This is a genomic window from Rhizobium sp. S163, assembly GCF_030380805.1.
Taxonomy (GTDB): Bacteria; Pseudomonadota; Alphaproteobacteria; order Rhizobiales; family Rhizobiaceae; genus Rhizobium.
Window position 1 is genome coordinate 672,932 of record NZ_JAUDSA010000018.1, and the last position, 111,323, is coordinate 784,254.

General features: G+C 62.4%; 112 protein-coding genes, 1 tRNA gene and 2 pseudogenes (2 of these 115 running past the window's edge). 62 read left to right on the forward strand and 53 right to left on the reverse strand.

Annotation, left to right across the window (positions count from 1 at the left end):
- The 4 genes from kdpB to QTL96_RS18875 form a co-directional block, all read right to left on the reverse strand.
- Positions 1 to 1,119 carry the 5' portion of a potassium-transporting ATPase subunit KdpB gene (gene kdpB, locus QTL96_RS18860; RefSeq protein ID WP_112944603.1) on the reverse strand. It extends 969 nt beyond the left edge of the window, so only the first 1,119 of its 2,088 coding nucleotides appear in the window; it begins with the start codon at positions 1,117 to 1,119; the stop codon falls past the left edge of the window.
- A 159-nt stretch (positions 1,120 to 1,278) separates the two neighbouring features.
- Entirely contained in the window at positions 1,279 to 1,452 is a 174-nt protein-coding gene (locus QTL96_RS18865; protein ID WP_162726921.1) for a hypothetical protein, read from the reverse strand.
- 10 nt (positions 1,453 to 1,462) lie between these two features.
- A complete protein-coding gene (gene kdpA / locus QTL96_RS18870; protein WP_289728720.1) occupies positions 1,463 to 3,166 on the reverse strand; it encodes a potassium-transporting ATPase subunit KdpA in 1,704 nt (567 codons plus the stop codon).
- 35 nt (positions 3,167 to 3,201) lie between these two features.
- Complete coding sequence (locus QTL96_RS18875) at positions 3,202 to 3,291, reverse strand: K(+)-transporting ATPase subunit F (RefSeq protein ID WP_111561755.1); 90 nt, start codon at positions 3,289 to 3,291, stop codon at positions 3,202 to 3,204.
- A gap of 421 nt (positions 3,292 to 3,712) precedes the next feature.
- Here QTL96_RS18875 and QTL96_RS18880 point away from each other — a divergent pair, with 421 nt between their 5' ends.
- From QTL96_RS18880 to QTL96_RS18900, 5 genes are all read left to right on the forward strand, one after another.
- A complete protein-coding gene (locus tag QTL96_RS18880) occupies positions 3,713 to 5,233 on the forward strand; it encodes a CDP-glycerol glycerophosphotransferase family protein (RefSeq protein ID WP_289728721.1) in 1,521 nt (506 codons plus the stop codon).
- A gap of 2 nt (positions 5,234 to 5,235) precedes the next feature.
- A complete protein-coding gene (locus QTL96_RS18885) occupies positions 5,236 to 5,910 on the forward strand; it encodes an HAD family phosphatase (protein WP_289728722.1) in 675 nt (224 codons plus the stop codon).
- Positions 5,886 to 6,551: an NTP transferase domain-containing protein gene (locus tag QTL96_RS18890; protein ID WP_289728723.1), complete on the forward strand. Its 666-nt coding sequence runs from the start codon at positions 5,886 to 5,888 to the stop codon at positions 6,549 to 6,551. Before QTL96_RS18885 ends, QTL96_RS18890 begins: the two co-directional genes overlap by 25 nt.
- A 78-nt stretch (positions 6,552 to 6,629) precedes the next feature.
- Positions 6,630 to 7,364, forward strand: a complete 735-nt coding sequence (locus QTL96_RS18895; RefSeq protein ID WP_289728724.1) for a class I SAM-dependent methyltransferase — start codon at positions 6,630 to 6,632, stop codon at positions 7,362 to 7,364.
- Between the two features lie 112 nt (positions 7,365 to 7,476).
- Positions 7,477 to 8,238 carry a hypothetical protein gene (locus tag QTL96_RS18900; RefSeq protein WP_289728725.1) on the forward strand — a complete coding sequence of 254 codons (762 nt, stop codon included), beginning with the start codon at positions 7,477 to 7,479 and terminating at the stop codon, positions 8,236 to 8,238.
- A gap of 161 nt (positions 8,239 to 8,399) precedes the next feature.
- Here the strand turns inward: QTL96_RS18900 and QTL96_RS18905 are convergent.
- Positions 8,400 to 8,473 (reverse strand) — tRNA-Gln (locus tag QTL96_RS18905).
- 259 nt (positions 8,474 to 8,732) lie between these two features.
- Here QTL96_RS18905 and QTL96_RS18910 point away from each other — a divergent pair.
- From QTL96_RS18910 to QTL96_RS18920, 3 genes and pseudogenes are all read left to right on the forward strand, one after another.
- Complete coding sequence (locus QTL96_RS18910) at positions 8,733 to 10,295, forward strand: Ppx/GppA phosphatase family protein (protein WP_289728726.1); 1,563 nt, start codon at positions 8,733 to 8,735, stop codon at positions 10,293 to 10,295.
- 10 nt (positions 10,296 to 10,305) lie between these two features.
- Complete coding sequence (locus QTL96_RS18915) at positions 10,306 to 11,025, forward strand: RlmE family RNA methyltransferase (protein ID WP_289728727.1); 720 nt, start codon at positions 10,306 to 10,308, stop codon at positions 11,023 to 11,025.
- An 81-nt stretch (positions 11,026 to 11,106) separates the two neighbouring features.
- Positions 11,107 to 11,501, forward strand: a pseudogene (locus tag QTL96_RS18920) (VOC family protein).
- Positions 11,502 to 11,514: 13 nt separating this feature from the next.
- Here the strand turns inward: QTL96_RS18920 and QTL96_RS18925 are convergent.
- Positions 11,515 to 12,939: a DHA2 family efflux MFS transporter permease subunit gene (locus tag QTL96_RS18925; protein ID WP_289728728.1), complete on the reverse strand. Its 1,425-nt coding sequence runs from the start codon at positions 12,937 to 12,939 to the stop codon at positions 11,515 to 11,517.
- A gap of 253 nt (positions 12,940 to 13,192) precedes the next feature.
- On the opposite strand from QTL96_RS18925, the gene QTL96_RS18930 reads away from it, so the two are divergent.
- The 5 genes from QTL96_RS18930 to QTL96_RS18950 all read left to right on the forward strand — a co-directional run bounded on the left by QTL96_RS18930 (position 13,193) and on the right by QTL96_RS18950 (position 18,139).
- Entirely contained in the window at positions 13,193 to 14,185 is a 993-nt protein-coding gene (locus tag QTL96_RS18930) for an MBL fold metallo-hydrolase (protein WP_289728729.1), read from the forward strand.
- 463 nt (positions 14,186 to 14,648) lie between these two features.
- Positions 14,649 to 16,133 carry an IMP dehydrogenase gene (gene guaB / locus QTL96_RS18935; protein WP_289728730.1) on the forward strand — a complete coding sequence of 495 codons (1,485 nt, stop codon included), beginning with the start codon at positions 14,649 to 14,651 and terminating at the stop codon, positions 16,131 to 16,133.
- Positions 16,133 to 16,690, forward strand: coding sequence for a hypothetical protein (locus QTL96_RS18940; protein ID WP_289728731.1), 558 nt, complete (start codon positions 16,133 to 16,135; stop codon positions 16,688 to 16,690). Before guaB ends, QTL96_RS18940 begins: the two co-directional genes overlap by 1 nt.
- Before the next feature lie 97 nt (positions 16,691 to 16,787).
- The gene (locus tag QTL96_RS18945; RefSeq protein ID WP_209189610.1) at positions 16,788 to 17,210 is read left to right on the forward strand and encodes an MAPEG family protein; all 423 of its coding nucleotides are present in this window, start codon (positions 16,788 to 16,790) and stop codon (positions 17,208 to 17,210) included.
- 281 nt (positions 17,211 to 17,491) lie between these two features.
- Complete coding sequence (locus QTL96_RS18950) at positions 17,492 to 18,139, forward strand: TetR/AcrR family transcriptional regulator (protein ID WP_289728732.1); 648 nt, start codon at positions 17,492 to 17,494, stop codon at positions 18,137 to 18,139.
- Positions 18,140 to 18,162: 23 nt separating this feature from the next.
- Here the strand turns inward: QTL96_RS18950 and QTL96_RS18955 are convergent, their stop codons facing one another.
- Positions 18,163 to 19,119: a LysR substrate-binding domain-containing protein gene (locus QTL96_RS18955; RefSeq protein ID WP_018898533.1), complete on the reverse strand. Its 957-nt coding sequence runs from the start codon at positions 19,117 to 19,119 to the stop codon at positions 18,163 to 18,165.
- A 203-nt stretch (positions 19,120 to 19,322) separates the two neighbouring features.
- Between QTL96_RS18955 and QTL96_RS18960 the strand changes: the two genes are divergently transcribed.
- Complete coding sequence (locus QTL96_RS18960; RefSeq protein ID WP_113009985.1) at positions 19,323 to 19,622, forward strand: DUF1127 domain-containing protein; 300 nt, start codon at positions 19,323 to 19,325, stop codon at positions 19,620 to 19,622.
- A 96-nt stretch (positions 19,623 to 19,718) separates the two neighbouring features.
- Here the strand turns inward: QTL96_RS18960 and QTL96_RS18965 are convergent, their stop codons facing one another.
- The 5 genes from QTL96_RS18965 to QTL96_RS18985 form a co-directional block, all read right to left on the reverse strand.
- Positions 19,719 to 20,594 carry a DUF937 domain-containing protein gene (locus tag QTL96_RS18965; protein WP_289729145.1) on the reverse strand — a complete coding sequence of 292 codons (876 nt, stop codon included), beginning with the start codon at positions 20,592 to 20,594 and terminating at the stop codon, positions 19,719 to 19,721.
- Positions 20,595 to 20,693: 99 nt separating this feature from the next.
- Positions 20,694 to 22,067, reverse strand: coding sequence for a glutamate--cysteine ligase (locus tag QTL96_RS18970; protein ID WP_289728733.1), 1,374 nt, complete (start codon positions 22,065 to 22,067; stop codon positions 20,694 to 20,696).
- A gap of 146 nt (positions 22,068 to 22,213) precedes the next feature.
- Positions 22,214 to 22,954 (reverse strand): 16S rRNA (uracil(1498)-N(3))-methyltransferase, encoded by a 741-nt coding sequence (locus QTL96_RS18975; RefSeq protein WP_289728734.1) that lies wholly within the window; start codon positions 22,952 to 22,954, stop codon positions 22,214 to 22,216.
- 13 nt (positions 22,955 to 22,967) lie between these two features.
- The gene (locus QTL96_RS18980) at positions 22,968 to 24,467 is read right to left on the reverse strand and encodes an inorganic phosphate transporter (RefSeq protein WP_289728735.1); all 1,500 of its coding nucleotides are present in this window, start codon (positions 24,465 to 24,467) and stop codon (positions 22,968 to 22,970) included.
- Positions 24,468 to 24,531: 64 nt separating this feature from the next.
- Positions 24,532 to 25,044 (reverse strand): NUDIX hydrolase, encoded by a 513-nt coding sequence (locus QTL96_RS18985; protein WP_289728736.1) that lies wholly within the window; start codon positions 25,042 to 25,044, stop codon positions 24,532 to 24,534.
- Positions 25,045 to 25,490: 446 nt separating this feature from the next.
- On the opposite strand from QTL96_RS18985, the gene QTL96_RS18990 reads away from it, so the two are divergent.
- The gene (locus QTL96_RS18990; protein ID WP_289728737.1) at positions 25,491 to 26,648 is read left to right on the forward strand and encodes an adenosylhomocysteinase; all 1,158 of its coding nucleotides are present in this window, start codon (positions 25,491 to 25,493) and stop codon (positions 26,646 to 26,648) included.
- A gap of 13 nt (positions 26,649 to 26,661) precedes the next feature.
- On the opposite strand, the gene QTL96_RS18995 is transcribed toward QTL96_RS18990, so the two are convergent.
- A complete protein-coding gene (locus tag QTL96_RS18995) occupies positions 26,662 to 27,573 on the reverse strand; it encodes an agmatinase (RefSeq protein ID WP_289728738.1) in 912 nt (303 codons plus the stop codon).
- Between the two features lie 92 nt (positions 27,574 to 27,665).
- A pseudogene (locus QTL96_RS19000) lies at positions 27,666 to 28,663 on the reverse strand (zinc-dependent alcohol dehydrogenase family protein).
- A gap of 101 nt (positions 28,664 to 28,764) precedes the next feature.
- Between QTL96_RS19000 and QTL96_RS19005 the strand changes: the two are divergent.
- Entirely contained in the window at positions 28,765 to 29,616 is an 852-nt protein-coding gene (locus QTL96_RS19005; protein WP_289729146.1) for a LysR family transcriptional regulator, read from the forward strand.
- A gap of 3 nt (positions 29,617 to 29,619) precedes the next feature.
- Here QTL96_RS19005 and QTL96_RS19010 read toward each other — a convergent pair whose 3' ends face one another.
- Entirely contained in the window at positions 29,620 to 30,516 is an 897-nt protein-coding gene (locus tag QTL96_RS19010) for a LysR family transcriptional regulator (RefSeq protein ID WP_289728739.1), read from the reverse strand.
- A gap of 134 nt (positions 30,517 to 30,650) precedes the next feature.
- On the opposite strand from QTL96_RS19010, the gene QTL96_RS19015 reads away from it, so the two are divergent.
- The 4 genes from QTL96_RS19015 (at position 30,651) to QTL96_RS19030 (ending at position 35,366) form a co-directional block, all read left to right on the forward strand.
- Entirely contained in the window at positions 30,651 to 32,090 is a 1,440-nt protein-coding gene (locus QTL96_RS19015; protein ID WP_289728740.1) for an FAD-linked oxidase C-terminal domain-containing protein, read from the forward strand.
- Positions 32,087 to 33,292, forward strand: a complete 1,206-nt coding sequence (locus QTL96_RS19020) for an FAD-binding protein (RefSeq protein ID WP_289728741.1) — start codon at positions 32,087 to 32,089, stop codon at positions 33,290 to 33,292. Before QTL96_RS19015 ends, QTL96_RS19020 begins: the two co-directional genes overlap by 4 nt.
- A 234-nt stretch (positions 33,293 to 33,526) precedes the next feature.
- The gene (gene glcF, locus QTL96_RS19025; protein ID WP_289728742.1) at positions 33,527 to 34,855 is read left to right on the forward strand and encodes a glycolate oxidase subunit GlcF; all 1,329 of its coding nucleotides are present in this window, start codon (positions 33,527 to 33,529) and stop codon (positions 34,853 to 34,855) included.
- Positions 34,856 to 34,928: 73 nt separating this feature from the next.
- Positions 34,929 to 35,366, forward strand: coding sequence for a hypothetical protein (locus tag QTL96_RS19030; protein WP_289728743.1), 438 nt, complete (start codon positions 34,929 to 34,931; stop codon positions 35,364 to 35,366).
- Positions 35,367 to 35,409: 43 nt separating this feature from the next.
- Here the strand turns inward: QTL96_RS19030 and QTL96_RS19035 are convergent, their stop codons facing one another.
- Together QTL96_RS19035 and QTL96_RS19040 are read right to left on the reverse strand one after the other, a co-directional pair.
- Positions 35,410 to 36,081: a L,D-transpeptidase gene (locus QTL96_RS19035; protein ID WP_018898549.1), complete on the reverse strand. Its 672-nt coding sequence runs from the start codon at positions 36,079 to 36,081 to the stop codon at positions 35,410 to 35,412.
- Between the two features lie 123 nt (positions 36,082 to 36,204).
- Positions 36,205 to 36,948: a L,D-transpeptidase gene (locus QTL96_RS19040; protein ID WP_289728744.1), complete on the reverse strand. Its 744-nt coding sequence runs from the start codon at positions 36,946 to 36,948 to the stop codon at positions 36,205 to 36,207.
- A gap of 212 nt (positions 36,949 to 37,160) precedes the next feature.
- On the opposite strand from QTL96_RS19040, the gene QTL96_RS19045 reads away from it, so the two are divergent.
- Positions 37,161 to 37,790 carry a DNA-3-methyladenine glycosylase I gene (locus tag QTL96_RS19045; protein WP_018898551.1) on the forward strand — a complete coding sequence of 210 codons (630 nt, stop codon included), beginning with the start codon at positions 37,161 to 37,163 and terminating at the stop codon, positions 37,788 to 37,790.
- Positions 37,787 to 38,287 carry a hypothetical protein gene (locus QTL96_RS19050; protein ID WP_289728745.1) on the forward strand — a complete coding sequence of 167 codons (501 nt, stop codon included), beginning with the start codon at positions 37,787 to 37,789 and terminating at the stop codon, positions 38,285 to 38,287. The genes QTL96_RS19045 and QTL96_RS19050 overlap by 4 nt, the downstream gene beginning before the upstream one ends.
- A 12-nt stretch (positions 38,288 to 38,299) precedes the next feature.
- On the opposite strand, the gene QTL96_RS19055 is transcribed toward QTL96_RS19050, so the two are convergent.
- The 4 genes from QTL96_RS19055 to QTL96_RS19070 all read right to left on the reverse strand — a co-directional run bounded on the left by QTL96_RS19055 (position 38,300) and on the right by QTL96_RS19070 (position 41,470).
- Positions 38,300 to 39,004 carry an HAD family hydrolase gene (locus QTL96_RS19055; RefSeq protein WP_111561783.1) on the reverse strand — a complete coding sequence of 235 codons (705 nt, stop codon included), beginning with the start codon at positions 39,002 to 39,004 and terminating at the stop codon, positions 38,300 to 38,302.
- A gap of 65 nt (positions 39,005 to 39,069) precedes the next feature.
- Entirely contained in the window at positions 39,070 to 39,597 is a 528-nt protein-coding gene (locus QTL96_RS19060; RefSeq protein ID WP_289728746.1) for a TadE/TadG family type IV pilus assembly protein, read from the reverse strand.
- Complete coding sequence (locus QTL96_RS19065) at positions 39,597 to 40,121, reverse strand: TadE/TadG family type IV pilus assembly protein (protein WP_289728747.1); 525 nt, start codon at positions 40,119 to 40,121, stop codon at positions 39,597 to 39,599. The genes QTL96_RS19060 and QTL96_RS19065 overlap by 1 nt, the downstream gene beginning before the upstream one ends.
- Before the next feature lie 5 nt (positions 40,122 to 40,126).
- The gene (locus QTL96_RS19070; protein ID WP_289728748.1) at positions 40,127 to 41,470 is read right to left on the reverse strand and encodes a pilus assembly protein TadG-related protein; all 1,344 of its coding nucleotides are present in this window, start codon (positions 41,468 to 41,470) and stop codon (positions 40,127 to 40,129) included.
- A 329-nt stretch (positions 41,471 to 41,799) separates the two neighbouring features.
- On the opposite strand from QTL96_RS19070, the gene QTL96_RS19075 reads away from it, so the two are divergent.
- A complete protein-coding gene (locus QTL96_RS19075; RefSeq protein WP_289728749.1) occupies positions 41,800 to 42,849 on the forward strand; it encodes an aldo/keto reductase in 1,050 nt (349 codons plus the stop codon).
- 64 nt (positions 42,850 to 42,913) lie between these two features.
- On the opposite strand, the gene QTL96_RS19080 is transcribed toward QTL96_RS19075, so the two are convergent.
- The 6 genes from QTL96_RS19080 to QTL96_RS19105 form a co-directional block, all read right to left on the reverse strand.
- Positions 42,914 to 43,285: a DUF305 domain-containing protein gene (locus QTL96_RS19080; protein ID WP_289728750.1), complete on the reverse strand. Its 372-nt coding sequence runs from the start codon at positions 43,283 to 43,285 to the stop codon at positions 42,914 to 42,916.
- Between the two features lie 74 nt (positions 43,286 to 43,359).
- Positions 43,360 to 43,818: a hypothetical protein gene (locus QTL96_RS19085; RefSeq protein WP_354669141.1), complete on the reverse strand. Its 459-nt coding sequence runs from the start codon at positions 43,816 to 43,818 to the stop codon at positions 43,360 to 43,362.
- A complete protein-coding gene (locus QTL96_RS19090) occupies positions 43,784 to 44,098 on the reverse strand; it encodes a BrnA antitoxin family protein (RefSeq protein WP_289728751.1) in 315 nt (104 codons plus the stop codon). The genes QTL96_RS19085 and QTL96_RS19090 overlap by 35 nt, the downstream gene beginning before the upstream one ends.
- Entirely contained in the window at positions 44,061 to 44,339 is a 279-nt protein-coding gene (locus QTL96_RS19095) for a BrnT family toxin (RefSeq protein ID WP_289728752.1), read from the reverse strand. The genes QTL96_RS19090 and QTL96_RS19095 overlap by 38 nt, the downstream gene beginning before the upstream one ends.
- Before the next feature lie 65 nt (positions 44,340 to 44,404).
- Positions 44,405 to 45,160: a hypothetical protein gene (locus QTL96_RS19100; RefSeq protein ID WP_289728753.1), complete on the reverse strand. Its 756-nt coding sequence runs from the start codon at positions 45,158 to 45,160 to the stop codon at positions 44,405 to 44,407.
- 12 nt (positions 45,161 to 45,172) lie between these two features.
- Positions 45,173 to 45,373, reverse strand: a complete 201-nt coding sequence (locus QTL96_RS19105; protein ID WP_289728754.1) for a hypothetical protein — start codon at positions 45,371 to 45,373, stop codon at positions 45,173 to 45,175.
- A gap of 128 nt (positions 45,374 to 45,501) precedes the next feature.
- Here QTL96_RS19105 and hisS point away from each other — a divergent pair, with 128 nt between their 5' ends.
- From hisS to QTL96_RS19125, 4 genes are all read left to right on the forward strand, one after another.
- The gene (hisS, locus tag QTL96_RS19110; protein WP_289728755.1) at positions 45,502 to 47,022 is read left to right on the forward strand and encodes a histidine--tRNA ligase; all 1,521 of its coding nucleotides are present in this window, start codon (positions 45,502 to 45,504) and stop codon (positions 47,020 to 47,022) included.
- Positions 47,023 to 47,202: 180 nt separating this feature from the next.
- Positions 47,203 to 48,321, forward strand: a complete 1,119-nt coding sequence (locus QTL96_RS19115; protein ID WP_289728756.1) for an ATP phosphoribosyltransferase regulatory subunit — start codon at positions 47,203 to 47,205, stop codon at positions 48,319 to 48,321.
- Positions 48,321 to 49,016 (forward strand): ATP phosphoribosyltransferase, encoded by a 696-nt coding sequence (gene hisG / locus QTL96_RS19120; RefSeq protein WP_289728757.1) that lies wholly within the window; start codon positions 48,321 to 48,323, stop codon positions 49,014 to 49,016. The genes QTL96_RS19115 and hisG overlap by 1 nt, the downstream gene beginning before the upstream one ends.
- Complete coding sequence (locus QTL96_RS19125) at positions 49,016 to 49,327, forward strand: hypothetical protein (RefSeq protein WP_289728758.1); 312 nt, start codon at positions 49,016 to 49,018, stop codon at positions 49,325 to 49,327. The genes hisG and QTL96_RS19125 overlap by 1 nt, the downstream gene beginning before the upstream one ends.
- 119 nt (positions 49,328 to 49,446) lie before the next feature.
- On the opposite strand, the gene QTL96_RS19130 is transcribed toward QTL96_RS19125, so the two are convergent.
- The gene (locus QTL96_RS19130; RefSeq protein ID WP_289728759.1) at positions 49,447 to 49,893 is read right to left on the reverse strand and encodes a DoxX family protein; all 447 of its coding nucleotides are present in this window, start codon (positions 49,891 to 49,893) and stop codon (positions 49,447 to 49,449) included.
- Positions 49,894 to 50,113: 220 nt separating this feature from the next.
- Here QTL96_RS19130 and QTL96_RS19135 point away from each other — a divergent pair, with 220 nt between their 5' ends.
- Entirely contained in the window at positions 50,114 to 50,824 is a 711-nt protein-coding gene (locus QTL96_RS19135; protein WP_289728760.1) for a glutathione binding-like protein, read from the forward strand.
- 77 nt (positions 50,825 to 50,901) lie between these two features.
- Here QTL96_RS19135 and QTL96_RS19140 read toward each other — a convergent pair whose 3' ends face one another.
- The 3 genes from QTL96_RS19140 to groES form a co-directional block, all read right to left on the reverse strand.
- Positions 50,902 to 51,348: a hypothetical protein gene (locus QTL96_RS19140; protein ID WP_289728761.1), complete on the reverse strand. Its 447-nt coding sequence runs from the start codon at positions 51,346 to 51,348 to the stop codon at positions 50,902 to 50,904.
- 785 nt (positions 51,349 to 52,133) lie between these two features.
- Entirely contained in the window at positions 52,134 to 53,774 is a 1,641-nt protein-coding gene (gene groL / locus QTL96_RS19145) for a chaperonin GroEL (protein ID WP_018898570.1), read from the reverse strand.
- Between the two features lie 58 nt (positions 53,775 to 53,832).
- Positions 53,833 to 54,129: a co-chaperone GroES gene (gene groES, locus QTL96_RS19150; protein WP_018898571.1), complete on the reverse strand. Its 297-nt coding sequence runs from the start codon at positions 54,127 to 54,129 to the stop codon at positions 53,833 to 53,835.
- 435 nt (positions 54,130 to 54,564) lie between these two features.
- Between groES and chrA the strand changes: the two genes are divergently transcribed.
- The 5 genes from chrA (at position 54,565) to mctP (ending at position 59,825) form a co-directional block, all read left to right on the forward strand.
- Positions 54,565 to 55,986, forward strand: coding sequence for a chromate efflux transporter (gene chrA, locus QTL96_RS19155; protein ID WP_289728762.1), 1,422 nt, complete (start codon positions 54,565 to 54,567; stop codon positions 55,984 to 55,986).
- 118 nt (positions 55,987 to 56,104) lie between these two features.
- Entirely contained in the window at positions 56,105 to 56,953 is an 849-nt protein-coding gene (locus QTL96_RS19160; RefSeq protein ID WP_289728763.1) for a TIGR01459 family HAD-type hydrolase, read from the forward strand.
- 52 nt (positions 56,954 to 57,005) lie between these two features.
- Entirely contained in the window at positions 57,006 to 57,992 is a 987-nt protein-coding gene (locus QTL96_RS19165) for a bifunctional riboflavin kinase/FAD synthetase (RefSeq protein WP_289728764.1), read from the forward strand.
- A 170-nt stretch (positions 57,993 to 58,162) separates the two neighbouring features.
- Complete coding sequence (locus tag QTL96_RS19170) at positions 58,163 to 58,360, forward strand: DUF3311 domain-containing protein (protein WP_018898575.1); 198 nt, start codon at positions 58,163 to 58,165, stop codon at positions 58,358 to 58,360.
- Positions 58,350 to 59,825, forward strand: a complete 1,476-nt coding sequence (gene mctP / locus QTL96_RS19175) for a monocarboxylate uptake permease MctP (protein ID WP_047508157.1) — start codon at positions 58,350 to 58,352, stop codon at positions 59,823 to 59,825. The genes QTL96_RS19170 and mctP overlap by 11 nt, the downstream gene beginning before the upstream one ends.
- A 51-nt stretch (positions 59,826 to 59,876) precedes the next feature.
- On the opposite strand, the gene QTL96_RS19180 is transcribed toward mctP, so the two are convergent.
- Both QTL96_RS19180 and QTL96_RS19185 read right to left on the reverse strand, forming a co-directional pair.
- Positions 59,877 to 60,314: an RES family NAD+ phosphorylase gene (locus QTL96_RS19180; RefSeq protein WP_289728765.1), complete on the reverse strand. Its 438-nt coding sequence runs from the start codon at positions 60,312 to 60,314 to the stop codon at positions 59,877 to 59,879.
- A 2-nt stretch (positions 60,315 to 60,316) separates the two neighbouring features.
- Positions 60,317 to 60,727, reverse strand: coding sequence for an MbcA/ParS/Xre antitoxin family protein (locus QTL96_RS19185; RefSeq protein WP_289728766.1), 411 nt, complete (start codon positions 60,725 to 60,727; stop codon positions 60,317 to 60,319).
- Between the two features lie 309 nt (positions 60,728 to 61,036).
- Between QTL96_RS19185 and ileS the strand changes: the two genes are divergently transcribed.
- Together ileS and QTL96_RS19195 are read left to right on the forward strand one after the other, a co-directional pair.
- Complete coding sequence (gene ileS / locus QTL96_RS19190; protein ID WP_289728767.1) at positions 61,037 to 63,937, forward strand: isoleucine--tRNA ligase; 2,901 nt, start codon at positions 61,037 to 61,039, stop codon at positions 63,935 to 63,937.
- Between the two features lie 137 nt (positions 63,938 to 64,074).
- Positions 64,075 to 64,704, forward strand: a complete 630-nt coding sequence (locus QTL96_RS19195; protein ID WP_289728768.1) for a hypothetical protein — start codon at positions 64,075 to 64,077, stop codon at positions 64,702 to 64,704.
- Between the two features lie 652 nt (positions 64,705 to 65,356).
- Here QTL96_RS19195 and QTL96_RS19200 read toward each other — a convergent pair.
- Together QTL96_RS19200 and QTL96_RS19205 are read right to left on the reverse strand one after the other, a co-directional pair.
- Entirely contained in the window at positions 65,357 to 65,689 is a 333-nt protein-coding gene (locus QTL96_RS19200) for a nucleotidyltransferase domain-containing protein (protein ID WP_289728769.1), read from the reverse strand.
- 88 nt (positions 65,690 to 65,777) lie between these two features.
- Positions 65,778 to 66,209: a nucleoside deaminase gene (locus QTL96_RS19205; protein WP_289729148.1), complete on the reverse strand. Its 432-nt coding sequence runs from the start codon at positions 66,207 to 66,209 to the stop codon at positions 65,778 to 65,780.
- 89 nt (positions 66,210 to 66,298) lie between these two features.
- Between QTL96_RS19205 and QTL96_RS19210 the strand changes: the two genes are divergently transcribed.
- The 3 genes from QTL96_RS19210 to QTL96_RS19220 are packed head-to-tail and all read left to right on the forward strand — an operon-like array spanning position 66,299 to position 69,877.
- On the forward strand, positions 66,299 to 68,413 hold the full coding sequence (locus tag QTL96_RS19210; RefSeq protein ID WP_289728770.1) for a pseudouridine synthase: 2,115 nt from the start codon (positions 66,299 to 66,301) through the stop codon (positions 68,411 to 68,413).
- On the forward strand, positions 68,394 to 68,954 hold the full coding sequence (rsmD, locus tag QTL96_RS19215) for a 16S rRNA (guanine(966)-N(2))-methyltransferase RsmD (protein WP_018898585.1): 561 nt from the start codon (positions 68,394 to 68,396) through the stop codon (positions 68,952 to 68,954). The genes QTL96_RS19210 and rsmD overlap by 20 nt, the downstream gene beginning before the upstream one ends.
- Positions 68,955 to 68,977: 23 nt before the next feature.
- Positions 68,978 to 69,877 carry a patatin-like phospholipase family protein gene (locus tag QTL96_RS19220; protein ID WP_289728771.1) on the forward strand — a complete coding sequence of 300 codons (900 nt, stop codon included), beginning with the start codon at positions 68,978 to 68,980 and terminating at the stop codon, positions 69,875 to 69,877.
- Positions 69,878 to 69,895: 18 nt separating this feature from the next.
- On the opposite strand, the gene QTL96_RS19225 is transcribed toward QTL96_RS19220, so the two are convergent.
- A complete protein-coding gene (locus QTL96_RS19225) occupies positions 69,896 to 71,704 on the reverse strand; it encodes a monovalent cation:proton antiporter-2 (CPA2) family protein (protein ID WP_289728772.1) in 1,809 nt (602 codons plus the stop codon).
- A gap of 118 nt (positions 71,705 to 71,822) precedes the next feature.
- Here QTL96_RS19225 and QTL96_RS19230 point away from each other — a divergent pair, with 118 nt between their 5' ends.
- The 7 genes from QTL96_RS19230 to QTL96_RS19260 all read left to right on the forward strand — a co-directional run bounded on the left by QTL96_RS19230 (position 71,823) and on the right by QTL96_RS19260 (position 78,527).
- Positions 71,823 to 73,169 (forward strand): TldD/PmbA family protein, encoded by a 1,347-nt coding sequence (locus QTL96_RS19230; protein WP_289728773.1) that lies wholly within the window; start codon positions 71,823 to 71,825, stop codon positions 73,167 to 73,169.
- A 138-nt stretch (positions 73,170 to 73,307) separates the two neighbouring features.
- Positions 73,308 to 74,102, forward strand: a complete 795-nt coding sequence (locus tag QTL96_RS19235) for a 3'(2'),5'-bisphosphate nucleotidase CysQ (RefSeq protein WP_289728774.1) — start codon at positions 73,308 to 73,310, stop codon at positions 74,100 to 74,102.
- A 68-nt stretch (positions 74,103 to 74,170) separates the two neighbouring features.
- Complete coding sequence (locus tag QTL96_RS19240; protein ID WP_026283020.1) at positions 74,171 to 74,416, forward strand: DUF4170 domain-containing protein; 246 nt, start codon at positions 74,171 to 74,173, stop codon at positions 74,414 to 74,416.
- Positions 74,417 to 74,574: 158 nt separating this feature from the next.
- Entirely contained in the window at positions 74,575 to 75,894 is a 1,320-nt protein-coding gene (waaA, locus tag QTL96_RS19245) for a lipid IV(A) 3-deoxy-D-manno-octulosonic acid transferase (protein ID WP_289728775.1), read from the forward strand.
- 120 nt (positions 75,895 to 76,014) lie between these two features.
- The gene (locus QTL96_RS19250; protein ID WP_289728776.1) at positions 76,015 to 76,728 is read left to right on the forward strand and encodes an HAD family hydrolase; all 714 of its coding nucleotides are present in this window, start codon (positions 76,015 to 76,017) and stop codon (positions 76,726 to 76,728) included.
- A 106-nt stretch (positions 76,729 to 76,834) separates the two neighbouring features.
- Entirely contained in the window at positions 76,835 to 77,875 is a 1,041-nt protein-coding gene (lpxK, locus tag QTL96_RS19255; protein WP_289728777.1) for a tetraacyldisaccharide 4'-kinase, read from the forward strand.
- A gap of 310 nt (positions 77,876 to 78,185) precedes the next feature.
- Entirely contained in the window at positions 78,186 to 78,527 is a 342-nt protein-coding gene (locus tag QTL96_RS19260) for a YciI family protein (protein WP_289728778.1), read from the forward strand.
- 228 nt (positions 78,528 to 78,755) lie between these two features.
- Here QTL96_RS19260 and QTL96_RS19265 read toward each other — a convergent pair whose 3' ends face one another.
- The 4 genes from QTL96_RS19265 to mutL form a co-directional block, all read right to left on the reverse strand.
- Complete coding sequence (locus QTL96_RS19265) at positions 78,756 to 79,502, reverse strand: phosphodiester glycosidase family protein (RefSeq protein WP_289729149.1); 747 nt, start codon at positions 79,500 to 79,502, stop codon at positions 78,756 to 78,758.
- A gap of 91 nt (positions 79,503 to 79,593) precedes the next feature.
- A complete protein-coding gene (locus tag QTL96_RS19270) occupies positions 79,594 to 79,806 on the reverse strand; it encodes a hypothetical protein (RefSeq protein ID WP_018898597.1) in 213 nt (70 codons plus the stop codon).
- 60 nt (positions 79,807 to 79,866) lie between these two features.
- Complete coding sequence (locus QTL96_RS19275; RefSeq protein WP_047508114.1) at positions 79,867 to 80,097, reverse strand: DUF2093 domain-containing protein; 231 nt, start codon at positions 80,095 to 80,097, stop codon at positions 79,867 to 79,869.
- 84 nt (positions 80,098 to 80,181) lie between these two features.
- Positions 80,182 to 82,059 carry a DNA mismatch repair endonuclease MutL gene (gene mutL / locus QTL96_RS19280; RefSeq protein ID WP_289728779.1) on the reverse strand — a complete coding sequence of 626 codons (1,878 nt, stop codon included), beginning with the start codon at positions 82,057 to 82,059 and terminating at the stop codon, positions 80,182 to 80,184.
- Positions 82,060 to 82,239: 180 nt separating this feature from the next.
- Between mutL and QTL96_RS19285 the strand changes: the two genes are divergently transcribed.
- Both QTL96_RS19285 and QTL96_RS19290 read left to right on the forward strand, forming a co-directional pair.
- On the forward strand, positions 82,240 to 83,958 hold the full coding sequence (locus QTL96_RS19285; RefSeq protein WP_289728780.1) for a response regulator: 1,719 nt from the start codon (positions 82,240 to 82,242) through the stop codon (positions 83,956 to 83,958).
- 124 nt (positions 83,959 to 84,082) lie between these two features.
- Positions 84,083 to 85,441 carry an EAL domain-containing protein gene (locus QTL96_RS19290; protein ID WP_018898601.1) on the forward strand — a complete coding sequence of 453 codons (1,359 nt, stop codon included), beginning with the start codon at positions 84,083 to 84,085 and terminating at the stop codon, positions 85,439 to 85,441.
- A gap of 10 nt (positions 85,442 to 85,451) precedes the next feature.
- Here the strand turns inward: QTL96_RS19290 and QTL96_RS19295 are convergent, their stop codons facing one another.
- From QTL96_RS19295 to QTL96_RS19320, 6 genes are all read right to left on the reverse strand, one after another.
- Positions 85,452 to 85,616 (reverse strand): hypothetical protein, encoded by a 165-nt coding sequence (locus QTL96_RS19295; RefSeq protein WP_289728781.1) that lies wholly within the window; start codon positions 85,614 to 85,616, stop codon positions 85,452 to 85,454.
- A gap of 154 nt (positions 85,617 to 85,770) precedes the next feature.
- On the reverse strand, positions 85,771 to 86,376 hold the full coding sequence (locus QTL96_RS19300) for a PRC-barrel domain-containing protein (protein ID WP_209232795.1): 606 nt from the start codon (positions 86,374 to 86,376) through the stop codon (positions 85,771 to 85,773).
- Between the two features lie 256 nt (positions 86,377 to 86,632).
- The gene (locus QTL96_RS19305) at positions 86,633 to 87,520 is read right to left on the reverse strand and encodes an SMP-30/gluconolactonase/LRE family protein (RefSeq protein ID WP_289728782.1); all 888 of its coding nucleotides are present in this window, start codon (positions 87,518 to 87,520) and stop codon (positions 86,633 to 86,635) included.
- A 4-nt stretch (positions 87,521 to 87,524) separates the two neighbouring features.
- A complete protein-coding gene (locus QTL96_RS19310; RefSeq protein ID WP_289728783.1) occupies positions 87,525 to 88,157 on the reverse strand; it encodes a 2-dehydro-3-deoxy-6-phosphogalactonate aldolase in 633 nt (210 codons plus the stop codon).
- A gap of 24 nt (positions 88,158 to 88,181) precedes the next feature.
- Complete coding sequence (locus QTL96_RS19315; protein WP_289728784.1) at positions 88,182 to 89,099, reverse strand: 2-dehydro-3-deoxygalactonokinase; 918 nt, start codon at positions 89,097 to 89,099, stop codon at positions 88,182 to 88,184.
- Positions 89,099 to 89,869, reverse strand: coding sequence for an SDR family oxidoreductase (locus QTL96_RS19320; protein WP_289728785.1), 771 nt, complete (start codon positions 89,867 to 89,869; stop codon positions 89,099 to 89,101). Before QTL96_RS19320 ends, QTL96_RS19315 begins: the two co-directional genes overlap by 1 nt.
- A gap of 96 nt (positions 89,870 to 89,965) precedes the next feature.
- On the opposite strand from QTL96_RS19320, the gene QTL96_RS19325 reads away from it, so the two are divergent.
- From QTL96_RS19325 to QTL96_RS19375, 11 genes are all read left to right on the forward strand, one after another.
- Positions 89,966 to 90,778, forward strand: a complete 813-nt coding sequence (locus tag QTL96_RS19325) for an IclR family transcriptional regulator (RefSeq protein ID WP_289728786.1) — start codon at positions 89,966 to 89,968, stop codon at positions 90,776 to 90,778.
- A 239-nt stretch (positions 90,779 to 91,017) separates the two neighbouring features.
- The gene (locus QTL96_RS19330; protein ID WP_112944529.1) at positions 91,018 to 91,752 is read left to right on the forward strand and encodes an autoinducer binding domain-containing protein; all 735 of its coding nucleotides are present in this window, start codon (positions 91,018 to 91,020) and stop codon (positions 91,750 to 91,752) included.
- Between the two features lie 513 nt (positions 91,753 to 92,265).
- On the forward strand, positions 92,266 to 93,447 hold the full coding sequence (gene apbC / locus QTL96_RS19335; RefSeq protein ID WP_289728787.1) for an iron-sulfur cluster carrier protein ApbC: 1,182 nt from the start codon (positions 92,266 to 92,268) through the stop codon (positions 93,445 to 93,447).
- 417 nt (positions 93,448 to 93,864) lie between these two features.
- Positions 93,865 to 94,842, forward strand: coding sequence for a magnesium/cobalt transporter CorA (corA, locus tag QTL96_RS19340; protein WP_289728788.1), 978 nt, complete (start codon positions 93,865 to 93,867; stop codon positions 94,840 to 94,842).
- 18 nt (positions 94,843 to 94,860) lie between these two features.
- Positions 94,861 to 96,759: a potassium transporter Kup gene (locus QTL96_RS19345; RefSeq protein WP_018898614.1), complete on the forward strand. Its 1,899-nt coding sequence runs from the start codon at positions 94,861 to 94,863 to the stop codon at positions 96,757 to 96,759.
- Positions 96,760 to 97,061: 302 nt separating this feature from the next.
- Entirely contained in the window at positions 97,062 to 98,138 is a 1,077-nt protein-coding gene (locus QTL96_RS19350) for a cell wall hydrolase (RefSeq protein ID WP_289728789.1), read from the forward strand.
- A 282-nt stretch (positions 98,139 to 98,420) separates the two neighbouring features.
- On the forward strand, positions 98,421 to 98,765 hold the full coding sequence (locus QTL96_RS19355; protein WP_018898616.1) for a F0F1 ATP synthase assembly protein: 345 nt from the start codon (positions 98,421 to 98,423) through the stop codon (positions 98,763 to 98,765).
- 75 nt (positions 98,766 to 98,840) lie between these two features.
- Positions 98,841 to 99,593 carry a F0F1 ATP synthase subunit A gene (locus QTL96_RS19360; protein WP_018898617.1) on the forward strand — a complete coding sequence of 251 codons (753 nt, stop codon included), beginning with the start codon at positions 98,841 to 98,843 and terminating at the stop codon, positions 99,591 to 99,593.
- A 69-nt stretch (positions 99,594 to 99,662) separates the two neighbouring features.
- Positions 99,663 to 99,890: a F0F1 ATP synthase subunit C gene (locus tag QTL96_RS19365; protein WP_015338972.1), complete on the forward strand. Its 228-nt coding sequence runs from the start codon at positions 99,663 to 99,665 to the stop codon at positions 99,888 to 99,890.
- Positions 99,891 to 99,968: 78 nt separating this feature from the next.
- Complete coding sequence (locus tag QTL96_RS19370) at positions 99,969 to 100,607, forward strand: F0F1 ATP synthase subunit B (protein WP_018898618.1); 639 nt, start codon at positions 99,969 to 99,971, stop codon at positions 100,605 to 100,607.
- Between the two features lie 3 nt (positions 100,608 to 100,610).
- On the forward strand, positions 100,611 to 101,102 hold the full coding sequence (locus QTL96_RS19375; RefSeq protein WP_289728790.1) for a F0F1 ATP synthase subunit B: 492 nt from the start codon (positions 100,611 to 100,613) through the stop codon (positions 101,100 to 101,102).
- 99 nt (positions 101,103 to 101,201) lie between these two features.
- Here the strand turns inward: QTL96_RS19375 and QTL96_RS19380 are convergent, their stop codons facing one another.
- Both QTL96_RS19380 and QTL96_RS19385 read right to left on the reverse strand, forming a co-directional pair.
- Positions 101,202 to 101,873, reverse strand: coding sequence for a ribonuclease HII (locus tag QTL96_RS19380; RefSeq protein WP_289728791.1), 672 nt, complete (start codon positions 101,871 to 101,873; stop codon positions 101,202 to 101,204).
- Between the two features lie 165 nt (positions 101,874 to 102,038).
- Positions 102,039 to 103,196, reverse strand: a complete 1,158-nt coding sequence (locus QTL96_RS19385) for a PA0069 family radical SAM protein (protein WP_289728792.1) — start codon at positions 103,194 to 103,196, stop codon at positions 102,039 to 102,041.
- Between the two features lie 141 nt (positions 103,197 to 103,337).
- Here QTL96_RS19385 and QTL96_RS19390 point away from each other — a divergent pair, with 141 nt between their 5' ends.
- The gene (locus QTL96_RS19390; RefSeq protein WP_289728793.1) at positions 103,338 to 103,856 is read left to right on the forward strand and encodes a glycosyl transferase; all 519 of its coding nucleotides are present in this window, start codon (positions 103,338 to 103,340) and stop codon (positions 103,854 to 103,856) included.
- A 4-nt stretch (positions 103,857 to 103,860) separates the two neighbouring features.
- Here QTL96_RS19390 and moaB read toward each other — a convergent pair whose 3' ends face one another.
- From moaB to QTL96_RS19410, 4 genes are all read right to left on the reverse strand, one after another.
- Positions 103,861 to 104,406, reverse strand: coding sequence for a molybdenum cofactor biosynthesis protein B (gene moaB, locus QTL96_RS19395; RefSeq protein WP_289728794.1), 546 nt, complete (start codon positions 104,404 to 104,406; stop codon positions 103,861 to 103,863).
- Complete coding sequence (locus QTL96_RS19400; RefSeq protein WP_289728795.1) at positions 104,393 to 105,304, reverse strand: 4-(cytidine 5'-diphospho)-2-C-methyl-D-erythritol kinase; 912 nt, start codon at positions 105,302 to 105,304, stop codon at positions 104,393 to 104,395. Before QTL96_RS19400 ends, moaB begins: the two co-directional genes overlap by 14 nt.
- A gap of 6 nt (positions 105,305 to 105,310) precedes the next feature.
- Positions 105,311 to 107,143, reverse strand: coding sequence for a tetratricopeptide repeat protein (locus QTL96_RS19405; protein ID WP_289728796.1), 1,833 nt, complete (start codon positions 107,141 to 107,143; stop codon positions 105,311 to 105,313).
- A gap of 129 nt (positions 107,144 to 107,272) precedes the next feature.
- Complete coding sequence (locus QTL96_RS19410) at positions 107,273 to 108,289, reverse strand: polyprenyl synthetase family protein (protein ID WP_018898627.1); 1,017 nt, start codon at positions 108,287 to 108,289, stop codon at positions 107,273 to 107,275.
- A gap of 109 nt (positions 108,290 to 108,398) precedes the next feature.
- Here QTL96_RS19410 and QTL96_RS19415 point away from each other — a divergent pair, with 109 nt between their 5' ends.
- On the forward strand, positions 108,399 to 108,626 hold the full coding sequence (locus QTL96_RS19415) for a DUF2007 domain-containing protein (RefSeq protein WP_047508065.1): 228 nt from the start codon (positions 108,399 to 108,401) through the stop codon (positions 108,624 to 108,626).
- Positions 108,623 to 109,429 carry a methyltransferase gene (locus QTL96_RS19420; protein WP_289728797.1) on the forward strand — a complete coding sequence of 269 codons (807 nt, stop codon included), beginning with the start codon at positions 108,623 to 108,625 and terminating at the stop codon, positions 109,427 to 109,429. The genes QTL96_RS19415 and QTL96_RS19420 overlap by 4 nt, the downstream gene beginning before the upstream one ends.
- On the opposite strand, the gene QTL96_RS19425 is transcribed toward QTL96_RS19420, so the two are convergent.
- Positions 109,426 to 110,766: an Nramp family divalent metal transporter gene (locus QTL96_RS19425; protein WP_018898630.1), complete on the reverse strand. Its 1,341-nt coding sequence runs from the start codon at positions 110,764 to 110,766 to the stop codon at positions 109,426 to 109,428. The genes QTL96_RS19420 and QTL96_RS19425 overlap by 4 nt on opposite strands.
- Before the next feature lie 173 nt (positions 110,767 to 110,939).
- Here QTL96_RS19425 and QTL96_RS19430 point away from each other — a divergent pair, with 173 nt between their 5' ends.
- Positions 110,940 to 111,323, forward strand: partial view of a S49 family peptidase gene (locus tag QTL96_RS19430; protein WP_113238573.1) — the start only. Its footprint extends 474 nt past the window's final position; 384 of the gene's 858 nt are visible here — the first part of the coding sequence; it begins with the start codon at positions 110,940 to 110,942; its stop codon lies off the right edge, out of view.

Below are 111,323 nucleotides of genomic sequence, written 5' to 3' on the forward strand. Positions count from 1 at the left end.
GAAGGTGGCCTTCAGGCTCGTCATGTCGCGGCCGCGGATCGCGTATTTCTCCTTGGCGAGCACCACGATCGAGCGACCCTCGGGCGTCTCGTCGGCAAGCGAGGCGAGCTGTGCCGCATCGGCCAGTTCCTGCTCGCTGACCCCGCGTACGGGGCGGAAGGCGGTCGCCTGGCGGTTGCCGAGCGTGATCGTGCCCGTCTTGTCGAGGAGCAGAATGTCGACGTCGCCGGCAGCCTCCACCGCGCGGCCGGACATGGCAAGCACGTTGAAGCGCACAAGGCGGTCCATGCCGGCAATGCCGATTGCCGAGAGAAGCGCGCCGATCGTCGTCGGGATAAGCGTCACGAACAGCGCGACGAGCACGATGATCGGGATCGAGCCGCCGGCATAGGCCGCAAAGCTCGGGATCGTCGCCGTGGCGAGCACGAAGATCAGCGTCATGCCGGCAAGCAGGATGTTGAGCGCGATCTCGTTCGGCGTTTTCTGCCGCTCGGCGCCTTCAACGAGCGCGATCATCCGGTCGATGAAGGTGGAGCCGGCCGCCGCCGTGATGCGCACGCGGATCCAGTCGGACAGCACCTGCGTGCCGCCCGTGACAGCCGAGCGGTCGCCACCCGATTCACGGATGACGGGCGCGGACTCACCGGTGATCGCCGCCTCGTTGACCGAGGCAACGCCTTCAATCACTTCGCCGTCGGAGGGGATGATGTCTCCCGCCTCGACAAGCACGAGATCGCCCACCTTCAGGCTGGTGCCCGGCACCATGCGGTAGCCGCTGCCATTGTTGGCGGTCAACAACTTGGCTTGCGTTTCGGTGCGCGCCTTGCGTAGGGAATCGGCCTGTGCCTTGCCGCGGCCTTCCGCGACCGCTTCGGCGAAGTTGGCAAACAGCACCGTGAACCAGAGCCACAGGTTGATCTGGAACGAGAAGCCGAGATTGCTGCCGCCGGTCACGAGATCGCGGATGAAGAGGACGGTGGTCAGAACCGAAACCGTGGCGACGACGAACATCACCGGGTTCTTGGCAAGCGCCTTCGGGTTCAGCTTCTTGAAAGCCGCGCCGAAGGCCGGAATGAGAATGCGGGCATCGAGGATGCTCACGGATTTTGCCTGGCTCATAAGAGAACTCCAGCGTTTGAGACAATTATTGAATGGGGGCGGGCGCCGCGCTCTTAACCCTCCCCCTTGTGGGGAGGGTGGCCGGCAGGCGGGAGGGGTTTTCCGCGAACGAAATTCCCCTCCCCAACCGCACCCTCTGTGAATCGATATCGGTTCCGATCAGAAGCTCTGGCCGAAAATCAGTTTGTAGAGAGCGGCCGCAACCAGCAGGGCGGCCAGCATCAGAAGCGCCACGTCGGAGCCCTTTATCGATCTGGCTCCAGTCTTGCCCGCCCGCCCCGGAAGACCGGAACGGGCAGGGAGCTTGTGGCGCCTGAAGTGGCGGATCAGCATGGTCATGTCCTCAGAACGTCTGGCCCGAGATCATCATCAGGTGCTCGATGACGGGTCCGAGCGCCAGCCCCGGGAAGAAGGTCAGGCCGCCGACGATGACGATGGTGCCCGTCAAGAGGCCGACGAACAGAGGGCCATCCGTGGGGAAGGTGCCGTTCGAGGCCGGAACCGTCTTCTTGGCCGCCAGCGAGCCGGCGATTGCGAGAGCCGGGATGATGACCAGGAAACGTCCGGCCAGCATCGCGATCCCGAGCGTCACGTTGTACCAGGGCGTATTCCCCGTCAGCCCCCCGAAGGCCGAGCCGTTGTTGGCGGCGGCGGACGAATAGGCGTAGAGGATCTCCGAGAAGCCGTGCGGTCCAGCCGTGCCAACCGAGGCGACGGCCGAAGGAAGCACGCTTGCGATCGCGGTGAACACCAGCATCGTCAGCGGCAGGCAGAGGATGGCAAGCACCGCCATCTTCATCTCCTTCGCCTCGATCTTCTTGCCGAGATATTCAGGCGTGCGCCCAACCATCAGGCCGGCCACGAAGATCGCGATGATGACGAAGAGCAGGATGCCGTAGAAGCCCGCGCCGACACCGCCGACGATCACTTCGCCGAGCTGCATGTTGATGAGCGGGATCAGGCCGCCGAGCGCCGTGAACGAGCCATGCATGGCGTTGACCGCGCCGCACGACGCTGCCGTGGTGATGACGGCGAAGAGCGAGGAGAGCGTGATGCCGAAGCGCACTTCCTTGCCTTCCATGTTTCCGCCTTCAAGGCCGAAGGCATGCATCAGCGGATTGCCGGCAGCTTCTGCCCAGTATGTGACGCCTACGCCGATGAGGAAGAGCACGAACATGCTGGCGAGGATTGCCCAGCCCTGCTTCTGGTTGCCGACCATGCGGCCGAAGACGTTGGTCATCGCGGCACCGATCGCGAAGATCGCAACCATCTGGATCAGGTTGGAGATCGCATCGGGGTTTTCGAACGGGTGCGCGGAATTGGCGTTGAAGAAGCCGCCGCCATTGGTGCCCAGCATCTTGATCGCCAGCTGCGAGGCAACAGGGCCGACCGCGATCGTCTGCTTGGCGCCTTCGAGCGTGGTCGCCTCGACATAGGCGCCAAGCGTCTGCGGCACGCCGAGTGCGACGAAGACAAGCGTCATGACGATGCAGATCGGCAGCAGGATATAGAAAGTGGCCCGCACCATATCGACCCAGAAATTGCCAACCGCCTTGCCGGATGCGCGCGAAAACGCCCGGATGAAGGCAAGCGCGATGGCAATGCCGGTGGCCGCCGAGACGAAGTTCTGCACGGTCAGTCCTGCCATCTGCGTCAGATAGGACATCGTGCTTTCGCCGCCGTAGTTCTGCCAGTTGGTGTTGCTGACGAAGCTGACGGCGGTGTTGAAGGAGAGCTCGGGCCCGACAGCGGCCATGCCGGCGGGATTATAGGGCAGCACCGCCTGCAGGCGCAGCAGCGCGTAAAGCACCAGCGCGCCCAGGAGATTGAAGGCGAGCATCGAGATCGCATAGGTCGTCCAGTGCTGCTCTTCCCGCTCGCTGGTGCCCGATAATGCGTAAAGTCCCCGTTCGATCGGAACGAGGACGGGTGAGAGAAGCGTGCGCTCGCCCGAAAAGACACGCGTCATGTAGCCGCCGAGCGGTTTGACGAGCGCGAGAACGATCCCGCAGTAAAGCAGGATCTGAAGCCATCCGTTGAGGGTCATCTTGATTAACTTTCAATACCCGGCGCTATGAGAGATCAGAATCGCTCAGGGCGGATGAGGGCATAGGTGAGGTAGACGGTGAGGAACACGGTCACGGCACCGCTGAGGACATAGTCGAATATCACTGTGTTTCTCCCGCTAGAGGCTGTCGCAAACTTTGGTGTAGGCGAGGCACAGCACGAAGAATAAGATCGTGATGCCGAGCAGAACGATGTCGATCATCGACCATCACTCCTTGAATTGTTTTCGAAATGGAGACCCGGCGCCGACCGGTTGGTCCGCGCACTTGTCCCTGGTGTCTCGGGCAAGATCTTGCGATCGCCCGGCCATCAATATGCGGCCGAAGCGCATTAAGGTTCGAGACGCGGAAAAAGCCGCCAATATAAAAATCTTATAAATGCGCTGGTGGGTTCGGCGGTCGTGGCAGGCGGCAAAAGCCGGCATTCAGGCCAGTTTGGCGAAAGCTTCCCGGCCTAGGGTTTGCGGATAAAGAAGCAGACCTGCGTTCGGCTGAATGCCGTTTTGCAATGTACGAAGGCGATTTGAATGCCCAAGACCGAGCCAAGCAATTCTTCGGCCGAGACCCTTGCCGAATTGGCATCGTTGAAGGCGCAAATCGAAGAGTTGACGCAGCGCATCGATACGCAGGGCTCGGTCCAGTTCGAAATCGCCAAGCTGCTGCAGACATTCCATTCCCAGCTCACCGCCCTGCCGCAGCAGATGAACGAGATCGTCAAGACGGCGATCGAGCTGAACAATCACGACAAGGTGCCGCTCACCAAGGAAGTGCTGACCAAGTTCGACGCGCGCCTCGGCAGCCTCGGCGTCGGCATGCACGTCTTGAAGCAGGTCAGCCATCTGACGCTGCGCCGCCTTGGCCCCGCGACGCCGAAGATCCGTTGCGTCTTCATCGTCCAGTCGATCCCGATGTGGGATGCACTGGCCGACGTATACTGGGCGATGACCGAGGACGATCGCTATCACCCCATGGTCGTCTCGATCGACAACAGCCAGCTCGGCGTGGCGGAGTTCGCGGGCGAGGAGGAGGTCCACGCAGGGCTGACCGCGCTCGGCATTCCCCATATCCGCCTCGATATGCATTCCTTCGATGCGCTCGACATCCTGCGCAATCTGATGCCCGACGTGGTGTTCCGCCAACAGCAGTGGGATTCTCCGGTGCCGCATGGCCTCAGAACGATGGAGATCACCTTCGCGCGCATCTGCGTCGTGCCTTATGGCATGGGCGTGCTTGCTAACCCGGATGCCAAAAGCGAAGACGACGAAGCCTATCGCGACAACTACGACCAGCAATATCATCGTCTTGCCTGGAAGGTTTTCTGCGAGACGGAGCTGACTCAGTCCTATTACCGCTCTTTCACGCATTCCGATCCCGACAAGTTCGTGCTGACGGGCTATCCGAAGCTCAACAAGCTGATGGAGGCCAAGGGCAAAGGCGAGTGGCCGATCGCCGAGCCGAACGGACGCAGCTTCCGCGTCGTCTGGGCGCCGCACCACTCGCTGGCCGTCAATGGCTTCGGCTTTGGCGTTTTCCATAAGATCTACAAGCAGATGCTGGACTGGGCCCGTTCGGCCAAGGATATCCAGTTCGTGCTGAAGCCGCATCCCGCACTTGCGTTCGGCGCCGAGCAGAGTGGCCTCTTCCGCGACAATTCCTATCAGCGCTATCTCGATGCGTGGTCGGCGCTGCCCAACTGCGCCATTCGCGAAGGGACTTATGGTGAGCTGTTCGATGCCTCCGATCTGATGATCACCGACGGCGTCTCCTTCCTCACCGAATACCACCTCTTCGAAAAGCCGCTCATCTTCATCGATTCCGGCGTTCATGCCGCCTTCAACGCGCTGGGCCGGCTTGCCGAACGCGCCGCCCACCGCGTCGAAACCTTCAATCAGCTGCGCCAGGTGGCGCTCGATTACAAGGACGGCAAGGCCTGGCAGCTGGTGAAGGAGCGCGAGGAGCTTCTGAAGGTGCTGCTCCCGCGCACCGAGCCGGCCTCCAGCATCATTCTTGATTCCATCGCAGCCGATATACAGACGTCGAGGTCCTGATCATGTACCGCGCGCAACAGCATGCATTGACATTGCCCGCCGCCAACGACACGGGTGCCGTTCCCGGCCACAAGCGTGGCACCGGCTTCGCCTTCGATCTCGATGGCACGATCACCCGCGCCGAGCTCCTGCCGATGATCGCCTCCGAGCTTGGCCTTGAGGCCGAGATGCGGCTCCTGACCGAACTCACCATGTCCGGCATGATCCCCTTCGAGGATTCCTTCCGCCTGCGCTTCGCCATCCTGCGCAGCGCCGGCCTCGATCGCATCCAGTCGATCGTCTCCGAGGTCGAGTTCGATCCCGATATCGAGCAGTTCATCCGCGAAAATCGTGATCGCTGCTTCGTCGTCACGGGCAATCTCGATCTCTGGATCGCGCCGCTGGTCGAGCGCCTCGGCTGCCGCTTCTATACCTCGACTGCCACGACCGAAAAAGACGGCTGGATCACCGGCCTCGACACGGTCATGCGCAAGAACGTCGCCGGCCTTGAGCTGAAGGACGAGTTCGACCGCCTCGTCGCCATCGGCGATGGATTTAACGACGTGCCGCTCTTCGACGTCGCCGATATCGGCATCGCCTTTACCGGCCTGCATGGCGCGCCCGACGCGCTGGTCTCCGTGTCCAACTATGTCGCTCTCGATGGGAAGTCGCTATGCCGTCTGTTAAACACGCTGTAATCGCGGCAGCCGGCCTCGGCTCGCGTCTGGGCCATGGCAAGCCGAAGTGCCTCGTCGAGATCGAAGGCGTCAAGATCATCAAGCATCTGCTGTCACTGCTGAAGGATGTCGAGGATGTCCGCGTCATCGTCGGCTTCGAGGAAAAGGCCGTCATATCAACGATCCGCGCCATCCGCCCGGATGTGCTCGTCGTGCGCAACCCCGGCTTCCGCAGCACGACGACGCTGCACAGCTACGAGCTCGGCGGCCGCTACATCAAGGGCGATTGCCTGTTCATGGATGGCGACATGCTGGTCGAGCCGGAAAGCTTCGCAGCCTTCCTCGCCTCCTGCGAGCCCGGCGTGGCCCAGCTCGGCATCACCAAGACCAAGACCCGCGACGCCGTGTTCCTGACCCGCGAGAATGGCCTTGCCGTAAGCTTCCGCCGCGACGACCCGACCGAATACGAATGGGCCAACATCGCTTGGCTGCCGGTCGATTATTTCGCCGATATCGGCAACACGGCGGTCTATGAGCACCTCAGGCAGTTCCTGCCGATCCGCACCCACGAAGTGATCGCCTACGAGATCGACAGCGAGCAGGACCTGGCGCTGGCGCGGGACAATCTCCACTACTTCAATCTGCAGGCGCTGGCCGGCTGAAGCATGTCGCGCAAGAGTGCGCAGCGGCTTTGCGACACCGACATGCTTCAAGCAAACAGTCACGAAACGGAACCGAGCATGAGCCGCATATACAAGGACCAGGAAAGCATCGATGCCTTGAAGGTCCGCGATTTCTTCAATGGTCGCGCCAAAAAGGAAGGCAATGCCGTCAACGCCGTGATGCTGCAATCCGAGGGCTCGACGATCGCGGTTGATCGCGACATCCACGAGAAGACGCATCTCCTGCCGCGCCTCGAACGTCCGTCGAAGATCCTCGAACTCGGCTGCGGCGCCGGCCGCCTCGCCACCTTTTACAACAACAACGGCAACCAGTATCTCGGCTTCGATTTCTCCGAGGAACTGATCGCCCGCGCCAAGGCCGAGATCGGCGACGATGAAAACGTCCAGTTCCAGGTCGTCGAAGTCCCCCGGATCGCAATCGAAGACTTCAAGCTGCAACCGCCTTTCGACTTCTTCCTGATCACCGGCCTCTTCATCTATCTCAACGACGAAGCCGTCCACGACACCTTCGAAATGATCGCCAAGCTCGCGGCCCCGAACGCCACGATCTACGTCCGCGAATCCCTCTCCGAACTCGACGTCCGCCTGACGCTGAAGGAGCATTTTTCCGAGGAACTCGACGAAGTCTACAACGCCATCTACCGCACGACGGCGGAGCTGACCGACGTGATGACCGACACGCTTGTGAAGGCGGGCTTCGTGTTCGAGGTTTGCGGCGAATACGCGTTCCCACCGGCGCTGCGAAACAGGGCGGAAACGGCGCAGCGGTATTTTACGTTGCGGCGGGGGTGATGGGGTAGGTTCAGATGAAGAACCTTGCTTGAGAATAGACACAGCTTTCCAGCTCGCATGGACTTCACGCTGCTATCATGGATAAGAGTCCCTGAAGTGGGGCAAGTCTATAATGGAAGATATTTTCAAGTTGGAATATGTCGATAAAACATTTGGATGGCTGAACGACAACCAGGGGATACTCTCTCTTGCGCTATTCTTAATAACGGCGGCTTACGGCTGGTTCAGCGGAATATTCTCTACGCTTAGGAGGCGGCCGAAATTAGCCGTGAATCTAATTTGTGGTCCAACTTTTTCTTGTACGTTTGTTACTGGAAGAACGCACGACAGGTTTGAAGCGCATACGACCTGCATTGCTTTATACTTGAAAGTGTCAAACGTCGGGTCGGCAGCATCGAGTATTGATAATATATCTGTAGGATACCACTGGCATTTGCGGCCAATTAGCTGGGCATGGATAAAATACCGGATTGGCTGGTTCTGGCTTGAGGAGCAGGCCATCTCTTTATCTGATTTTCAAGTGAGCATCGGTGACAGTGTCAAGGTCTATCCATTCTTGACCCAACAGAACTCCATTTCGCCTGTCCGCGTAGATACCTTTCTTGATGTTGGGAGGTCAGTTAGTGGAGTTGTTTATTTCGAGCAGAGAGAAAGTTGGGGCGGGTGTTTTCCATCGCCAGCGCGCGGCCGAGTCGCCATAAAGATTAAGATCAGGGATGTCTTTGGAAGGGACCATGTGTCTAAACATCGGATATCGGCTGTCGGTCTTGAAGAAGCTCGAAAATACAATCCAACCTTTGGAACCACGCGTGAGGAACTCCGGAAAAATGAAAGGCCTACGGTGAGCGACCCATCGGACCACAACGCCGGCTAGCTGGCGGTTGTTAGAAGCATTCGCTCTGATTTTGAATGCCGCCGCAGCGCTAGCGGCTTTGGAGATAACAGATGCGATCTCACGGCAAACCAAAGCGTTGCAGCAGGAAACACCGGTGTTGGCCCAGTGAAGTAATTTATCTAACTTTGGAGAAATAAATTTGGCTGGGGAACCTGGACTCGAACCAAGATTAACGGAGTCAGAGTCCGTCGTTCTACCATTGAACTATTCCCCAGCAGTCGCTGCCGAAGCGTGCTTGGCTGCTGTGCGGCGCTTATAACCAAATCATCGCGGAATGCAAATAGCTGTTTGAAAAAAAATTGAACGGCGTTGTGGAGTGTTGGAAAAGGCGGATTCTTGAGGGTTGGGAAAAAGAATTTGTCGTTTTGGCCGAGCGCTGGTATCTTCGCGCCAACGCAAAATCGAACGAGCGCCAGCAGCATACCTCCAGGAGTTCATCCTTCAGGACTTGCGCGGCGCGGTGGAAAAACAACGTGGAAGACCCCGAAGGCGGCTTTAAGTCGCAATCTGACGGGGCGTCGGCGGCAGCGCGCAAGGATGGCAAGAAATCCAGGCGCCGCAAGGGCAAGCGTGGCGGGCAATCCCGCAATGCAGCTCAGGCCGCTTCGCATGCCCCCTCCGGCATTGCCGGCGAGGCAGCGCGCCCAATGGATGCACGTCCAACGGACATTGCGGCCGAGACATCGGCCCGCAAGCGCAAGCGCCGCCGTCGCGGCTCCGGTGCATCGGGCGAGGGTGCTCCAAGACAGCAGCAACAGGGTGATCAGGTCGCATCCGCCAATCGCGCGGGCGCGCATGATGGCGACGCGGCTTCGGGCAAGCGCGGCCGCCGCAAGCATCGCGGCAAGCGCGGCCTGCAGGGTCGGCCGCTGGCGCAGACAAAGCCATCAGGCCATCAGCCCGCGCAGGCGCCCGCGAATCAGCCGAATGTCGGCCGTGGTCCCGCGCAGGAAGCGCGCGGCGAAAACGACAATCGTGTCCAGCGTCATCATCAGGAGCGCGGCGAACGGCCCGCTTCCGCTCATCCCTGGCCGGATGAGCTCTACGCCGCGCTCGACCTTGGCACCAACAATTGCCGCCTCCTGATCGCGCAGCCGACCCGCCCGGGCCAGTTCCGCGTCGTCGATGCCTTCTCGCGCATCGTGCGCCTGGGCGAGGGCTTGGCGGCGAGCGGGCGTCTGTCCGATGACGCGATGGACCGCGCCGTCGATGCGCTGCGCGTTTGCGCCGGCAAGCTGAAGAACCGCGAGATCCGCCGCATGCGACTGATCGCCACCGAAGCCTGCCGCCAGGCAAGCAATGGCGAGGAGTTCCTTCAGCGCGTTGTTGCCGAGACCGGGCTCGAGCTTGAGATCATCGATCGCGAGACCGAGGCGCGTTTGGCCGTCTCCGGCTGCTCCTCGCTAGTCGGGCGCGAGACGCGCTCCGTCGTGCTCTTCGATATCGGCGGCGGCTCGTCCGAGATTGCGGTTATCCGCATCGGCGACAGCCGCTTCAGCCGACTTGCCAACCACATCACCCATTGGACCTCGCTTCCCGTCGGCGTCGTGACCCTGTCCGAGCGCCACGGCGGACGCGATGTCACGCCGGATGTCTTCGAAGGCATGGTGCTTGAGGTCGAGGGCATGCTCTCCGGTTTCGATTGCCCCGTCATCGATGGCGATCTCGGCGATTTTCACCTGATCGGCACCTCGGGCACGGTCACCACGCTTGCCGGTGTCCATCTCGATCTGCCGCGCTACGACAGGCGCAAGGTCGATGGCATCTGGCTGTCGGATGATGAGGTATCGGCCATGCAGGCCAAGCTCCTCTCCTGGGATTTCGCCAGCCGCGCCGCCAATCCCTGCATCGGGCCCGATCGCGCCGATCTGGTGCTGGCAGGCTGCGCTATTCTCGAGGCCATTCGCCGCCGTTGGCCGAGCCCGCGCATGCGCGTTGCCGATCGTGGCTTGAGGGAAGGCCTTCTCACAGACATGATGGCGGATGACGGCGTCTGGCGGCGCCATCGCCACCGCCGCGGCCAACGCGGCAAATAAGGGATCAGCTATGACCAAGCCAACCATTGCGGGCAACCGCACCGGCCGCAAGCTCGGCCAGCGCGTCAAGAACAAGAAGATGAAGGCGTCCTCGCGCCAGTGGCTGCAGCGCCATATCAACGATCCCTATGTGCAGCGCGCCCAGCTCGAAGGCTACCGCGCCCGCGCCGCCTTCAAGCTGCTTGAGATCGACGAGAAGCACGGCATCCTGAAGGGCGCGCGCCGCATCATCGATTTGGGTGCCGCACCGGGCAGCTGGTCGCAGATCGCCGCCAAGGTCACCGGCTCGACGGATGAGGATGTGCGCGTCGCGGCCATCGACTTCCTGGAGATGGCGCAGCTCCCCGGCGTCAAGATTCTGCAGCTCGACTTCCTCGATCCGACAGCACCCGACCAGCTGATGGAAGCGGTTGGCGGTACACCCGATCTCGTCATCTCCGACATGGCTGCGCCGACCACGGGCCACCACAGAACGGACCATCTGCGCACCATGCATCTGTGCGAAGTCGCCGCGCATTTCGCCATCGAGGTTCTGGGCGAGGGCGGTCACTTCCTGGCCAAGACCTTCCAGGGCGGCACGGAAAAGGACCTGCTCAATCTGCTGAAGCAGAATTTCAAGCAGGTCGTCCACGTCAAGCCGGCGTCTTCGCGCGCCGAATCCGTCGAGATGTTCCTGCTCGCCAAGGGTTTCAAGGGACGCAAAGCTGCGGCCGACGAAACGGAGGCTTGATTTCGGGCGCATTCCGGGTGGAGTATGACACTCCCAAGACGGCCCATCATTGGGCCAAGACCGGAATGACCGCGGATATCAATGCTGCTTTACGTCACGCTCGGAACCAACGACATCGACCAGGCACGGCATTTCTATGATGTCGTGCTCCCCGTACTGGGCTACCGCCGCCAGCGCTATTCGGAAGAAGAGATCGGCTACGCCGCCGATGGCGACATCCGCTGCCGGCTGTGGATCGTCACCCCCTTCAACCGTCGCCGCGCATCGGATGGCAATGGCACGATGATTGCGCTCGCGGCCGAGACCCGGGCGGATGTCGATGCCTTCTATCGCGCCGCGATATCAGCCGGCGGCGTCAGCGAAGGCGAGCCGGGCTGCGCCCCTTCCACGCCAATTTCTATGCGGCTTACGTGCGCGATCCCGATGGCAACAAGCTGAGCGCCGTCTGCGAGGCGCCCGAGCCGGCCGCCGAATAAGGGCTGCGGACGCTTACTTCACCGCCTGCTGTTCCGCCTCCAGCACGCTCGGCGCGAGCGGTTTGACGCGATGCCCGGAGACCAGCGCGCCGGCATGCTTGTCCATGCGGATGAAGGGAATGGTCGCGACCACGGTCATCACCGCGATCACGTAGAAGGCAATGTGGAAGTCCACCACCTGCAACGCTTCGCCGCGAATGAAGATCGAGGTCTCCAGGATCGCCGCGGCCACGGCCACGCCGAGCGCCAGGCTGATCTGCTGCATGACCGAACTCATCGAGGTCGCCTGGCTCGCCTGCGCATCGTCGATATCGGCATAGGCAAGCGCGTTGACGCCGGTAAAGAAGAAGGAGCGCGAGAAGCCGCCGATCAACAGTACTAGGATAATGACGAGATGCGGCGTGGTCGGCGTGAAGAAGCCGGTGGTCACAGTCACCAGCGTCGTCACGCCTGCTGCCGTCAGCAGCGTCGAGCGGAAGCCCACGGCCGCGAATACCCGCTTGGCCATGAACTTCGTGGTGATCGCGCCGATCGCACCGGCGAATGTGATGAGGCCGGATTGGAACGGCGTCAGCCCGAAGCCGAGTTGCAGCATCAGCGGTGTCAGGAAAGGCATGGCGCCGATGCAGATGCGAAACAGCGTGCCCCCTGTCGTCGATGCCCGGAAGGTCGGGTTCTTGAAGAGCTGCAGATTGAGGATCGGCGCCGGATGCCGTCTCGCGTGGCGCACATAAAGCGCGCCGCAGACGATGCCGATCGCGGTCGCCGCGATGCCGATGATCGGCGGCAGCGCCGGCAGGCTGACGACGGAGAGCCCGAAGACCACGCCGGCTGCGGCAAAGGAGGTCAGCACGAAGCCGGTGATGTCGAGTTTCGGCGGCGCCGTCGCCTCGACTTCAGGCAGGAAGATCGTTGCCAGCCACACGCCGATGATGCCGACGGGCACGTTGATCAGGAAGATCCAGTGCCATGTGAAATAGGTGGTGATGAAGCCGCCGAGCGGCGGTCCCGCGAGCGGCCCGACCAGCGCCGGGATGGTCAGCAGCGCCATGGCCGAAACCAGATCGCTGCGCTTTGTGGTGCGCAACAGCACCAGGCGGCCAACCGGCGTCATCATCGCTCCGCCCATGCCCTGCAGGAAGCGGGCAACGACGAATTCGATCAGGCCGGACGAGATCGCGCAGAAGATCGAGCCGACAACGAAGACGCAGATGGCGAGGCGGAAGATGCGCTTGGCGCCGAACCGGTCCGCCATCCAGCCGCTGATCGGGATGAAGACAGCGAGCGACACCATGTAGGATGTCAGCGCGAGCTTCAGCGTGATCGGTCCGACATGCAGGTCGTTGGCGATCGCCGGCAGCGCGGTCGAGATGACGGTGGAATCCATCTGCTCCATGAAGAGCGCGACGGCAAGGATCAGGGGAACAATGCGGTTCATGCGCGAAAGCCTTGGGGGTCTAGCAAAGGCGGCTTGGAAGCAACTGCTCTTTAGTCCTCGCACCGGCATCTGCCAAGTGCGCATTCATCTTAGGAAATGCGAATGCATCACGTCTGCGTGAGACGGATGGTTCAGGGATTTTAACGCGCGGAATTGACATATGTTCGTTTCAGCGGATTGCGATAAACGGTGATCCGCGATGACGACGGGGGCGGCGCGCCAATGCGCCGTGCGTTATTACAAAGAATGGAACATGGCGATTTCGATGGGGATGAACAGGCGCGCGTTTGTAGCGGCAGGCGTTGGCCTGCTGGCAGCGCCCATGATTTTGAAAGAGACGGCCGTGATGGCCGCAACCGGAGATAACACCAAGATGGATGCGACGACGCAGCCCCAGTTCAATCAGTTCAAGCTCGGCTCCTTCAAGTTCACCGTGGTCAAGGACGGTGGCGTGGTTGGCGAAAAGCCGAATGAGACTTTCGGCACCAACCAGACGCCGGAGACCGTTCAGGCGCTGCTCGCCAAGAACTTCCTGCCGACGGACAAGTTCGTCAACACCTTCGCGCCCTTCGTGGTCGATACCGGCTCGGACGTGATCCTTGTCGACACCGGCTTCGGCGAAAGCGGCCGCGCCAAGGGCAATGGACAACTCGCCGCCGGCCTCAAGGCTGCCGGTTATTCGACTGATGACATCACCATCGTCGCGCTCACCCATCTGCATGGCGACCATATCGGCGGCCTTATGGAAGGCGGCAAGCCTGCTTTCGCCAAGGCCCGCTACGTCGCCGGCAAGACCGAGTACGACTTCTGGACCGACAAGGCCCGCGAGGGAACGCCGGCCGAAGGCGGCCACAAGGCGGTGCTCGCCAATGTCGCGCCGCTTGCCGAAAAGATGACCTTCATCGGCGAAGGCGATACGATCGCCTCCGGCATCACCGCGATGATGGCCCCCGGCCACACGCCCGGCCACATGATCTTCAACATCGAGTCGGATGGAAAGCGCCTGATCGCCACCGGCGATACCGCCAACCACTATATCCTGTCGCTGCAGAACCCGACCTGGGAAGTCCGCTTCGATATGGACAAGGCTCAGGCAGCCGCCACCCGCAAGAAGGTGTTCGACATGATCGCATCAGACAAGGTACCGTTCCTCGGCTACCACATGCCGTTCCCGTCGGTTGGCTACGCCGAGGTTTACGAAAGCGGCTACCGCTTCGTACCCAAGACCTACCAGTTCGACCTCTGATCCTGCTGCATGGCAGCCATACCAAGCCCGGCCACCGCGCCGGGCTTGTCGTGTTTTTGCGAGGTGTTTTTCGGAGGGAGGGCGCGTTCCTCCATCTCCGCCCTCATTCCTGTGCTTGTCACAGGAATCCAGCCGACGCGCGTCGGCGCGGCGAGAAGAGTCTATTGCGCTCAAGGACTTGAGCGCGCTGGATCCCTGTGACGAGCACAGGGATGAGGACGGAAAACGGGGTGCGCTGAAAGAAAGCCGGCTTTTGACCTGTCGTATCCGTCCTTACAGCGAGCGCCTCTACAGCGCCGTCGCCATCCCGACGCCACCCACGGCCGGCCACATTTTTTACTATTCCCTTAACGCCATAGACGTGGTACCAGCCCTCGCCAACTTCCAAAGCAACCTTACACATCGCCGGTGCGGATAAGACGTTCCGGGTGAGGGTGCATTTTTCTTTTATAAGGAATTGGCCATGGCTCGCATCATTGAAACGCCGACCGGTTTAGACGCACTCACCTTCGATGACGTGCTGCTGCAGCCTGGTCACTCCGACGTCCTTCCGGGCCAGACCAGCGTCGCGACGCGCATTGCCACCGATTTCGAACTCAACATACCCATTATCTCGTCCGCCATGGACACCGTCACCGAAAGCCGTCTGGCGATCGCGATGGCGCAGGCTGGTGGCCTCGGCGTCATTCACAAGAACCTGACCCCGGTCGAGCAGGCCGAGCAGGTCCGCCAGGTCAAGAAGTTCGAAAGCGGCATGGTGGTCAACCCTGTGACCATCGGCCCGGATGCGACGCTCGCCGATGCGCTGGCGCTGATGAAGATCCACAGCATCTCCGGCATTCCGGTCGTTGAAAAGTCCGGCCGCCTCGTCGGCATCCTGACCAACCGAGACGTCCGCTTCGCTTCCGATCCCGCCCAGAAAATCTATGAGCTGATGACCCGCGAGGGTCTCGTCACGGTCAAGGAAACCGTCGACCAGCAGGAGGCCAAGCGCCTGCTGCACGCTCATCGCATCGAAAAGCTGCTGGTGATCGATGGAGAGGGCCGTTGCGTCGGTCTCATCACCGTCAAGGACATCGAGAAGTCGCAGCTCAACCCGAACGCCTCCAAGGATGCGCAGGGCCGCCTTCGTGCCGCAGCCGCAGTCGGCGTCGGTGACGATGGCTTCGAGCGCGCCGAGCGCTTGATCGAGGCCGGCGTCGACCTGCTCGTCGTCGATACCGCCCATGGCCACTCGCAGGGCGTTCTGAACGCCGTCGCGCGCGTCAAGAAGCTCTCCAACTCCGTCCGCGTCATGGCCGGCAATGTCGCCACTTCGGATGGCACCAAGGCGCTGATCGATGCAGGTGCGGATGCCGTTAAGGTCGGTATCGGCCCGGGCTCGATCTGCACCACCCGCATCGTCGCCGGCGTCGGCGTTCCGCAGCTCGCCGCCATCATGTCGGCGGTTGAAGCGGCCCGCGCCCAGGATGTCCCCGTCATCGCCGATGGCGGCATCAAGTTCTCCGGCGACGTCGCCAAGGCTATCGCATCCGGCGCCTCCGCCGTCATGATCGGTTCGCTGCTTGCCGGCACCGATGAGAGCCCAGGCGAAGTCTACCTCTACCAGGGCCGCTCCTTCAAAGCCTATCGCGGTATGGGCTCCGTTGGCGCCATGGCCCGCGGTTCGGCTGACCGCTATTTCCAGGCGGAAGTGCGCGACACCCTGAAGCTCGTTCCCGAGGGCATCGAAGGCCAGGTTCCCTACAAGGGCCCGGTCTCCGGCGTCCTGCATCAGCTTGCCGGCGGCCTGAAGGCTGCCATGGGTTATGTCGGCGGCAAGGACCTCAAGGACTTCCAGGAACGCGCCACCTTCGTGCGCATCTCCGGCGCCGGCCTCCGCGAAAGCCATCCGCACGACGTCACCATCACCCGCGAAAGCCCGAACTACCCGGGTTCCGGCGCCTGATGAACGACGCGAGCAGCCGTATTCCGACCTCGGTCGTCGCGCTGCTCGCGGCCATCTCCCTGGGTGTCTTCATCTGGATGCTCCTGGGCTACGTCCTGCCGTTTCAGGATATGACCCACGCCGCGATGCTCGAAGCGCGGCTGGGTCGCTATGATGCGAGCGATATCGACGCCATGCGCGGCTTGCTCGAGCGAAAGCCGGAAGCGCGCGACTTGCTTGTCGCCATGCATCGCGGACCCGATCTGATCCTGCCATTCGTGCTGACGGCGTTTCTGTTCACTGTTCTCGCCAAGCTGCGTCCCGCCGGCCGTTATTTCAATCGCCCGATGCATCCCTTGATGATCGCCGCGATCTATGTGCTGCCCTTCATCTACGGCTTCTCCGATTACGCCGAGAACATCCTGACCGACAACCTTTTCGCCGGCGGCGCCGAGTGGAGCTTCGCCGCGGCATTGCTGCCATGGGCGTCGAGCCTCAAATTCGCGAGCCTCACCGTCTGCGTCATCGTCATCCTGCGCTTCCTCGTCTACCGCATCGTGCCGCCAAGGGATCGCTGACGCCACTGGCCAAACCGACACTGGAAACCCCGGTTCGTTTGCTCTAAAGCTCTGACACCAAAAGAAAACTGGCAAAGGAGACGAGCGTATGACCGGAATGACAGGCTATGAGATGTTCTGGCCCATCATCGCCCATGCGGCGCTGGTCTACCTGCTCTACATGCTGCTCGGCTACCGTCGCCAGAAGATGCTGAAGTCGGGCAAGGTGCGTGCATCCGACTATCGCGAAAACCGCGGCGAGCCGACCGAAAGCCTGATCGTCAAGAACAGCCTCGCTAACCAATACGAACTGCCGGTGCTGTTCTACGCCTGCTGCATCCTTCTCTACATGACCGAGGCGGATAACCTGATTGCGCTCGTGCTTGCCTGGATCTTCGTCGCCTTGCGCTATGTCCACGCCTTCGTCCACGTCACCAGCAACAACCTGCGCTACCGAAGCCCGCTCTTTGCCGCAGGCTATCTCGTGCTAGGCGTCATGTGGGTCTGGCTTGCGGTCTGGATCATGTTCCCGAACGGCTGAGCCGGCCACCTCGCTCCCCGCGAATCGGCCTTGCTGATCCCGGGGAGTGACGGCAGCGCCTTACACGCCATGCGACGCGTTCTTTCCGCAAAAACTGCGTAAATTTACCCTCGAAAAACCGACCAAATCAGGGCGTATCACCTCGATTTGGTTGAGCTTTTGCCGGTCGATAAAATACAACCTATCCTGTTTACGCCTCATGAAGACCTGCATGTCATATCGGCCAAAAGGGCCGGTTTTGGGCAATGTCCGGTCTGCGAATATGAGGGATGGGGAACGACATGAACGTCGGGAGCTTCGATCGCATTGGCCTCCGCAGGAAGCCGAAACAGGAACGCAGTATTCAGAGGCTGGACCTGATCTTGTCCGCCGCCTCGGAGCTGATTGCGGCCAAGGGTGTCGGCGCCATGCGCATGACCGAACTCGCGGTTGCCGCCAATGTGCCGATCGGCTCGGTTTATCAGTATTTCCCCGAGAAGGCGGCGATCGTCAAAGCGCTGTTCGACCGCCATTCGCTTGCCATCCGAGCAAGGGTGGCGGACGCCTTCGCGTCGGTGCAATCCGTACCGGAAGCGCTCGATGTGCTCGAGGCGACCATCGACTGGTACTATGAAGACTATCGCAATGACGCCGCGAGCCTCGGTGTCTGGCTCGGTACGGAGACCGACCAGGACCTCTCTCAGCTCAATGTGGAGCACAACAGCCGCATCGCCCGGATCTTTCGCGAAACCACCCAGCGGATCGCGCCTGAACTCAGCAATGTCGATAGCGAAGCGCGCACCTATCTCTTCAGCCACCTGATCGGTTCGTCGGTCAGGCTTGCGGTGACGAGCGACCCTTGCTTCGCCGCCCGCATCCTGCAGGAATGCAAGTCGCTCGTGCGCAGGTCCTTCTTCACATCCATGCCGGCGGAGCTGGTCGCCGGCTGATCCCAATTGCCAGCTCGTGCCAATTACCAGCTGGTAACGGTGTTCGCGACCTTCAGCCGCGGCTGCGCGCGCACGTAAGTGCCTTTCACCTCCGCGTCGAGATTGTCCTCCACCACGGCAGGCGTGATGTTGTCGAGGCAGGCGGTGATGTGCGCGGTGATCGCGTTCATCAGCGAGATCGAAACGCCTGGCCGCTTCATGATGCCGATCTGCACCGGGGGGAGCGCCGGGAAGCCGTCCGCCTGCGTCAGAACCTTCATGCCCGTGCGCAACGCCGATTCCGGCATGGTCGAGACGGCAAGCCCGGAGAGAACCGCCGCCGCGATGACGGTGCATGACCAGCTGGTGAACAGGATCTGATGTTCGCGCCCGCCCGCGTCGAGCGCGGCTATGGCGGTCTGTCTCCACGGGCAGTCGCGGCGCCCGACGGCGAGCGGCACCGGCGCGTCGTCGCGGATCGGATGGTTGGCCGAGCCGACCCAGCAGAGCGGCTCGGTCCTGACCACGTCCGACATGCGCACGCGCGGATTATGCGTCACCAGCGCGATGTCGAGTTCGCCCCTGTGCATGCGCTCGGCCAGATCGACCGACGGTTCGCAGACGATGTAGAGCTCGACATTCGGATGCGTCTTGGCGAAGCGGCCGATGATCTCGGGCATGTAGCGTTCGGCATAGTCGTCGGGCGTACCGATCCTGAGCGTGCCTTCGAGCCGATTATCGTCGAAGGCTGCGATCGCTTCGTTGTTGAGGCGGATGATGCGGCGAGCATAGTTGAGCAGCTTCTCGCCCTCGACGGTCAGCCGGTTGCCGCGGCCGTCCTTGATGAACAGCTGCTTGCCGATCCGCTCCTCGAGGCGGCGCATCTGCATCGAAACGGCGGATTGCGTCTTGTAGACCCGGTCGGCGGCCTTGGTGAAGCTGCCGGAATCGATGATGGCGATGAAGGTCTGCAGCTGGTCAATATCAAGAGGCGCGGCCATAGTTCTCACCTATAAACATCTCTGATGATAATCATTAGAAACATTCGTTGGACTGATCAATAGCCCTTTGGCATCTTGTGGCTGCAAATCAATCAAAGTGATGGACAGGCAAATCGGCCTGTCCGCTCGAAAACCAACTTGCCTCTCCGTGCCTGATCGCGCGGAAAGGGCGGGTTGTTGCGCGCCCATGAAAGGATCATCCCATGCGCACGACAGACCGGATATTAGAACTCGACTGCAACCCCGCGACCAAGACCTATTCGCAGCGTCTCGTCGCCGGTTTCGCAACGCTGGCATCCGTACTGCGCGTGTTCCGCAATCGTATGGAGATCAACGCGCTGCACGAGCTCGACGACAACCAGCTGAAGGACATCGGCCTTTCGCGGGCTGATCTCGACGCGGCCTTCCTGGCCTCGACCTTCTTCGAGGATCCGTCGGATCAGCTGACGCGGTCCGCGCGCAATCGCGGCCGTAATTCGCTTCATCGGCTTAATCAGGATTGAGCCGAAACCAGTTTTCCCCGCAGGGTGATAGCCAATAACCCTGCCTCTTGCCCGGTGCCGACCTCCCAGTCGTCTCCGGGTTTTTTTATGCGCGTTTTATGGCTTGGGGGAGGAGGGCGGCGTCTTCGGCATATAGCTCTCGAAGATCGCTTCCATGTTCTTCTGGTAGCCCTTTTGCACCTCGAGCCCGCTGTCGAACATGGTGTTCAGCATGTCCATGTAGCTCGATGCCTCGGGCGCCTTTTCCGTCTTCTCGCTGGCCTTCGGCGCTTCCGCGGGCTTCTGCGGCGCGGGCTGGGCGAAGCTACCCATCATTTCCTGGAATGCCTTGGTAAAGGGATTGTCGAGGAAGGGATTGGCCGGTGCCGCCTTTTCAGGCTCCGGCTTCGGCACGCTGAACATCAGCTGCATCGCCTGCGTGAACGGATTGTCGAAGATGCTCGGCTGCGGCGTCGGCGCCTGCTTCGGTGCGAAACCGGTTGCCTGCAGCCACTGCTGGATGCTCTCGCCCATCGCCGTGTTGACGAAGGGGTTCACCGGCGCGTTCATCTGCCCCATCGATTGCTTGAACAGCCCGCCCATCAGTGTGCCGGCCATGATCGGCAGCATCTGCTTGTAGATTTCCTGGCCGATCCCGGTCATCTGCGCGGCCTGCGCCGCAACTGCTCGCGACACCTCTTTGGAGCCGAAGAGCTGCGCCAGGATGTCGTTGCCGTCGGAGATCCCCTGCGGCGTGAATGCCTTGCTCATGTCCTCGAAATACTTGGCATAGTTGCCTGACGACACCGCCTGCATCAGGCCCATGAAATCGTAGGGGTTGCTGCTGCTGCGCTTCAGCCCGGCCGAGAAAGCCGGCATCAGCGCGGCCATTGCCTGCGTCGCCTGTTCCTGCGCCAGGTTGAACTGCTTGGAGATCGCGTCCATCGCCGCGCCGTTCTGCGCCTGCATCATCATGTCGAAGAGTGGCAGCATGGAAAAGCCCTTTCCCGGTTCGCGACGCATGATTGCGTCACTATAGCCGGAAAAAGGAATGCGCAAACCGCTTTTTGCAGAAGGGCTTAGAGCCTCGACCTAGTATTGGTACTCTTCGAATACTGGCTCCACCGAGCCGTTCCAGCGGCCGTTGTAGAGCGCCAGCAGGTCTTCCGCCAGCGTCGCCTTCTTGGCCATCACCTCATCGAGCGGCGACAGGAAGATCGTCTCGTCCTGGCCTTCGCTGTTGAGCTTGCCGCGCGCCTTGAGGCCGGCCTTGGAAATGGCAAGCACGTCGCGTGCCGTATCGTAAAGCGTGTGGCCACGGAATGCGGCCTTCAGCCCCTCGGCCGGCACCGCGTTGCGCAGCGCGTTCACCTCGTCGAAGCCCCAGTCCTTGGTCAGCTGGTCGGCGGCCTCAAGTGCCGTTGCGTCGTAGAGCAGCCCGACCCAGAAGGCCGGCAGCGCGCAGATGCGGCGCCACGGGCCGCCATCGGCGCCGCGCATTTCGAGGAAGCGCTTCAGGCGCACATCGGGGAAGAGCGTCGAGAGATGGTTGGTCCAGTCGCCCATCGTCGGCTCCCAGGCGGCGATCTCGCCCTTCAGCGCGCCGTTCATGAACTGGCGGAAGGTGATGTGGGTACAGTCCTTGTAGCGGCCGTCGCGGACAATGAAGTACATCGGCACATCGAGCGCCCATTCAACATAGTCGTTGAAGCCGAAATCGTCGCGGAAGGTGAAGTCGAGCAGGCCCGAGCGGTTGTTGTCGGTGTCGCGCCATATATCGCCGCGCCAGGATTGCAGGCCGTTGAGCTTGCCTTCGGTGAAGGGGGAGGAGGCGAAAAGAGCCGTTGCCAGCGACTGCAGCTTCATCGAAACGCGCATCTTCTTGCGCATGTCGGCTTCCGACGAAAAGTCGAGGTTCACCTGGATCGTGCAGGTCCGGTACATCATGTCGAGACCCTGCGTGCCGACCTTCGGCATGTAGCGGCTCATGATGCCGTAGCGCGACTTCGGCATGACGGGGGTCTCGGCCAGCGTCCACTTCGGGCTGCCGCCGATGCCAAGGAAGCGGATGCCCATCGGCTCAGCGATCTCGCGCAGCACGGCCAGGTGCGCGTTGGATTCCTTGCAGGTCTGGTGGATGTTTTCGAGCGGCGCGCCCGAGAGCTCGAATTGCCCGCCCGGCTCGATCGAGATGGCGCCCATGCCCGATGGCTCTGAAAGGCCGATGATGTTCTCGCCGTCGAGGATCGGCTCCCAGCCGCTCTTTGCTTCCAGACCCTTCAGCAGGCCGGAAATGCTGTTGTCACCGAAATAGGGAACCGGGCTGTTATCGGCGCGGAAGAAGGCGAACTTCTCATGTTCGGTGCCGATGCGGAACTTCTCTTCCGGCTTGTTTCCCGCCGCAAGATAATCGGTCAGCTCCTGAACCGAAGAGAGCGGGGTCTGGTCGGTGGTATCGCGAGCCATTCAAGTAACCTGTATTCGGGAAACGCCCGGAAAGTATCCGGACAGTAGGAAGGGTGATTAGGACCGCTGGCAGGTATGTTGCAAGTGAAATTGTTTCAACCAGCCATCAAAAAAATACCAGCAAGTGTGGCCCGTTGCCAACGCGGCTATTGGTTCCAGTCGCCGAGTGCCGCCTGTATCACTGCCATGGCGGCAACGGCTGCGGTATCGGCGCGCAATATTCTCGGCCCGAGCGGAATGGCGGTCACGAAATCGAGGCTGCGCAGCCGCGCGCGCTCGTCTTCGGAAAAACCGCCCTCGGGCCCGACGAGCAGCGCCAGCTTCCGCTCCTTCACCGCGTTCAAGATCGGCAGCGGGTTCTGCCCGGCGTCGCCCTCGTCGCAATAGATGATCCGCCGGTCGCTCGACCATCCGTCGAGCATGTCGAAAAGTCGCACCGGCTCTGCCACGTCAGGGATGCCGAGAATGCCGCATTGTTCCGCCGCCTCGATGACGTTGGCGCGGAGCTTGTCGAGATTGTTGATCTTGCCTTGCACGTGCTGCGTCATCACGGGCTGCAGCACGCCGGCTCCCATCTCCACGGCCTTCTGCACCAGATAATCCAGCCGCCCCACTTTCAGCGGCGCGAAGAGGTAATGAAGGTCGGAAGGCTCCGGCTGCGGCCGCGTCTGCTCCTCGGGCACGATCATGATGCGCTTGCGGGTGGGCAGCGAAAGCTTCGCCTTCCATTCACCGTCGCGGCCGTTGAAGACGAGGATCTCGGCGCCGTCGCCCATCCTCAGCACATTGGCCAGGTAGTTGTATTGGTCCGGCGTCGCCTCCGCCGCCACACCTTTGGAGAGGGGAGCGGCGACAAACTGCCGTTGCATTCTGAAATTGGCGCGCATCGAAATGTCCTGGCTAAACGAAGAGCGCGACCATAGCCCAATAGAGCGCGGCCGCAAGCAAAGCGGATGCCGGCACGGTGATGACCCAGGCGGCGATGATCGTCATGAAGTGCGAGCGCCGCACCAGTCGGCGCCGGCGCACCTCGTGGGTGTTGGGATCGTCGGGCTCCTCCAGCATCCAGACCTCGGCCTTGCGGCGCATGTATTCGATCCGGTGCTTGGAGTTGCGGGTGTACCATTCGCGGAAGAAGCCGACGCCGAACACCGCACCGACAGCGATATGCGTCGTACTGACCGGCAGCCCGAGCCAGGAGGCGACGATGACGGTGAAGGCCGTCGCCATCGCCACGCAATAGGCGCGCATCGGGTTGAGCTTGGTGATCTGCTCACCGACGAGGCGGATCAGGCGCGGCCCGAAGAGCAGCAGACCGACGGAAATGCCGAGCGCCCCGATCAGCATCACCCAGAGCGGCGGTTCTGAGCCGCGGATGAGAGGCTGTCCGAAGGAAACACGAACGATTGCTGAAAGCGGGCCGACGGCGTTGGACACGTCGTTGGCGCCGTGCGCGAAGGAGAGCAGTGCCGCCGCGCCGATCAGCGGCATCTGGAACAGCACCCGCAGTGAGCTGTTGCGGTTCTCCAGCCCCTGCGCCCGCATATTGACCAGCGGCCGCGCCACCAGCCAGCCGATGACACCCGCGGCGATGCCGATCAGGATGATCGTCGACGTCGAGAACGCGTTCATTCGCTCAAGCTGCAGGATCATGTAGGCTGTGAAGCCGCCCACCATGATAGCAATCAGCACCGGCACCCAGCGCTTGGCCGAGGTGATCTTGTCCTCGCGGTAGATGATCAGCGTCTTGACGAGATAGAGCATGCCGGCAGCAATCACGCCGGCGATCAGCGGTGAGGTCATCCAGCTGGAGGTGATCTCGGCCAGAACCCGCCAGTTGACCGGCCCCGGCCCGAGCGCGCCCACGCCCGCGCCGATCACCGCGCCGACGATCGAGTGCGTGGTCGAAACGGGCGCGTTCAGCCATGTCGCGAGGTTGATCCAGAGTGCCGCCGCCATCAGCGCCGCCATCATGATCCAGGAGAGCGTGGCGGGCGGGATCTGCGAGGCATCGACGATGCTGGACGAGATCGTCTTCACCACCGCGCCACCCGATATCGTCGCGCCGAGGATCTCGAAGATCGCCGCGATGACAAGCGCCTGGCCCATGGTCATGGCGCGCGCACCGACGGCAGCGCCGACGTTGTTGGTAACGTCGTTCGCGCCGATATTCATGGCCATGTAGGCGGCAAGCGCCGCGGCCGCGATCACCAGCCCGGCGTCGGGACGGCCGAAGACGTAGATCGCCGCAAACAGCATGGCGAGGCCGAGAAAGACGAAGCCGATCCCCGGCGCCACCAGCTTGCGCGAGACGTATTTCGACGCGTCCTCGACCTGCGTGAGCTTGTCGAGATCCTTGTCGAGCGTTCGTTTGGTGAGGACGGTGGGGCGGTCGGCCATGCTGTTCCTTATGATTGAGGCCCGCTTTTGCGCCGCTAATTCTAGCCGCGCAAGATGGCAGGAATCATTCAGCCGGAATCTGCTGCAGCGTCAGTGGTTCGAGTTGCCCGGTCATGCGGCGCTTGAAGAGCAGGAAGAGATCGCGCAGTTCCGGCTCGTTGACGCGCTTGGCAGCCTCTTCGCAGGAGACCCACTCGTAACGCCGCTCGCCCTTCTCCTTGAAATTCTTGGCGATCGTCGAGACCTCGAGCACGTAGACCTGAACCTTGCAGGTCACCTTCAGCCCGTTCTTCAGCACCTTGGGATAGTGGTAGCAGCCAATCGTCTGGCTCTCGACCGTTCCGCGCACGCCCGCTTCCTCGTAGGCCTCGCGAGCGGCCACCTCGTAGGAGGTCTTGCCGTCCATCGGCCATCCCTTGGGGATCACCCAGCGGCCGGTATCGCGGCTGGTCAGAAGCAGCACCTCGAGCGCGCCGGTCTTGCCCTTCGTCCGGTAGCAGAGCGCAGCATATTGCTGGCGCGGAGGGCGCCGGAACATCAGCTGGACATCGGAGGCAAGGCGGGCAAGTAGGCTCAACGGTCGGGTCACCTTTATCGGTTGGGTGCGTATATTAGTGTCTCATGGAAAGCTTGCGCGATCCATGCGTGTGTTTTGCTTTCGGTTCAGGCTTTATATCTATCAATAGAGCCTTTCGTTTTGGTTTCGGTTTCAAAAAACCGCCATCGAATGCTCTATTTCCGTCACGTCGAGTGCCATTTAATATGATATCGACTTTCGTCATAATCAACGACGACGTGAAGCTGCCCGGCGATAGCCTCAAACATTGGCAATTCTGCGTCGGTTCTCCACAGAAAAGATTGCCCGGCTAACATCCTGAAGGGGCGATTTGGCCCCGCGAAGCCTGCTCGGACAGGTGATCCGGCGCAATGAGTCGTCGTGTTTGCGTCGCTCTCGGCGAAAAATATTCTTGGTCGCCACCCGCCATTCGGCTTATCAATGCGTCGAAAACAGGAGGATGGTTCATGGGATCGGAAGCAACGCGCATCGATTGGATCGGAGGCAGCTGCCGGCTGCTGCAGGCAACGGCGGCGGAGTTCCGTGACTCTCGCCCCTTCGAGGGCCTGACGATCGGCACCGGCATCCATCTCGAACCGAAAACGGTGGCGCTTCTGATGACGCTCAACGCCGGCGGCGCGCGTCTGGTCTGCACCGGCAACCTGAACAGCACCCAGCCCGCAACGGTGGAGTATCTGCGCAGCCAGGGCATCACCGTCTTCGCCACCCAGACCACCGATCCCGCCGCGCATTATCAGAGCCTTGTTGCCGTGGTGGCCGAAAAGCCGGATCTGTTGCTCGACAACGGCGGCGATCTCTTCGCCATCGCCGCCGAAAGCCCCTACGCCAATCTCCTTGGTGGCACCGAGGAGACCACCTCCGGCCGCACCCGCCTGCTGCCGCTGCGCGACAAGCTGAACATGCCGATCCTCGTCATCAACGACAGCCCGATCAAGCAGTTCGCCGAAAACAAGCATGCCGTCGGCCAGAGCCTGTTCGAGAGCTACATGCGTTTCACCAATCGCTCCACCAACGGCAAGCGCGTCACCGTCTTCGGTTATGGCGCTTGCGGCAAGGGCACGGCCGCCTGCTTCCGCAATGCCTTCTCGCAGGTCAGCGTCGTCGATATCGATCCGGTGACCACGCTCGAAGCGCATCTGGATGGTTTCGTCACACCGCTGCGCGATGACGCCATCCGCTCCGCCGACGTGCTCGTCACCGTCACCGGCCATCCCGATATCGTCACCTTGAAGGACCTGCCGTTGATCAAGAACGGTGCCATCCTCCTGAATGGCGGCCATTTCCCGAACGAGATCGACGTCGCCGCCTTCCGCGCCCACGAGGATGTCGTCGCGACCGACCGCTATCCGGCCGATGGCATCGAGACCCTGCATATGAAGGACGGCCGCGCCATCCACATCCTGGGCGGCGGCCACATGGCCAACCTCGCCGGCCCGCGGCCGCTGGGTAATTCCGTGGAATCCATGGACCTCGGCTTCACCCTGCAGGTCCGCTGCCTGGAGCGCGTCGCCAAGCGCGGCGTCGGCCCCGAAGCCTGCATCGTGCCGGTGCCTGCGGATATCGACGCGATGGTGGCAAGCGCTTATCTCGATCTGGCGCGGTAGGCGCGAATGCCCGTCAGATTTGGCGGGCGATCGTCCCGATGACGTTGGTGACCAGACGCGCTGCCGTTAGCGCGGAAATACCGTCGATATCGGCAGGCGGATAGAGTTCGACGACGTCGAAGCCGACGATCCGGCCTCGTCTGCCTACGCCGGCAAGCAGATCGATGACCTGTGTGTATGTCAGGCCACCGGGCGATCGGGCAGCCACGCCGGGCATGATGCTGGGGTCGAGGCCATCGCAGTCCAGTGTGATCACGACCCGCGCGCCTTCGGGAACATGCCGGCGGGCGGCGTCGACCCCGAGGGAGTGAACCTCTCGAGCGGTGACGAAGCGGCTGCCATAGGCCTCAGCCGCTTCGATTTCCGTGCGGCGAGCGCTTCCGACGCCGCGCATGCCCACCTGCACCATCCCGGCGATATGTCCCATCTCGCTCGCCCGGCGCATCGGGTTGGAATAGCCGTGACGCTCGCCATGGAGCTCATCGCGCCAGTCGATATGTGCATCGATCTGGACAATCCAGATCGGCCCGTGATCCGAAAAGCCGGCGAGGAAGGGAATAGGGACGGAATCGTCGCCGCCGAGCAGGATCGGCACGGCTGACATCGCCAGTATTTCCCGTGTCTTTGCCTCGATCAGCGCCCGGTTCCGCGCGTTGTCATGCATCTCTGTCGGCAGATCGCCGGCATCAAAGCAGCATGCCGGCTTGCCGTCAAAAAGCGGCCCACCGAGATCAAAATCCCAATGCTCGACAAGTGGTGCGTCTTCCTGGCTCGCGGCGCGGATGGCATTGGCCGCGGTGGCGTAGCCGCTGCTGTCCTTGCCGCGATAGGTGCTGCCGTGAGCCGCGCCGAAGATCACCATGCGAGGCGTGCCGCCGGCAGGCATATGAGAATTGAGATCAAGAAAGGCAGGCGAAGCGGTCATTGCGGAACCCGGAGCATTGTTCGGTGGACGCATGCACTCAAACACCGGCGGCGCTCAACGTCCATGGGAATGTTGAGCGCCGTAAAGGAGCCTTAATCGATCTCGACCACCAGCTTTCCATCAGCCTCGCGGCTTTCGATCAACCTGTGCGCCTCGGCGACATCGGCAAGCGAAAACCGCCGGCTGTCCATGCGGGGCAAAAGCTTGCCCACTTCGGCGAGTCGCGTCACCTCGCGCAGGATCTCGCCGTGATGCGCGCGGCTTCGCCTGTCAGCAACGGCAGCAGCGTGAACACGCCGGAATAACTCGCCGCCTTGAACGAAAGCGGCGCCAGCGCATGCGTGCCCCACCCGAGCGCACTGACGACATGGCCGAACCGGCCGACCGCCTTGAACGCCATGTCGAGCCCGGCACCACCGACCGTGTCGTAGACGACATCGAAGCCTCGCCCTCCGGTATAGGCCGCGACGTGATCCTCGATCGTGCCGGTGGCGCGGTCGATCGGCGTGGCGCCGAGGCTGCGGAGATAGTCGGCCTTCGCCGCGCCATCGATCGCGTAGACATCGGCGCCGACAGCCTTGGCGATCTGCACCGCGATATGCCCGACCCCGCCGGCACCGCCGATGACGAGGACACGCTGCCCGCTTGCGACCTTCGCCCGGTCCACAAGCCCTTCCCATGCGGTGATCGCAGCGAGCGGCAGCGCGGCAGCTTCCCGCATCGACAGATTGCTCGGCTTGAGCGCGATGAGATCGGCGTCGACAGCCGCGAACTCGGCCAGCGACCCCTGAATGCCGCCGACACCGCCGGTCATGCCGTAGACGGCGTCGCCGCGCCGGAAGCCGGTCACATCAGGGCCGACTGCCTCGACGATTCCCGCCATGTCGATGCCGAGTATGGCGGGCAGGGGATGGCGGGCATGGGCGGCGTTGCCGGCGCGGATCTTGGTGTCGAGCGGATTGACGCCGCTGGCCTGGACGCGCACCAGCACTTGGCCTTTGGCGGCCTCAGGCCGAGCAATCTCGGTCTGGCGAAACGCGCCCTGTGGTGCGTCGACGACAAGCGCTTTCATCGGGGATTTCGAAGACATGGAACACTCCTTTCGTGTTTGTGAAAGGAGGATGCGCCGTTGAAGATCGAATGGAAATCATAGATAAAGCATGAAGATCATGCAGAAATGTTTGGGTGAACATGGAGTGGAGCGATCTCAGGCTGTTTCTGGCTATTGCCCGGCTTGGCACCTTGGGTGCGGCGGCACGCAGCCTTGGGCTGACGCAACCGACCATGGGCCGGCGTCTGCGCGCCCTTGAGGCAGCGCTCGGCCAGACGCTCTTCCAGCGCACGGCCGATGGTTTCGTGCTGACCGACGAAGGCGTGGCGGTCTTTGCCCATGCCGAGCGGATCGAGGAGGAGGCGCTGGCCCTGCAGCGCGAACTGGCCGGCACCGCCAGCGACCTCACCGGCTTCCTGCGCCTCTCGTCTTCCGATTGGTTCGGCACCCATCTGCTGGCGCCCGTCATCGCCGAGTTTTCGCTCGCCTATCCCAAGGTTGTCGTCGAACTCCTGACCGACAGTCGCCTGCTCAGCCTCTCCCGGCGCGAGGCCGACCTCGTCTTCCGCATCGCGCCCTTCACGGAGCCGGAAGTGATCTCCCGCAGGCTGCTGCGCATCGAATATGGCCTCTATATCAAGCGTGGCCTTCCGCATCCGGTTGTCGGAGACGGGGGGGGGGCGCGCTTGGTCACCATGGACGAGGCTTTCGGCGGCATGCCCGATGTCGTTTGGCTCCAGCGCCTGCTGCCGAAGGCGTCGATCGCGCTTCGCAGCAACAATCGCGATGTGCAGGCAACGCTCTGCGCCAACGGCGCCGGCCTCGCCGTCCTGCCGCGTCCGCTTGGCGACAGCCTGGCTGCGATCGAGCGGGTCGATCTCGGCGAACCGCCGCCGGGGCGCGATACGTGGGTCGGCTACCACCGCGACATGAAGCGCATGGCCCGGCTGCGCGCCCTGCTCGATCACGTCATTGAGCGGCTGGCTAACTGACCGTCACCGCTCCCAGTAGGGCACCGGCCCATAAAGCTCCGCGAGATAATCGATGAACAGCCGCACCTTGGCCGGCAGGAACTGGCGGCTTGGGTAGACGGCCGATAGCGTCACGTTGCGCGACCCCTCATAGGCCGGCAGCACCTGCACCAGCTGGCCGGATTTCAGCTCCGCGCCGATATCCCAGGTCGAGCGCAGCGCGATACCGAGACCGGCAATCACGGCCTCGCGGATCACCTCGCTGGAATTGGTGACAAGCATCCCCTCCGGCCGGATAGACAGCGCTCCCTCAGGCCCCTCGAGCCGCCAGACATCGTTATTATGCGCCGGCAGGCAGCGATGCCGCTTGAGATCGTCGATGCTATCCGGCGTGCCGTTCGCCCTGAGATAATCCGGCGAGGCGCAGAGCACACGGCGCACCGGGGCGAGGCGGCGGGCGACGAGGCTGGAATCGGTGAGCTCCGCGATGCGGATCGCCAGATCGAACCCGCCGCCGACGATGTCGCTGAACTCGTCGGAGAGCACCAGATTGATGGCGAGATTGGGATGCGCGTCCATGAAGCGCTTCAGATGCGGCGCGATATGCATGCGCCCGAACGAGGTCGGCGCCGACACCTTCAGCGTCCCGTGCATCTGCGCCGAGCGCCCGGAAATGTAGAACTCCGCTTCCTCGAGCCCGGCCAGAATGCCGAGCACCCGGTCGTAGAAACCCTGGCCGGCTTCGGTGAGCGAGATTTGCCGTGTCGTGCGCTGCAGGAGCCGCGTTCCAAGCCGGTCTTCCAACCGCTTGATGCGCTTGGAAACCACCGCAGGCGAGAAGCCGAGCGCCCGCCCGGCAATCGACATGCTGCCCGTCGCCGCCACCTTGGCGAAGATTTCGAGATCTCCCAGATTGGTCATGTCGCCCCGATAATTTCTTATTTTGTCATAAGTGCTTAGCATTTGCGCCAGATTGGGGAAAGTGTTAAGCCCGAAGCCTTGGCAGTATGGAGGATACGGCCGGTTTCGCCTGATATGGCGAAGGGAGGAAAGGCATGTCCGACGCCATTTCGTTTCTCGCCCCGCGCGCCGATGTCATGGCGCGCCGCCGGCAGATCGTTGCCGATCTCGCCGATCTCCTGCCGCCGGAATGTCTGGTTTCCGAGCCGCGCGAACTCATGCCCTTCGAGACCGACGCCTTCGTCTCCTATCGCCGCATGCCGCTCGCCGTAGCACTTCCGCGCAGCACGGCCGAAGTCGCGGCGGTGATGAAGTATTGCCATCGCTACGGCATCCCTGTCGTCCCGCGCGGCGCCGGTACGTCGCTGTCGGGCGGCGCCATTCCGCAGGAGGATGCGGTTGTCGTCTGCGTCTCGAAGATGAACCGCATCATCGAGATCGACCTATTCAATCGCGCCGCAGTGGTCGAGGCCGGCGTCACCAATCTCAACATTTCCGAAGCTGTCTCCGCTGAGGGCTTCTTCTATGCGCCCGATCCGAGCTCGCAGCTTGCCTGCACCATCGGCGGCAATATCGGCATGAACTCGGGCGGCGCCCACTGCCTGAAATACGGCGTCACCACCAACAACCTGCTCGGCGTGAAAATGGTGCTGGTCGATGGCACGGTCATCGATCTCGGCGGCAAGGGGCTGGATGCCGGCGGCTATGATCTCCTCGGCCTCGTCTGCGGCCACGAGGGCCAGCTCGGCATCGTGACGGAAGCAACGGTGCGCCTGATCGCCAAGCCGGAAGGCGCGCGCCCGGTGCTCTTCGGTTTCCCGACCTCGGAGGAGGCGGGCTCCTGCGTCGCCGATATCATCGCATCCGGTATCATCCCCGTCGCCATCGAGTTCATGGACAAGCCGGCGATCGAGATCTGCGAGGCCTTCGCCAAGGCCGGCTATCCGCTCGATGTCGGCGCGCTTCTGATCGTCGAAGTCGAAGGCTCGGAAGCCGAGATGGACGACGTGCTGAAGGATATCGTCGACATCGCCCGCCGCCATGGCGTCAGTACCGTGCGCGAATGCCAGTCGGCCACGGAAGCAGCCTTGATCTGGAAAGGCCGCAAATCCGCCTTCGGCGCCACCGGCCGCATCGCCGATTATATCTGCATGGATGGCACCGTGCCGCTCAGCCAGCTCTCCTACGTGCTGAAGAAGACCTCCGAGATCATCGAGTGCCACGGCCTGCGCGTCGCCAATGTCTTCCACGCCGGTGATGGCAACATGCACCCGCTGATCCTCTTCAACGCCAATGATCCAGATGACGCCGCCCGCGCCGAAACGGCCGGCATGGAGATCCTGAAGCTCTGCGTCGATGCCGGCGGCTGTCTCACCGGCGAACACGGCGTCGGCATCGAGAAGCGCGATCTGATGCGTCATCAATATTCCGAGGCCGATCTCGCCCAGCAGATGGCTGTCCGCGCCGCCTTCGATCCCGGCTGGCTGCTCAATCCCTCCAAGGTCTTCCCGCTCGAGGGGCGCCAACCCGCATGATCGAGCTATGCCCAACCACCGAGGAGGAAGCCGCCGAGATCATCCACGCCCATGCGCAGGCCGGCACGCCTCTGAGCGTCGCAGGCGGCAACACCCGCTCCGGCTTCGGCAATGCTGTCACAGCCGAACACCGCCTGCGCTCGACCGCGCTGACGGGCATCGTCGCCTATAATCCGGGCGAGATGGTGCTCACCGCCCGCGCCGGCACACCGCTTGCCGAAATCGAGGCGGCATTGGCCGAGAGCGGCCAGACCATGGCCTTCGAACCGATGGATCACCGCCCGCTCATGGGCACATCGGGCGAGCCGACCATCGGCGGCGTCTTCGCGGCCAACGTTTCCGGCCCGCGCCGCCTGATATCGGGTGCCGCGCGCGACAGCCTGCTCGGCGTCCGCTTCGTCAATGGGCGCGGCGAGGCGATCAAGGCCGGCGGGCGGGTGATGAAGAACGTCACCGGCCTCGATCTTGTCAAGCTGATGGCCGGCTCGCACGGCACGCTCGGCCTCATCACCGAAGTCACCTTCCGCGTGCCGCCGAGGCCGAAGTCGGAAGCGACGATCGTGATCTCCTGCCTCAACGACGCCGAAGCCGCCAACGCCATGGCCGCAGCGATGGCGCTGCCGGTCGAGGTCTCGGGCGCTGCACATCTTCCCATGACCGTCGCCTGGACCTTCCTTGGCAATCGCCTGCCCGAGGGCGAGGCGACCGTGCTGCGCATCGAGGGCCTGCCGGCCTCCGTCGCGACGAGAGCCGAAAAGCTGGCATCTGCGATGGCCGCCTTCGGCCCCGTCGCGCGCCTCGGTGAGGATGACAGCGCCACTCTCTGGCGCGAGATCCGCGACGTGAAACCCTACGCCGATGGTGGCCCGCGGCCCGTCTGGCGCGTCTCGGTGGCGCCGTCGATCGGCCACCAGCTGGTCGCGGCACTCAGGCTGGAGACCGGCGTCGACGCCTTCTACGACTGGCAGGGCGGTCTCGTCTGGATGCGGATGGAAGCGGACGCCGAAGCCGACCTGCTGCGACGTTTCATGGCGGCACTCGGCGGCGGCCATGCCACGCTGATGCGCGCGCCGGCTTCGATGCGCGCGGCGACATCGGCCTTCGAGCCGCCGGTCGATGCGGTGGCGCTGCTGTCGGCGCGGGTGAAGGAGAAGTTCGATCCGGCGGGGATTTTCAGTCCGGGGAAGATGGGGGGATGGTGATGGTGCGGTCTCCAGATGCACTCGGGAAAAACCCCTCCCCAACCCCTCCCCACAAGGGGGAGGGGCTTGCTGGGCGCGGACACGGCGACACATTGCAGCCGTTCAACGATCGCAAGGGTGATGATTTGGCACTGAAGATACCCAGGGTTAGCCCCTCCCCCTTGTGGGGAGGGGTTGGGGAGGGGTCTGTTTCGCCCCGCGATGCGCACGACAACCTGGGACCGTTAGCCTGACATGCAAACTAACTTCACCCCCGCCCAGCTTGCCGATCCCCATGTCGCGGCCTCCGAGCAAATCCTGCGCAAATGCGTCCATTGCGGCTTCTGCACCGCCACCTGTCCCACCTATGTCACGCTCGGCAACGAACTCGACAGCCCGCGCGGCCGCATCTATCTGATCAAGGACATGCTGGAAAACGACCGGCCGGCCGACACGGAGGTGGTCACCCATATCGACCGCTGTCTTTCCTGCCTCGCCTGCGTGACGACCTGTCCCTCCGGCGTCGATTACATGCACCTCGTCGATCACGCCCGCGCCAATATCGAAAAGACCTACAAGCGCCCCTTCATGAACCGGCTGACGCGCGGCATCCTCGCCGTCGTCCTGCCCTATCCCGGCCGTTTCCGCCTAGCGCTGCGGCTGGCCCGTATCGGCAGGCCGCTCGAAAGCCTGTTTCGTCGCCATCAGGCGCTGAAACCCTTCGCCGCCATGCTGGCGCTTGCCCCGCGCAGCCTGCCCGCACCCTCTCATCTGGCGACGCCGGCAATACACCCAGCCGAAAAAGGCGAGCAGCGAGGCCGCGTGGCGATCCTCACCGGCTGTGCCCAGCAGGTGCTCGACCCCGCCATCAACGCGGCGACCATCCGGCTTCTCACCCGTCTCGGCGTCGAGGTGGTCGTGCCCAAGGGAGAGGTCTGCTGCGGTTCGCTGGTCCATCACATGGGCCGCGAGGAGCAGGCATTGGAAAGCGCCCGCGCCAATGTCGATGTCTGGACCCGCGAAATCGAAGACGGCGGGCTCGATGCCATCATCATCACCGCGTCCGGCTGCGGCACGACGATCAAGGATTACGGCCACATGCTGCGGCTCGATCCAGCCTACGCCGAAAAGGCCGCCCGCGTATCGGCGCTCGCCCGCGATGTGACCGAGTACCTGGCGACGCTCGATTTCCCCTCGCATATGCCGAGGGGGCTGACGGTCGCCTATCACTCCGCCTGCTCGATGCAGCACGGCCAGAAGATCACGCTGGCGCCGAAGCAGCTGTTGAAAGCTGCTGGCTTTACGGTGCGCGATCCGGCCGAAGGCCACCTCTGTTGCGGCTCGGCCGGCACCTACAACATCATGCAGCCGGATATTTCCGACGCGCTGAAGGCTCGCAAGGTGAAGAACATCGAGGCGACAAAGCCCGATATCATCGCCACTGGCAATATCGGCTGCATCACCCAGATCGCGTCCGCCACTGGAATTCCCATATTGCACACCGTCGAGCTGCTCGATTGGGCCTATGGCGGCGACATGCCGGAGAAGTTGAAGGCCAGCCAAATTGACGGCCAACAAAATTAGCGGCCAGAAAAATTTAAGGGTTTCGGGCTAGCCTGACGCGGCCGGATCGTCCGGCGGCATTTGGAGCTCAAGCATGCATCGTTTCATCCTGGCGTTCGCCGCTCTTCTTGGCGCCACCGAAGTCGCACACGCCGACAGCCGTTTCTTCTGTTCCGCCGACGACAAGAATGTGCGTTTCACCGTCGAAAGCGGCTTCAAGGCGGAGAACGGGCACGTCCTCAATCACTTCCGCGGTGCGCTCATTCTGAAGAACGAAACCGCGCCGCAGCCGCTGGGCAGGATCGATCTCGATTCAGACAGCCTGACGAACCACTGGTCGCATGCCGGCGAACTCAGGCTCGAGGTTCTCTATGATGGTGGTAAAGCAGCGGGTGGCCAGACGGCCAATCTGATCGTCTCGGCCGAACAGCGCAACAATGCCAAGGCCTTTGCCGGCACCTACGAACTCGCGATCGAGGGCGGTGCGGCGCCGCAGGCCTTCAACGGCAAGGTCAGCTGCGGATCGAAATAGGCGGCCGGAAATCCAGCCGCCCTTCTTTTCATGACATGAGGCGTCAGCCGCCGAAGATCGTTCTCAGAACGTCGATGCCGCGGTCGTCGAAGGCGACATTGCCCTGCTTGTTGCCGGGGCCGACGACGATGACCTTGGTGCCGACGGGAACGCGGTCGTAGAGATCGGCGACGTCGTCATTAACCATGCGGATGCAGCCAGAAGACAGGTTGAGGCCGATCGTCCAGGGCTGGTTGGTGCCGTGGATGCGGAAGATCGTATCGCGGCCGCCCTGGTAGAGATACATGGCGCGGGCGCCGAGCGGATTGTCGGGGCCACCCGGCTGTACGGCCGGCAGGTTGTGGCCAGCGCGGGCCTCGCGGACGCGCATTTCAGCCGGCGGCGTCCAGGTCGGCCATTCAGCCTTGCGGCCGATCTTCACCACGCCCGACCAGCCGAAGCCTTCGCGGCCGACACCGATGCCGTAGCGCGTGGCCTTGTTGCGGCCTTCGACGAGGTAGAGATACTTATTGACCGTATCGACGATCACGGTGCCCGGCGCTTCATTGGTGATGAGGCGGACGACACGCTTCTTGTATTGCGGCTTGATCTGCTGGCTGTGCTTGACGCCACGAACGGCATCCGTCGCCGTCATCACGGGCTCGGCGCTGGCAACGGCCACCATACCCGACATCGCGACGGCAACGGCCGCCACGAGCAGAGACACTTTCTTCATTTCGATTTCCCTCTCAAGGCACGATCGCCGGCAAAGCTAACGGAATCGACCGGGATTTCAAGCTGGAAACCCTGAAAATGCGGGGGTAGGCGGCAAGGTGTGTCCTTGCCGCCATAAGAAAATTCAGATGACGATGACCCGCGTGCCCACTTTGACACGCTCGTAGAGGTCGACGACGTCCTCGTTGCGCAGGCGAATGCAGCCCGAGGAAACGGCGCTTCCGATCGTCCATGGGGCATTGGTGCCGTGGATGCGATAGAGCGTGGAGCCGAGATACATGGCGCGCGCGCCGAGCGGATTTTCCGGTCCGCCATCCATGCGTGCCGGTAGATAATGGCCCTTCGCCGCCTCGCGGCTGACCATTTCCGACGGCGGTGTCCAGTCCGGCCACTCGGACTTGCGGGTCACCTTGTGCACGCCGGCCCACTCGAAGCCCGGCTTGCCGACGCCGACGCCATAGCGCCGCGCCTTGCCGTTCGCCATGACGAGGTAGAGGAAGCGGTTGTTGGTATCGATGACGATGGTGCCTGGCGCTTCCTTGGTCTGGTAGTCGACCATCTGCGGCAGGAACTGCGGCTCGATCTGGCCACGGATCACCGGAACGCCAGGATTGATCGCCGAGACCTGCTGTGCTGCCGGCGCGCGACGAACGGCGCGCGGAGCAAACAGACCGCGCTGCTGCTGCACGATGACGGGGCGCTGATAAACGACGGGGCGAACATTGCCGCCGCTGAGCTGCATGATCCACGGTGCCGCGAGATCAGGGCTTAGCACGACAGGTGGACGGGAGACGTAACGGTCGTCGCCAAGGGCGGCCGTGGAAAAGACGCCGAGCAGGGCTGCGGCGAGCAAAACGGATTTCATCATCGGACGAACTCTCTACAATGGCCGAAAATGGACGGGCGGCATCCGCCACCTGCCGATCATGCTGCCACCGCGCTCGCCAGCGAATGGTAAACCCGCGTTCACTAAAAGCCGAACTGGCCCATAAACTTTTCGTCAGGGTTATCGTTCGGTTTGGAAACAGGGTTTGCAAATGGTAAAGCCGGATTCGCAGCCGCTGAAACGAATGGAACGTGATGAGCGAGACAGGCATTACAATCGGTGAGGACGGCAAGAGCCGCTGTCATTGGCACGGCAACCTGCCGGATTATCTGCGCTATCACGACGAGGAATGGGGCAGGCCGGTCGTCAACGACATCCGCCTGTTCGAGAAGATCTGCCTCGAAGGCTTCCAGTCCGGCCTCTCCTGGCTCACCATCCTGCGCAAGCGCGAGAATTTCCGCGCGGCCTTCGCCGGCTTCGATTTCGAGAAGGTGGCGCTGTTTACCGATGAGGATGTCGAGCGTTGCGTGGCCGATGCCGGCATTATCCGCCATCGCGGCAAGATCGTCTCGACGATCAACAATGCCAAGCGCGCGATAGAGCTGCGCGACGAGTTCGGCTCGCTCGCGCATTATTTCTGGAGCTACGAGCCCGGTCACAATGAGCGCCCCAAGGTGGTCGATCGCGCCACGATCATGGCCAATCCGACGACGCCCACCTCGGTCGCCATATCCAAGAATTTGAAGAAGCGCGGCTGGACCTTTGTCGGCCCGACCACAGTTTACGCATTCATGCAGGCAATGGGTCTCGTCAACGATCATCTCGAAGGCTGCTACTGCCGTCCCGAAGTAGAGGCGATGCGCGACGCATTGGTACGTCCATGAAGAAACTGAAACTGATGGCAATGGCGATCGCCGTAATCGCGATCGCGCCCGCCGCTATGGCGCAGACACCCGAGCTGCAGCGCGGCGAAAGGCTGGAAAAGCTGCAGTTTCCGGCGGCGACGATGGAGCTCAAGGGCTGGACGAAATTCGGCAATGGCAAGGTCTACACCTTGCCCGTCAAGGCCGGCCAGCATGTGAAGATCGATTTCTCGACGAAGAGCCAGTTCGCTTTCCTCGCGATCTTCGATCTCGCGGCACCCGACGACGAGGCGATCTTCGGCACCGACGAGGACGGGCAGACCTTCCAGACGACGGTCAAGCAGGACGCCACCTGGCTGCTCCGCCCCTATTATTCCAAGGCCTCGCCAAGACGCGGCCTCGGCGCACCCTACAGCATTCTCGTGGAACCGCAGGCGGCCTCGGCCGCGCCGGCAACACCCGCGCCGGCCCCCGCCGACGACAGCAAGCCGTCGCCGCTCTTCCCGTCCCGCAAGTAAGCGGAGCTTCGTTTAACCGAGGCTGTCGATCACGCCGCGCAGTTCGCCGAGCCGTTCGATCTTGCGAAAGCGCGGCGCCTCCGTCGGCTCCTCGACATGCTCTAGCACCCAGGTCAGTTCGTGCGGCACGAACACGCCGTAGCTGCCGGCGGCGATCGCCGGCACGATGTCCGATTTCAGCGAGTTCCCCACCATCATCGCCCGCTCCGGTCCGCCGCCGATCTTGGAAAAGATGCGGCGATAGGTAACCGCCGTCTTGTCGGAAACGATCTCGACGGCATGGAAGAAATCGCCAAGGCCGGATTGCGCCAGCTTGCGCTCCTGGTCGAACAGGTCGCCCTTGGTGATCAGCACGAGCAGGTAATGGTCGGAAAGGGCGGCCAGCGTCTCGCGCACTTCAGGCAGCGTCTCCACCGGATGCGAAAGAAGATCCCGGCCGGTATCGAGGATTTGCGCGATCACCGAAGCCGGCACATTGCCCTCGGTAATCTCGATCGCCGTCTCGATCATCGACAGCGTGAAGCCTTTGATACCAAAGCCGTAATGCTGAAGATTGCGCTTCTCGGCGGCCAGCAGCCGATCCGAAACCACTGTGCCCTCCGCATAGTCGGAAAGCAGCTCGGTGAAGTGCGTTTCCGTCAGCCGGTAGAATTGCTCGTTCTGCCACAGCGTGTCGTCGGCATCGAAGCCGATCGTGGTCAGCGTGCGGGTCGTCATGGGCGCACCCCCTTGTTCGTTCAAAAACAATTAGGAGCCTCGCGCCTTCGCCGCAAGGGATTGCGTCACTGATAGACGATGGCGCCGATGAAGCGCGGGCGTGAAAAGGCGGTTTCCGCGAACGTCATGCTGCCGAAGCCCATGATGCTGGTCATCGCCGTGTAGCTGGCCGCACCCTCGACATAGATCACCGAGTCGCCGTCCGTCAGCTGCGGCAGCGTCGAAGTGCTGAGCACCTGCGCCTTCAACAGGCCGGCCGTGCCGCTCTCCTTCGTCCAGTCCAGCTTGTAAACCCCGGCGGTCTTCTTGATGCTGGAAATCCGAAGCGCGATCGGGGCCGTGCTGTTCTGCTGCAGATGCGTGAAGACGCTGTAGAGGTTGGACACGAAGGTATTGTCGATCGAGGTCTGGCGCGAAATCACGTCGGCGACGATGCCGTTGGCTTGCACGATATTCTGGTAGGTCCGGTACATGTCGAACACCGTGATGCTCGCCAGGAAGAAGAACAGCAGGATCGGCGCGAGAAGAGCGAATTCGATCGCGGATGCGCCGGAGCGCTCGCGGATCAGGCGGGAAAATACGTGCTTCAACATCAGGTCGGCTCGTTGACGAAGGCAAAGCTGGAGGTCAGCTGGATGGCGCCGGTGTTGTCTTTCGGGAAACTCAAGCCGAAGCCGAGCCCCGGCACCAAGGGATCGACGACATAACAGGCGCGGGTGAAGATGATCTGCGAGGGCTGGCCGGAATTGTAGGTCGTGACAGGATCGATGGCGACGGAGCGGTCGACGCAGGGCGTGCCCGTCGTCGGAAAGTCGGACGCCTTGGTGACCGGCGTGAACTCGATGCGGATCGACTTGACGCAATCGCTTAGGATCACCGCTTCCTTGCACACCGAAGCCTTGAAATCGGCATAGCTCATCTTGGCGCCGTTGATCTGCAGCGCGCGCGAGCTGCGACTGACGGCGCGGTCGAGCATGATCGACTGCGTCATGATGAAGCCTGCCTCGAAGATCGAGAAGATGACGGCAAAGACGATCGGCGCCAGGATGGCAAACTCGATCGCCGCCGCGCCCTTGCTGTCACCGAAAAGCCGGCGCGCGCTACTGAAAAAAACCATTCTCATTACTGCGTCAGTCTCAATTTGCGGATCGATGTCGAGATCGACTTGAACGCGTCGCCGATGCCGGAGCCGGAGGCTTGGTAGAAGTGGGCCGAGCTCGTCGCGCAGTTCTTCATGGCGTTGATCGCCGTGGTGTCGCTGCCGAGTTCGAAGCCGATGGTGAAGATGGTGATGCCTTTCGCCTTGGCGGTCGTGCAGATATTGCTCAAGTAGGTCGCCGTGTTGCCTGACATCGTGTAGTTGCTCGGGCTGAGATCCGGAGAGCGCTTGTAGTCGTTCGGGCGGAATTGCGCGGTGATCACGCCGTCAGTCATCAAGACGAGCACCTTCATCGTATCGGCGTCGCTGAAGCTGGAGGGGCGGTTGGAGAACTTCGAGGACATCTGCCCGCTCGCGATCGCCGCCTGCACGATGCTGGACGAGGCCGGATTGAGCAGCATGTAGCCCCACTGCATGGCGTTCTGCGTGCCTGTGCCGTCATAGAGCTGCAGCGCGTTCAGCCGGGCTTTGAGATAGGTCGCGTCATTGGAGAAATAGGTGATCGCGTCCTCTTCGCCGGGACACCACCACCATCTCTTTTCCTTGTCCGTCGTGTTGTAGTTCCAGTTGGTGAAGATCGGCAGGTTCGACCGAGCCTTGAAGCTCGGGATCGCATCGCTGCCAAAGCCTGCATTGTCGAGCTCGAAGCATGACCCCTTGTAATTCGGATCCTTGGTCGGCTGCGACTGGCCAGTCAGGCGGGAGCCGCCGAGCTTGTCGAACACCGCGGAACCCACGTTGACGTGGCCCGCATAGGGCACGACGCTGATCGTCGTATAGTCCTTGGTGTCATCGGTCAGGATCTGGTCGATGAACTGCTGCGAGGCGATCTTCAGGTTCTTGATCTTGCTGCCCACCATCGAGCCCGACATGTCGAGCATCAGCGAAAGCTCGATATTCTGCTTGGCCTCCTCGGCGCTCGACGCCGTCTTGATCGTCAACGTCTTGACGCCGGCCAGATGCATGAAGGCGGTGTTGATCGTGTAGGAGGCGTTGGCCGAGATCTTGCGCGAGTTCATCGCCGTCGCTTCGGAGAAGTCGATGGCCACGTGGGCGCCGTAGGCGAGATTGTTCATGTAGCTTTTCAGAACGTCGGCGGTCTTCTGCTTCTGCGACAGTGAGGCGGCGGCCAGCACGCCGCGATCAAGCCCGTCCTGCATTTCCACGCGCACGGCTTCATAGCGCGCGAGATCGACCCCTGCGCCACCGGCCAAGACCATTGGCACGAAAAGCAGCGCGACTATCATCGCCACGTTGCCGCGCTTGTTGCGCAGCAGTGAACTCACAAGCTGAACCAAAGATGTCATGATTGCCCCCGCATCTGCGAGGATTGTTTAGGTGGGTATCAATTAGAATTTTATGAATCCACTCGGAAAACGCAGTAAATATAATCGCTAAGAGCGAGAATTGTTGGGTGCAATCACGGTTGTGCGCCAATGAGTTGCGAGCGACCTATGTTGCCGCAACCCCTGCGTATCGCGCGAGCCGTTGAAACCGCGCACGCGCAACTTATGTCTGATGGGTTCATGCCTGCGGCAGGCGCCGCCACCCCAGCGCCGCGCCGCCCAAAAATCATAGAACCGGGATCATTCCCTCCGCCGGCTTCACGGCGGTCCTCACAAGGAAACGTTTGACCATGCGTTACAACCAGCTTGGAAATACCGGCCTGTTCGTCTCCGAAATCTGCCTGGGCACCATGACCTTCGGTGCCGCCGACGACAAAAGCCCTTGGGGCGCCATCGCTGATGTCGACCAGAAGGCGGCCGATGCGATCGTCGAGCGGTCGCTTTCGGCAGGCGTCAATTTTATCGATACCGCCGACGTCTATTCCTTCGGTGATTCCGAGAAGTTGCTCGGCCAGTCGCTGAAGAACCTCGGCGTTGCCCGCAAGGATGTCGTCATCGCCACCAAGGTCTACGGCGCGATGGGCGACAAGCCGAACGATCGCGGCGCCTCGCGCGGCCACATCATGGATTCGGTCGAAAAGAGCCTCGAGCGCCTGCAGACCGACCACATCGATCTCTACCAGATCCACGGCACCGACAGCGTCACCCCGATCGACGAGACGCTCAGGGCGATGGACGATCTCGTCTCGCGCGGCCTAGTGCGCTATGTCGGCGTTTCCAACTGGCAGGCGTGGCGCATCGCCAAGGCGCTTGGGATCTCGGAGCGTCGCGGCTTTGCCCGCTTCGAGACCGTGCAGGCCTATTACTCGATCGCCGGCCGCGATCTTGAGCGCGACATCGTGCCGATGATGAACGAGGAAAAGGTCGGCCTGATGGTCTGGTCGCCGCTCGCCGGCGGCTTGCTGTCGGGCAAATACGGCCCCGGCGCGCCCGGTAATGGCGAAGGCCGCCGCGCCGCCTTCGACTTCCCGCCTGTCGGCAAGGACCGCGCCTGGGCCTGCGTCGCCGTCATGCGCGAGATCGCCGAAAAGCACGGCGCCAGCGTCGCCACCGTGGCGCTCGCTTACGTTCTGGCCAAGCCTTTCGTGACGACTGTCATCATCGGCGCCAAGCGCATCGAACAGCTCGACCAGAACCTCGCAGCCGTCCGACTGAAACTCGATGCCGACGACCTGAAGAGGCTGGACGAGGTGAGCGAACTCGCGCCCGAATATCCCGGCTGGATGCTCTCCCGCCAGGGCGCCGGCCGCCGCCCCGCGCCGTTCGAACCGAAGGCTTGACCACAATCGAAGCGCTGGACGCCGAGACAAACCTGGCGTCCAGCATATAACTGCAGAGGCCGCCTTACTTGGCGTGCGCCTTCAGCCACGTCTGCATCTCGGTGATCTCGGCTTCCTGCGCCTTGATCACGCCCTCCGCCAGCTTGCGCATTTCGGGATCCTTCCCGTATTGCAGCTCCACCTTGGCCATGTTGATCGCCCCCTGATGATGGGCGATCATTCCGCGCACGAAGTCGATATCGGCGTCACCGCTGTATTCGATCATCATGTCCTTGTGCATCTTGTTGTTGGCCTCGGAAAAGGCATGGCTCGACGGGCTGTGGTCGCCCATCGGCATGCTCATATCCATGGGCTTGTCTTCCGCGCGTGCGGGAAGAGCGATGAACGATAGGCCGGCGACGAGACCGGTGGTAAGAGTGAGTAGTTTCAGAGACATGGGATATCCTTCCTCAGTCTGGCAATGAAAGTCCGATGCGGCTGATCTTGCCGCGTTTCTCAGGGTCTTGATTGTCAGGTCAACCGGGGAGGGGGCGCCTGCGGCGCCGGCCGCGCGCCGGGGAAGGCAAGCGCGATCGCGGGCGAGGGATAGGCGAAAACCTGCTTGCCATCGGCATGAACGATCACGTCGACGGGCACGACCAGGCAGGCAGAACAGAGCGGCATATGCGCCATGCCGCCGTCAGCACAGGGGTTCTTCTCCTCCGCTGAGCCTTTGACGGTCTCGTCCATATCCATACCCGGCATATGATGATGCGGCTTGCCGGCAGTCATATCGACAGCGGCGGGCTGGCTCATCGATGCGCACATCGGACATCCGGCCCACGCGAACATCGTTCCGTAGGTCAGCCAGGCCAGCATCATCGTCGCGATAGAGAAAAGCCGCATCGGCCAAACATAGGCAAGCCCGCCACCGCTGCCAAGACGTCGCGTCGCGCTAATCGAGCTTGGCGGCCTTGCGTAACGCATCATTGATCCGCCCCTGCCACCCCTTGCCGGTCGCCTTGAACGCGTCGATCACATCGGGATCGAGCCTCAGCGATATCTGCCGCTTCGGGCTCTCCAACACCGGCCGCCCGCGCGAACGCCGGATGCTCTCGGCAAGCTCGGGGAAGACCTCGGCAAAGGGGCGCGCCTTCTTGAAGTCCTCTTCGGTCCATTCGGGGTTCTCCGGGTCTTCGGCGATGCCGCGCTGGATAGCGGCCTCTTCCTCATCAGTGAGGCCGAGGATTTTTCGACTGGAATTCTTCATAGAGCCTCCTTTCCTGGCGGCTTGCCCGGCGCATCGAGATGACGGAAATCCCCTCGCTCCCGAGAATGGCGAAAACGACGGCAATCACATCCTCGATCAGGACACCCACGGCCTTCAACCGCGGGCTCCTGGCGTCGAGGATCAGCGCCGCGGCGAAGAAATCCTCATCCAGGTCACAAAAATCAAGCCCATGCTTTGCAGCATTGCGGACACGTTTCGGCTCATCCCAAACGATCTTCATCGATACGATACCGCAAAATAAAAGTGATACAATAAATCTTTGATTGCATCACGATATCTTGCAATTCACCAGGCTGCAATCACCTGATGGATCACCTGGTAATCCGCGCTTTCCTCGCCAATCGGCACCACCGGCCAGGCCCAAGCCGCCCGCGCCTCCGGCACTGCAACCCCGTGCGTCAGATCGCTTTCCTCGTGGGTCTTTCCATTGCGATCGATCACCGCATAGGAGACGTCGGTGACAAGGCAGCTTTTGAACGGCATGCGCGACAGGCCGGAAAGATGCGCCGCAATCAGCCGCTCCACCGTATCGTCAGGCATCCGCTCCCGCTCGGCCTCGAACCGCCGCTGCACCCCGCGCCCGATCTGCGAGAGCAGATTGGCTGAAACCACGAGGTCGAGATAGGGCACATTGCGCAGGAACCCCAGCGGCTCCGGCGTCTCGCCGGCCGCAAGTGCGTCATAGCCCGAGAGATCGCGCTCGATCAGCCGGACATTGCGATAGGCCTTGCGGCGCAGCTTCATCCTCACCGTCGCGACATGCACGAGATCGATCAGAACGACCGTATCGAAGCTGGCGGCCAGCTCCCGGATCGGCACATCGCGCAGCAAGCCCGACCCAAGAACCACGGCCGTCCGCCGCTGCTTGCAGCCCGCGATCGCGGCAAGGATCGCCCGCCTCGTATTCTCCTCATGCTCCGCCCACTGCCGGCTGCAGCGATTGGCGCGGGACCAGAGATTGACGGAGTAGCGGATATATTTTCGATGCGGCTTGCTGGTGGAAGGGAGGGTAGCTGCGTAGAGGAGGGCTTCTATGATCATGATCAGTCGAAGTTATTTCAACCCCCAGTTCGGATCGTCCTTTGCCAGGAGTTCGTATTCGGCTTCTGCTGCTTCCATGTCGGCAATATCCTCAAGATACTGCTCGATCACCTCATAGGCATACTTCTCCACCGACATCTCGGCTTCGGCCGCATGTTCGCTCAACACCCGGTATGATTCTTCCGACAATTCGACGGTGATGCGCTTGCCCATGGTTAAATCCTTTGCTGATACCAGGATAATAGCAGTCCGGCCTTGTGTTCGCCAGCCACCACCCTTGCCGCATCCGGCCCTTTCCGCTAGGAAACCGCCACTGTCACACTGAGCGGAAGACGTTGGAAATGAACGACAAGCAGAAGAAACCACAAAAGCTCAAGGCCAGACTTCCCCGCGGCTTCGTCGATCGTTCGGCGGCCGATATTCGCGTCGTCAACGAGATGACCGCGAAGATTCGCGAAGTCTACGAGCATTATGGTTTCGATCCTGTCGAAACGCCGCTCTTCGAATACACCGATGCGCTCGGCAAGTTCCTGCCGGATGCCGATCGGCCGAACGAAGGCGTCTTCTCGCTGCAGGATGACGACGAGCAGTGGATGTCGCTGCGTTACGACCTGACGGCGCCGCTCGCCCGCCATGTCGCCGAAAACTTCAACGAGATCCAGCTGCCCTACCGCACCTATCGCGCCGGCTATGTCTTCCGCAACGAGAAGCCCGGCCCAGGCCGCTTCCGCCAGTTCATGCAGTTCGACGCCGATACCGTCGGCGCGCCCGGCGTGCAGGCCGATGCCGAGATGTGCATGATGATGTCGGACACGCTGGAAGCCCTCGGCATCAAGCGCGGCGACTATGTCATCCGCGTCAACAACCGCAAGGTTTTGGATGGCGTTCTAGAGGCGATCGGCCTCGGCGGCGACGACAAGGCCGCCCAGCGTTTGAACGTGCTCCGCGCCATCGACAAGCTCGACAAGTTCGGCCCCGAGGGCGTGGCTCTCCTGCTCGGCCCCGGCCGCAAGGATGAATCAGGCGATTTCACCAAGGGTGCCGGCCTCGATCAGGGCCAGATCGACAAGGTCCTCTTCTTCGTCGGCATCAAGGATTATGCCGAAAGCGCCGCCCAGTTGGCCGAACTCGTCGCCGGCACCTCGAAGGGTGCTGAGGGCGTCGAGGAACTGAACCTCATCGGCGGTCTCGTCACCGGCGCCGGCTATCAGTCCGATCGCATCAAGATCGACCCCTCTGTCGTCCGTGGTCTCGAATACTACACCGGCCCGGTCTACGAAGCCGAGCTGCTGTTCGACGTCACCAACGAGAAGGGCGAGAAGGTCGTCTTCGGCTCCGTCGGCGGCGGCGGCCGTTATGATGGTCTGGTCTCGCGTTTCATGGGCCAGCCGGTTCCGGCCACGGGCTTCTCCATCGGCGTCTCGCGCCTGATGACGGCGCTGAAGAACCTCGGCAAGCTCGGCCAGAGCGAGGTTATCGAACCCGTCCTCGTCACAGTCATGGATGGCGATGTCGAGGCCATGGGCCGCTATCAGCGCATCACCCAGGAACTGCGTGCGGCCGGCATCCGCGCCGAAATGTACCAGGGCAACTGGAAGAAGTTCGGCAACCAGCTGAAATACGCCGACCGCCGCGGCTGCCCCGTCGCCATCATCCAGGGCGGTGATGAGCGTGCCGAGGGCGTCGTGCAGATCAAGGACCTGATCGAGGGCAAGCGCCTCTCCGGCGAGATCGAGGACAACGCCTCGTGGCGCGAAGCCCGGGTTGCGCAGGAGACCGTCAAGGAGGCCGATTTGGTCGCCAAGGTGAAGGAAATCCTGGCGGCGCAGGCGGAAGATCGCAAGCGAGCCTCTGATGTTTGAGCGGGGAATACCCCCCTCTGTCCTGCCGGACATCTCCCCCACAAGGGGGGAGATCGGCCAGGTTCATCCGCTCGCTCTACATTCACTGTTTGGCGCAAGCCGCGTAACACATCGATCTCCCCCCTTGTGGGGGAGATGTCCGGCAGGACAGAGGGGGGTAGCCCCGGAGACATCAACCCCATGCCCCTGATCAACCTCCCAGCCTTCTCCGAAGACCTGCTCGCCGAGTTCGCCGCCCGCCGCACCGAGCGCGTGGATACGCCAGTCATCCAGCCGGCCGAACCCTTTCTCGATATCGCCGGTGAAGACCTTCGCCGCCGCATCTTCATGACCGAGAGCGAAACCGGCGCCAGCCTGTGTCTCCGCCCGGAATTCACCATTCCTGTCTGCCTGCGCCATATCGAAAGCGCCATGGGTACGCCGAAGCGCTATGCCTATCTGGGCGAGGTCTTCCGCCAGCGCCGCGAAGGCGGCAATGAGTTTTATCAGGCGGGCATCGAGGATCTCGGCGATATCAATATCCCAAGCGCAGACGCCCGCGCCATTGGTGATGCGGCCGGCGTGCTCTCGCGCCTGCTGCCGGGCAGGAAACTGGCCGTAACGCTCGGCGATCAGGCTGTCTTCGAAGCCGTCGTCCAGGCGCTCGGCCTGCCGCTCGGCTGGCAGAAGCGGCTGATCCATGCCTTTGGCGACACCACCCATCTCGAGGCACTGCTCGCCAGCCTCGTGAGCCCGCAATTCGTCACCGGCCTCAGCGACGATATCGCCCGTCTTCTCGGCGCCGACGATGAAGAGGCGCTGGTCGCCCATATCGACGCCACCATGCAGGCGACGGGCTATTCCACCAATGCCAGCCGCTCGCCGCAGGATATCGCCCGCAGGCTGAAGGAGAAGCTGATCCTGTCGGAAACCCGGCTCGATGACGCGGCCTTCCTGGTGCTCAAGGAGTTCCTGTCGCTCAACGTGCCGCTGATCAATGCATCGGCCGCACTCTCCGGCTTCGCCGATGCCGCCGGCCTGAAGCTCGGCAACGCCCTGTCGCGCTTCGACGGACGCGTCGCCGCACTCGCCAATGCCGGCGTCGATCTCTCGCTCATCGATTATCGCGCCGCCTTCGGCCGACCGCTGGATTACTATACCGGCCTCGTCTTCGAGATCGGCGTCGAGGGCTCGGATGCCGTGCTCGCCGGTGGCGGACGCTTCGACAAGCTGATGACCCTGCTTGGCGCCAAGGAGCGCATCCCGGCCGTCGGCTTCTCGCTGTGGCTGGATCGCATCGAAACGGAAAGGGCCGCCTGATGACCATCACCATCGCGCTGCCCTCCAAGGGCCGGATGAAGGACGACGCATCGGCCATCTTCGAGAAGGCCGGAATGAAGATCACGGCTGTCGGCAACGACCGCTCCTATCGCGGCCGCGTCGAAGGCTGGGATGATGTCGAGGTCGCCTTCCTCTCTGCCTCCGAGATCTCCAAGGAACTCGGCAACGGCACGGTCGATTTCGGCGTCACCGGCGAAGACCTGATCCGAGAAGGCTTGGCGGAAGCCGACAAGCGTGTCGAATTCTGCGCTCGCCTCGGCTTCGGCCATGCGGATGTCATCGTCGCCGTGCCGGAGATCTGGCTCGATGTCGACAGCATGGCCGATCTCGGCGATGTCGCCACCGATTTCCGCGCCCGCCACGGCCGCCGCCTGACGATCGCCACCAAATACTGGCGGCTGACGCAGCAGTTCTTCTCGCGCCAGCACGGCATCCAGCTTTATCGCATCGTCGAAAGCCTTGGCGCCACTGAGGGCGCACCGGCCTCGGGCTCGGCCGACATCATCGTCGATATCACCTCGACGGGCTCGACGCTGCGCGCCAATCACCTGAAGATTCTGTCGGATGGCGTCATCCTGCGCTCCGAGGCTTGCCTAGTGCGCGCCCGCAAGGAAAGCCACGCCAACGAACCTTCGGTGAACCGACTGATTGAAGCCGTCCACGCCGCGCTCTGATGGCCGGCGAAGACGACAACATTGTAGCGGGCAGTGACAAGCCGGGCGCTGCCATGACGGAGCCACTTTTCCGATTTCAGCCACGCTGGAAAGAGGAACTCGTCGTCACGGGAAGCGGTGGCTCCTTCGTGCTGGAGTTGCCGATGGGCGTATTGTCTGCCTACCTTCCCAGCGAGATGGAGTGGAAAGAGCACGGGCCGGAATGGGCGCGTGACCTTTGGCCGGAGCTAAGGCGCGACCTGGAAGAATGGTGTCGCGCGCATGGTGCCGATCTCTATATAATCGCAACGGCAAGCGTTTATTCGCTTTAGCCGCTCGACTGCTGCAGAGACCACCGCGCAACCTTCTCACTTGATTGAGAACGTAAAAAAGCCCGCCGCCAGATGACCTGACGGCGGGCTTTTTTATGCTTGGGAGGATGTGGTGCCGATTATGCAGCGACCGGCAGGGCGCCACGGCGGGCGTCGATCGAGTAGAGGCCCGGGCCGAAGGTGGCGAGCAGGATGTAGGCGCCGGCGAGCGTGAAGTTCTTCATCAGCATGATGCCGTTGAGAGCGTTGATCCAGCCGAGAGCTGCATCCGGCCAGCCGGGAATGGCAACGGTGCCGGAGTGGAAGACGAGGCCGGTGAAGACGCAGAATGCGGCCAGAGCCCAGCCGACGATCTTCGTCTGGAAGCCGACGAGGACGGCAAGACCGGTGACGAGTTCGAACAGGCCGGCGAGGTAGGTCAGCGCGGTAGCGGCAGGCAGGCCGGCGCCGGTGATCATGCCGGCAGTGCTTGCCGGGTCGGTCAGCTTGCCGAAGCCCGAGTAGATGAAGATGAAGGACAGAAGAATGCGGGCGACGAGAATGACAATGTTCTGGGTATTCGACATGGAACTGTCTCCGGTTGAATGAGTTGAGACCGGTGTGCCCCCCGGCACGGTTGTCGATCTCGTATGCACCGTTTCTCCTCTTTTTTGGTCGTCATGGAAAGATAGACGGGAGCGGACAGTTCGTTCAGCAATAGTGAACGACAATAGCGAATGATGGCGACTTGCCAGCGCGCCGCGCGCTCTTCTATGGTCGGCCGCCTAACGCAACTGGAGACTTCAGATGGCAGACCTTTCCGCATTCCCGATCACCAAACGCTGGCCGGCAAGCAACCCCGATATCATCCAGCTCTATTCGCTTCCGACACCGAACGGCGTGAAGGTGTCGATCGCGCTTGAGGAGCTGGCTTTGCTCTATGAGCCGCATCTGATCTCGTTCGGCACCAATGATCAGAAATCGCCGGAGTTCATGTCGCTCAATCCAAACGGCCGCATTCCGGCGATCATCGATCCCAATGGCCCTGATGGAAAGCCGATCGGCTTGTTCGAATCCGGAGCGATCCTCGTCTATCTCGTCGAAAAGACCGGCAAGCTTATCCCGGCGGATGCTGCCGGTCGCTACGAGACGCTCCAGTGGGTGTTCTTCCAGATGGGCGGCATCGGGCCGATGTTCGGCCAGTTCGGCCACTTCCACAAGTTCGCCGCCGACAAGGTCGCCAACAATTCCTATCCGGTGGAGCGCTATCGTGACGAGTCGAAGCGCCTTCTCGGCGTTCTGGAAGAGCGCCTGCAGGGCCGTCAGTGGATCATGGGAGACACCTACACGATCGCAGACATCACCACATTCCCATGGGTGCGCGGCGCCGATGTCTTTTACGGCGGCCGCGAGCTCCTGGAATACGACAAGTTCCCGGCGGTGATGGACTGGCTCAAGCGCTGCATCGCGCGCCCGGCGAGCGAAAAGGGCCTGAACATCCCGGCGCGCCCGGCCTGAGCCCTCGGCGCAAACGCAGTGCCCATAACATCAAAAGCCGGCCCACTGGGCCGGCTTTTCCGTGACAACAGTAAGTTTTACTGGCGGCGAATGGCGGCCTTGCCGGTGTCGGCTTCGATGCGCGGGAAGATGAACATGCCGATCATGCTGCCATTGCCTTCCTCTTCGTAGCCGTTCGATTCACCCATGCAGAAAAGCGGCTGGCGGTAGCCGTTCGGCAGGATGATCGTGGTCGAAAAACAGAAGGATGAGGACAGGGCCGCTGCCTGTTCGAAAATCTGGACGATGCGGCCGCGATCCCTCGGATCGTAGCAGCGCATCAGGCTGAGCAAGCCGCATTCTGGTACGCTCAGGCCATGAAGCCGGGCGCTGCGTTCTTGAAGGCGGATCACGCCGCTGGAAAAGTCGCCGACCCAGCTTTCCGATATCGAGAGCTGAGCGAGCATTTCGGGATTGTTGTCGTTGAGTTCCAGCGATCCGCGCATCAGCGGTGCGGATGCGTTGGTTTTTGTTATTTTAAACACATTGTTCCCCAGTTTGGGCGCAGCGTTCTCCCGTGCTGCACACCCGGCAAACATTACAGTTTCAGTCGACGCCGCGCTTCATGCTCGGTGGCCGGAAAATAGCGTTCCGAGCGGTCGCCCCAAGAAGTGAGCCCACTCTGCCCAGCCTTTCCAAAATATGCAACTTCTAATTTAATTTCAGGATAAGAAACTCGGTCCATGCGTCAATGCAATTCTGAGCGGTGTTGGCGATGCAACGGCAAGGACGCCTGAACGAAGCGCCGAACACAGCGCGAATCTATAAGTTTTTTTGCAGAAACGGCAACGGTTTTTAACACGCAGGCATACCCGCGCACCCAGGCATTAATGGTCAAAAATAGCGGAAAGGTTGATGAAACCACTGCTAAATAATCCGAAATTGATAGAGTTGCGGGCGTTTCCCGTCTCTGACGGCAACCATTGGCACGAAAACTCGATTGTTGCGAGAATTTGACCCCTCGGTAAAAATCGCCCGTCGAGCAAGCTTCACGAAAGCCTCGCCAAACGACGAGGCCGCCAGCTGTCGTGATTATACGTTTCATCACACGGTTGAAAAATTCCGCACGCGAATGTGAGTGCGAATCACAAAACGAAAAGGGCGACCCGAGGGCCGCCCTTCCGTAACCTGAACCTGATGGCTCAGACATAAGACCCGAAGGTCTTACATCATGTCCATGCCGCCACTTCAGCGCGCTTGACGCGCTGAAGCACTTAAAGTGTATGGGCGGCTTTCACGTACAGTTCTGTAATCAGACCTTATGGTCTGATCACATCATGTCCATGCCGCCCATGCCGCCCATGCCGCCAGGCATGCCGGCAGGAGCGTCCTTCTTCGGCAGCTCGGCGATCATGGCTTCCGTCGTGATCAGCAGCGAAGCAACCGAAGCTGCGTTCTGCAGAGCCGTACGAACAACCTTGACCGGGTCGACGATGCCCATGGCGATCATGTCGCCATATTCAGACGTCTGGGCGTTGTAGCCGTAGTTGTCTTCGTTCTTCTCGAGGATCTTGCCAACAACGATCGATGCTTCGTCACCGGCGTTCTCGGAGATCTGGCGAACCAGCGACTGCAGAGCGCGACGGATGATGTTGACGCCAGCTTCCTGGTCGTCGTTTGCACCCTTTGCGGTGATCTTGGAAGCCGAACGGAGGAGAGCAACGCCACCGCCAGGTACGATACCTTCCTGAACAGCAGCGCGCGTTGCGTTCAGAGCGTCGTCGATGCGGTCCTTGCGTTCCTTGACTTCGATTTCCGTGGAGCCGCCAACGCGGATGACGGCAACGCCGCCAGCGAGCTTGGCAAGACGTTCCTGCAGCTTTTCGCGGTCATAATCGGAAGAGGTTTCTTCGATCTGAGCCTTGATCTGAGCAACGCGGCCTTCGATGTCGGACTTGGCGCCAGCGCCGTCGACGATCGTCGTGTTTTCCTTGGAGATCGAAACCTTCTTCGAACGGCCGAGCATGTCGAGCGTTACGGATTCCAGCTTGATGCCCAGGTCTTCGGAGATGACAGTGCCGCCCGTGAGGATGGCGATGTCTTCCAGCATGGCCTTGCGGCGGTCGCCGAAGCCAGGAGCCTTGACGGCAGCGATCTTCAGGCCACCGCGCAGCTTGTTGACGACGAGGGTCGCAAGAGCTTCGCCTTCGACGTCTTCAGCGATGATGAGGAGCGGCTTGCCGGTCTGAACGACGGCTTCGAGAACCGGGAGCATCGCCTGCAGGTTCGAGAGCTTCTTCTCGTGGAGGAGAATGTAAGCGTCGTCGAGGTCGGCGACCATCTTTTCCGGGTTGGTGACGAAGTAAGGGCTGAGGTAGCCGCGGTCGAACTGCATGCCTTCGACGACTTCGAGTTCGGTTTCAGCGGTCTTGGCTTCTTCGACGGTGATGACACCTTCGTTGCCAACCTTCTGCATGGCTTCAGCAATGTCGTCACCGACCTGCTTGTCGCCGTTTGCGGAGATCGTGCCGACCTGGGCAACTTCAGCCGAGGTGGAGATCTTCTTTGCCTTGGCCTGCAGGTCCTTGACGACTTCTGCAACAGCGAGGTCGATACCGCGCTTCAGGTCCATCGGGTTCATGCCGGCAGCAACTGCCTTGGCGCCTTCGCGAACGATCGCGCGGGCCAGAACGGTAGCCGTCGTGGTGCCGTCGCCAGCGATGTCGTTGGTCTTCGAAGCAACTTCGCGGACCATCTGGGCGCCCATGTTTTCGAACTTGTCTTCGAGTTCGATTTCCTTGGCGACCGATACACCGTCCTTGGTGATGCGCGGAGCGCCGAAGGACTTGTCGATAACGACGTTACGACCCTTCGGGCCGAGGGTTACCTGCACTGCGTCAGCGAGGATGTCGACGCCGCGCAGCATCTTTTCGCGCGCAGAGCGGCCGAACTTTACTTCTTTAGCTGCCATTTTGAGAACTCCTGAAAAGGGGTGTCAGCGAATTAGGATGAAGTGGGAAACCGGCTGATTAGCCGATGATGCCCATGATGTCGGCTTCCTTCATGATCAGAAGGTCTTCGCCGTTGATCTTGACTTCGGTGCCGGACCACTTGCCGAACAGAACGCGGTCGCCAGCCTTGACGTCGAGAGCGACGACCTTGCCGGACTCGTCACGAGCGCCGGTGCCGACGGCGACGATTTCGCCTTCCTGCGGCTTTTCCTTGGCGGTGTCAGGAATGATGATGCCGCCCTTGGTCTTTTCTTCGGACTCAACGCGGCGAACAACGACGCGATCGTGAAGGGGGCGGAAGTTGGTGCTTGCCATTGTCTAATCCCTCGATCAAATGACACTCGCAGGCCGGTATGGCCCACACGGATGGGTGTTAGCACTCTCCTCTGGTGAGTGCTAGCGACCTGCATTTAGGAGCGGCCATCTGGGGAGTCAAGGGAAGCTGTCGTAATTTTCCGACGCCCCGTGTCTATAGCCGTTTGATGGCAAAGTTGTGAACCTGCCGGCTATCTGTAGGGGGCATGAAAACGCTTCGATGGTTAATGCCGGAAAGGGCAGGGACAGCGCTTGTCTCCCAAGCGCGGAAATCATGGCCCGGCATTGTCATAAACCCGTGTCCGGAATTTGCGAAATGCCAACAGGAGGTGCCGTCTCGGCCACGCCGCCGGGCCGGGATTGTCCAGCCCCGATGCGGATGATATCGAGCGACAGGGGACAGCCGGCGGAGGTCGGCAACAGGGGTGGATATATATGAGGGTGGACGGTGCGGTGATGGCGGATGACAGCGTGGCATCGGTGCCGTTTGGCGAGGCCGTCCGCGTCTGGGCCAGGATCGGCTGTCTGAGCTTCGGCGGCCCCGCCGGGCAGATCGCCCTGATGCACCGGACCATCGTCGACGAAAAGCGCTGGATCTCCGAGGATCGCTTCCTGCATGCGCTGAACTACTGCATGCTTCTGCCGGGCCCCGAGGCGCAACAGCTCGCCACTTATATCGGCTGGCTGATGCATGGCGTGCGCGGCGGCATCCTCGCCGGCCTGCTCTTCATTCTCCCCGGCTTCGTGGTCATGCTGGGTCTCTCCGCCCTCTACGCCGTCTTCCAGGAGACAGCCTGGCTTCCCGCCCTGTTCTTCGGCCTCAAGGCGGCCGTGCTTGCCGTCGTCGTCGAGGCGCTGCTGCGCCTTGCCCGCCGTGCCTTAAAGACCCGCGCGCATTATTACATCGCCGGCGCCTCTTTCCTGGCGCTGTTCATGCTGAACGCGCCGTTCCCCATCGTCGTCATCCTCGCCGGCCTCACGGGTTTCGCGCTGCACCGCTATTCCCGCCGCCACGCGCAGGCCGAAGAGATGCAAGCCAAGCCGCAATCGCCCCGCCGCCTGCCCACGTTTACGACCCACGCTATCGCCCGGCCGCTACTCATTCTCGTCTTCTGGATCCTCATCTGGCAGGCGCCGTTGCTCCTCGTCCGCAATCTGCACGCGCCATCCGATCTCATCGCCGAGGCGCTGAGCGGCGAGACCAATGTCTTCGGCGCGCTCTTCATCTTCTTCTCCAAGATGGCGGTCATCACCTTCGGCGGTGCCTATGCAGTGCTCACCTATGTCGCGCAGGTCGCTGTCGGTCATTATGCCTGGCTGCAGCCGGGCGAGATGCTGGATGGCCTGGCGCTGGCCGAGACCACGCCCGGCCCGCTGGTCCTCGTCCTCTGTTTCGTCGGCTTCCTCGCCGGCTACCGCAATCCGCTCTTCATGGCACCGCTGATGGGTGGCGCGCTCGGCGGCACGCTGGTTGCCTGGGCGACCTTCGTCCCGAGCTTCGTCTGGATCTTCGCTGGCGCGCCCTTCGTCGAGAAGCTGCGCAACAATGCCGCTCTGTCCGCCGCTCTGTCGGCCATCACAGCGGCCGTCGTCGGCGTTATCCTCAATCTGTCGCTTTGGTTCGGCCTGCACGTGCTCTTCGCCGAGGTCGGCCGGATCGCACTTCTGTCGCGTGGTGCTGGCCTTCCCATCGTCAGCCTCGCCTGGCCACAATGGGCGACTATCGATGTTGCTGCGCTGGCGATCTTCGTGATCGCGTCTGTCCTGCTGTTCTACGTGAAGATGGGGATGGTGAAGGTCCTGGGGCTTTGCGCCGTGGCTGGTCTTGCCATCAAGGGCGCCGAACTGCTGCTCTGAAGGCCGTCGGAGCGCAGCAGGTCGCAAGAATTTCATCGTTCTGCATTGCAAAATTTCTTGCCATCGCGGCGGGGCTTTGCGATGTCAGCCCTCATCGAATGAAAACCGGGACTTTGAAATGGCGCAGCGCATCGAGAATTTCGCAGAGATCACCAGCCACTATGATGCGGTGTTCTGCGACGTGTGGGGCGTGTTGCATAACGGCGTTTCGCCTTTCCCAAAGGCGGCCGCAGCCCTGCAGGCCGCGCGCGAAGCCGGCCTCACCGTCGTCCTTATCACCAATTCGCCGCGCATCGCGCCGCTCGTCGTCGATCAACTCCGCAACATCGGCATCCAGGATGAAGCGTATGATCGCATCGTTACCTCGGGCGATGTCACCCGTGGCCTGATCGCCGAAGGCCCGAAGAAGGTCTTCCTGCTCGGCCCGGATCGCGACATCGCCATCATCGAAGGCATCGGCATTACCCGCGTTTCCGCAGAGGAGGCCGATTGCGTCGTCTGCACCGGCTTCTTCGACGATGAGACCGAGACGCCCGAGGATTACACCGACATGCTCAAGGCCTTCCAGGCCCGCGACGTGCCGCTGATCTGTGCCAACCCCGACCTGATCGTCGAGCGCGGCCACAAGATGATCCCCTGCGCCGGCGCCATGGCTGCCTATTACGATCAGCTCGGCGGCAAGACCCGCATTGCCGGCAAGCCGCACAAGCCGATCTATGACGCCGTGCTCTCGGTCGCCCGCGAAATGCGCGGCGATCTCAAGATGGACCGTATCTTGGCGATCGGCGACGGCATGCCGACGGATGTGCGCGGCGCTCTCGATTACGGTCTCGATCTTCTCTATATCAGCGGCGGCATCCACGCGGCCGAATACACGCTGAACGGCGAGACCGACGAGGCGATCCTCACCGCCTATCTCGAACGCGAGAAGGCAACGCCGAAGTGGTGGATGCCGCGACTGGCCTGAGCCGCCCTCTGACCACCTTGTGTAAGCCCGAAGCATCAGTAAAGTCTGCCCGATGACCGTCTTCCATCGCAATGAAACCCGAGAGCCCTTGCCCGATCACCTGCATGGTGGTGTGGTCGCCATCGGCAATTTCGACGGTGTCCATCGCGGCCATCAATCTGTACTGGAGCGCGCGCTCGAGATCGCCGAGGCGCGCGGCGTTCCGGCCCTCGTTCTCACCTTCGAGCCGCACCCGCGCACGGTCTTCAACCCGCAGACACCGGTCTTCCGCCTCACGCCCGCGCCGCTGCGTGCCCGCATCCTTGAGGCCATGGGCTTCGGCGCCGTCATCGAATACCCGTTCGACCGCGCCTTCTCGCAGCGCTCAGCCGACGATTTCATCCACTCGATCCTCAAGGATTGGCTGGCTGCATCCGAGGTCGTGACAGGCGTCGATTTCCATTTCGGCCGCGGCCGCGAGGGTGGCCCGGCCTTCCTCATGGACGCCGGCAATAAATACGGCTTCGGCGTCACCCTGATCGACACCTTCCGCGACGAGAACGCCGACGTGGTCTCTTCCAGCCGCATCCGCACGCTGTTGAAGGAAGGCGAGGTCAGCGAGGTCGCCGGCCTGCTCGGCTATCACTACACGGTCGAATCCGAGGTGATCGGCGGCGAAAAGCTCGGCCGCCAGCTGGGCTTCCCGACAGCCAACATGCGCCTGCCGGCCGAGGTCGAGTTGAAGCCCGGCATCTACGCCGTCCGCTTCCGCTTCGAGGATGGCACGATGCATGACGCGGTCGCCAGCTACGGCCGCCGCCCGACGGTCACCGACAACGGCGCGCCGCTGCTCGAGACCTTCGTCTTCGATTTCTCTGGCGATCTCTACGGCCAGATCTGTTCCGTCTCCTTCTTCTCCTACCTGCGCCCGGAGCTGAAGTTCGATGGCCTCGAACCGCTGGTCGAGCAGATGAACCGCGACAAGGAAGAGGCGAGGGCGGTCCTGTCGGGCATGCAGCCGATCAGCGAGCTCGACCGCAAGCTCTGCGGCCTGGCGTAACGCTTCCCCACTGAACTCAGTATCCATGGCATGGCGGCGTCGGGCGCCGACATTGCGAAACTGTGTCTTTTTCGCGGCAAGGATGCTTGCCGAGCGAGCTGGCTGGCATATCTCATCTATCTGATAAGACGCGGATAAGCCGCGCCCGATCCGCGAAAGGCACTCTCCCCATGGACAAAAGATTTGGAACGGCGGCCTGCTGGCTGCTCATCATTCCCTATATCGGGCTGCTCTGGGTCCCCTTCTACAATTTCCACGATCCGGTTCTTTTCGGCTTCCCTTTCTTCTACTGGTATCAGCTCCTCTGGGTGCCGATCACCGCCTTCCTGACCTGGATCGCCTACCGGAGCATGCGCAATGACGACTGATCTCAACGTCACGGCGCTCAGCGTCTTTATTTTCTTCTTCGTCCTTGTCACTGTCATGGGCTTCGTCGCCTCGCGCTGGCGCCGGCCCGAAACCATGGCGCATATCGACGAGTGGGGCCTCGGCGGCCGCTCCTTCGGCACCTGGATCACCTGGTTCCTTGTTGGTGGCGATTTCTATACCGCCTACACCGTCATCGCCGTTCCGGCGCTGGTCTATACCGTAGGCGCCTACGGCTTCTTCGCGCTGCCCTATACGATCGTCGTCTACCCCTTCGTCTTCATGGTCATGCCGGTGCTCTGGAAGCGGGCGCGCGACTTCGGCTATGTGACGGCTGGCGACGTCGTCCACGGCCAGTATGGCTCGCGCGGCCTGGAGCTTGCGGTGGCCGCCACCGGCGTCATCGCCACCATGCCCTATATCGCCCTGCAGCTCGTCGGCATGACGGCGGCGCTGAAGGCGCTTGGCCTGCATGGCGAAGTGCCGCTCGCCATCGCCTTCATCGTGCTGGCACTCTACACCTATTCGGCGGGCCTGAGGGCGCCGGCGCTCATCGCCTTCGTCAAGGACATCATGATCTATATCGTGGTGATCGCCGCCGTGGCGCTGATCCCGTCGAAGCTCGGCGGCTACGCCAATGTCTTCGCTTCCGCCGACGCGGCCTTCCAGGCCAAGGGCTCCGGCAGCCTGCTGCTCGGCTCCAACCAGTATGTCGCCTATGCGACGCTGGCGCTCGGCTCGGCACTCGCGGCCTTCATGTATCCGCACACGCTGACCGGCATCTTCGCCTCCAACAGCGGCAACACCATCCGCAAGAACGCCGTGCTGCTGCCGGCCTATACGCTGCTGCTCGGCCTCTTGGCGTTGCTCGGCTACATGGGCCACGCCGCCGGCCTCAAGCTCGATAGCGCCAACGACGTGGTGCCGGCGCTGTTCCAGACGCTCTTCCCCAGCTGGTTCGCCGGCTTCGCCTTCGCCGCGATCGCCATCGGCGCGCTGGTGCCGGCGGCGGTGATGAGTATCGGCGCCGCCAACCTCTTCACCCGCAACTTCTGGAAAGCCTATGTAAACCCCCAGGTGACGGATGCGGGCGAAGCAAAGGTCGCGAAGATGACTTCGCTGGTCGTCAAGGTCGGCGCCCTGCTTGTCATTATCTTCCTCCCAACCCAGTTCGCCCTCGACCTGCAGCTCCTCGGCGGCATCTGGATCCTGCAGACGCTCCCGGCCCTGGTCTTCGGTCTCTACACCAACTGGTTCCGCGCCCCCGGCCTTCTCGCCGGCTGGTTCGTCGGCTTCTTCGGCGGCACGCTGCTGGTCTGGATCAACGGGTTGAAACCGCTGCAGCCGGTGACGATGGGCGAGACGTCGTTTACGATCTACATCGGGTTGCTGGCGCTGGCGGTGAATATCATCGTCGCGGTGGTGGTGAATGCGGTGGTGCCGGGCAAGGCGGTGGCGCGGGCTTGAGGGGGTGAGAGGGGAGGGCTGCGGGTGAGCCGCGGCCCTCTCACCCTGATGTCAAGCGCGAAGCAGCCGACTGTCGAAAGGATATGTTTTGACGTCTTCGATGATGATCTCACCGGCTCGCGCATGCAGGGGATTGATCAGCACATTGCGCGCCTCCGGCATGATCACGCACTGCACGTCGATAAGGCATGTCTCTTTCTCTAACAGCAAAGCCGATCCGAATTCTTGCGTGGCGTCCAGATCGGAAAGATCGACGTCACGATCGTCCAGTCTCTTTGTCGGGAGATTGTCGGGGCAATTGATCTTCAGGAGCGTGTATTCGGATGGAATGTCTTCAGGGTCCGTATGAACGATGACTTCCAGGAGCGTTGTTGAGGGGTGGTCGCAGCAATAGACGACAGGTAGGCCTGCGAAATTCCAGCGGCCCGATGCAAGCAGGCCGCCCCGTCCGCTCAAGTCAACGTGCTTCGATATTCGCCAGAGATACACGGTCAGATATAGATCCCGTGATCGATCCTGATTAGCTCCTCTTCGACGAGCCGTGCTCCCGTTTCTGATTGTAGCAGGTCAAAAGGCACGACCCCGTTTAGGGCTCGGCTGGGTTTGCGAAGCCAGCGCTGGGCCTTCTCACGCTCCCCGAAAACACGATCGGCATGTTGACTGACGCGTAGAAGTCTCTGCGCGCTGTCATTTTCGGCAAGAGTTAGCGGCTCGCCCAGTTCTAGCCGTCGCGCGAGCGTCCGGCGCGGCGCAACAAGCCGGTAAATTTCATCCATCGAAAAGCCGTAGTTCTTAAGCGTCTCGATCGAGCTGCTATCAAATCGTGGCTGTTTGCTTCCACTCGCCGTTTCCACAAGCGCCAGCGTGGTGTCGTCTCGAGCTTGTGCTGCGCTGCTCACCATCGAAGCCTCCTGTGCCAATTGCCCATAAATATAAGCGCAAATGGCCAGACTGCAAATGCGGCCTTTCGACAGTCGATCTCCTCTTCCTTTTCCCACCAAAAGCGCCTATGAACCGGCGCGATGAACAAGTTCCGGCTGGCGATCACGATACGAATTATCGGCCCGGCCTTCCGCGCGCGCTAAGCGGCCGGAAGGTCCGGGTTTTCGGCGCTCGACCTCAGAGCGCTTCCGCCGCCACGATATTTCCAAGTCCGTTGCGCCCGTTTGCGAGGCGTAAAGCACGATCGCTAGAAGAGACGATTGCCAGACATGACCGATACAGCCGAAAAGATCGATTACTCCAAGACCCTCTATCTCCCCGAAACCGATTTCCCGATGCGCGCCGGCCTGCCGCAGAAGGAGCCGGAGACCGTTGCCCGCTGGCAGCAGATGGGTCTCTACAAGAAGCTGCGCGCCTCCGCCGCCGGCCGCGAGAAGTTCGTCCTCCACGACGGCCCTCCCTATGCCAACGGCAACATCCATATCGGCCACGCGCTGAACAAGATCCTGAAGGACGTCATCAACCGCTCGTTCCAGATGCGCGGCTTCGATGCCAACTATGTTCCCGGCTGGGATTGCCACGGCCTTCCGATCGAATGGAAGATCGAGGAAGAGAACTACCGCGCCAAGGGCAAGGCGAAGCCCGACCTCAAGCAGGCCGACGCGATGATCGAGTTCCGCAAGGAATGCCGCGCTTACGCTGAAAAGTGGATCAAGATCCAGGGCGACGAGTTCAAGCGCTTGGGCATCGAGGGCGATTTCGACAACCCGTATCTGACGATGAACTTCCACGCCGAAAGCCGCATCGCCGGAGAGCTCTTGAAGATCGCCATGAGCGGCCAGCTCTATCGCGGCTCGAAGCCGATCATGTGGTCGGTGGTCGAGCGCACGGCGCTGGCAGAAGCCGAGGTCGAGTACCACGACGTCGAGAGTGATATGATCTGGGTGAAGTTCCCGGTCGTGGGTGGCGCCGGCGAGCTGGCCGATGCCCATGTCGTCATCTGGACGACAACGCCATGGACGATCCCCGGCAACCGCGCCATCGCCTACTCGCCGAAGGTCGCCTACGGTCTCTATGAGATCACGGCTGCTGAAAACGACTTCGGCCCGCAGTCTGGCGAGAAGCTGATCTTCGCCGACGCGCTGGCCGAGGAATCCGCCAAGAAGGCCAAGCTCACCTTCAAGCGCCTGCGCGGCCTCGCTGCCGACGAGATGGCATCGATCACGACCGCCCACCCGCTCAAGGGCCTCGGCGGCGGCTATGAATTCGACGTGCCGCTGCTTGCCGGCGACCACGTCACCGATGACGCCGGTACCGGTTTCGTCCACACTGCCCCGTCGCATGGCCGCGAAGACTTCGAGGCCTGGATGTCTTCCGCCAAGGAGCTGGAAGCCAGAGGTATCGACACCCGCATCCCGTTCCCGGTCGACGACAGCGGCACCTATACCGCTGATGCCCCCGGCTTCGAGGGCGCACGCGTCATGGACGACAACGGCAAGAAGGGCGATGCCAACGAGCGCGTCATCAAGACGCTGATCGAGCGCAATGCGCTGTTTGCCCGTGGCCGCCTGAAGCATTCCTATCCGCATTCCTGGCGCTCCAAGAAGCCGATCATCTTCCGCAACACGCCGCAGTGGTTCGTCTACATGGACAAGGACCTCAAGGACGGCACGACGCTGCGCACCCGTGCGCTGAACGCCATCGACGACACCCGCTTTGTACCCGCTGCCGGCCAGAACCGCCTGCGCGCCATGATCGAGCAGCGTCCTGACTGGGTTCTCTCGCGTCAGCGCGCATGGGGCGTTCCAATCTGCGTCTTCGCCGATGAGGACGGCAACGTCCTGCAGGACGAAGCGGTCAACAATCGCATCCTCGAAGCCTTTGACGTCGAGGGCGCCGATGCCTGGTTCGCCGATGGCGCCAAGGATCGCTTCCTCGGCAACGGTCACGACCACGCCAAGTGGACGCAGGTCATGGACATCCTCGATGTCTGGTTTGACTCGGGCTCGACCCACACGTTTACGCTGGAAGACCGCCCGGACCTGAAGTGGCCGGCCGATCTCTATCTCGAAGGCTCCGACCAGCATCGCGGCTGGTTCCACTCGTCGCTGCTGGAGTCGGCGGCGACCCGTGGCCGTGCGCCTTACAACGCCGTTCTCACCCATGGCTTCACCATGGACGAGAAGGGCGAGAAGATGTCGAAGTCGAAGGGCAACGTCACCTCGCCGCAGGAAATCATGAAGGATGCCGGCGCCGATATCCTGCGCCTCTGGGTCATGACCTCCGACTATGCCGACGACCTGCGCGTCGGCAAGACGATCATCCAGACCAATGTCGACGCCTATAGAAAGCTGCGCAACACCATCCGCTGGATGCTCGGCACGCTGGCGCATGACAAGGGCGAGACCTTCGAAGTCTCTGCAATGCCGGAACTGGAGCAGCTGATGCTCCATCGTCTGGCTGAGCTCGACCAGCTGGTGCGCGAGAACTACGATGCCTTCGACTTCAAGAAGATCGCCCGCGCGCTGATCGACTTCGCCAATGTCGAGCTCTCGGCCTTCTACTTCGACGTCCGCAAGGATGCGCTCTATTGCGACGCGCCCTCAAGCCTTCGCCGCCGCGCCTCGCTCCATGTCATCCGCAACATCTTCGATTGCATGGTGACCTGGCTTGCCCCGATGCTGCCGTTTACGACGGAAGAAGCATGGCTGTCGCGCAACCCCGGTGCCGTCTCCGTCCACCTCGAGCAGTTCCCCGAAATTCCAGGCAACTGGAAGAACGAGGCACTGGCCGAGAAGTGGAAGAAGATCCGCGCGGTCCGTACGGTCGTCACCGGCGCGCTCGAGATCGAGCGCAAGGACAAGCGCATCGGCTCTTCGCTGGAAGCAGCCCCTGTTGTCCATATCGCCGATGCCGAGCTCCTGAAGGCGCTTGAGGGCCAGGACTTCGAGGAGATCTGCATCACCTCGGGTATCGTTATCGCGGGCAATGAAGGCCCGTCCGACGCGTTCCGTCTTCCCGAAGTGGCTGGCGTCAGCGTCGAGCCGAAGCTTGCCGAAGGCGAGAAGTGCGCCCGCTCGTGGCGTATCACGACGGATGTCGGCTCGGATCCCGCGTATCCCGACGTTTCCGCCCGCGATGCTGCGGCATTGCGCGAACTTGCGGCATAAACGCAAGAAAGTTACCGGATGAATTGCGCAATCGCGGTTCATCCGGTAAAAGCTGCCTGAAATTGGCCGGATTTTTCCGTCACGGGGAGGGTGTCCGGTTGAGCATTGACTGCACCGGCATGGCTGGAAGGGTTTTCATGTTATCGAAGCGTTGGTTCCGTTTGGGCGCATGCCTGACTGTTGCGATGGCAGGCACTGCGATGATGTCGAGCTGCACGAGCGGCCCCCGCTACGGCACGGACAAGACGGCATTCGAGCAGCTGACCGATGACCTTGGCCAATCCACCTCGCTGACCGGCACCGAACCCAAGAACAAGGGCGTGAAGTACAATCCACGTCCGGGCCTTGTGGTTCCGAAGGCCGGCGACAAGGAAAACCTGGTCGCGCCGCAGCAATCGATCGCCAGCAAGGACAATCCGCAGTGGGTCGAATCGCCTGAGGAAACCCGCGCCCGCCTCGTCAAGGAAGCCGACGAAAACAGCGACAAGTCCGGCTACCAGTCGCCGCTCGCCAACAACGAGGTCGAAGGCGGCCGTCGCACGACGGAAGCCCAGGCCAAGGCCTTCCGCGAAGCCCGCGCCATCCAGAAGGGCGCCTATATCGACCAGCGCCGCTACATCTCCGATCCGCCGACCGAATATCGCCAGATCGACGATCCCGCCAAGCTCGACGATCTCGGCGAGCCTGAGCTGAAGAAGATGAAGAAGAAGAAAAAGGAAGCCGCCGTCGCGGGTTCCGGCAAGCAGTGGTGGAACCTGCTGCAGTAAGGCCTCGGGCGCGGTGAGCTTTTTACAAACGTTCGATGTGAGCGCGTAGGGCAAAGACCCCTCCCAACCCTCCCCACAAGGGGGAGGGCTTAACTTGTAGCGATGTCGACGCCAGCACTGTGAGCGGGCCACAAGTCCTCTTCCCCACCTGTGGGGGAAGATGCCCGGCAGGGCAGAGGGGGGTATTCCACGGCAAGACCTCTCTATCATCACACCACACCCCACAAACACACCAAAACCCCACGCCGCCCGAAGGACCCGTAGCTCCACCATGCCCTGCACTTCACTCGGACGGGGCGCTGGAAATCACCTCGATAGAGTAAAAAATATGGTGCCTTCCGGCACCCCGTTCAGCGGTTTATGAACGCAACTCCGGTCCCTCTGCCTTCTCGCCCAACTTCGCGACGAGACCATGTGTGCCTCACAGGCACATCCGGGCTCAACTCAGGCCCGTCTTGCGACGGAACCCGCCGTCACCGGAGGGAGACCATTTTCTGCGAACCCCGGATGAGAGAGCTTGCGTCTTCCCCAAACACCCGGCGCCGATCCCGCCTTGCCGGCACGCCTGCCGGTGTATCCGATGACGGGACGCCGATAGTGTAGGGGCAGGTTTCGGGCGCGGGGATGAACAAGCGGCCAAGATTCTTTTAAGTTATTGATAGGAAATCAATAAATCCGACAGAAACTCCTGAAGGCGATCGTGGGTAAGATCGGCCTCGAAGACGAGGTCATACGGAATTTCCGACGCCCGCATCCCGTCAGCCACGAGCTGTTCTGCCAGGGCGCGGCGCTTTCGGTCCATGCGGCCGCGAACGAGCAGGTCGACATCGGAATGCGAGCGGAAATCTCCTCGCGCAAGGGATCCGACGAGCATGATGTCGATGCCCTTGCTGGATGCGTCGCGCAACACCTGCGAAACGGCTGCCGATGCCGCGCTGTGTCGCCTGTCGCGTCTCCTCGCCATCAGTACCGTCATTCCGACCATTCAGAAACTCCGATTTCTTTCAACTGTATAGCATTGGAAGATCGGCGAAAAGTGGCGCAACGTGGTGGATGATTGGCCGCAAGCGCGCCTAATCCCGCTTCCCCTGAAAGAACCCTCGCAGGATCTCCGCGGCCTGCACCTCGCTCATCCCGGAATACACCTCCGGCGCATGATGACATGTCGGCTGCGCGTAAAACCGCACCCCGCTGTCCACCCCACCACCCTTCGGATCTTCCGCCCCATAATAGAGCCGGCGGATACGGGCAAACGAGATGGCCGCAGCGCACATCGTGCAGGGCTCGAGCGTCACATAGAGGTCGGCGCCCGTCAGCCGCTCTTGGCCGAGTGCCTCACAGGCTATGCGGATGGCGGCGACTTCGGCGTGCGCGGTGATGTCGTTTAGCTCGCGGGTGCGGTTGCCGGATGAAGCAATCACGGTGCCGTCGAGGACGACGACCGCGCCGATCGGCACCTCGCCACGCGCGCCCGCGGCACGTGCTTCCTCAAGCGCCAGGTCCATAAATTGATTTGTCTTCACGATTCGACAATTTCCACTTAACCGCAGGGGCGCGAACTGATAGAAGGCCCCAAAAGGCAGGCAAACAACAAATGACATTCAAAGACAAGCCAAAACGGCCGGGTGGCAAGCCATCCCCGCGCGATACCGGCGCGAAATCGGGCGAAAAGCCCGCAAGGAAGTTCGCAAAATCGGCTGACAAGGCGGATGCCGTGTCCGACTTGACGAGCGACAGCAAGGCGGAACGCATCTCCAAGGTGATGGCGCGCGCCGGCGTTGCCTCGCGTCGCGATATCGAGCGCATGATCCTCGATGGCCGCGTCACGCTGAACGGCAAGCCGCTGGATACGCCCGTCGTCAACGTCACGCTGACCGACAAGATCGAAGTCGACGGCATGCCGATCCGCGGCATCGAGCGCACCCGCCTGTGGCTCTACCACAAGCCGGCCGGCCTGGTGACCACCAACGCCGATCCGGAAGGCCGCCCGACCGTATTCGACAACCTGCCGGACGATCTGCCGCGCGTCATGTCGATCGGCCGCCTCGATATCAACACCGAAGGTCTGCTGCTCTTGACCAACGACGGCGGCCTGGCGCGTGCGCTGGAACTGCCGACGACAGGCTGGCTGCGCCGCTACCGCGTGCGCGCCCACGGCGAGATCGACCAGGAAGCGCTCGACAAGCTGAAGGACGGCATCGCCGTCGACGGCGTGCTCTACGGCGCCATCGAGGCGACGCTCGACAAGGTGCAGGGCTCCAACGTCTGGCTCACCATGGGTCTGCGCGAAGGCAAGAACCGCGAAATCAAGAACGTGCTCGGCGCGCTCGGTCTCGACGTCAACCGTCTGATCCGCATCTCCTACGGCCCGTTCCAGCTCGGCGATATCCCCGAGCGCGCGGTGATCGAAGTGCGTGGCCGCACCCTGCGCGACCAGCTCGGCCCGCGCCTGATCGAGGACGCCAAGGCCAATTTCGACGCCCCGATCTACAACGCGCCCGCCGTGACCGAGGAAGAAGAAGCCGACGCCAAGCCCGAGCGTCGCGAACGCTCGTGGAAGCCGGAAGACAAGCGCGAACGCGCGCTGAGCCGCCTCGATACCAAGCGCGATGATAAGCGCGACGACCGCCGTGGCGGCGATCGCGACCGTGGCCCAAGCCGTGGTGGCGACCGCAAGGACGAAGGCCCGAAGCGTCCGGCGCTCGGCAGCCGCCGCAACGCCAACGTCTGGATGGCGCCCGGCGCCCGTCCACTCGGCGAAAAGGCAGCCGCCAAGGCCGAGAAGAACGCCCAGACGGCGCTTCGCCGTGGCGAAAAGCCTGGCCGTTCCAAGCCGCTGCCGACAAGCTACGACGAAGGTCCGCGCGTGCAGATCAACCGCGCTCGCGACGAAGAGGGCGAATGGATCCGCTCCAGCGATGTGAGCCGCGACGACGACCGCAAGCGCGGCGGCGACCGTGGTGATCGCGGTTTCGGTGACCGTCCGCGTGGCGACCGCTCCTTCGGAGATCGTGGTGATCGCTCCGGCGGCGACCGCACGGCACGCGGCGACCGGCCTTATGGTGACCGCCCACCACGTGGCGACCGTCCCCAGGGCGAGCGCCCAAGAGGCGATCGTCCCTTCAGCGATAAGCCTCGCGGCGAGCGCAAGCCGCGCGAGGATGGCGACCGTCCGCGCTCTTTCGGCGACCGCCCGGCACGTAGTGACAGGCCACGCGGCGATCGGCCTTTCGGCGATCGTCCTCCCCGTGGCGACAGGCCGACCGGTGACCGCCCGTTCGCAGCCAAGCCTCGCGGCGACCGCAGGCCGCGCGAGGATGGCGACGACCGTCCCCGTTCCTTCGGCGATCGTCCGCCACGCGGCGACCGACCGTTCGGCGACAAGCCGCGCCGTCCGCGCGAAGAGGGTGACGAGCGTCCCCGCGCCAACCGTTTCTCCGGCGAGGCTCGCTCCGAGCGTCCGGCCGGCGAGCGTTCATATGGCGACCGGCCTCGTGGTGAACGTCCCCAGGGTGATCGTCCCTTCGGTGATAAGCCGCGCGGCAAGAGCTTTGGCGGCAAGCCTGGTGGCTCCAAGCCGGGTGCGAAGAGTTTTTCGGGCAAGCCTTCGGGCGATCGTTCCGGTGGCGGTGGCAAGCCCTCGGGCGGGCCGTCTCGTGGTGGACCTAAGGGCAAGGGAATAGGACGCGGTGCGGATCGTCGGCGGTGAGTTTCGCGGACGGTCGCTCGCCGTGCCTAAATCCAACGACATCCGGCCGACTGCCGACCGGACGCGTGAGAGCCTGTTCAATATTCTGAGCCATGCCTATCCGGAATGCGTCGATGGCACCCGGATACTCGATCTCTTTGCCGGTACCGGCGCCGTCGGGCTGGAAGCCGTCTCGCGCGGCTGCCGCCATGCGCTCTTCGTTGAAAACAGCGTCGAGGGCAGGGGCCTGCTCTGGGAGAACATCGATGCGCTCGGCCTGCACGGCAAGACGCGCATCCTGAGGCGCGACGCGACCGATCTCGGCAGTGTCGGCAACCTCGAGCCGTTTCAGTTCCTCTTCGCCGACCCGCCCTATGGCAAGGGTCTCGGCGAAAAGGCGATGGCCGCGGCCGCGAAGGGTGGTTGGCTGTTTCCGGGCGCGATTGCCGTGCTTGAGGAGCGCGCCGACGTTGCCGTTTCGGTCGATCCTTCCTATCTGTTCCTGGAAAGCCGGATTTTCGGCGATACCAGGGTGCATTTCTACCGCTACCAGCCTGAATAGGTAGCGGCTATCGGGGGTAAAGGGTGACACAGCAGGCCGAAAAGACCAGTTCCGCGTTCCCTGCTCTCGAAGATGTCGCCTCCGGCGCATCGCCGCGCGTGGCTATCGCGTTCGGCGGCGGCGGCGCTCGCGGCCTCGCTCACATCCACGTCATCGAAACGCTTGACGAACTCGGTATCCGCCCAGTGGCGATTTCGGGCTCATCGATCGGCGCCATAATGGGCGCCGGCATGGCGGCCGGCATGACCGGCGAAGCGATCCGCGAACACGCGCTGATGACCGTCGGCAACAAGACCGCCGTGGTCAGCCGCCTCTGGGGCCTGCGCCCGCAGACGGTGCGCGACGCGGTGGCGAACGGCGTGCGCATCGGCCAGTTCAACCTCGAGCGCATCCTCAAAGCATTTCTCCCGGCCGATCTCCCCGATCGCTTCGAGGATCTGCCGATCCCAATGACGGTGACTGCCACCGATTACTATGGCCAGCAGGAAGTGCTGGTGAGCGAAGGCCAGCTGTTTCCGGCATTGGCAGCCTCCTCCGCCATCCCCGCCGTCTTCATGCCGGTGCGGCTGCATGGCCGGGTGATGATCGACGGCGGCATTAGCAATCCCGTCCCCTATGAATGCCTGATGGACCGCGCCGATATCGTCATCGGCATCGATGTCGTAGGCGCGCCTGAAGGTGACGGCACCCATATCCCGAACCGCATGGAAAGCATCTTCGGCTCCGGCCAGCTGATGATGCAGACGGCGATCACCCTCAAACTCCGCATCCAGCCCCCCCACATCTTCCTCCGCCCCGCCGTCGGCCGCACCGGCGTCATGGACTTTCTGAAGGCCCGCGAAGTGCTGGCCATGTCTCAGGGCGTCAAGGATGAGCTGAAGTATGCGCTTGATGGGGCGATCGAGGCGCATGCGCGCGGTTAGGCAGAGGCCTAGGGTACCTTAAGCATCCGCCACCGCATCCCCCGTGCCCGCCAGCGGGTCCTGTGAAAAATCCATCGTCCACTTCGGCTTGACCAGCGGCTCCGGCTTGACCGGTTGCGAGTAGAGCATGTCGCGGCCTGCCTGCAGTCCCTCGGTGACCTGCAGCACCAGTCGCTGTTCGTCACGGCGGCGGATGTCTTCGCCGATCTCGTAGGCGGCGGCCTCGCTGATGCCGAGGGCTTCCAGCGTCCGGCGGCCGAACAGCAAGCCTGATTCCAGCGTCTCGCGCAGCTCGTAGTCGACGTTGAGGTTGCGCAGCGCGATCGAGTGGACGCGGTCGTAGGAGCGCACGAAGAGTTTGGCCTCGGGGTAGTCGGCCTGCACCAGTTCGACGATCTTGTCGGTCACTTCGCGTTTTTGCGTGCAGACGACGACGATCTTGGCATGGTCGATGCCGGATGCCCGCAGCACGTCCTTGCGCGTGCCGTCGCCGAAATAGATGCGAAAGCCGAAGGAGGAGGCCTGGCGGATACGGTCGGCCGAGGTGTCGATGACGGTCACCGCACGACCGCCGGCGAGCAGGATCTGCGCTGCGATCTGGCCGAAACGCGAGAAGCCGATCATCAGCACGTCGGCGCCCGCACCCTCGAAATCCTCTTCCAGCGTCTCCGTCGTCTCGCCGCTCTCAAGTCTTTTGGCAAGCTTGGTGCCGATGGGCGTCAGCGCCATGGAGAGCGTCACGATGGCGATCAACAGCGATGCCGTGCTCGAAGGCATTAGCGACGAAGCGCCCGCCGTCGAAAACAGCACGAAGCCGAATTCACCGCCCTGCGGCAGCAGGAAAGCGATGCGGATCGCGTCATTGTGATCGGAGCCCGTTAGACGGCAGAGCCCGTAAATAATCAGCGCCTTCGCCGCCATCACGACAGGCACGGTGACGAGAATGACGAGTGCGTTGTCCCAGAGCACGTCGAGCTGCAGCGACAGGCCTACGGCGATGAAGAAAATGGCGAGAAGCACGCCGCGGAAGGGCTCGATATCAGCCTCTAGCTCGTGTCGATACGAGGATTCGGCCAGCATGACGCCCGCCAGGAAGGCCCCCATCGCCATCGATAACCCGGCCATCTGCATCAGCGCCGCCGATCCCATGACGACGAAAAGTGCTGCCGCGATCATCGCCTCGCGCGCGCCGGTGCTGGCGATGATCTGGAACAGCGGCGTCAGCAGGTAGCGCCCCATCACGATCATCGCGCCGACAGCACCGATGGCGATCCCGAAATCGACGATCGGCGTGCCGTGGCCCTTGCCGGTGTCGAGAATATTGATCAGCGCCAGAAGCGGCACGATGGCGAGGTCCTGGAACAACAGCATCGAGAAGGAGCGCTGGCCATAGCGCGTGCTGACATCGCCGTCGTCCTCTAGGATCTGCATGGCAAAGGCGGTGGAAGACAGCGCCAGGCCGAAGCCGGCGATGATGCTGCCGCGCCAGTCGAGCAGGCCGGAGAGATCGGCGAGCGCCGTGAGCACCAGCCCTGTCAGGATCACCTGCGCCGTCCCCAGCCCGAAGATATCGCGCCGCATCTGCCACAGGCGGCTTGGCTTCAGCTCCAGCCCGATGATGAAAAGCAGGAACACGACGCCGAGCTCGGCGACGTTCAGGATCTGCTCTCCATCCGTCAGCCCGTGAAAGATCGGCCCGATCACCACGCCGGCAGCCAGATAGCCGAGCACCGTTCCAAGCCCCAACCGCTTGAAGATCGGGGCCGAAACGACGGTGCCGCCGAGCAGCAGGATCGTTTCGGTGAAGAGGGCGTTGGGCTCGGACATCCGCTAAGCTTCTTTCAATGATCATGGTTGCGCAAGCAGCGCGAAAAAGAATCGGCACTGTCGGCCTTGATGCTTTCCGTAGCGCACAATAAATGGAACGCGAAGGAAAGGCCAAACCATGTCCTCTGAAATTGATTCCTCGACGCTTCTCTCTCGCGCCAGCCAGCTGATCTATCTCGCCAGGAAGGCGGGCGCCGATGCCGCCGATGCGGTGGTCGTCCGCTCCCGTTCGCAATCCGTCAGCGTGCGGCTCGGCAAGGTGGAGGAAACCGAATCCTCCGAGAGCGATGATTTCTCGCTGCGTGTCTTCGTCGGCAAGCGTGTCGCCAGCGTCTCGGCCAATCCGGGCTTCGACATGTCGGTGCTCGCCGAGCGCGCGGTCGCCATGGCCAAGGTCTCGCCGGAAGATCCCTTCGCGTGCCTCGCCGATGAGAGCCGGCTCGCCAAATCCTATCCAGACCTGCAATTGCTCGACAACACCGAGGTCTCCGCCGACCAGCTGCGCGAGGCAGCGCTTGCGACGGAAGCCGCCGGCCTTGCGGTCAATGGCGTCACCAATTCCTCGGGCGCCGGCGCTTCGGCCGGTCGCGGCGGCATGGTGCTCGTCACATCGCACGGCTTTGAAGGCAGCTACATGGGCTCGCGCTTCGGCCGCTCCGTCAGCGTCATCGCCGGCGAGGGAACCGGCATGGAGCGCGACTACGATTTCGACAGCCGCATCTATTTCTCCGAGCTGGATGATCCCGCGGAAATCGGCCGTCGCGCCGGCGAGCGCGCCGTCAAGCGCCTGAAGCCGCGCCAGGTCGATACCGGCAAGAACGTCACCGTCATCTTCGATCCGCGTATCGCCCGCGGCTTCGTCGGCCACATCGCTGGTGCCATCAACGGTGCATCGGTTGCCCGCAAGACCAGCTTCCTGCGCGACAAGATGGGCGAGCAGGTGCTGAAATCCGGCCTCTCGATCACCGACGATCCTATGATCGTGCGCGGCCCGGCCTCGCGCCCCTTCGATGGCGAAGGTGTCTCCGGCGAGCGCATGGTGATGATCGAGGACGGTGTGCTGAAGCACTGGTTCCTCTCGACGTCGACCGCCCGCGAGATCGGCATGGAAACCAACGGCCGTGGCGTGCGCGGCGGCAATGCCGTGACGCCAGCCTCGACCAACCTGGCGCTTGAGCCCGGCGACATCTCGCCCGAGGACCTGATCCGCGGCGTCGGCAACGGCTTCTACGTCACCGAGCTGATCGGCCAGGGCGTCAACATGATCACCGGCGAGTACAGCCGTGGCGCCACCGGTTTCTGGATCGAAAACGGTGAACTGACCTTCGCGGTTTCGGAAGTGACCATTGCATCGAACCTCAAGGAGATGTTCATGCGGGTGACGCCTGCCAACGATATTGACCGCAAGTACGGGGTAGCTGCTCCGACCATCGCGATCGAGGGAATGACGCTGGCAGGACGGTGATCGCGGGCTAAAGCGCGTCGCAATCTTTCAGATTCGCTCGTTGCGCTTTAGGTCTTTCTTTTACCGCATGTCTTCATCGCAAAACCGCTTCACACTTTTGCGCGACATGCTCTAGCCGCTGACGGATTGGAACTTGGGATGAGCGACGTGGACAATGCCCGCTGGCAGAGCGATCTGGACCTGATCGCCGACGCTGCAAAGCGGGCGGGTGCCGTGGCGCTCAGCCATTTCAACCAGTCGCCGGAGGTCTGGTGGAAGAACGAAGGCCGCTCGCCGGTCAGCGCCGCCGATTTCGCCGCCAATGAAATCCTCGAAACGCTGCTGCGCGCTGCCCGCCCGGATTACGGCTGGCTGTCGGAAGAGACCGAGGATAGCGCCGATCGCCTGTCGCGCGACACGCTCTTCATCATCGATCCGATCGATGGCACGCGCGGCTTTCTCGCCGGCCAGAAGCTGTGGTGCGTCAGCGTTGCCGTCGTCCACAAGGGCCGGCCGGTGGCAGGCGTGCTCCACGCGCCGGCACTCGATGAGCTCTATGAGGCGGTCGCCGGTGGCATCGCCTTGAAGAACGGCCTGCCGATCCGCGTATCGGAGCCGAAGCCGCCCGTTCGCTTCGCCATCGCCGAGGATGTGCTGAATGGCTTTAAAGAGCCGCTGCGCAGCAGGATCGAGCGCGTCAAGCACGTGCCCTCGCTCGCCTATCGCGTCGCCATGGTGGCCGATGCAGCGATCGACGGCACCTTCGTGAAGCGCAATTCCCATGACTGGGATCTGGCCGCCGCCGATCTCATTCTGGAAAGGGCAGGCGGCCGCCTCGTCAATCTCGACGGAACGCCGCTGACCTATAACCGCGCGGATGTGAGACACGGCGAGCTTTGCGCCGGCTCCGAGCCGCTGTTGAATGAATTTCTATCCCCTATCGCCGCGCGCTGAGCAGTTGACGTTTCCGTCAAAATCCCTCAGATGAAACGGCGGAGGAGCAGATGAAGGAAGTGACTGAAATGACCAAGTCCGGTGAAAAGAAGCAACTGTTGCACCTCGTGTTTGGCGGCGAACTGGAAAGTCTCGATGACGTGCAGTTCCGCGACCTCTCTGGCCTGGATATCGTCGGCATCTTCCCTGATTACGCATCTGCACTGACGGCCTGGAAGTCCAAGGCGCAGTCGACCGTTGATAATGCCCACATGCGCTATTTCATTGTCCATATGCACCGCTTGCTTGATCCCGAAGACAAGTCCGGCAAATAAGTTTTCGGCCCTCGTGGCCCTGTTTTACCCAGCCGCCTGCCTTATCCGGGCATAGGGGTGGCTGTTGACGCATTCTGAACAAACTGATCGGTCATTTCGGCCGCAATGATATTTGGGAATGGGTTGATGTCGATCATCGTTGATCGGAGACGTGTTATATGAGCGGCCGCATGGCGCGTTTGGCGCTGGGCGCTTATCAGGCGGTTGGGACGTTGATCACGCCCTTCGTCGGCGGCTACCTGACCTATCGCGCCGCCAAGGGCAAGGAAGACCGGGCCCGCCGGCTCGAGCGCTCCGGTTACGCGAGCGCCGATCGCCCGGCCGGCCCGCTGGTCTGGTTCCACGCCGCAAGCGTCGGCGAGATGAATGCCGTCATTCCCCTCATCCGCGAGATTCGCCGCCGCGACGTTCACGTCATCCTGACGACGGGTACGGTGACCTCGGCCAAGCTCGCCGCCGAGCGCGTCGGCTCCGAAGTCATCCACCAATATGTGCCGCTCGACCTGAAGCCTGCCGTCAGCCGCTTCCTTAATTACTGGCAGCCCGATTGCGCGCTGATTGCTGAATCCGAGATCTGGCCGGCAACAGTCCTTGAGCTCGGCCGCCGCCGCATCCCGCAGATCCTCGTCAATGCCCGCATGTCCGACCGCTCCTTCGCCCGCTGGACCCGCCGCCAGGCGCTGGCAGAGGCGCTGTTCGAGAACCTGGCGCTCGTGATCGCCCAGTCGGATGTCGATGCCGAGCGTTTCCGCGATCTGGGCGCCCGCCAGGTGCTGATGTCCGGCAATCTCAAGGTCGATACCGACGCGCCGTCCTATGATCCCGCCACCTTCGCCCGCTACCAGCAGCAGGTGGGCGACCGCAAGACATGGGCGGCGATCTCCACTTTCGATGGCGAGGAGAAGGCCGCCGGCATCGTCCACCGCACGCTGAAGGAGCGTAACGGCCAGCTGACGATCATCGTGCCGCGCCATCCCGAGCGCGCCGATGCGATCGAAGCCGAACTGGTCAAGCAGGGGCTCAAGGTCGCCCGCCGCACCCGCGACGATGCACTGACGCCCGATATCGATGTTTTCCTCGGCGATACGATCGGCGAGATGGGACTTTATCTGCGCATGACCGAGGTCGCCTTCGTCGGCCGCTCGCTCTTCGGCGAGGGCGGGCAAAACCCGCTGGAGCCGGCCATGCTCGGCTGCGCGGTGCTATCGGGCAGCAACGTCCAGAATTTCCGCGAGGCCTATCAGCGCCTCGCCCGCCGTGGCAGCGCCCGCATGGTGCGTGATACCGAGATGCTGGCCAAGGGCGTGCATTATTTGCTGACCAACGACCCGGCGCGCCGCAATATGATCGAGGCCGGCGCCGCCGCCGTGCAAGAAATGCGCGGTGCGTTGACGGCGACGATGAAGGGTCTTGAGCCCTACATCAACCCGCTGACGGTGAAGGCCAGACTGCTGCCGAAGGCGGCGGCGCAACGCTAGAACATGTCGCGCAAAAGTGTGAAGCGGTTTTGCGATAACGACATGCGGTAAAACAAACAGCTAAAGCGCAACGAGCGAATCTGAAAGATCGCGAGGCGCTTTAAAGCTAGGGACAAGGCTATGCAGGCGATCAAGGGTATCCTGTTCGACAAGGACGGCACGCTTCTCGATTATGACGAGAGCTGGCTGCCCGTGAACCGCGAGCTGGCACGCATCGCCGCCAGGGACGACGCCGCACTTGCCGACCGCCTGCTGCTTGCCTGCGGCATGGACCCCGTCACCGGCCACATCGTTCCCGACAGCCTGCTTGCCGCCGGCAACACCCGTCAGATCTCGGAGGGCCTCGTTGCCGCCGGCTCGACGGTGCCGGTCGACGAGCTGACGGTAAGGCTCGACGAACTCTTTTCCCACGCCGCCGATTTCTCCGTGCCGGTCACCGATCTCGCCGCTTTCTTCGCCCGCCTGCATGCGCGCGGCTTCAAGCTCGGCGTCGCCTCCAGCGACAATGAGCGCTCGATCCGCCAGACGGCCAAGCGCTTCGGCTTTGCGGAGTACATCGATTATGTCGCCGGCTACGACAGCGGCCACGGCACCAAGCCGGAGCCCGGCATGGTGCTCGGCTTCTGCGCGGCCACCGGTCTCGACCCCTCGGAAGTCGCCGTCGTCGGCGACAACAACCACGATCTGCACATGGGCCGCAACGCGCATGTCGGCCTGACGGTCGCGGTTTTGACCGGTACCGGATCGCGGGAATCGCTCGCCGCCGCCAGCGATCATTGCCTCAACGACATCACCGAGCTCGAAGGGCTGCTGCCCGACCTGCAGTTCGCCTGATCGACCAAAGGCTTGCTTTTTCTTGAAAATTGCCTTCTCTTTTCGCCCGGTTAGGGGTGACGTCCGCGTTGAGCGGGCCGGTGGCGCGAAAGGCAGGACGGCAAAGATGGTATCCGAAGCGCCACCGTTCTGGTGGACGAAAGCCGATTGGCGCGCCTGGACGCTTTATCCGATCTCCTTTCTTTATGGCCGTATCTCCGGCTACCGCATGGTCAACGCCAAGCGCGCCTCCGTGCCGGTCCCCGTCATCTGCGTCGGCAATTTCACCGTCGGCGGTGCCGGCAAGACACCGACCGCGATCGCGATCGCCCGTGCCGCCAAGGCCAAGGGCCTGACCCCTGGTTTCCTCAGCCGGGGATATGGCGGCTCGCTCGATGTGACGACCGTGGTCGATGCCGGCCACCACCGCGCTGTCGCCGTCGGCGACGAACCGCTGCTTCTCGCCCGCGAGGCGCTCACCGTCATTTCCCGCCGCCGTGTCGAGGGCGCCAGGCGCCTCGTCAAGGAAGGTGCCGACCTGATCATCATGGATGACGGCTTCCAGAGCGCCCGGCTCGCCATCGACTACGCGCTGCTCGTCATCGACGCCACGCGCGGCCTCGGCAACGGCCACATCGTTCCGGGCGGCCCGGTGCGCGCGCCGATCAAGCTGCAACTGCGCTACGCAACGGCACTTCTGAAGGTCGGCGCGGGTGCCGCCGCCGACCAGATCGTGCGCATCGCGGCGCGCGCCGCCAAGCCCTATTTCACCGCTTCCGTCACCGTCTCCGACGGTGCAGACCTCAAGGGGCGCCGGGTGCTGGCTTTCGCCGGCATCGCCGATCCCTCGAAATTCTTTCGCACGGTGGATGGCATCGGCGCCGAAACCGTCGCCCGGCGCTCCTTTGGCGATCACGAGCACCTGACCGACGACGAAATCGACGACATCCTCGAAACAGCGGCCCGCGACGACCTCCAGATCGTCACCACCTCCAAGGACTTCGTGCGCCTTGCGGGCCACCACGGCAAGGCCGAGACGCTGGCATCCAAGTGCCGGGTGATCGAGGTGGAAATGACCTTCGAGGACCATCTGGCGCCCGGGCTGATCATCGACCGCGCGCTCGATGCGTTCAGGGAACGGCGGTTGAAGGAGATGGCGGCGGGGTAAGCGTGTTAACGGGCGTTCTGCCGTGGAGCACCCCCCTCTGTCCTGCCGGACATCTCCCCCACAAGGGGGGAGATCGACTCGTGGCCTGCTCTCCATCCGAACATTGAGGTAGGAGCGAGCGGCTGCGCCCAGCAATCTCCCCACCTGTGGGGGAGATGCCCGGCAGGGCAGAGGGGGGGGTAATCCTCGCTCAGCGCCTGGCTGTTGCAACCCGCGCTCGATGCCCACGTCATCCCCTTCGTTCATATCACATGTCGGATGCCACCGCCCCCATTCGTCTCTACAATAGGTTCAACACGGAGGAGACGTCATGCCCCGCTATCTGGTAGCCATTCACCACCCCGACGACTACGACCCCGCCGTCTCGGAAGACGAGGCGATGCATCGGGCGATCGATGCGCTGAACGACGAGATGATCGCGGCCGGTATCCGGCTCTTCGTCGGCGGCCTGCATCGGGCGGGCACCGCCAAGTCGTTGCGCGCCGATGCCGATGGAAACGTGTCGGTCAGCGACGGTCCCTATCTCAAGACCAGCGAGCATGTCGGCGGTTTCTGGGTGCTGGCGGCGGATGGCATGGAGGATGCGCTGGCCTGGGGCCGCAAGGCTGCCATTGCCTGCCGGGCGCCTGTCGAGGTTCGGGCGTTTCATTAGGGCGCTGTCATGCCGTGGAGACGAGGGGGCGCTGTTGTGCCGTGTGACGCCCCCCTCTGGCCTGCCGGCCATCTCCCCCACAGGTGGGGAGATTGGCTGGGCGCAACCGCTCGCTCCTAGCTCAACGTTTGGCGAAGACCTAACCGCGAGTCGATCTCCCCCCTTGTGGGGGAGATGGCCGGCAGGCCAGAGGGGGGTAATCCTGGCTCGACGTCTGCGACCAGACAGCTACTCCACCACCCCAAACACCGGCCCATACCCACCATGCCAGGAAAAATCGCTGCGCCCCAATTCGCCGCTATAGAACCCCGCACCACCCCCGCCATCGAGAAACAGCGCGTCGGCGCACTGCAGGTGATCGCGAAACAGCCGCGCAAAATCGTGGAAATTGACCGGATCGTCGCTGACCGCGAAACGCACCATCCCATCCGCGCGGACACCCACCCCACTACGCCGCGTCCGATCGCTGGAACCGACGATGAAAATCGGGTTGATCTTATTTGAGATTACAAGCATCGGCCCGGACTGCGTGGCAAGCCTGACATCGGGACGCTGCTTCTCAAACGTCGCGGTCGGCAGGATGCCCGCGCCCTTGTCGCCGATAAAGAATATGCCATTGGGGTTCTTGTAGAAGTTCGGCACCGGCCCGCTCGCCTTGGGCGCCTTGACGCTCGCCACCGGTCGCAACTCCTGGCCATCTTCGACATAAAGCCCGATCGGCGAGAAATCCTCGTGATACATTCCGGCATTGAGCGCGAAGACGAGCGTCTTGCCCTTGGCGGTCACGGCGTCAGCAATAGCAGGGAAGGAGCGATAGGGCGCCCCGCCGTCGCCCTTCCAGAAGAGGCGCAGATCCGCCTTGGCGGGATCGACGGTGCAGATCACGTAGTTGGTGTTCTCGACCGTTTCCGGCGCGCAGGGTCCGGCAAGCGCGGAGCCCGCGGAACTGAATGCAGCAGCTAGGAGAATGGCCATCCCGGCGAGGGCGGCGGAGAGCAGGCCGGATGAACGGATAGGCACCAGTTCTCGTCCTTTGCGATGTGAGAAAGGTCGCGGCCGGCCCGGTTTAGCTCTTGCGCGCTTCCAGTCGCCGGCGGTCGCGCTCGACGGTCTGGAAACCCATCGGCGTCAGGCGGAACTGCCGCTTCTGGAATTCGCCGCGAATCTCGACGAAGCCCTGCGCTTCGGCTTCGTACAAGGTCTTCAGCCCCATCTCCTTGGGAGGAGTCTGCCAATCCCGACCGACGGCGCTGTGCAGCAATGCGAGGATCTTGATCATTGTTTTCTCCATGGCCGAGGCACGGCTTCCGCCGTCCCGCCAATGCCGTCAGGCGAGCGATTACCGCTTCTGGTTCGGCAACACGCCGGCGCGCTTGTCGGCCTCGAAGGAGGAGACCGCGTCGGCATAGGGCTCCTGGCGCGCGACGCTCCAATAGCGCAGTTCGTCGAGCGGGATCTGCTTGCCCGTCATGGCGCAGACGACGTAGGAACCCGGCGACAGGATCTGAAAATCCGCATCGAGATAGCGTATCTTCGCTTCGCGGTTTCCGTTTCCTTCAAACAAGTTCATGCGCTCCAATCCTTAAAGCCAATCCTCAAAACGAGGCCGTCATGGGATTGCCATAACCCGCCACAGCCGCCATTGCCAGCGTTTTCAGCTCCGGCCGAACAGCCGCTCGATGTCGGAAAGCTTGAGCTCGATATAGGTCGGCCGGCCGTGATTGCACTGCCCGGAACCCGGCGTCACCTCCATCTGGCGCAACAGCGCGTTCATCTCCTCCGGCCGCAGCCGTCGTCCGGAGCGCACCGATCCGTGGCAGGCCATGGTCGCCGCCACATATTCGAGCTTGGCTGAAAGCCCCGAGGCCGTGTCCCATTCCGCGATCTCGTCGGCCAGCTGCCTGATCAGCCCGGATGCATCGACCTCGCCCAGCATCGCCGGCGTCTCGCGCACCGCGATCGCCCCCGGCCCGAAACGCTCGATGCCAAGTCCGAGCTCGCCGAACTCCGATGAGAACTGCATCAGCCGGTCGCAATCCTCTTCCGGCAGGTCGATGATCTCCGGGATCAGGAGCACCTGCGAGGCCAACCGCTTGGAATGCAGCGCCTTGCGCATCGCCTCGAACACCAGCCGCTCATGCGCCGCATGCTGATCGACGATGACAAGGCCCGTTTCCGTCTGCGCCACGATATAGTTCTCGTGCAGCTGCGCGCGCGCCGCGCCAAGCGGAAACCGCGACGGCGCCTCGGCTTCGGCGGCCGGCGCTGGCGCCGCCCAGGACGAGTTCTGCGCAGCCTCGGCCCGCGCTGCCGGCATCGTCAGCCCGTCGAACGAGGCCTGCGGCCGCTCGCCGAAGCCGTTACCAGGGCGTTGATAGGATGGGGAATAGGCGGACGAGCCGGTAGGTGCGGAGGAGAACGGCCGCGATGGCGAGGTCTCGGCGCTCCACGGCTCTTGTGCGTGCTGTTGCGGCCGGTAGCCACTCGGCTGGAAGCCGGGGCGGAAGGCGCGCAGCATGCCGTCGGCGCCTGTGGTTGCCGCCCGGCTGCCGTCGCGCGCCAGGGCCTCGCGGATCGCGCCGACGATCAGCCCGCGCACCAGCTGCGGATCGCGGAAGCGCACGTCGGACTTGGCCGGATGCACGTTGACGTCGACAAGCGCCGGATCGAGCCCGATCGACAGCACCGCCACCGCGTAGCGTCCCGAAGGGATCGTCTCGGCATAGGCGCCGCGGATCGCCGACAGCACCAGCTTGTCCTGCACCGGACGGCCGTTGACGAAGGCATATTGATGCGCCGCGTTGCCGCGATTGAAGGTCGGCACGCCGGCAAAGCCTGTGAGCGTCACCTCCTCGCGCTCGGCATTGATCTCGATCGCGTTGTCGCGGAAATCCTTGCCGAGGATCTGCGCCATGCGCGCCAGATGGTCGTCGCCGGTCGCCGGAAATTCCAGCGTCGTGCGGTCGGTGCCCGAAAGCACGAAGCGCACCTGCGGGAAGGCGATCGCCATGCGCTTGACGATCTCGGTGATCGCGGCCGCCTCGGCCTTTTCCGTCTTCAGAAACTTCAGCCGCGCTGGCGTCGCGAAAAACAGATCGCGCACCTCGACGATGGTGCCGGGGTTGAGCGCCGAGGGCCTGAGATGCTGCAGCTTGCCGCCCGCCACCGAAATCTCCGCCCCGCCATCGCTGTCGCGGCGGCGGCTCGAAATCGTCAGCCGCGCCACCGAGCCGATTGAGGGCAGTGCCTCGCCGCGAAAGCCGAGCGTGCTGATATCGTCAAGCGTATCGGTGATCTTCGAGGTGCAGTGCCGGCGCACCGCAAGCTCCAGATCGCGCTCGTCCATGCCCGAGCCGTTGTCGGTGACGCGCAGCAGGCTCTTGCCGCCGCCTGACGTGGCGATCTCGATGCGCGTCGCACCCGCGTCGAGCGCGTTCTCGATCAATTCCTTGGCCGCACTCGCGGGTCGTTCGATGACCTCGCCGGCGGCGATTTGGTTGATGAGCGTTTCGGAAAGCTGCTTGATCGACATGCCGCCATTTTCGCGGATTCGGGAGCGTGAGGGAAGGGTGAAAACGTCGATCTCGAGGCTTGTCCAAACCCTAGGATTCCGCTGCTTAATGTTAAGCACGCCTTAAGACAAAACTGGCATTTTGCCGATAGTACCCCGCCGAGAATACAATCCATTCGGACAGATGTAGGACGCGTAAGTATGAGTGCCGGTCGCGATCAAGCGGACACAGCCCCGCAGGAGGGCGCGGTTAAAACCGCGGCTGGCCTCCAGGCGGCGCTGTTCGACGCGGTCTGCGAAAGCCTGTCTTCCGCCTTCATCGTCTATGACAAGACCGATCACATCGTCTTTGCCAGCCGGCAGGTGCTCGATTTCTTCCCGATCTGCGCCGATCTCTTGCAGCCTGGAACGCGGCTTCGCGATTTCCTCGGCGCCGTCTACGAGACCGGCATCCGCAGCCGTTCGGCCGGCAAGCAGGGCGCGCTCAGCCGCGAGGATTGGCTGTCGCAGAAGATCGCGACGCACTGGCGCGAGCGCTACGAAGCAGTCGAGCGCTACGGCAACGATTGCTGGGTCGGCTTCCAGAAGCGCCGGCTTCCCAACGGCTTTGGCGTCTGCGTCATCTCCGATATTTCTGAAGTTAAGAAGCGCGAGGAGCAGTGGCGGCTCGATCTCGAGCGCGTGCAGCTCACCGAGGATATCCTCGACAACTTGCCTTTCCCGCTCTTCGTCAAGGACCGCAACCTTGTCTACGTCGCCGTCAACGTTGCCTTCTGCGAGAAGTACCAGACGACGGCCGACGAGGTGCTGGGCCGCAGGAGCACGGAACTCTTCTCGCCCGAGGTCGCTGCGCGCTTCGAGGAAAGCGATCGCCATGTTCTCGAAACCGGCGAGATGTCGGTCGTGCGCCAGCGCCAGATCGCCCGCGATGGGTCGGAACGCGAAATCATCTCGCGCAAGCACCGCATCGGCAAGCCGGGACGCTATTTCCTCGTCTCGACCATGCAGGACCTGCCGCGCGAGGGTAGTGATCTCGAGGAATTCGAGAAGGCATCGAGCGTCACGACATCGGCCAAGAGCACCTACCGCCGCGCCTACGTCCCGATGAACGACGACAGCGAGCGCCGCGAGCCGGCAGCCATGGAAGCCATCGTGCCCGAGAATTTCTCTGGCCGCCGCATCCTTGTCGTCACCGGCGATATCGCCGCCGAGACCGCGGCGCTGAGAACGCTTGCCAAATATGGCTTCGAGGCCTGCTCGGTGCGCAATGAGGACGAGCAGGAGCAGTTTCTGGAGATCGCCTCTTCGGCGGGCCTGTCGCTCGATCTCGTCATCATCGATAACCAGATGGGCATGCGCTGCCTCGAGCTTGCCGAGCAGTACGGCATCTCCTCGCTGGTCATGGACGGCTTCCAGATCTCGACCGAGCTCACCTTCCAGATCGCCCGCCACTTCAACCGCAACAATCGCGGCGCCATGGCCGACCGGATCGACAGCGACTGGGAGATCACCACGTCGGACGACCAGCTCGAACTCGATGTGCTGGTGGCCGAAGACAACGATATCAACCAGATCGTTTTCTCGCAGATTCTCGAAGGGCTGGGCTATCGCTACCGCATCGCCGCCACTGGCGACGAAGCCGTGCGGATGTGGACGGAATACCGGCCGAAGATCGTGCTGATGGATATCTCGCTGCCCGGCTTCAACGGTTTCGAAGCCGCCCGCCTGATCCGCCAGGTGGAAGGCGATGGACCCCGCACCCCGATCATCGGTGTGCTCACCCAGGCCTTCGAGCGTGACCGCGCCGAATGCGCCAATGCCGGCATGGACGACGTGATCATGAAGCCCGTCAGCCCGGATATTCTGGAAACGGTTTTCCAGAAATTCATGCAGCCGGAAGCGCAGCGGGCCTCTCTGTAGCTGCTAATTACGGTCAACTCCCCAATTCTTGGGAGGCAATTCACGATGATCCAGGGTTGTCGAATATCGAATTTTTAAGACTTGCCCGCCATTCTGCCGGGTATTGGGGAAGCTCTGGATCAGAATGATGATGTTGGCGGATATGCCATTGGCACCGGTAAGCCAGAACGAGCTTCAGACGATGGCCTATACCGATCCGCTGACCGGGCTCGGAAACCGCTATCGCATGCGCGACCGTATCGCTCAGATCTCGGCCGAACGCGCCGACGATCCGGCACCGTTTACCATCGGCATCGCCAATCTCGATAGCTTCAAGCCGATCAACGACCTTTTCGGCTCGGCTGCCGGCGACGAAATTCTCTGCCAGGTGGCGCACCGCCTGAAAGCCTGCATTCCCGATGGCGCCGTCGTCACGCGCCATGATGGAGATGAATTCGCCTTCGTCCTGCCGCTGGTCTTCGAGCGCGCCAGCGCCGAAAAGTTCGGCCAGATGATCCGCGAGGTCCTGTCGGCGCCTTATGATCTCGGCGACCGCAACGTCCGTCTCTCCGCTTCCTTCGGCTTCGCTATCTATCCCTTCGCGGGCGAGGAGTTCGAGGAACTCTTGAAGAGCGCCGAAACCGCGCTCTATCGCTCCAAGCGCCGCGGCCGCAGCCAGATCACCGTCTATTCGCGCGAGATCGCGCAGGAAATGAAGCGCGCTACGCAGCTCGAGCAGGCGCTTCGAAACGCCATCATCTCCGATGCCATCGATGTGCATTTCCAGCCGATCGTCTCGCTCGCCACCAGCCAGGTCCTCGGCTTCGAGGCGCTGGCCCGCTGGAACGACCCGGATCTCGGCTTCGTCTCGCCGGGTGTCTTCGTGCCGCTCGCCGAAGAACGCGGCTTCATCGATGCGCTGTCGGAAGCACTGTTGCGCAAGGCGGCCGAAGCCGCACTCTCCTGGCCGCGCGAAATGTTCCTGTCCTTCAACCTCTCATCCGCGCAGCTGATGGACCCCGGTACCAGCGCCAACGTGCTCTCCATCCTCGGCCGCGTCGGCTTCGATCCGCACCGCCTCGAGCTCGAGATCACCGAGACCGCCGTCATGGGCTCGGCCGATACCGCAAACCGCATCATCGCCGACCTGCGCCAGGCCGGCGTGCGCATCTCGCTGGATGACTTCGGTACCGGCCAGTCCAGTCTCGGCCGCCTGCGCGATTTCATGTTCGACAAGATCAAGATCGACCGCGCCTTCGTCTCGCGCATCAACTCCGACCGCGCCTCCGAGCATATCATCAAGGCGATCCTGACCATGTGCGAAGGCCTCGATCTCGAAGTGGTGGCCGAAGGCATCGAGGATTATTCGGAAGCCGCGAAACTGCGCATGCTCGGCTGCGGCATGGGACAGGGCTACTATTTCGGCAAACCCGCCGACGCCATCGCGACGCTCAGGTTCCTCCACGAGAACGAGTACGACACCGGCGAACGGGCGATGGCGTAAAGCGCCTATTCTACTTGATCAGCGCAAAGAGGCCTGCCGTGGCCGTGATTGCGGCGAGCACGACACCGAGAATGATGCAGACCACATTGATGATCCAACCCTGATCGGGTTTGGAATCGAGCTTGCTGTCGATACGCGCCAGCTGTCCGAGCACTGTGTTCAGCGTCGAGCGCATGTCATCTGCAGTGGCTTTGGCGGCGCGATTTCCCATGTTGTTGATTGTGCCACCTCTGCAATTCAACCGCAACGATCTCCACATACCACAAAAGCCGATGGCGCCCTCTCGGACGCCATCGGTTACGCATGCACTGCGACCAACGATGCAGTGTTTACTTGGCTGTCGTGGAGCCGGTTGCGGTGTTGTCCATCGCGCCCGGAGCCGGGGCCTTTTCAGCCGACTGCATCTGCAGCGTCTTGAATTCCGGCGCTGCCTTCAGCGTTTCGGCCGTTTCCGAGGTCGTCAGCTTGACGCTGCCATCAGTCGTGTTCTGGGCCACGGTGATCTTTTCCATCGGCACGGCGACGTTCTTTTCGCCGATGCCAAGGAAGCCGCCGACACCGATCACGGCTGCGACGAGGCCGCCATCCTTCTTCATGATCAGGTCGTTGACGTTACCGATGCTTTCGTTCGTGCCGTTATAGACGGCCTGACCGATATAGGTGTTGGCACTGACCTGGTCCGCGGACTGCTCCGTCAGATAGGTGCCACCGCCCGCCTGTGCGGTATCGGTGGTGGCGGCCGGTGCGGGCGCCTGAGCGGCATCACCTGCCGGCTTCATGGCATCCGGCTTCGGCGCTGCCGGGTCGGCCGGTGCCGACATGGACGGTGCGCTCGGCGAGGCCGGCTGGGTCGCGCTCTGCGAGAAAGCGACCGGTGCGAAGGCCGTGGCAAACAGGGCGCCAGCGGCAACGGTGGTGAGAAGTTTGCGTGTCATATCGTACCTACTTTCAGTGTCCTTGGGTGATCTCTGGCCGCGCTTTTCTCTTCTAGCGAGAGCTGTATCAGCTCGGCCGGTTCGTGAAGTAAATGAATGGGTTGGCTAATGGTTCCCAGAAAAATACACGCAGAAACTGACGGAATTTTCGGAACTTTTCAGGCGCCGGGACTGCGCGAGTGCAAGATCATCGCTCGCTCGCAACGCAAAAGGGCGCCCCGAGGGACGCCCTTTAAAACAAATCCTGGAAGATGCCTTAGAGAATGTAGGCCGCGTCGAAAACGCCACGGACGCTCACACCGAGCTCAAGCAGGGCGCCCGCATCCGGCTGATTGGCGCGGGCTGCGTCGTCGAGGCCTTCCCAGGCGGTGGTGACCGCCAGCCGGTCCGCATCCGGGCCGATGAAGGCAGGGCAGGAGGGCTGTGCAGCGGGCACCTTGTAGCGGGCGATGCGCAGGCCGTCGGGGCTGTAGCGATCGACAGTGCCGGCACCCCAGCGTGCGTTCCAGATATAGCCGTCGGCATCGACCACGGAGCCGTCGATCCCGCCGTCTTCCTCCATGCTGTCGACAAGCACAATCGGCTCGCCGGTCGGCAGGCCGGTCTCGCGATCGACCATCACCCGCATCAGCCGGCTGAGATGCGTATCGGTGAAGTAGCCGACCGAGCCATCGGGCGAAAAGCAGATCGAGTTCGGAATGGTGATGCCGCCGAAGAGCTTCGTCACCTTGCCGCGCGCCACATGATAGATCGCGCCGGCCTGGGTTTCGGCCCGCTTGCTCATCGTGCTGATCCACAGGCTGCCCGAGGGATGCATGCGCCCGTCATTGGAACGGTTTTCCGGACGGTCGTTTTCGAGTGCCGCGTAAAATGTCAGGCCGCCGCTTTCGATATCGCGCACGAACAGGCCCTGCTCGGTCGCGAGCAGCTGCCGCTTGGCGTCGATCCGCGCCAGCACGCTCGCCATCACAGGCAGCGCGTGCACCTTCTTCTCTTCGGTCGAGAGGTTCAGCTCGTGCAATTCCTTGCCGAGAATGTTGAACCACCAGATGGTATTGGTATCGGGATCGTAGGTCGGTCCTTCGCCCAGCACCGAATTGGTGCTGGAAAGGGTCCGCCCCGCGAACTCATGAATGTCGGTCATACGCTCAAGCTCCCACTGCTGCGTCGTATGCGTAAATGGTTGCCTTGGCGCGCTCGGCAACCTCGGCGACAGTCATTCCCGGCTTGTAGATGCTCGTTCCGAGACCGAAGGCGAGGATTCCGGCCTTGGTGTATTCAGCGAAATTCTTGTCCGACACGCCGCCGACGGCCGCGATCGTCAGCTCCGGCGGCAGGATGGCGCGGATCGCCGTGATGCCGGATGGGCCGAGCACGCTGGCCGGGAAGAATTTCAGGCCCGTGGCGCCGGCGCGCGCCGCGGCAAGCGCTTCCGTGGGCGTGAAGACGCCGGGCATCGTCACCATCCCGTAGTCGCGGGCGCGGATGATCACGTCTGGCTCGACATTCGGCGTCACCAGCAGCTTGCCGCCGGCGTTGTGGAGATTATCCACCGCCTCGGTGGTCAAAACGGTGCCGGCACCGATCAGCACGTCGGCGGGCGCCATCTTGGCGGCGATCTCGATCGACTTGAACGGCTCGGGCGAATTCAACGGGATCTCGATCGCGGTCAGGCCGTTCTCGATCAGCGCGCCGACGACGCCTTCAATTTCCTCTGGCTTGATGCCACGCAGGATGGCGATCAGCGGGCGCTTCATGGCGGGGAAGGGGATGCGGTTCATCGCTCTGTTCTTTCTTGATTGGTCTTAATTGGGCCAGATGGCGTTTGCGGCGGCCGAAAGGCCGGCAAGTACCGCCGTATCGGCATCGATGGTCGTGACATTGAGGGAAAGCGCCTTGAAAGCGGTCTCGTAAAGCTTCTGCAGGCGGCCGGAAGCGACGAGCGCGATCGGCGTGTCGTTGGCGGCGTCGGCCAGCGCGCCAGAAATCTCCAGGCCGATCAGCGTGCCCGAAATCCGCGCCTGCGCCGCCGATGCGGTCATGCCGTGCAGCAGCTGGCCGGAGCGGGCCGTGAACAACAGATTGGTCGCCATCTGCGGCTGGCGGAAAGCGGTCGAGACCGATGCCTTGAAGGCGGAATTGTCCGCCGGCGATTGCTCGGCGCCATCAACCGCATGCGACAGGATCGTGTGCTTGGTGATCGCGTCGAACAGCTCGCCCGTCATGAAGGTGGAGAAGCCGATGACTTCGCCCTCCTGCACATGCACCCACTTGGAATGCGTTCCGGGCATGCAGACGGCCTGCGCGCCCGTGCTGTCTGGGCCAAGCGCGCCCAAGAGTTGGGTCTCTTCACCGCGCATGACATCGGGCGATGCCCGGTCGCGCTGGGCAAGGCCGGGCAGGATGCGGATGTCACGGCTCTGGCCGGGTACAGGCACGGCGCCGGTCAGGATCGCCGACAGCGAGGTGGGGACGTCGACATAGCCGGCCTCGACCCAGCCCTGCTTGGCGCCGGCCATGCCGCAGACGATGGCGGGGATATTATCCGGCGCCCCGACCTTGGCCAGATGCTTGGCCAGCACCTCGGCGAAACCGGTCTTGGCCGCCGTCGTCATGCCCTCGTCGCTGCGGCTTTCATCAAGCACGCTACCATCGCTGCCGATCAGCCACAGCCGAAAGCTGCTCGTGCCCCAGTCGACCGCGATATATCGGGGTGTTGCCATCAGAAAATGCCTCCATCGACAATAAGGGACTGCGCCGTCACTGCGGAGGCGCCGTCGGATGCTAGAAACAGACAGGGTCCGACAATGGCGTCGGCCTGCAAAACGCGTTTGATGCACTGCCGCTCGATCATGCCGGCAATGCCTTCTTCGGTGAGCCACAGCTTCATCTGCCGCTCGGTGACGATCATGCCCGGCAGGATGCAGTTGACGCGGATATTGTCTGGGCCGAGCTTGCCCGCCAGGCTCTTCGTCAGCCCGATGATCGCCGCCTTCGCCGTCGTGTAGGCCGGGAAGTCGGGCATGTTGAGCATGAAGGCGATCGACGACATGTTGATGATCGCCCCGCCGCCGGCCTCGCGCATCGACGGCGCCACAGCCTGCGCCGCAAAGAACACGTGCCGCAGATTGGTCGCCTGGTTGTTGTCCCAGTATTCCGGCGTCACCTGATCGAAATCATGCCGGTCGTCGCGCGCCGCGTTGTTGACGAGAACGCTGATCGGCCCGGAATGGGCGACGATCGCCTCGGCCGTCTCACGGATCGCCGCGACATCGCGCAGGTCGGCATGGTGGAAGCGCACCGGGTGTAGGCTGTCGCGTGACAGGCGGTCGACCAGCGCGTGGCTCTCTTGCTCGGCGATGTCGATGAAGGAGACCTTGGCGCCTTGGCGCGCGAAACCTTCGACGATCGCAGCACCTATGCCGGAGCCGCCGCCGGTCACCACCACGCTTCGGTCCCTGAATTCGGGATATTGCGCTCCAAGCTCCGCCACCACTATCCTCCCGATAGTTCCATTATTCAGAACTCAATTTGACTATATGGAATTATCGGATTAGCTTTGGGTCTCTGTCAAGGCATGAGGGCCAGCATGGGCGCGACTGATGGCGACATCATGGATAAAAACGAGGCGACGGACAAACGCGAGACCGGCACGCTCGGCAAGCTGATGGTGCTGCTCGATATCGTGACGCACGCCGACAGCCCGATGCGTTTTACCGATATTCTCGCGGTCGCCGGCCAGCCGCGCGGCACCCTGCATCGCCAGCTTGGCCATCTCACCGAGGAAGGCCTGCTGGAAGTGCTGGCAGACGGCCGCTATGCACCCGGTCTGCGCCTCCTCGATCTCGCCTCGCGCAGCTGGGCGCGCAACGAATTCCGGCTAATCGCCGAGCCGCATCTGAACGCCCTGCAGCAGCTGACCGGCGAGACCGTGCATCTCGGCGTCCTGCGCGGCGCCTCCGTCATCTATCTCGACAAGGTCGAGGGTAGCCAGCCGGTCCGGATGTACTCGCAAATCGGTAATGCCTCGCCCATCTATTGCACAGGTGTCGGAAAGGCGGCGCTCTCGGCGCTGCCGGACGATCGGCTGGACGCGATCATATCAAGCGTATCGTTCCAGCACTTTACCGAAAACACGCTGACGCCGGAGACGCTGCGCCGCGAGTTCGCCGACATTCGTCGCTCGGGCAATGCCTTCGACCGCGAGGAACACGAGGTCGGCATCCGCTGCGTGGCCGCCCCCGTGTTCTCCGAGGACCTGTCCTTCGTCGGCGGTGTTTCGGTGACCGGGCCGGCCTATCGGCTGACCTTCGAGCGATTGGAGGAGTGGGCGTTGCCGGTTCGCCGGGCTGCCCAGAGCATCATGAACGGCATGCGGATCGGCCTTGGCCCGCGCCGCTAGAGCCCCAGCAATTTGCGAATTGTCAAATCTGCACGCGCTTCGTCACCTTTCGTACAGAAATATGCTCATTTTCCGGTAGTGGACGTATTGTGATTTTGTGAAGAATCGTCACAATTGCCAGTTGTCAACCCCAAGTCTTGGGGTGTAGTGCCGTAGGCTATATTGACGGCGATGCCGCCGTCGGCGTGCGATCCAAGCACGTCACTTACGACGTTCCTGATTTTTTTTGAGCTGATGACATGATGAACCCTTTGCCGCACCAGACTTCCGTGAACGTGTACGTAAATGAGGTATCTGGATTAAACACCCAGTTCGATATCTTTCGTTTCATGAAGAGGCTGACGGAAGCCTACCGGGTTCGCGCCTTCATGGTGCTCAATCTCCCCTCGGCCACCGCACGCGATCTGCAGAGCAACACTGTCATCACCAACTGGCCGGCCGAACTGCTCTCGGCCTATGATCATGAGGCGCTGCTCACGAACAGTCCGATTGTTCGCAAGCTGCGATCGTCGACGGTTCCGTTCTTTAGCGACCTGTCGAAGTCGAAGCTGGAACGTTCGGACGGCAAGTCGAACCTCGTCGTGGCCTTGTTCGAGCGTTTCCGCATGATGCGCTGTGCCTATTTCCCGACGCACGATCCCTCCGGCGCCCGCGGCGCGGTCTCCTTCGCCGGCGATCGTGAGCCCTTCGCGCCCGAGGAGATGCTGGAGCTCCACTATATCTCCACGCACGTATTCGACAGGCTGGCCGAGATCCGCGCGCTCGACAACAGGGTCGTCGATGCCCTGACCGACCGCGAGATCGATTGTCTCAACTGGACCGCCGCCGGCAAGACCAGCGTCGAGATCGCCGATATCCTTGGCTTGTCCGAGCATACGGTCAATCACTACCTCAACCGCGCCACCAAGAAGCTCGACACGGTCAACCGCACCCAGGCGGTTGCCAAGGCATTGCGCATCGGCCTGATCAAGTAACTGCCCAAATCCTGTGCGCTATTGTCGCACCAGCCTAAAAATTGCGCCAGGACGTGAGCGCTGCGCGGTTCTTCAGCTAGCGTTGCCGCCGAATTCGTCGCCATTTCGGTTTGGCACGCTTCATGCTTCTCTATTGCCAGCGGTCCAGAGGGGACTTGGCAACGACGCCATAAAAGGCGCGACCTTCAACCCGCCGTTCGGTGCCGGCACCTGTGCTTGCTGGACATCGAGCGGCGGTTTGTTGTTTTTGGGATACGCCTCCCTGTCCATAAGCGCGAGCTGATGCATTTTTCCCTCAATTCTGACTGGTCTTTCCCAATCGACGCCCTAGAAACCCCTTATCCACTTGGGTGACCGTTGTGCCATCAGGGCGAAAGCCCGGCGGACTTGATGGCTCAGCGGTCTCCTTTGGAAACTCCCCCTCGTTTCGCAGCTATTGGTATCCGCCGATTTTGTTTGGCGAACACTTCGCGCTCCTCTATCTACAGAGCCAGATAAGGGTGTGAGGACGATATGACTGAAGTCACCAAGGAACAGGTGCTGGAAACGCTGGCAACGGTGCGCGGCCCCGATCTCGAACATAACATTGTCGAGCTCGGCATGGTCTCCGATGTGTTCATCTCGGATGGCAAGGTCTACTTCTCCATCACCGTTCCTGCCGAGCGCGCCAAGGAGCTGGAGCCGCTGCGGCTCGCCGCCGAGCGCGTCATCAAGGAAATGCCGGGCGTCAAGGGCGCCCTGGTCGCGCTGACCGCCGACAAGAAGGGCGCGCCATCTGGCGCTGCCGCCTCCCGCACGCCGCCGCAGGCTGGTCACGGTCATGCCGGCCATGGTCATGCCGGCCATGGTCATGAAGGTCACTCGCATGCCCAGGCGCAGCAGCGCGCCGGCAAGATCGGCGTGCCCGGGATCGGCGCCATCGTCGCGGTCGCCTCCGGCAAGGGCGGCGTCGGCAAGTCCACCACATCGGTCAACCTCGCGCTCGGCCTGCAGGCAAACGGCCTGCGCGTCGGCATTCTCGACGCCGATATTTACGGCCCCTCCATGCCGCGCCTCCTGCAGATTTCCGGCCGCCCGACACAGACTGATGGCCGCATCATCAATCCCATGGAGAATTACGGCCTGAAGGTCATGTCGATGGGCTTCCTCGTTGATGAGGAAACCGCGATGATCTGGCGCGGTCCGATGGTGCAGTCGGCGCTGATGCAGATGCTGCGCGAAGTCGCCTGGGGCGAGCTCGATGTTCTCGTCGTCGACATGCCGCCCGGCACCGGCGACGCGCAGCTGACCATGGCCCAGCAGGTACCGCTCGCCGGCGCCGTCATCGTCTCGACGCCGCAGGACCTGGCGCTCATCGATGCGCGCAAGGGGCTGAACATGTTCAAGAAGGTGGAAGTGCCGGTTCTCGGCATCGTCGAGAACATGAGCTACTTCATCGCCCCCGATACCGGCGCGCGCTACGATATCTTCGGCCATGGCGGCGCCCGCGCCGAAGCCGAGCGCATCGGCGTCCCTTTCCTCGGCGAAGTGCCGCTGACGATCAATATCCGCGAAGCCTCCGACGCCGGCACGCCGCTCGTCGCCAGCGAGCCGAACGGCATCGTCGCCGGCATCTACCGCGACATCGCTGCAAAGGTCTGGGCGCAGCTCGAGCAGAAGCCGCAGCGCGCCGCTCCCGCGATCGTATTTGAGTGATGTGTGCCGTTTCGGACCGCGCGGCTAGACTCCCAATTGCGGGCAAAATGTGATCAAACAACGCAGTTCACGTAAGATGTCTTGATTCTTGCGTGGGTTTCCGTCATATGGCGCGCCGTCGCCATGAGGGCGGCGTGTGCGAATGCTCGATGATAGCCAGCCCTGCAGCGGCGAATGCCAGCTGCATATTCGGAGTTCTCTTGTCGATCGAAGGATTGGTGACTGCGATGCGGTTGAGCATAGTGCATACCCGAGCTTCGGCCGGCTATGACGGGATATTGATGAACATTCTTCAGCCGCTTTCGCTAATCTCGAAGACTTGCAGCTTGAGCGCCGCTTTTTCAGGCGCTTCGCGGAAGGTTTTTTGATGCGAACGGCGATGGCCCTCACAGCCCTGGATCACGGGAGAAGTGCCCGGTGATCACTGCCTATTGCTCCAATTGCCAATCGGTCGAGCTCGGTGATCTCACCAAGGTCGAGACCATGCGCGACGATATCGTCTGGATCGACATGATCGAGCCGACGCGCGAGGAAGAGGCCTATGTCGAGAAGGCGCTCGGCATCGAAGTGCCGACCCGCGAAGACCTCAAGGACATCGAGCCCTCAGCCCGTCTCTATACCGAAGGCGATGCCGTCTTCATGACCGCCTCCCTGGTATGGAAGGCCGAGACCGATGCGCCGGTCCTGACCGATGTCGCCTTCATCCTCGCCGGCAAGCGGCTCATCACCATCCGCTACGCCCAGCCCAAATCCTTCGCGCTCTTTATCGCAGCCCTTCACCGCATTCCCGCCCACTGGCGCAACGGCGCCTCGCTGCTGGCCAAGCTGTTCGAGACCATCATCGATCGCACGGCGGAAATTCTCGAAAACTCGGTCGCCCGCATCGATATCCTCTCGACCCACGTCTTCGGCGATCGCGCCAAGAAGGTCCGCAAGCCCTCGAACTATCTCGAGGAGAAGCTGCGCGATATCGCCGCCCATCAGCGCCTCGTCAGCAAGGTGCGTGACAGCCTGGCCTCCATGTCGCGGCTGATGACCTTCTTCTACAATGTCCCTGCCGTCCAGCAGGACCGTGCCACCAAGGAACTCTGCCGCACCGTCTCGCGCGATATCCAGTCGCTGAACGAGCACTCGTCCTATATCGCCGGCAACATCACCTTCCTGCTCGATGCATCGCTGGGTCTGATCAACATCGAGCAGAACTCGATCATCAAGATTTTCTCGATCGCATCGGTGGTCTTCTTGCCGCCGACGCTGGTCGCCTCCATCTATGGTATGAATTTTGAATTCATGCCGGAACTGCATTTCGCCCAGGGCTATCCCTATTCGCTCGGGCTGATGCTGGTTTCCGCCGTAATCCCCTTCTTCTTCTTCCGTTGGAAAGGCTGGCTCTGAAGAGCCTGTTTTTGTTTCATGTCCGCAGACAGCCATTCACACGACCAGAACATGAGCCCGCGCAAGCTCTTCTATCTTGCGCTAGGTTCTGTCGGCGTCGTCTACGGTGATATCGGTACCAGCCCGCTTTACGCGTTTCGCGAAGCGCTGAAGCCCGTCGCCGCCGATGGCCTCACCCGTTTCGAGGTCATCAGCGTCGTCTCGCTGATGATCTGGGCGCTGACCATCATCGTCACCATCAAGTACGTGCTGCTTCTCTTGCGCGCCGACAACGAAGGCGAGGGCGGCACGCTGTCGCTGCTGGCGCTTCTGCTGAAGACCGCCAACGGCCACACCGCGCTTCTGATGATGCTCGGCCTCGTCGGCGCCGCACTCTTCCTCGGCGACGCGATGATCACGCCGGCGCTGTCGGTTCTGTCGGCCGTAGAAGGTCTGAAGCTCGTCGCACCGCAGCTGAGCAGCTACATCGTGCCGATCTCGGTCGCCATCCTCGCCGTCCTCTTTGCCGTGCAGTCGCGCGGCACCGGAACGATGGCGCGCTATTTCGGACCGATCACCGCGCTCTGGTTCATCGTGCTCGCCGTCGTTGGCATCTCGCACATCTCGGATGATTTCGGCATCCTCGCCGCCTTCAATCCCTATTATGCCGTGAGCTTCCTCATGCATGAGGGCTTCTTCGGCGTGATCGTGCTCGGCGCCGTGTTCCTGACGCTGACGGGCGCCGAAGCGCTCTATGCCGACCTCGGCCATTTCGGCCGCCGCCCGATCCAGTGGGCATGGTTCGTGCTGGTCTTCCCGGCGCTGACGCTGAACTATCTCGGCCAGGGCGCGCTGGTGCTCGGCAACCCGCATGCCATGTCGGACCCCTTCTACCTGATGTTCCCGAAGTGGGCGCTGCTACCGGCCGTTATCTTGGCCACCGCCGCCACCATCATCGCCAGCCAGGCGGTCATCACCGGCGCGTTCTCGCTGATCCGTCAGGCGATCAACCTCGGCTTCCTGCCGCGCATGGAAATCCTTTTCACCTCGGAAACCAACACCGGGCAGATCTTCGTGCCCTCGGTCAATCTGTTGCTGTTCCTGGGCGTGATCTTCCTGGTCATCTCCTTCGGCTCGTCGGATTCGCTGTCGACGGCCTATGGTATCTCCGTCACCGGCGCCATGGTCGTGACCTCCATCATGGCCTTCGAGTTCGTCCGCGTCCGCTGGAACTGGTCGGTGCTGACGGCAACCGCCGTGCTGGCGCCGCTCTTCGTGCTGGAAATGATCTTCCTCGGCGCCAACCTCATCAAGATCCACGATGGCGGCTACATCCCTGTCTTGATCGCCACCGCCTTCGTCGTCGTCATGTGGACATGGCGTCGCGGCTCGGCGCTTCTGATGGAAAAGACCCGCCACACGGATATCCCGCTGGCTTCGTTCATTTCTTCGATCGAGCGCAAGAGCGATCACTCGCCGGCCCATGTGCCCGGCACCGCGATCTTCCTTACCAGCGATCCGGAATCCGCACCCGCGGCACTGCTTCACAATCTGAAGCACAACCACGTCCTGCACGACAAGAACGTGATCCTGACGATCCGCACGGTCAACAAGCCGCGCGTGCCGAGCGCCGATCGCTACAAGGTCGAGCAGATTTCAGAGCGCTTCTCGCGCGTCGAGCTGCTGTTCGGCTTCATGGAATCGCAGAACGTCTCGCAGGCGCTGGCGACGCTGCGCAAGACCGGGCTGAAGTTCGACATCATGTCGACCTCCTTCTATCTCGGCCGCCGCAAGCTGGTGCCGGATGCGAAATCGGGCATGCCCTATTGGCAGGACCGCCTCTACATCGCGCTCGCCAACGCCGCCGCCAACCCGTCGGATTACTTCCGCCTGCCGGCCAACCGCGTGGTCGAACTCGGCTCGCACGTCATCATCTGACGTGGCACTGCATTCTCCAAAAGCCCGGCCCTCGCGCCGGGCTTTTGCGTTTCAGGCTCTATAAGCAAATGCTGTATCAATTGGGGGCGGCGTATTAACCAAGCATCAAGGTTAATGAGACATTTTTATCGGCATGTTCATGCGTTCCATGCCGGAGTCTGGTGTTGCGTCGAAATAGTCGTGTCCCTGGCAAATCACGCACCCCTGGTGCGTCGCGCCGCTTCGATAAGCTGCGCCCTTTGCTGCAAAGATGGAGTTCCCCCGCGCTCTTCGGCGTCTGCGCGTGGCTGGTGTTTCCCACCATGGCCTCGCATGCCGATCTGGCGGCACTTCTGGCTGGCCTCGATCAGGGCCGCGAGAACTGGCGCATGGTGCTGACCAACTCGCCCGCCGGCTCCATCCATCAGGCCGAGCTCGCCTTTGCCGATCCAAGTGTCACGGGCGCGATCGCATCCGGCGCCGGCATGGTGCTGCCCGATGGCCGCAAGGTCGCCTTCACTGCCGAGAACAAGGGCCACGAAGACACGCCCGATGAGGATCGCGTCAACCGCGCCACCAAGAAGGGCAGGGTGGTCGCCGTCGAGCGCGTGCAGCCGCCGAAGGATTTCTCCGCCGGCTCGATCCTGCAGCGGACCCGTCTTCTGTTCCAGCCGACCTTCAATCTGAAGGACAAGTCGGCCTTCGTGAAGCCGAAGATCCGCGGCAAGGAAATCGAGATCGCCACCAATTTCTATCGCAAGCAGCCGCCGAAGCCCGCAGCCGACATCTCGCCGATGCTGGCCGATCTCGTCACCAGCAACAAGTCCGACGTGCTCGCCACCGCCTTCGCCCCCGCCGCTCCCGATTATGCTCGCCAGTCCCCCTTCGATTCGATCCTGACCGACAAGGCCGACAACGGCCGTTTCGTGCCGCAGATCGGGCCTAAGGATCACGCCTGGGCCGCGAGCATCCTGCCGGCCAGCGTCTTTTCACCCGCCGAGCAGCAGTGTCTCGCATCAGGCATCTATTTCGAGGCGCGTGGTGAAACCGTGAAGGGCCAGGCGGCCGTCGCCCAGGTCATCCTCAACCGCGTGCGCAACCCGGCCTATCCGAAGACCATCTGCGGCGTCGTCTACCAGAACGAGGATTGGCGCAACCGCTGCCAGTTCTCCTTCGCCTGCGACAACATCAAGGACCGCGTGAACTCGCAGGCCCATTGGAGAATCGCCCGCGATGTGGCGATGGCCGTCACCGCCGGCCGCATCTGGCTTCCCCAGGTTGGCTCCGCGACCCATTACCACGCCGTCTACGTCCGTCCGAAATGGGCAAAGACCATGGAAAAGGTCGGCCGCATCGGTCTCCATGTCTTCTACCGCACCTATGGCGGCGGCTGGAGCTGACAAAAACCCGGTAAAAGCCGCGTTTTCGCGCCTTAAAGCCCCCTTGGCGCGCGGATTCTTTCCCCCGATTCCGCCGCAGCCCGCCGGTATCGGTCTAAGCTTATGTTTTTGATCGCTTATTTTATGGCTGGACATCGGCCTGCTACGCCTTGACTATGGATTTTGCTAAAACTATGTTGCGCGCGACTTCAAAGCGGGCCGGAAGGTTCTTCAGCCTTGGGGTCGTTGTCCGGTAAACCGGGGTAGCGGCATAGCGGACGGCGGCAGGCGGAGGAGAGCATGATGGCGGATGACCGCGAGGAGAGTCTGGAAAAGCGCCGTGCGCAACTGGGAGCGGAACTCGCGACCAAGCGCATCGAGGCGGGGAAGGACGAGGCCGACGAGGCCCGCGCCGAGGTAAGCCGCAAGGGCTACGCCCAGGCGATGAAGCTTTCGAGCGAGTTCATTTCCGCAGTCGTGGTCGGCGCTGTCCTGGGCTATCTCTTCGACCGTTTTGTCGGCACTGCGCCTTGGGGATTGATCGTACTTCTTCTTCTTGGATTTGGTGCCGGCGTGCTGAACGTGATGCGCGCTGCGGGCAAGGTTGCGAAACCTGATCTCGATATGCGCGAAAGCGACCGGAAATAGGGCGGAACGTTCAGGCGTTCGATCCAGTGCAATAATCCCGTCTCGTGCGGGTATAAGATATAGAGAGAACAAGCGGTGTCTAACGATCCGACTCATCAGTTCCTGATCCAGAAGATTGTGCCGATCGAAATCGGCGGGATTGATTTCTCGTTTACGAACGCCTCGCTGTTCATGGCGGCTTCCGCTGCCGTGGCCGCCGGCTTCCTCTATTTCTCGACGTCGAACCGCGCCATCGTGCCGGGCCGCTCGCAGTCGGTCGCCGAAATGTCCTACGAGTTCATCGCGGGAATGCTGAAGGAAGGCGCCGGATCCAAGGGGATGAAGTTCTTCCCGCTGGTCTTCTCGCTCTTCATGTTCGTGCTGACCGCAAACCTGCTCGGCATGTTCCCATACTTCTTCACCATCACCAGCCAGATCATCGTCACCTTTGCGCTGGCGCTGCTCGTCATCGGCACGGTTCTGGTCTACGGCTTCTACAAGCACGGCTTCCACTTCCTGAATGTCTTCGTGCCTCAGGGCGTTCCCGGCATCTTGCTGCCGCTGGTCGTCGCCATCGAAATCATCTCGTTCCTGTCGCGTCCGATTTCGCTCTCCGTTCGTCTCTTCGCCAACATGCTGGCTGGTCACATCACCCTTAAAGTGTTCGCGGGCTTCGTTGCCTCGCTTGGAGCCATGGGTGCTGTTGGTATCGGCGGCGCCGTTCTTCCCCTCATCATGACCGTCGCCCTGACGGGTCTCGAGTTCCTCGTCGCCTTCCTCCAGGCTTACGTCTTTGCGGTACTGACTTGCATGTACCTCAACGACGCGATCCATCCGGGTGGCCACTAAGGGATACCGACATTGACGTCCGTGGGCGTCAGTCAATTCGCCGCAACAACCATTTCAAAGGAGTACAACATGGACGCGGAAGCAGCAAAATTCATCGGTGCAGGCCTCGCTTGCTTTGGTATGGCCGGTACGGCTCTCGGCCTCGGCAACATCTTCGGCAGCTACCTGTCGGGCGCCCTGCGCAACCCGTCTGCCGCTGACAGCCAGTTCGGCCGTCTGGTATTCGGCTTCGCCGTTACGGAAGCTCTGGGCATCTTCTCGCTGCTCGTCGCTCTCCTTCTGCTGTTCGCCGTTTAATTTCGGCGCACTGAGGGATCACGGCCTGCGAACAGCGAGCCGTGATCCTTTGTATTTGCAGTACACCTGGAGGTGAGCATGTTTTTTGTGACCCCGGCTTACGCTGAAGAAGCCCCGGCGGGAACCGCAGAAACTGGTGCAGCGACCGGTACAGACGCGCATGCTGCCCCGGCCGCAGGCGAGGTTCATACCGAGACCGGCGTGCCAGCCGAACACCATGGCGGTGTTTTCCCGCCTTTCGATACTTCGACGTATGCGTCCCAGCTGCTCTGGCTGGCGATTACCTTCGTCATTTTCTTCGTGCTCATGCAAAAGGTCATTGCACCGCGCATCGGCGGTATCCTCGAGCAGCGCCACACGCGCATCGCCCAGGACCTCGATGAGGCTGCACGCCTGAAGGCGCAGGCAGACGCAGACGTTGCTGCCTACGAAGCCGAACTCGCAGAAGCCCGCGCCAAGTCGAACGCAATCGGCACGGCAGCGCGCGACGCCGCCAAGCTCAAGGCCGAGGCCGACCGCCGCGCGGTTGAAGCCGCTCTGGGCGAAAAATTGAAGGCTGCCGAAGGCCACATCGCCGATATCAAGGCGAAGGCATTCGCGGATGTCGGCACGATCGCCGAGGAAACGGCAAAGGCTGTCGTCGAGCAGCTGATCGGTGGCACCGCCACCAAGGCTGAAGTCACGTCCGCCGTCACCGCGGCCAAGAAGGGAGCTTGATCGATGGAATTTGCACTGGACGCAACATTCTTCGCATTCGTCGGTCTCGTCCTGTTCCTGGCACTGATCGTCTACCTCAAGGTTCCCGACATGATGGCGACGTCGCTCGACGACCGCGCCGATCAGATCCGCAACGAGCTCTCGGAAGCCAAGCGCCTGCGTGAAGAGGCCCAGCACCTGCTGGCCGAATATCAGCGCAAGCGCAAGGAAGCCGAAGCGGAAGCTGCCCATATCTTGGCAGCCGCCGAGCGCGAAGCGGAAATGTTCACCGCCGAAGCCAAGAAGAAGACCGAGGAATTCGTTGCCAACCGCACCGCGGTTTCGGAAGCGAAGATCAAGCAGGCCGAAGCCGATGCGATGAAGGCGGTTCGTTCCGCAGCCGTCGACCTCGCCATCGCCGCCGCTGAAACGGTTCTCGTCAAGAAGGCCGATGCCAAGGTTCAGTCCGAACTCTTCGGCAACGCCCTTGGCCAGGTAAAGACCCGCCTCAACTGAGATCGGTCCTATCGCATTTCAAAGCCCCGGTTCGCCGGGGCTTTTTGCGTTTTGGGGATGTTGTTCGCGGTAACGCTGAAACGACGTGCGAGGTGTCGCCTACTCGCCGTCGGTCACCAGGAACTGCTTGAGCCGCCCGAAGCTCATCCGATGCAGCGGGCAGGGGCCATGGCTGTCGATGCCCGCACGGTGGCGCGCGGTGCCGTAGCCGGCATGCGCGGCGAAGCCATAGGCGGGGAAGATCAGGTCGGCGCGCGTCATCATCCGGTCGCGCGTGACCTTGGCGACGATGGAGGCGGCCGCGATCGACACGGATCGGGCATCGCCCTTGACGACGGCCTGGCCGGGGCACTCGAGCCCGGGAGGCACGTCCAGCCCGTCGGTCAGCACATAGCTTGGCCGGATGGAGAGGCTGAGGATCGCGCGGCGCATGGCGTCGAGGCTCGCCTTGCGTATATCCGTCTCGTCGATGCGGCGCGAGCTGGACGAGGCGATCGCGACGGTCGCGGTGGCAAGGATCTGCTCGAACAGCTCTTCCCGCCTCTGCGCGGAAAGCTGCTTGGAATCGTTCAGGCCATCGGGGATGCGCTTCGGGTCGAGAATGACGGCGGCGGCGACTACAGGCCCCGCGAGTGGCCCGCGTCCCGCCTCATCGGCGCCGGCAACAGGCCAGTAGCCGGCCTTGCGCGCCTTCAGCTCCAGCCGGAAATCCGGAAGCAGCGGGACATCTTCGAAAAGCATGGGAGAATCGGGTGGCGTGCGACGTTTCATGCGGCTGAACTTCGCACGCCAACCCGATTTCCTGCAAGTCCCCGGATCAGGGCGGCGGGCCGGGGACTTGAGAACGGAAGGCCAGGGTCAGCCGTCCGTAAGGGAATGTCAGAGCATGTCGCGCAAAAGTGTGCAGCGGTTTTGCGACAACGACATGCTGCAAAACTAGAGCAGCGACAGCTGCACGCCGCTGCCGTTGGGCGGTACAAAGAGGTCGTCGCGCAGCGGCATGCTGCGGCGGGTCATGCCGAGCCGCTTGGTGGCCATCTCGAAGCGCCGGGCGATCTGCCAGGCATAGGGACCGGCACCCTTCATACGCTTGCTGAAATCGGCGTCGTAATCCTTGCCGCCGCGCATCGAGCGCACCAGCGACATGACGTGCCGGTAACGATCAGGATAGTGCTGCAGCAGCCAGTCGCGAAACAGCGGCGAGACTTCCAGCGGCAGTCGCAGGATTACATAGCCTGCCTCCGTGGCGCCGGCGGCATGCGCTGCATCGAGCACGCGCTCGATCTCATGGTCGTTCAGCGCTGGAATGACCGGTGCCATCATCATCGATGTGCGGATGCCGGCGTCGCTCAGCGCCTTCAGCGCATCGAGCCGCTTCGACGGGGTCGAGGCGCGCGGCTCCATCGTCCGCGCCAGCTTGCGGTCCAGTGTCGTCACCGACAGCGAGGCGCGCACCAGGTTCTTCTCCGCCATGCGCTGCAGGATATCGAGATCGCGCAGGATGAGTGCCGACTTGGTGACGATGGAGACAGGATGGTTTGCCCGCTCCAGTACCTCGAGGATATCCCGCATGATCCGCCATTCCTTCTCGATCGGCTGATACGGATCCGTGTTGGTGCCGATCGCGATCACCCGCGGCTTGTAGCCGGGCTTGGCGAGCTCGCGCTCCAGGAGCTTCGCCGCATCCGGTTTGGCAAACAGCCTGGCTTCGAAATCTAGCCCTGCAGACAGGCCCATATAGGCGTGCGTGGGCCGCGCGAAGCAATAGATGCAGCCGTGCTCGCAGCCGCGATAGGGATTGATCGAACGGTCGAACGGGATATCCGGCGATTCATTGCGGGTGATTGCCGTGCGCGGCTTTTCGATCTGCACCTCGGTCTTGAACGGCGGCAGCTCTTCCAGCGTCTGCCAGCCATCGTCGAAGCCTTCACGGCTCTGTGGCTCGAAGCGCCCGCTCGGGTTCAATCCCGCACCGCGGCCACGCCGGCGGTCGACCTCGATCCTGAGGCCGGAAGAAACGATCATCGCGTCGGCAATATCCGCCGTGTTGGCAGGCGCGAATGCGGCCTGCCCTGCAAGGGACTGTTCGTTCATCGGGTTTCTCCGTCGATGGAAGACTCGTCGTCCCCATCCGTTCTGGTGATTAAATTCCTATCGCTGAAATGAGAACAATGCAAGAACAAATTTGGAAAACTGTCGCTGGTAATGTTTTGTGCGTCGCACTATAAATGAGCAATGTTGACTGTCGTATTGGAATGCCGGGATCAGGAACCTGAGCTGGCGCAGACATTATCGGTGTTGGTTGCTGGTGCCGTGGAAGGGCTGGTGAGCGATGTGGTCGTGCTCGACCACGGCTCGCGCGATGGCTCGTCCAAGGTCGCGGACGCCGTCGGCTGCCGCTTCCATCAGCATTGGGATATCAAGGACATACTGCGCTCGGCGCGCGGCGAATGGCTGTTGTTCGTCGAGCCCGGCGCCCGCCCGCAGAGCGGCTGGATCGACGAGATCGCCGAATATGTGGCGCTGAACAAGCTGCCCGCCCGTTTCACCGCCTCGCGTGGCTATCGCCGGCCTTTCTATCAGCGCCTGCGCCGTCTGGCGCCGCTGGAGCTAGGCCTGTTGCTGCCGAAAAAACACGCGCTGGCGACGGCGCGCAGCGGCATGCAGCTGGCGGAATTCGTCAAGGGGCAGAAGCTGCGCAAGCTATCGGCCGAGCTTATCCCGTCCTGGGTGGCGCGTTCGGCGCGGAACTAGTTTTTTAGGCGCCGCGCTTCAGGTGCTCGTCGAGCCTGGGCATGATTTCCACGAAGTTGCACGGCATGTGGCGATAATCGAACTGCGCCTTCAAGATGCCATCCCACGCGTCCTTGCAGGCGCCGGGCGATCCGGGCAGCACGAAGACGAAGGTCGTGCCGATCAGCCCCGCCGTCGCGCGCGACTGCACGGTCGACGTGCCGATCTTGTCCTGCGAGATCCGGTGGAAGACGGCCGAAAAGCCATCCATGCGCTTGTCGAATAGCGGCTCCAGCGCCTCGGGCGTCACGTCGCGGCCGGTAAAGCCGGTTCCGCCGGTGGTAATGATCACGTCGACGTCCGATTGCGCGGTCCAGGCCTGCACCTGCGCGGCGATCGCCTGCCGGTCGTCGGGCGCGATGGCGCGTGCGATGAGTCGGTGCCCGGCCTCCGAGATGCGCGCCGCCAGCGTATCGCCGGAGCGATCGTCGGCGGGGGTGCGCGTGTCTGAAACCGTCAGCACGGCAAATCCCACTGGAATGAACGGACGCGTGTCGTCAACGCCTGTCATCATCGTCTCCCGCCAATGTTTCGGTCGCCTCGAAATACCAGTCCGGCCGCTTGTCGTGAAGCGCACGCGCGGCAGCCTTCGCCTCGTCCATGTTGGCGAATATGCCGAAGCACGTCGCGCCAGAGCCCGACATCCGCACGAAGAGCGCGCCTTGATCGGAGAGCATATCGGAGATCTCGCCGATCTCAGGCAGCAGTGCACGGGCCGGTGGTTCGAGATCGTTGCGCATGGCGCGTATGGCGTCGAGCCAGGAAAGGCCTGGTGCCATCGCAAGCGCGCCATTCGTCTTCGTCGCCAGCCGGCGGAACACATCTGGCGTCGAAACACCTTTCAGCGGATTGGCGAGCACCATGGGAAAGGCAGGCAAGTCGCGCACCGTCTCGATCCGCTCGCCGATCCCGCGCGCAATCAGCGGCCGGCTCGCAAGGCACATCGGCACATCAGCGCCGAGCTTGATGGCGATGGCGTCGATGGTCGCGGCGGGCAGGGGAGTGCCCCAGAGCCGCATCAGCCCGCGCAGTGCCGCCGCCGCATCCGCCGAGCCGCCGCCGATGCCTGAGGCAATCGGCAAATCCTTGCGCAGGTGGATGCTGACGGGCGGCGCGGTACCGCCAACGTCAAGGACGGCAAGACGCAACGCATCGCGCGCCTTCAGCACGAGATTGGTGCCGCCATCACCAGTAAGCGCGTCGCCGAAGCGGCCGGAGATATGAAACTCGTCGGCATCCGCAGGCGCAAAGTCCAGCCGGTCGCCCGAGCGCGTGAACGTCACCAGCATTTCGAGCAGATGATAGCCGTCGTCTCTCTGGCCCGTCACATGCAGGGCCAGATTGATCTTGGCAAAGGCATCCTCGCTGATCGCAACGCCGTCGGCGAAGCCGAAGCCGGTGTCAGCCATGGATGATCAGGTCTTCTTGTCGGCCGGCTTCGGGTCGACAGGGGCCGGATCGGGCATCTTCTTGTCGACGGTCTTGGCGTCGTCGGTCACCGCAGGCAAGCCGTTGGCGATCTTGTCCTTGATCTTCGGGATTTCGGCGGCCTCGGGCTCCGAACCCAGTGCCCGGTTCCACTGGTAGACGGCTTCGAGCTTGCGCCCGACGCGCCAGTAGGCATCGCCCAGATGGTCGTTGATCGTCGCGTCGCCGGCCTTGATCTGTGCCGCGCGCTCCAGCTCTTCGGTGGCGTCGTCGAACTTGCCGAGACGGAAATAGGCCCAGCCGAGCGAATCGATGATGTAGCCATCGTCGGGACGCAGATCGACGGCCTTCTTGATCATCTCAAGACCCTCGTCGAGGTTCTTGTTCATGTCGATCCAGGAATAACCGAGATAGTTCAAGACCTGCGGCTGGTTCGGGTTCAGCTCAAGCGCCTTGCGGAAGCTCGGCTCGGCCTTGTCCCACTGCTTCAGCCGCTCATAGGCGATGCCGCGCTGGAAGAACACCGTCCAGGTGTTCTTGCCCGGCAGCGGCCCGATCACATCGACAGCCTTGTCGTAGTTCTCGGCCATCGCCTTGTAGTCCTTGGCGTCGGAAAGAACGCTGCCATAGGCGAGGTAGCTGCGGATATCCTTCGGATCCGACTGGATCAGCCCCTGCAGATGCGCACGGGCTTCATCGACCTTGCCGCCTTCGGCCAGCGCCAGGCCGAGCTGCAGCTCGGAGATGCGGCTCATCGGCGAATTGTCGGGCACTTCCTTGTAGAGCGCGATGGCGCGGTCCAGCTGGTTCTGCTTCTCGGCAAGGCCGCCGAGCATGACCAGCGCATCGGCGCTGTCAGGATCGAGCGCGCGGGCTATCTGCAGGTAGAGCGAGACGATGTCTTCAGCCCCATCACGGTTCAGCGCGCCGGCAAAGGAAAACAGCACGCCGGCCGCACCCTGCTTGGCGGTGGTGATCTGCTGCACCTGCTTTTCGTCTTTGGTGATGCTCTGGCGCAGCGCGTTGAGCGGCGCGTAGTTGGGCAGCAGGTTGTCGCCGACCGAAACCGTGTCGAGCGCCTTCTGCTTATTGCCCTGCGTGGCTTCCAGGCGAGCCAGCGCCATGATGGCGCGCATGAAGGTATCGGGAGCAGTGGCAGCGCCATCCTTGTCGAGCACGGCGTCGTTCAGGTGCTTGCGCGCCGAGCGCACGTCGCCGTTGACGATCGCGATCGCGCCGGCATTGTAGTTCTGGAAGATGGCGAGCCATTCCGGCCCCTTCAGCTTCTCGACCTGCGACAGCGCATCCTTGCCCTTGCCGGCGCCAAGTCGCGCCCAGGCGGCCATCAGGTCGTTCATGACACGGTCGAGATCGGTCGGGCCGGTGGTCTTCAGCGCGCTCTCGGCGGTCTTGTATTCGCCGCGGCGGATCGCATCGGCGCCGCGCACGATGGTCGAGAGGCGCTCGATGCTCGGATCGTTCTTCAATTCGTTGGCGTAGCGCACGCTGTCCTTGATGTCGCCGTTGAGCAGCAGCGAGATCATCAGGCGCTGGCGGATCTCCGGATTGCCGGGCTCGATCTGCAGCGCCTTCTTGTAGAGCTCGATCGCCGTTTCGTAATCGTGGTCGACATCGGCGGTGCGGGCGGCAAGCAATGCGCCGGAGAAGGTGTTGACGCTATCAGGATCGAAGATCACGGTCGCGCTGGCGTCGTCCTTCTTGGCCGCGTCTTCGGCATTGGCGCCGCCGAGCACGCTCAGCGACAGAACTGCCGCAAGCGACGCGCTCGAAAGAAGACGTATGGCAAATTTCCGCCGCATTAGAAAACCTTTCGTGAGAACAGCCCACCAGCGTCGACTGCAAAATCAGTTGAGAAGACTGATTCACGACAGGATGGCTTTTTTGAAGCGACCCCGCAAGAAAATCAGCCTTTGACCAATGATCGTCGGTTAATTGACGCGCTCGATGCAGAAGTCGATGACTTCCATCAGTGCGGATTTCCATGCCGTATCGGGAAGCGGCGCCAGTGCATCGCGTGCAATCGTGCCATAATGGACCGCCCGGCCGATGGTATCGTTCAGCGTTCCGTACTTGGTGATCAGGCCAAGTGCCTTTTCGAGGTTCTGATCGTTGCTTTCGCCACCCTCGATCGCCTTGCGCCAGAAGGCGCGTTCTTCCTCGGTGCCGCGCCGGTAGGCGAGGATGACGGGAAGCGTGATCTTGCCCTCGCGGAAGTCGTCGCCGACATTCTTGCCGAGATCGGCAGCCTTGCCGCCGTAATCGAGCACGTCGTCGACTAGCTGGAAGGCGAGGCCGAGGTTCATGCCGTAGGACTTCATCGCGTTGCGGCCGGCCTTGCCGGCATCCGCCACGATCGGGCCGACTTCGGCAGCGGCCGCAAACAGCGCCGCCGTCTTGGCGCGGATGACCGAGAGATAGTCGTCCTCGGTGGTTTCCATGTTCTTGGCGACGGAAAGCTGCAGCACTTCGCCTTCCGCGATCACGCAGGCGGCGGACGAGAGAACGTCGAGCGCATCGAGCGAGCCGACATCGACCATCATGCGGAAGGCCTGGCCGAGCAGGAAGTCGCCGACCAGCACGCTTGCCTGGTTGCCCCAGATCATGCGGGCGGTGGACTTGCCACGGCGCAGGTCGCTCTCATCCACGACGTCGTCGTGCAGAAGCGTTGCCGTGTGCATGAACTCGACCGCTGTCGCGAGCTTGATGTGGTTTTCGCCCTGGTAGCCGTAAAGCGCGGAGGAAGCGAGCGTCAGCATCGGGCGCAGGCGCTTGCCACCGGACGAGATCAGATGGTTCGCCACTTCGGGGATCATCTGCACGTCTGAACCGGCCTTCGAAAGGATCAACTGGTTGACCCGCTCCATGTCCGCCTTGGTTAGATCCACCAAAGGCTTGACGGATGCCAGTTTGTTTTTGCTTTCTTCAAGCGGTATGACCACGCCCAACGACCCGGACTCCTGTTCACTCATTGGATTTGACAATAGAAAGGGGCGGCTTGAGCGGCAAGAGGCGAAATTGCCACGTCGCGGAAAATTGAAAGGGATTTCACGGTAAATGCATGAACTTATCCGCGCCAACGATCCCGTGCTGCTCTCCTTCGCGCAAAGCCTGATGAAGGATGCCGGCATCCATTGCTTCATCGCCGATCAGGGCATGAGCATATTGGAAGGCTCGCTCGGCATGCTGCCGCGCCGCCTGCTTGTCGAAGACGACCAGGCCGACCGCGCCCGCCGCATCCTCATCGACGCCGGCCTTGGCGACGAATTGCGCGAGCAGAAGTGAGCGACCCCGTGACCAGCGAGCCGACGCCCGATCAGCCCGTAACCGAGACCATCGACGCCTTCCATCGCGGGGCCTTTCACATTCTCCAGCCGAAGGGCAGGGGGCATCGCTCCGGCATGGACGCCATGTTGCTGGCGGCATTGGTGGATGATGAGAGAGCGGTAAAGGTCGCCGACCTCGGCGCCGGCGCCGGTGCGGCCGGCCTTGCCGTCGCCTCGCGGCTGCCGAAGGCCGAGGTCGTGCTCTTCGAGCGCTCCGCGGAGATGGCGGACTACGCCCGCCGCAGCCTGGATCTTGAGGAAAACGTCCACATGGCGGGCCGCGTCACCGTCATCGAGGCGGATGTGACGCTGAAGGCCAAGGCGCGCAATGACGCCGGCCTCGTCGACGAAAGCTTCCACCACGTCATCCTCAACCCGCCCTTCAACGATCCCGGCGACCGCAAGACGCCGGATGCGCTGAAGGCGGAGGCGCATGCGATGACGGAGGATCTGTTCGAAAGCTGGCTGCGCACGGCCGGCGCCATCATGATCCCCGGCGGCCAGCTGTCGCTGATCGCTCGCCCGGAATCGATCGCCGAGATCATCGACGCCTGCGGCCGTCGCTTTGGCGGCATCGAGATCACCGCCATCCACCCGCGCGAGGGTGAAAACGCCGTACGTATCCTGGTGACCGCGATCAAGGGCTCGCGCGCCCGGCTGTCGCTGCGCGCGCCGCTGATCATGCACGAAGAGGGGAGCCACAAGTTCTCCCCCTTCGTCGACGACCTCAACAACGGTCGCGCGGCTTACTCCAGGCGTTAGCCGATCACGAAGTCGAACAGCAGCTTGATGTTCAACCCGGCGATGATGATGGCGATCGTGTAGGCGATCGCAGAGAGCCAGCGGGGTGCGACGAGGTCGCCCATCTTCGCCTTGTTGGCGGTAAACATCACCAGCGGGAAGACCGCGAAGGAAAGCTGCAGGCTGAGCACGACCTGTGTCAGGATAAGAAGCTCTGCGGTGCCCGCGTCGCCATACCAGATGGTCACGAAACCTGCTGGTACGATGGCGATGGCGCGGGTGATCAACCGCCGGATCCAGGGCTGAAGCCTGATCTTCAGGAACCCTTCCATGATGATCTGCCCGGCCATGGTCGCCGTCACCGTCGAGTTCAGGCCGCAGCATAAAAGCGCGATGCCGAAGAGCGTCGGCGCCAGCGCAAGCCCGAGCAGCGGTGCGAGCAGCGAGGAGGCTTCGCCGAGTTCCGCGACATCGGTGCGTCCATTGGCATGGAAGGCTGCGGCGGCGAGGATCAGGATCGAGGCATTGATCAGAAGCGCGAAGCAGAGCGCCACGGTGGAATCGATCGTCGCATAGGTCAGCGCCTCGCGCTTTTCCGGCACACTGTGGCCGTAATCGCGTGTCTGCACGATGCCGGAATGCAGGTAGAGATTATGCGGCATGACGGTCGCGCCGAGAATGCCGAGCGCCAGATAGAGCATCTCAGGATTGGAGACGATCTCCGTGGTCGGGAAGAAGCCGCGGATCACATCGCCCCACTGCGGATCAGCCATGAAGATCTGCACGCCGAAGCAGACGGTGATGATCCCGAGCAGCGCGATCACGAAGGCCTCGACCCAGCGGAAGCCGATCTTCTGCAGATAGAGGATGAGGAAGACGTCGAGCGCGGTGATGAGGACGCCGAGTTCGAGCGGAATGCCGAACAAAAGGTTGAGACCGATCGCTGTGCCGATCACCTCGGCGATATCGGTGGCGATGATCGCGATCTCGGCAAATAGCCAGAGCGGGATCGATACCCAGCGCGGGAAGGCATCGCGGCAGGCCTGCGCCAGATCGCGGCCGGAACCGATCGCCAAGCGCGCGCAGAGCGATTGCAGCACGATCGCCATCAGGTTGGACAAGAGCGCCACCGTCAGCAGCGTGTAGCCGAACTTCGAGCCGCCGGCGAGCGAGGTCGACCAGTTGCCGGGGTCCATGTAGCCGACGGCCACCAGATATCCCGGGCCGACGAAAGCGATGGCGCGGCGCCAGCGCGAGGCGTGCTTCTGCGTTCCGATCGTACGGTGGACATCGGCCATCGACGCCTCCTCGCGCTCGTGGCGCCAGCCCGTCTTGGCCTTGGGTGTCATAATGTCCATGCAGCATCCGCCTGTTCTATCAATAAGAGCAATATGGCTGATTAGAATGATAATGCAAGTCATTCGCAACAAGAAACTTGGCGCGCAGTTGTTTTGCGTCTCGCCCATTGTGTTTGCCGTTGCGACGCATACATGGGAGAGACGTTTCACGCAGCCTATACGAAGGAATGGGAATGGCCGGATTTTTGAGAAAACTGATGCCGAAGCGCTTCCGCAAGGAGGGCATCGTGATCCCGGTCGTCAGGCTCCAGGGCGCGATCATGACCGGCGGCAGCCAGTTCCGCCCGGCGCTGAACCTCGCCTCGACCGCGCAGGTGCTTGAAAAGGCATTCAGCTTCAAGGATGCGCCGGCCGTCGCGATCTCCATCAATTCGCCCGGCGGCTCGCCGGTTCAGTCGCGGCTGATCTTCACCCGCATCCGCGAACTGGCGCGCGAAAAGCAGAAGAAGGTCATCGTCTTCGTCGAGGACGTGGCGGCTTCCGGCGGCTACATGATCGCGCTTGCGGGCGACGAGATCATCGCCGACCCTACCTCGATCGTCGGCTCGATCGGCGTC

Coding starts and splice junctions, on each gene's coding strand:
- QTL96_RS18930 (WP_289728729.1), top strand. CDS start 13,193: ATGGCGATTTCGATGGGGATGAACAGGCGCGCGTTTGTAGCGGCAGGC.
- QTL96_RS19100 (WP_289728753.1), bottom strand. CDS start 45,160: ATGATCATAGAAGCCCTCCTCTACGCAGCTACCCTCCCTTCCACCAGC.
- QTL96_RS19135 (WP_289728760.1), top strand. CDS start 50,114: ATGGCAGACCTTTCCGCATTCCCGATCACCAAACGCTGGCCGGCAAGC.
- mutL (WP_289728779.1), bottom strand. CDS start 82,059: ATGTCGATCAAGCAGCTTTCCGAAACGCTCATCAACCAAATCGCCGCC.
- QTL96_RS19225 (WP_289728772.1), bottom strand. CDS start 71,704: ATGTCCGAGCCCAACGCCCTCTTCACCGAAACGATCCTGCTGCTCGGC.
- QTL96_RS18995 (WP_289728738.1), bottom strand. CDS start 27,573: ATGACCGCTTCGCCTGCCTTTCTTGATCTCAATTCTCATATGCCTGCC.
- chrA (WP_289728762.1), top strand. CDS start 54,565: ATGAGGGTGGACGGTGCGGTGATGGCGGATGACAGCGTGGCATCGGTG.
- QTL96_RS19010 (WP_289728739.1), bottom strand. CDS start 30,516: ATGACCAATCTGGGAGATCTCGAAATCTTCGCCAAGGTGGCGGCGACG.
- QTL96_RS19370 (WP_018898618.1), top strand. CDS start 99,969: ATGTTTTTTGTGACCCCGGCTTACGCTGAAGAAGCCCCGGCGGGAACC.
- QTL96_RS19030 (WP_289728743.1), top strand. CDS start 34,929: ATGCATCGTTTCATCCTGGCGTTCGCCGCTCTTCTTGGCGCCACCGAA.
- QTL96_RS19040 (WP_289728744.1), bottom strand. CDS start 36,948: ATGATGAAATCCGTTTTGCTCGCCGCAGCCCTGCTCGGCGTCTTTTCC.
- kdpA (WP_289728720.1), bottom strand. CDS start 3,166: ATGACCCTCAACGGATGGCTTCAGATCCTGCTTTACTGCGGGATCGTT.
- QTL96_RS18895 (WP_289728724.1), top strand. CDS start 6,630: ATGAGCCGCATATACAAGGACCAGGAAAGCATCGATGCCTTGAAGGTC.
- groL (WP_018898570.1), bottom strand. CDS start 53,774: ATGGCAGCTAAAGAAGTAAAGTTCGGCCGCTCTGCGCGCGAAAAGATG.
- QTL96_RS18880 (WP_289728721.1), top strand. CDS start 3,713: ATGCCCAAGACCGAGCCAAGCAATTCTTCGGCCGAGACCCTTGCCGAA.
- QTL96_RS19305 (WP_289728782.1), bottom strand. CDS start 87,520: ATGACCGACATTCATGAGTTCGCGGGGCGGACCCTTTCCAGCACCAAT.
- QTL96_RS19035 (WP_018898549.1), bottom strand. CDS start 36,081: ATGAAGAAAGTGTCTCTGCTCGTGGCGGCCGTTGCCGTCGCGATGTCG.
- mctP (WP_047508157.1), top strand. CDS start 58,350: ATGACGACTGATCTCAACGTCACGGCGCTCAGCGTCTTTATTTTCTTC.
- QTL96_RS19375 (WP_289728790.1), top strand. CDS start 100,611: ATGGAATTTGCACTGGACGCAACATTCTTCGCATTCGTCGGTCTCGTC.
- QTL96_RS19355 (WP_018898616.1), top strand. CDS start 98,421: ATGGCGGATGACCGCGAGGAGAGTCTGGAAAAGCGCCGTGCGCAACTG.
- QTL96_RS19290 (WP_018898601.1), top strand. CDS start 84,083: ATGATGATGTTGGCGGATATGCCATTGGCACCGGTAAGCCAGAACGAG.
- QTL96_RS19285 (WP_289728780.1), top strand. CDS start 82,240: ATGAGTGCCGGTCGCGATCAAGCGGACACAGCCCCGCAGGAGGGCGCG.
- QTL96_RS19300 (WP_209232795.1), bottom strand. CDS start 86,376: ATGACACGCAAACTTCTCACCACCGTTGCCGCTGGCGCCCTGTTTGCC.
- QTL96_RS19325 (WP_289728786.1), top strand. CDS start 89,966: ATGGGCGCGACTGATGGCGACATCATGGATAAAAACGAGGCGACGGAC.
- QTL96_RS19115 (WP_289728756.1), top strand. CDS start 47,203: ATGCCCCTGATCAACCTCCCAGCCTTCTCCGAAGACCTGCTCGCCGAG.
- QTL96_RS18940 (WP_289728731.1), top strand. CDS start 16,133: ATGAACGACGCGAGCAGCCGTATTCCGACCTCGGTCGTCGCGCTGCTC.
- QTL96_RS19400 (WP_289728795.1), bottom strand. CDS start 105,304: ATGGCTGACACCGGCTTCGGCTTCGCCGACGGCGTTGCGATCAGCGAG.
- QTL96_RS18975 (WP_289728734.1), bottom strand. CDS start 22,954: ATGCGCGCCAATTTCAGAATGCAACGGCAGTTTGTCGCCGCTCCCCTC.
- glcF (WP_289728742.1), top strand. CDS start 33,527: ATGCAAACTAACTTCACCCCCGCCCAGCTTGCCGATCCCCATGTCGCG.
- QTL96_RS19160 (WP_289728763.1), top strand. CDS start 56,105: ATGGCGCAGCGCATCGAGAATTTCGCAGAGATCACCAGCCACTATGAT.
- QTL96_RS19265 (WP_289729149.1), bottom strand. CDS start 79,502: ATGGCCATTCTCCTAGCTGCTGCATTCAGTTCCGCGGGCTCCGCGCTT.
- QTL96_RS19345 (WP_018898614.1), top strand. CDS start 94,861: ATGTCCGCAGACAGCCATTCACACGACCAGAACATGAGCCCGCGCAAG.
- QTL96_RS18890 (WP_289728723.1), top strand. CDS start 5,886: ATGCCGTCTGTTAAACACGCTGTAATCGCGGCAGCCGGCCTCGGCTCG.
- QTL96_RS19060 (WP_289728746.1), bottom strand. CDS start 39,597: ATGTTGAAGCACGTATTTTCCCGCCTGATCCGCGAGCGCTCCGGCGCA.
- QTL96_RS19210 (WP_289728770.1), top strand. CDS start 66,299: ATGACATTCAAAGACAAGCCAAAACGGCCGGGTGGCAAGCCATCCCCG.
- moaB (WP_289728794.1), bottom strand. CDS start 104,406: ATGACAGGCGTTGACGACACGCGTCCGTTCATTCCAGTGGGATTTGCC.
- QTL96_RS19205 (WP_289729148.1), bottom strand. CDS start 66,209: ATGGACCTGGCGCTTGAGGAAGCACGTGCCGCGGGCGCGCGTGGCGAG.
- QTL96_RS19185 (WP_289728766.1), bottom strand. CDS start 60,727: ATGGTGAGCAGCGCAGCACAAGCTCGAGACGACACCACGCTGGCGCTT.
- QTL96_RS19165 (WP_289728764.1), top strand. CDS start 57,006: ATGACCGTCTTCCATCGCAATGAAACCCGAGAGCCCTTGCCCGATCAC.
- QTL96_RS19070 (WP_289728748.1), bottom strand. CDS start 41,470: ATGACATCTTTGGTTCAGCTTGTGAGTTCACTGCTGCGCAACAAGCGC.
- QTL96_RS18900 (WP_289728725.1), top strand. CDS start 7,477: ATGGAAGATATTTTCAAGTTGGAATATGTCGATAAAACATTTGGATGG.
- groES (WP_018898571.1), bottom strand. CDS start 54,129: ATGGCAAGCACCAACTTCCGCCCCCTTCACGATCGCGTCGTTGTTCGC.
- QTL96_RS19415 (WP_047508065.1), top strand. CDS start 108,399: ATGCATGAACTTATCCGCGCCAACGATCCCGTGCTGCTCTCCTTCGCG.
- QTL96_RS18950 (WP_289728732.1), top strand. CDS start 17,492: ATGAACGTCGGGAGCTTCGATCGCATTGGCCTCCGCAGGAAGCCGAAA.
- QTL96_RS19075 (WP_289728749.1), top strand. CDS start 41,800: ATGCGTTACAACCAGCTTGGAAATACCGGCCTGTTCGTCTCCGAAATC.
- QTL96_RS19365 (WP_015338972.1), top strand. CDS start 99,663: ATGGACGCGGAAGCAGCAAAATTCATCGGTGCAGGCCTCGCTTGCTTT.
- QTL96_RS19050 (WP_289728745.1), top strand. CDS start 37,787: ATGAAGAAACTGAAACTGATGGCAATGGCGATCGCCGTAATCGCGATC.
- QTL96_RS19125 (WP_289728758.1), top strand. CDS start 49,016: ATGGCCGGCGAAGACGACAACATTGTAGCGGGCAGTGACAAGCCGGGC.
- apbC (WP_289728787.1), top strand. CDS start 92,266: ATGACTGAAGTCACCAAGGAACAGGTGCTGGAAACGCTGGCAACGGTG.
- QTL96_RS19390 (WP_289728793.1), top strand. CDS start 103,338: ATGTTGACTGTCGTATTGGAATGCCGGGATCAGGAACCTGAGCTGGCG.
- QTL96_RS19130 (WP_289728759.1), bottom strand. CDS start 49,893: ATGTCGAATACCCAGAACATTGTCATTCTCGTCGCCCGCATTCTTCTG.
- QTL96_RS19170 (WP_018898575.1), top strand. CDS start 58,163: ATGGACAAAAGATTTGGAACGGCGGCCTGCTGGCTGCTCATCATTCCC.
- QTL96_RS19330 (WP_112944529.1), top strand. CDS start 91,018: ATGATGAACCCTTTGCCGCACCAGACTTCCGTGAACGTGTACGTAAAT.
- QTL96_RS18990 (WP_289728737.1), top strand. CDS start 25,491: ATGGGATCGGAAGCAACGCGCATCGATTGGATCGGAGGCAGCTGCCGG.
- QTL96_RS19015 (WP_289728740.1), top strand. CDS start 30,651: ATGTCCGACGCCATTTCGTTTCTCGCCCCGCGCGCCGATGTCATGGCG.
- QTL96_RS19085 (WP_354669141.1), bottom strand. CDS start 43,818: ATGATGCGTTACGCAAGGCCGCCAAGCTCGATTAGCGCGACGCGACGT.
- QTL96_RS19195 (WP_289728768.1), top strand. CDS start 64,075: ATGTTATCGAAGCGTTGGTTCCGTTTGGGCGCATGCCTGACTGTTGCG.
- QTL96_RS19310 (WP_289728783.1), bottom strand. CDS start 88,157: ATGAACCGCATCCCCTTCCCCGCCATGAAGCGCCCGCTGATCGCCATC.
- hisS (WP_289728755.1), top strand. CDS start 45,502: ATGAACGACAAGCAGAAGAAACCACAAAAGCTCAAGGCCAGACTTCCC.
- QTL96_RS19020 (WP_289728741.1), top strand. CDS start 32,087: ATGATCGAGCTATGCCCAACCACCGAGGAGGAAGCCGCCGAGATCATC.
- QTL96_RS19055 (WP_111561783.1), bottom strand. CDS start 39,004: ATGACGACCCGCACGCTGACCACGATCGGCTTCGATGCCGACGACACG.
- QTL96_RS18970 (WP_289728733.1), bottom strand. CDS start 22,067: ATGGCTCGCGATACCACCGACCAGACCCCGCTCTCTTCGGTTCAGGAG.
- waaA (WP_289728775.1), top strand. CDS start 74,575: ATGAGCGGCCGCATGGCGCGTTTGGCGCTGGGCGCTTATCAGGCGGTT.
- QTL96_RS19095 (WP_289728752.1), bottom strand. CDS start 44,339: ATGAAGATCGTTTGGGATGAGCCGAAACGTGTCCGCAATGCTGCAAAG.
- QTL96_RS18945 (WP_209189610.1), top strand. CDS start 16,788: ATGACAGGCTATGAGATGTTCTGGCCCATCATCGCCCATGCGGCGCTG.
- QTL96_RS18865 (WP_162726921.1), bottom strand. CDS start 1,452: ATGCTGATCCGCCACTTCAGGCGCCACAAGCTCCCTGCCCGTTCCGGT.
- QTL96_RS19425 (WP_018898630.1), bottom strand. CDS start 110,766: ATGGACATTATGACACCCAAGGCCAAGACGGGCTGGCGCCACGAGCGC.
- QTL96_RS19230 (WP_289728773.1), top strand. CDS start 71,823: ATGTCCTCTGAAATTGATTCCTCGACGCTTCTCTCTCGCGCCAGCCAG.
- QTL96_RS19250 (WP_289728776.1), top strand. CDS start 76,015: ATGCAGGCGATCAAGGGTATCCTGTTCGACAAGGACGGCACGCTTCTC.
- QTL96_RS19045 (WP_018898551.1), top strand. CDS start 37,161: ATGAGCGAGACAGGCATTACAATCGGTGAGGACGGCAAGAGCCGCTGT.
- QTL96_RS19105 (WP_289728754.1), bottom strand. CDS start 45,373: ATGGGCAAGCGCATCACCGTCGAATTGTCGGAAGAATCATACCGGGTG.
- QTL96_RS19260 (WP_289728778.1), top strand. CDS start 78,186: ATGCCCCGCTATCTGGTAGCCATTCACCACCCCGACGACTACGACCCC.
- QTL96_RS19315 (WP_289728784.1), bottom strand. CDS start 89,099: ATGGCAACACCCCGATATATCGCGGTCGACTGGGGCACGAGCAGCTTT.
- QTL96_RS19090 (WP_289728751.1), bottom strand. CDS start 44,098: ATGAAGAATTCCAGTCGAAAAATCCTCGGCCTCACTGATGAGGAAGAG.
- guaB (WP_289728730.1), top strand. CDS start 14,649: ATGGCTCGCATCATTGAAACGCCGACCGGTTTAGACGCACTCACCTTC.
- QTL96_RS19065 (WP_289728747.1), bottom strand. CDS start 40,121: ATGGTTTTTTTCAGTAGCGCGCGCCGGCTTTTCGGTGACAGCAAGGGC.
- QTL96_RS19200 (WP_289728769.1), bottom strand. CDS start 65,689: ATGGTCGGAATGACGGTACTGATGGCGAGGAGACGCGACAGGCGACAC.
- QTL96_RS18925 (WP_289728728.1), bottom strand. CDS start 12,939: ATGAACCGCATTGTTCCCCTGATCCTTGCCGTCGCGCTCTTCATGGAG.
- QTL96_RS19240 (WP_026283020.1), top strand. CDS start 74,171: ATGACCAAGTCCGGTGAAAAGAAGCAACTGTTGCACCTCGTGTTTGGC.
- ileS (WP_289728767.1), top strand. CDS start 61,037: ATGACCGATACAGCCGAAAAGATCGATTACTCCAAGACCCTCTATCTC.
- QTL96_RS18885 (WP_289728722.1), top strand. CDS start 5,236: ATGTACCGCGCGCAACAGCATGCATTGACATTGCCCGCCGCCAACGAC.
- QTL96_RS18960 (WP_113009985.1), top strand. CDS start 19,323: ATGCGCACGACAGACCGGATATTAGAACTCGACTGCAACCCCGCGACC.
- QTL96_RS18915 (WP_289728727.1), top strand. CDS start 10,306: ATGACCAAGCCAACCATTGCGGGCAACCGCACCGGCCGCAAGCTCGGC.
- QTL96_RS19385 (WP_289728792.1), bottom strand. CDS start 103,196: ATGAACGAACAGTCCCTTGCAGGGCAGGCCGCATTCGCGCCTGCCAAC.
- QTL96_RS19235 (WP_289728774.1), top strand. CDS start 73,308: ATGAGCGACGTGGACAATGCCCGCTGGCAGAGCGATCTGGACCTGATC.
- QTL96_RS19350 (WP_289728789.1), top strand. CDS start 97,062: ATGGCCTCGCATGCCGATCTGGCGGCACTTCTGGCTGGCCTCGATCAG.
- QTL96_RS19295 (WP_289728781.1), bottom strand. CDS start 85,616: ATGCGCTCGACGCTGAACACAGTGCTCGGACAGCTGGCGCGTATCGAC.
- QTL96_RS19275 (WP_047508114.1), bottom strand. CDS start 80,097: ATGAACTTGTTTGAAGGAAACGGAAACCGCGAAGCGAAGATACGCTAT.
- QTL96_RS18955 (WP_018898533.1), bottom strand. CDS start 19,119: ATGGCCGCGCCTCTTGATATTGACCAGCTGCAGACCTTCATCGCCATC.
- QTL96_RS19380 (WP_289728791.1), bottom strand. CDS start 101,873: ATGAAACGTCGCACGCCACCCGATTCTCCCATGCTTTTCGAAGATGTC.
- QTL96_RS19005 (WP_289729146.1), top strand. CDS start 28,765: ATGGAGTGGAGCGATCTCAGGCTGTTTCTGGCTATTGCCCGGCTTGGC.
- QTL96_RS19080 (WP_289728750.1), bottom strand. CDS start 43,285: ATGTCTCTGAAACTACTCACTCTTACCACCGGTCTCGTCGCCGGCCTA.
- lpxK (WP_289728777.1), top strand. CDS start 76,835: ATGGTATCCGAAGCGCCACCGTTCTGGTGGACGAAAGCCGATTGGCGC.
- QTL96_RS19270 (WP_018898597.1), bottom strand. CDS start 79,806: ATGATCAAGATCCTCGCATTGCTGCACAGCGCCGTCGGTCGGGATTGG.
- QTL96_RS19405 (WP_289728796.1), bottom strand. CDS start 107,143: ATGCGGCGGAAATTTGCCATACGTCTTCTTTCGAGCGCGTCGCTTGCG.
- QTL96_RS18980 (WP_289728735.1), bottom strand. CDS start 24,467: ATGGCCGACCGCCCCACCGTCCTCACCAAACGAACGCTCGACAAGGAT.
- hisG (WP_289728757.1), top strand. CDS start 48,321: ATGACCATCACCATCGCGCTGCCCTCCAAGGGCCGGATGAAGGACGAC.
- QTL96_RS18965 (WP_289729145.1), bottom strand. CDS start 20,594: ATGCTGCCACTCTTCGACATGATGATGCAGGCGCAGAACGGCGCGGCG.